This is a genomic window from Streptomyces sp. NPDC053079, from assembly GCF_044546695.1.
Taxonomy (GTDB): domain Bacteria; phylum Actinomycetota; class Actinomycetes; order Streptomycetales; family Streptomycetaceae; genus Streptomyces.
Genome location: NZ_JBITZJ010000002.1, coordinates 893,345 through 1,008,687 on the forward strand (window position 1 = coordinate 893,345; position 115,343 = coordinate 1,008,687).

The 115,343-nt window shown below is 71.9% G+C and carries 101 protein-coding genes and 1 riboswitch (2 of these 102 running past the window's edge); of the genes, 58 read left to right on the top strand and 43 right to left on the bottom strand.

Annotated elements, in window-relative coordinates; all coding sequences use genetic code 11:
* Positions 1-137, bottom strand: the 5' portion of a protein-coding gene (scy, locus tag ACIGXW_RS11345) for a polarized growth protein Scy (protein WP_399572163.1). Its footprint begins 4,969 nt before the window's first position; only the first 137 of its 5,106 coding nucleotides appear in the window; the start codon lies at positions 135-137; the stop codon falls past the left edge of the window.
* 160 nt (positions 138-297) lie between these two features.
* Complete coding sequence (gene mce / locus ACIGXW_RS11350) at positions 298-738, bottom strand: methylmalonyl-CoA epimerase (protein WP_071962657.1); 441 nt, start codon at positions 736-738, stop codon at positions 298-300.
* 138 nt (positions 739-876) lie between these two features.
* Between mce and ACIGXW_RS11355 the strand changes: the two genes are divergently transcribed.
* Positions 877-2,088: an acetyl-CoA C-acetyltransferase gene (locus tag ACIGXW_RS11355; RefSeq protein ID WP_071962656.1), complete on the top strand. Its 1,212-nt coding sequence runs from the start codon at positions 877-879 to the stop codon at positions 2,086-2,088.
* A gap of 55 nt (positions 2,089-2,143) precedes the next feature.
* A complete protein-coding gene (gene meaB / locus ACIGXW_RS11360; RefSeq protein ID WP_399572166.1) occupies positions 2,144-3,112 on the top strand; it encodes a methylmalonyl Co-A mutase-associated GTPase MeaB in 969 nt (322 codons plus the stop codon).
* 55 nt (positions 3,113-3,167) lie between these two features.
* Here the strand turns inward: meaB and ACIGXW_RS11365 are convergent, their stop codons facing one another.
* From ACIGXW_RS11365 to ACIGXW_RS11380, 4 genes are all read right to left on the bottom strand, one after another.
* On the bottom strand, positions 3,168-3,644 hold the full coding sequence (locus ACIGXW_RS11365; protein WP_360908768.1) for a MarR family transcriptional regulator: 477 nt from the start codon (positions 3,642-3,644) through the stop codon (positions 3,168-3,170).
* Between the two features lie 101 nt (positions 3,645-3,745).
* Positions 3,746-4,513: an AIM24 family protein gene (locus ACIGXW_RS11370; protein ID WP_360908766.1), complete on the bottom strand. Its 768-nt coding sequence runs from the start codon at positions 4,511-4,513 to the stop codon at positions 3,746-3,748.
* Complete coding sequence (locus tag ACIGXW_RS11375) at positions 4,510-5,160, bottom strand: AIM24 family protein (RefSeq protein WP_071962649.1); 651 nt, start codon at positions 5,158-5,160, stop codon at positions 4,510-4,512. Before ACIGXW_RS11375 ends, ACIGXW_RS11370 begins: the two co-directional genes overlap by 4 nt.
* A complete protein-coding gene (locus tag ACIGXW_RS11380) occupies positions 5,160-5,843 on the bottom strand; it encodes an AIM24 family protein (RefSeq protein ID WP_071962648.1) in 684 nt (227 codons plus the stop codon). Before ACIGXW_RS11380 ends, ACIGXW_RS11375 begins: the two co-directional genes overlap by 1 nt.
* A gap of 127 nt (positions 5,844-5,970) precedes the next feature.
* Here ACIGXW_RS11380 and ACIGXW_RS11385 point away from each other — a divergent pair, with 127 nt between their 5' ends.
* The 8 genes from ACIGXW_RS11385 (at position 5,971) to ACIGXW_RS11420 (ending at position 10,965) form a co-directional block, all read left to right on the top strand.
* Positions 5,971-6,315 carry a DUF3817 domain-containing protein gene (locus tag ACIGXW_RS11385; RefSeq protein WP_071962647.1) on the top strand — a complete coding sequence of 115 codons (345 nt, stop codon included), beginning with the start codon at positions 5,971-5,973 and terminating at the stop codon, positions 6,313-6,315.
* A complete protein-coding gene (locus ACIGXW_RS11390) occupies positions 6,312-6,632 on the top strand; it encodes an MTH1187 family thiamine-binding protein (protein WP_071962646.1) in 321 nt (106 codons plus the stop codon). The genes ACIGXW_RS11385 and ACIGXW_RS11390 overlap by 4 nt, the downstream gene beginning before the upstream one ends.
* A 65-nt stretch (positions 6,633-6,697) precedes the next feature.
* Positions 6,698-7,063, top strand: a complete 366-nt coding sequence (locus ACIGXW_RS11395; protein WP_399572169.1) for a hypothetical protein — start codon at positions 6,698-6,700, stop codon at positions 7,061-7,063.
* A 42-nt stretch (positions 7,064-7,105) separates the two neighbouring features.
* Positions 7,106-7,615, top strand: a complete 510-nt coding sequence (locus ACIGXW_RS11400) for a MarR family transcriptional regulator (RefSeq protein ID WP_071962644.1) — start codon at positions 7,106-7,108, stop codon at positions 7,613-7,615.
* A gap of 43 nt (positions 7,616-7,658) precedes the next feature.
* Complete coding sequence (locus ACIGXW_RS11405) at positions 7,659-7,991, top strand: DUF3817 domain-containing protein (protein WP_399572171.1); 333 nt, start codon at positions 7,659-7,661, stop codon at positions 7,989-7,991.
* Between the two features lie 166 nt (positions 7,992-8,157).
* Positions 8,158-9,858: a methylmalonyl-CoA mutase gene (locus ACIGXW_RS11410; protein WP_399572174.1), complete on the top strand. Its 1,701-nt coding sequence runs from the start codon at positions 8,158-8,160 to the stop codon at positions 9,856-9,858.
* A gap of 112 nt (positions 9,859-9,970) precedes the next feature.
* A complete protein-coding gene (locus ACIGXW_RS11415) occupies positions 9,971-10,780 on the top strand; it encodes a helix-turn-helix domain-containing protein (protein ID WP_399572176.1) in 810 nt (269 codons plus the stop codon).
* Entirely contained in the window at positions 10,777-10,965 is a 189-nt protein-coding gene (locus tag ACIGXW_RS11420) for a DUF397 domain-containing protein (protein WP_399572178.1), read from the top strand. The genes ACIGXW_RS11415 and ACIGXW_RS11420 overlap by 4 nt, the downstream gene beginning before the upstream one ends.
* Here ACIGXW_RS11420 and ACIGXW_RS11425 read toward each other — a convergent pair.
* A complete protein-coding gene (locus ACIGXW_RS11425) occupies positions 10,947-11,603 on the bottom strand; it encodes a TetR/AcrR family transcriptional regulator (protein WP_071964136.1) in 657 nt (218 codons plus the stop codon). The two genes, ACIGXW_RS11420 and ACIGXW_RS11425, sit on opposite strands and share 19 nt — an antisense overlap.
* A gap of 228 nt (positions 11,604-11,831) precedes the next feature.
* On the opposite strand from ACIGXW_RS11425, the gene ACIGXW_RS11430 reads away from it, so the two are divergent.
* The 4 genes from ACIGXW_RS11430 (at position 11,832) to ACIGXW_RS11445 (ending at position 15,921) form a co-directional block, all read left to right on the top strand.
* A complete protein-coding gene (locus ACIGXW_RS11430; RefSeq protein WP_399572180.1) occupies positions 11,832-12,800 on the top strand; it encodes a tetratricopeptide repeat protein in 969 nt (322 codons plus the stop codon).
* Positions 12,801-13,382: 582 nt separating this feature from the next.
* The gene (locus ACIGXW_RS11435; protein ID WP_071964134.1) at positions 13,383-14,015 is read left to right on the top strand and encodes a DUF6230 family protein; all 633 of its coding nucleotides are present in this window, start codon (positions 13,383-13,385) and stop codon (positions 14,013-14,015) included.
* Positions 14,016-14,147: 132 nt separating this feature from the next.
* Positions 14,148-14,645 (top strand): DUF6114 domain-containing protein, encoded by a 498-nt coding sequence (locus ACIGXW_RS11440; protein WP_399572182.1) that lies wholly within the window; start codon positions 14,148-14,150, stop codon positions 14,643-14,645.
* Positions 14,635-15,921, top strand: a complete 1,287-nt coding sequence (locus tag ACIGXW_RS11445; RefSeq protein WP_399572185.1) for a hypothetical protein — start codon at positions 14,635-14,637, stop codon at positions 15,919-15,921. The genes ACIGXW_RS11440 and ACIGXW_RS11445 overlap by 11 nt, the downstream gene beginning before the upstream one ends.
* Positions 15,922-16,001: 80 nt before the next feature.
* On the opposite strand, the gene ACIGXW_RS11450 is transcribed toward ACIGXW_RS11445, so the two are convergent.
* Positions 16,002-16,601: a TetR/AcrR family transcriptional regulator gene (locus ACIGXW_RS11450; RefSeq protein WP_399572186.1), complete on the bottom strand. Its 600-nt coding sequence runs from the start codon at positions 16,599-16,601 to the stop codon at positions 16,002-16,004.
* A gap of 122 nt (positions 16,602-16,723) precedes the next feature.
* On the opposite strand from ACIGXW_RS11450, the gene ACIGXW_RS11455 reads away from it, so the two are divergent.
* A complete protein-coding gene (locus tag ACIGXW_RS11455; protein ID WP_399572188.1) occupies positions 16,724-17,641 on the top strand; it encodes an alpha/beta fold hydrolase in 918 nt (305 codons plus the stop codon).
* Positions 17,642-17,737: 96 nt separating this feature from the next.
* Here ACIGXW_RS11455 and pyk read toward each other — a convergent pair whose 3' ends face one another.
* The 3 genes from pyk to pta all read right to left on the bottom strand — a co-directional run bounded on the left by pyk (position 17,738) and on the right by pta (position 22,630).
* Positions 17,738-19,165: a pyruvate kinase gene (gene pyk / locus ACIGXW_RS11460; RefSeq protein ID WP_360908724.1), complete on the bottom strand. Its 1,428-nt coding sequence runs from the start codon at positions 19,163-19,165 to the stop codon at positions 17,738-17,740.
* Positions 19,166-19,237: 72 nt separating this feature from the next.
* Positions 19,238-20,449 carry an acetate kinase gene (locus ACIGXW_RS11465; RefSeq protein ID WP_071964127.1) on the bottom strand — a complete coding sequence of 404 codons (1,212 nt, stop codon included), beginning with the start codon at positions 20,447-20,449 and terminating at the stop codon, positions 19,238-19,240.
* 84 nt (positions 20,450-20,533) lie between these two features.
* Entirely contained in the window at positions 20,534-22,630 is a 2,097-nt protein-coding gene (gene pta, locus ACIGXW_RS11470) for a phosphate acetyltransferase (protein ID WP_399572190.1), read from the bottom strand.
* A gap of 199 nt (positions 22,631-22,829) precedes the next feature.
* On the opposite strand from pta, the gene ACIGXW_RS11475 reads away from it, so the two are divergent.
* Positions 22,830-23,855, top strand: coding sequence for an ATP-dependent 6-phosphofructokinase (locus tag ACIGXW_RS11475; RefSeq protein WP_071964123.1), 1,026 nt, complete (start codon positions 22,830-22,832; stop codon positions 23,853-23,855).
* 67 nt (positions 23,856-23,922) lie between these two features.
* Here the strand turns inward: ACIGXW_RS11475 and ACIGXW_RS11480 are convergent, their stop codons facing one another.
* The 6 genes from ACIGXW_RS11480 to ACIGXW_RS11505 all read right to left on the bottom strand — a co-directional run bounded on the left by ACIGXW_RS11480 (position 23,923) and on the right by ACIGXW_RS11505 (position 30,451).
* Positions 23,923-24,798: an NAD(P)-dependent oxidoreductase gene (locus ACIGXW_RS11480; protein WP_399572192.1), complete on the bottom strand. Its 876-nt coding sequence runs from the start codon at positions 24,796-24,798 to the stop codon at positions 23,923-23,925.
* 144 nt (positions 24,799-24,942) lie between these two features.
* The gene (locus ACIGXW_RS11485) at positions 24,943-27,480 is read right to left on the bottom strand and encodes an ABC transporter permease (protein WP_399572194.1); all 2,538 of its coding nucleotides are present in this window, start codon (positions 27,478-27,480) and stop codon (positions 24,943-24,945) included.
* 42 nt (positions 27,481-27,522) lie between these two features.
* Positions 27,523-28,305: an ABC transporter ATP-binding protein gene (locus tag ACIGXW_RS11490; RefSeq protein ID WP_071964119.1), complete on the bottom strand. Its 783-nt coding sequence runs from the start codon at positions 28,303-28,305 to the stop codon at positions 27,523-27,525.
* A gap of 225 nt (positions 28,306-28,530) precedes the next feature.
* Positions 28,531-29,391 (bottom strand): carbohydrate ABC transporter permease, encoded by an 861-nt coding sequence (locus tag ACIGXW_RS11495; protein WP_360908823.1) that lies wholly within the window; start codon positions 29,389-29,391, stop codon positions 28,531-28,533.
* A gap of 168 nt (positions 29,392-29,559) precedes the next feature.
* Entirely contained in the window at positions 29,560-29,982 is a 423-nt protein-coding gene (locus ACIGXW_RS11500) for a CBS domain-containing protein (protein WP_071964117.1), read from the bottom strand.
* Positions 29,983-30,034: 52 nt separating this feature from the next.
* On the bottom strand, positions 30,035-30,451 hold the full coding sequence (locus ACIGXW_RS11505; protein WP_399572197.1) for a CBS domain-containing protein: 417 nt from the start codon (positions 30,449-30,451) through the stop codon (positions 30,035-30,037).
* A 205-nt stretch (positions 30,452-30,656) separates the two neighbouring features.
* Between ACIGXW_RS11505 and ACIGXW_RS11510 the strand changes: the two genes are divergently transcribed.
* Positions 30,657-31,463 carry a VOC family protein gene (locus tag ACIGXW_RS11510; protein WP_399572198.1) on the top strand — a complete coding sequence of 269 codons (807 nt, stop codon included), beginning with the start codon at positions 30,657-30,659 and terminating at the stop codon, positions 31,461-31,463.
* A 122-nt stretch (positions 31,464-31,585) separates the two neighbouring features.
* On the top strand, positions 31,586-32,026 hold the full coding sequence (locus tag ACIGXW_RS11515) for a hypothetical protein (RefSeq protein WP_399572200.1): 441 nt from the start codon (positions 31,586-31,588) through the stop codon (positions 32,024-32,026).
* Positions 32,027-32,464: 438 nt separating this feature from the next.
* Here ACIGXW_RS11515 and ACIGXW_RS11520 read toward each other — a convergent pair whose 3' ends face one another.
* The 4 genes from ACIGXW_RS11520 to ACIGXW_RS11535 all read right to left on the bottom strand — a co-directional run bounded on the left by ACIGXW_RS11520 (position 32,465) and on the right by ACIGXW_RS11535 (position 37,292).
* Positions 32,465-33,400 (bottom strand): carbohydrate ABC transporter permease, encoded by a 936-nt coding sequence (locus tag ACIGXW_RS11520; RefSeq protein ID WP_399572202.1) that lies wholly within the window; start codon positions 33,398-33,400, stop codon positions 32,465-32,467.
* A 28-nt stretch (positions 33,401-33,428) separates the two neighbouring features.
* A complete protein-coding gene (locus tag ACIGXW_RS11525) occupies positions 33,429-34,793 on the bottom strand; it encodes an extracellular solute-binding protein (protein ID WP_399572204.1) in 1,365 nt (454 codons plus the stop codon).
* A 106-nt stretch (positions 34,794-34,899) separates the two neighbouring features.
* Positions 34,900-35,628, bottom strand: a complete 729-nt coding sequence (locus ACIGXW_RS11530; RefSeq protein ID WP_399572206.1) for a response regulator — start codon at positions 35,626-35,628, stop codon at positions 34,900-34,902.
* Entirely contained in the window at positions 35,625-37,292 is a 1,668-nt protein-coding gene (locus ACIGXW_RS11535) for an ATP-binding protein (RefSeq protein WP_399572209.1), read from the bottom strand. Before ACIGXW_RS11535 ends, ACIGXW_RS11530 begins: the two co-directional genes overlap by 4 nt.
* Positions 37,293-37,463: 171 nt before the next feature.
* Between ACIGXW_RS11535 and ACIGXW_RS11540 the strand changes: the two genes are divergently transcribed.
* Positions 37,464-38,843 carry a cation:dicarboxylate symporter family transporter gene (locus tag ACIGXW_RS11540; protein WP_071964106.1) on the top strand — a complete coding sequence of 460 codons (1,380 nt, stop codon included), beginning with the start codon at positions 37,464-37,466 and terminating at the stop codon, positions 38,841-38,843.
* Positions 38,844-38,909: 66 nt separating this feature from the next.
* Here ACIGXW_RS11540 and glgB read toward each other — a convergent pair whose 3' ends face one another.
* From glgB to ACIGXW_RS11565, 5 genes are all read right to left on the bottom strand, one after another.
* Positions 38,910-41,198, bottom strand: coding sequence for a 1,4-alpha-glucan branching enzyme (gene glgB / locus ACIGXW_RS11545; RefSeq protein WP_399572211.1), 2,289 nt, complete (start codon positions 41,196-41,198; stop codon positions 38,910-38,912).
* Positions 41,199-41,769: 571 nt separating this feature from the next.
* Positions 41,770-43,296 carry a maltokinase gene (locus ACIGXW_RS11550; protein WP_399572213.1) on the bottom strand — a complete coding sequence of 509 codons (1,527 nt, stop codon included), beginning with the start codon at positions 43,294-43,296 and terminating at the stop codon, positions 41,770-41,772.
* A 363-nt stretch (positions 43,297-43,659) separates the two neighbouring features.
* A complete protein-coding gene (gene treS, locus ACIGXW_RS11555; RefSeq protein ID WP_399572215.1) occupies positions 43,660-45,387 on the bottom strand; it encodes a maltose alpha-D-glucosyltransferase in 1,728 nt (575 codons plus the stop codon).
* A complete protein-coding gene (locus ACIGXW_RS11560) occupies positions 45,384-47,378 on the bottom strand; it encodes an alpha-1,4-glucan--maltose-1-phosphate maltosyltransferase (protein ID WP_399572217.1) in 1,995 nt (664 codons plus the stop codon). Before ACIGXW_RS11560 ends, treS begins: the two co-directional genes overlap by 4 nt.
* Before the next feature lie 488 nt (positions 47,379-47,866).
* Complete coding sequence (locus tag ACIGXW_RS11565; protein ID WP_071962747.1) at positions 47,867-48,775, bottom strand: helix-turn-helix domain-containing protein; 909 nt, start codon at positions 48,773-48,775, stop codon at positions 47,867-47,869.
* A 137-nt stretch (positions 48,776-48,912) separates the two neighbouring features.
* Here ACIGXW_RS11565 and glgP point away from each other — a divergent pair, with 137 nt between their 5' ends.
* Positions 48,913-51,540, top strand: coding sequence for an alpha-glucan family phosphorylase (gene glgP, locus ACIGXW_RS11570; RefSeq protein ID WP_399572220.1), 2,628 nt, complete (start codon positions 48,913-48,915; stop codon positions 51,538-51,540).
* An 86-nt stretch (positions 51,541-51,626) separates the two neighbouring features.
* Here the strand turns inward: glgP and ACIGXW_RS11575 are convergent, their stop codons facing one another.
* From ACIGXW_RS11575 to glgX, 4 genes are all read right to left on the bottom strand, one after another.
* Positions 51,627-53,906, bottom strand: a complete 2,280-nt coding sequence (locus ACIGXW_RS11575) for a M4 family metallopeptidase (RefSeq protein ID WP_399572222.1) — start codon at positions 53,904-53,906, stop codon at positions 51,627-51,629.
* A gap of 274 nt (positions 53,907-54,180) precedes the next feature.
* The gene (locus ACIGXW_RS11580; RefSeq protein ID WP_399572224.1) at positions 54,181-55,989 is read right to left on the bottom strand and encodes an ABC transporter ATP-binding protein; all 1,809 of its coding nucleotides are present in this window, start codon (positions 55,987-55,989) and stop codon (positions 54,181-54,183) included.
* Positions 55,977-57,782, bottom strand: coding sequence for an ABC transporter ATP-binding protein (locus tag ACIGXW_RS11585; protein WP_399572226.1), 1,806 nt, complete (start codon positions 57,780-57,782; stop codon positions 55,977-55,979). Before ACIGXW_RS11585 ends, ACIGXW_RS11580 begins: the two co-directional genes overlap by 13 nt.
* Before the next feature lie 32 nt (positions 57,783-57,814).
* A complete protein-coding gene (gene glgX / locus ACIGXW_RS11590) occupies positions 57,815-60,184 on the bottom strand; it encodes a glycogen debranching protein GlgX (protein ID WP_399572228.1) in 2,370 nt (789 codons plus the stop codon).
* Between the two features lie 162 nt (positions 60,185-60,346).
* Between glgX and ACIGXW_RS11595 the strand changes: the two genes are divergently transcribed.
* The 6 genes from ACIGXW_RS11595 to ACIGXW_RS11620 all read left to right on the top strand — a co-directional run bounded on the left by ACIGXW_RS11595 (position 60,347) and on the right by ACIGXW_RS11620 (position 65,760).
* The gene (locus tag ACIGXW_RS11595; protein ID WP_399572230.1) at positions 60,347-61,585 is read left to right on the top strand and encodes an Ig-like domain-containing protein; all 1,239 of its coding nucleotides are present in this window, start codon (positions 60,347-60,349) and stop codon (positions 61,583-61,585) included.
* A gap of 246 nt (positions 61,586-61,831) precedes the next feature.
* Entirely contained in the window at positions 61,832-63,061 is a 1,230-nt protein-coding gene (locus tag ACIGXW_RS11600; RefSeq protein ID WP_399572522.1) for an Ig-like domain-containing protein, read from the top strand.
* Positions 63,062-63,147: 86 nt separating this feature from the next.
* Positions 63,148-63,915 (top strand): enoyl-CoA hydratase-related protein, encoded by a 768-nt coding sequence (locus tag ACIGXW_RS11605; RefSeq protein WP_071962752.1) that lies wholly within the window; start codon positions 63,148-63,150, stop codon positions 63,913-63,915.
* A gap of 278 nt (positions 63,916-64,193) precedes the next feature.
* A complete protein-coding gene (locus ACIGXW_RS11610) occupies positions 64,194-64,700 on the top strand; it encodes an ATP-binding protein (protein WP_071962753.1) in 507 nt (168 codons plus the stop codon).
* A 233-nt stretch (positions 64,701-64,933) separates the two neighbouring features.
* Positions 64,934-65,509 (top strand): N-acetylmuramoyl-L-alanine amidase, encoded by a 576-nt coding sequence (locus ACIGXW_RS11615; protein WP_399572232.1) that lies wholly within the window; start codon positions 64,934-64,936, stop codon positions 65,507-65,509.
* 38 nt (positions 65,510-65,547) lie between these two features.
* Entirely contained in the window at positions 65,548-65,760 is a 213-nt protein-coding gene (locus ACIGXW_RS11620) for an EF-hand domain-containing protein (RefSeq protein ID WP_071962755.1), read from the top strand.
* Positions 65,761-65,790: 30 nt separating this feature from the next.
* Here the strand turns inward: ACIGXW_RS11620 and ACIGXW_RS11625 are convergent, their stop codons facing one another.
* The 7 genes from ACIGXW_RS11625 to ACIGXW_RS11655 form a co-directional block, all read right to left on the bottom strand.
* Positions 65,791-66,099: a hypothetical protein gene (locus ACIGXW_RS11625; RefSeq protein ID WP_071962774.1), complete on the bottom strand. Its 309-nt coding sequence runs from the start codon at positions 66,097-66,099 to the stop codon at positions 65,791-65,793.
* Positions 66,100-66,205: 106 nt separating this feature from the next.
* Entirely contained in the window at positions 66,206-67,588 is a 1,383-nt protein-coding gene (locus tag ACIGXW_RS11630; protein WP_399572234.1) for an L-serine ammonia-lyase, read from the bottom strand.
* A gap of 140 nt (positions 67,589-67,728) precedes the next feature.
* The gene (locus ACIGXW_RS11635) at positions 67,729-68,841 is read right to left on the bottom strand and encodes a M14 family metallopeptidase (RefSeq protein ID WP_399572236.1); all 1,113 of its coding nucleotides are present in this window, start codon (positions 68,839-68,841) and stop codon (positions 67,729-67,731) included.
* Between the two features lie 19 nt (positions 68,842-68,860).
* Positions 68,861-69,649, bottom strand: coding sequence for a hypothetical protein (locus ACIGXW_RS11640; protein WP_399572238.1), 789 nt, complete (start codon positions 69,647-69,649; stop codon positions 68,861-68,863).
* A gap of 8 nt (positions 69,650-69,657) precedes the next feature.
* Positions 69,658-70,404 carry an iron-containing redox enzyme family protein gene (locus tag ACIGXW_RS11645; protein WP_071962760.1) on the bottom strand — a complete coding sequence of 249 codons (747 nt, stop codon included), beginning with the start codon at positions 70,402-70,404 and terminating at the stop codon, positions 69,658-69,660.
* A 45-nt stretch (positions 70,405-70,449) separates the two neighbouring features.
* Positions 70,450-71,556 (bottom strand): hypothetical protein, encoded by a 1,107-nt coding sequence (locus ACIGXW_RS11650; RefSeq protein WP_399572240.1) that lies wholly within the window; start codon positions 71,554-71,556, stop codon positions 70,450-70,452.
* Positions 71,557-71,790: 234 nt separating this feature from the next.
* Positions 71,791-72,861, bottom strand: coding sequence for a hypothetical protein (locus tag ACIGXW_RS11655; RefSeq protein ID WP_399572242.1), 1,071 nt, complete (start codon positions 72,859-72,861; stop codon positions 71,791-71,793).
* A gap of 198 nt (positions 72,862-73,059) precedes the next feature.
* Here ACIGXW_RS11655 and ACIGXW_RS11660 point away from each other — a divergent pair, with 198 nt between their 5' ends.
* The 9 genes from ACIGXW_RS11660 (at position 73,060) to ACIGXW_RS11700 (ending at position 83,604) form a co-directional block, all read left to right on the top strand.
* The gene (locus ACIGXW_RS11660; RefSeq protein WP_399572244.1) at positions 73,060-74,352 is read left to right on the top strand and encodes an ATP-grasp domain-containing protein; all 1,293 of its coding nucleotides are present in this window, start codon (positions 73,060-73,062) and stop codon (positions 74,350-74,352) included.
* A gap of 1 nt (position 74,353) precedes the next feature.
* Entirely contained in the window at positions 74,354-75,616 is a 1,263-nt protein-coding gene (locus tag ACIGXW_RS11665; protein WP_399572246.1) for an ATP-grasp domain-containing protein, read from the top strand.
* Positions 75,613-76,914 carry an MFS transporter gene (locus ACIGXW_RS11670; protein ID WP_071962765.1) on the top strand — a complete coding sequence of 434 codons (1,302 nt, stop codon included), beginning with the start codon at positions 75,613-75,615 and terminating at the stop codon, positions 76,912-76,914. The genes ACIGXW_RS11665 and ACIGXW_RS11670 overlap by 4 nt, the downstream gene beginning before the upstream one ends.
* A 292-nt stretch (positions 76,915-77,206) precedes the next feature.
* Positions 77,207-78,517: a hydroxyacid-oxoacid transhydrogenase gene (locus tag ACIGXW_RS11675; protein ID WP_399572248.1), complete on the top strand. Its 1,311-nt coding sequence runs from the start codon at positions 77,207-77,209 to the stop codon at positions 78,515-78,517.
* A 32-nt stretch (positions 78,518-78,549) separates the two neighbouring features.
* Complete coding sequence (locus ACIGXW_RS11680; RefSeq protein ID WP_399572250.1) at positions 78,550-80,061, top strand: aldehyde dehydrogenase family protein; 1,512 nt, start codon at positions 78,550-78,552, stop codon at positions 80,059-80,061.
* Between the two features lie 53 nt (positions 80,062-80,114).
* On the top strand, positions 80,115-80,507 hold the full coding sequence (locus ACIGXW_RS11685; protein WP_360916005.1) for a response regulator transcription factor: 393 nt from the start codon (positions 80,115-80,117) through the stop codon (positions 80,505-80,507).
* Positions 80,508-80,594: 87 nt separating this feature from the next.
* Positions 80,595-81,557, top strand: a complete 963-nt coding sequence (locus ACIGXW_RS11690; protein ID WP_399572252.1) for a GlxA family transcriptional regulator — start codon at positions 80,595-80,597, stop codon at positions 81,555-81,557.
* Positions 81,558-81,589: 32 nt separating this feature from the next.
* A complete protein-coding gene (locus ACIGXW_RS11695; protein ID WP_399572254.1) occupies positions 81,590-82,633 on the top strand; it encodes an aspartate-semialdehyde dehydrogenase in 1,044 nt (347 codons plus the stop codon).
* Positions 82,630-83,604 (top strand): hypothetical protein, encoded by a 975-nt coding sequence (locus tag ACIGXW_RS11700; RefSeq protein ID WP_399572256.1) that lies wholly within the window; start codon positions 82,630-82,632, stop codon positions 83,602-83,604. Before ACIGXW_RS11695 ends, ACIGXW_RS11700 begins: the two co-directional genes overlap by 4 nt.
* A 73-nt stretch (positions 83,605-83,677) precedes the next feature.
* Here the strand turns inward: ACIGXW_RS11700 and glyA are convergent, their stop codons facing one another.
* From glyA to gcvT, 3 genes are all read right to left on the bottom strand, one after another.
* Positions 83,678-84,937, bottom strand: coding sequence for a serine hydroxymethyltransferase (gene glyA / locus ACIGXW_RS11705; RefSeq protein ID WP_399572258.1), 1,260 nt, complete (start codon positions 84,935-84,937; stop codon positions 83,678-83,680).
* Positions 84,938-84,967: 30 nt separating this feature from the next.
* Entirely contained in the window at positions 84,968-85,342 is a 375-nt protein-coding gene (gcvH, locus tag ACIGXW_RS11710; protein WP_399572260.1) for a glycine cleavage system protein GcvH, read from the bottom strand.
* 67 nt (positions 85,343-85,409) lie between these two features.
* Positions 85,410-86,537, bottom strand: coding sequence for a glycine cleavage system aminomethyltransferase GcvT (gene gcvT, locus ACIGXW_RS11715; RefSeq protein ID WP_399572262.1), 1,128 nt, complete (start codon positions 86,535-86,537; stop codon positions 85,410-85,412).
* A gap of 150 nt (positions 86,538-86,687) precedes the next feature.
* Positions 86,688-86,784, bottom strand: a riboswitch (glycine riboswitch).
* A gap of 152 nt (positions 86,785-86,936) precedes the next feature.
* Between gcvT and ACIGXW_RS11720 the strand changes: the two genes are divergently transcribed.
* The 10 genes from ACIGXW_RS11720 (at position 86,937) to ACIGXW_RS11765 (ending at position 98,327) form a co-directional block, all read left to right on the top strand.
* Positions 86,937-87,596 carry an AAA family ATPase gene (locus ACIGXW_RS11720; protein WP_399572524.1) on the top strand — a complete coding sequence of 220 codons (660 nt, stop codon included), beginning with the start codon at positions 86,937-86,939 and terminating at the stop codon, positions 87,594-87,596.
* A 129-nt stretch (positions 87,597-87,725) separates the two neighbouring features.
* Complete coding sequence (locus ACIGXW_RS11725) at positions 87,726-88,508, top strand: enhanced serine sensitivity protein SseB (RefSeq protein WP_399572264.1); 783 nt, start codon at positions 87,726-87,728, stop codon at positions 88,506-88,508.
* Positions 88,509-88,580: 72 nt separating this feature from the next.
* Positions 88,581-89,387 carry an enhanced serine sensitivity protein SseB C-terminal domain-containing protein gene (locus ACIGXW_RS11730; RefSeq protein WP_071962771.1) on the top strand — a complete coding sequence of 269 codons (807 nt, stop codon included), beginning with the start codon at positions 88,581-88,583 and terminating at the stop codon, positions 89,385-89,387.
* 375 nt (positions 89,388-89,762) lie between these two features.
* Positions 89,763-90,770 carry an ABC transporter permease gene (locus ACIGXW_RS11735; protein WP_399572267.1) on the top strand — a complete coding sequence of 336 codons (1,008 nt, stop codon included), beginning with the start codon at positions 89,763-89,765 and terminating at the stop codon, positions 90,768-90,770.
* Between the two features lie 119 nt (positions 90,771-90,889).
* Positions 90,890-92,668 carry an ABC transporter substrate-binding protein gene (locus ACIGXW_RS11740; protein ID WP_399572526.1) on the top strand — a complete coding sequence of 593 codons (1,779 nt, stop codon included), beginning with the start codon at positions 90,890-90,892 and terminating at the stop codon, positions 92,666-92,668.
* 119 nt (positions 92,669-92,787) lie between these two features.
* Positions 92,788-93,786: an ABC transporter permease gene (locus ACIGXW_RS11745; RefSeq protein WP_360915975.1), complete on the top strand. Its 999-nt coding sequence runs from the start codon at positions 92,788-92,790 to the stop codon at positions 93,784-93,786.
* Entirely contained in the window at positions 93,783-94,856 is a 1,074-nt protein-coding gene (locus ACIGXW_RS11750) for an ABC transporter ATP-binding protein (protein ID WP_399572269.1), read from the top strand. The genes ACIGXW_RS11745 and ACIGXW_RS11750 overlap by 4 nt, the downstream gene beginning before the upstream one ends.
* Before the next feature lie 11 nt (positions 94,857-94,867).
* Positions 94,868-95,929 carry an ABC transporter ATP-binding protein gene (locus ACIGXW_RS11755; protein WP_399572271.1) on the top strand — a complete coding sequence of 354 codons (1,062 nt, stop codon included), beginning with the start codon at positions 94,868-94,870 and terminating at the stop codon, positions 95,927-95,929.
* Positions 95,930-96,076: 147 nt separating this feature from the next.
* Positions 96,077-97,594, top strand: coding sequence for a M1 family metallopeptidase (locus ACIGXW_RS11760; RefSeq protein WP_399572273.1), 1,518 nt, complete (start codon positions 96,077-96,079; stop codon positions 97,592-97,594).
* 64 nt (positions 97,595-97,658) lie between these two features.
* On the top strand, positions 97,659-98,327 hold the full coding sequence (locus ACIGXW_RS11765) for a trimeric intracellular cation channel family protein (RefSeq protein ID WP_071961867.1): 669 nt from the start codon (positions 97,659-97,661) through the stop codon (positions 98,325-98,327).
* Between the two features lie 21 nt (positions 98,328-98,348).
* On the opposite strand, the gene ACIGXW_RS11770 is transcribed toward ACIGXW_RS11765, so the two are convergent.
* Complete coding sequence (locus ACIGXW_RS11770; RefSeq protein WP_071961868.1) at positions 98,349-98,942, bottom strand: TIGR03086 family metal-binding protein; 594 nt, start codon at positions 98,940-98,942, stop codon at positions 98,349-98,351.
* Positions 98,943-99,076: 134 nt separating this feature from the next.
* Between ACIGXW_RS11770 and ACIGXW_RS11775 the strand changes: the two genes are divergently transcribed.
* The 3 genes from ACIGXW_RS11775 (at position 99,077) to mnmA (ending at position 102,477) form a co-directional block, all read left to right on the top strand.
* Positions 99,077-100,072, top strand: a complete 996-nt coding sequence (locus ACIGXW_RS11775) for a helix-turn-helix transcriptional regulator (protein WP_399572275.1) — start codon at positions 99,077-99,079, stop codon at positions 100,070-100,072.
* Positions 100,073-100,085: 13 nt separating this feature from the next.
* Positions 100,086-101,255: a cysteine desulfurase family protein gene (locus ACIGXW_RS11780; protein WP_399572277.1), complete on the top strand. Its 1,170-nt coding sequence runs from the start codon at positions 100,086-100,088 to the stop codon at positions 101,253-101,255.
* 70 nt (positions 101,256-101,325) lie between these two features.
* Entirely contained in the window at positions 101,326-102,477 is a 1,152-nt protein-coding gene (gene mnmA, locus ACIGXW_RS11785; RefSeq protein ID WP_399572279.1) for a tRNA 2-thiouridine(34) synthase MnmA, read from the top strand.
* Between the two features lie 85 nt (positions 102,478-102,562).
* Here mnmA and ACIGXW_RS11790 read toward each other — a convergent pair whose 3' ends face one another.
* Together ACIGXW_RS11790 and ACIGXW_RS11795 are read right to left on the bottom strand one after the other, a co-directional pair.
* Positions 102,563-103,165: a hypothetical protein gene (locus ACIGXW_RS11790; protein ID WP_399572281.1), complete on the bottom strand. Its 603-nt coding sequence runs from the start codon at positions 103,163-103,165 to the stop codon at positions 102,563-102,565.
* Between the two features lie 180 nt (positions 103,166-103,345).
* Positions 103,346-103,789 carry a hypothetical protein gene (locus ACIGXW_RS11795; RefSeq protein ID WP_360915947.1) on the bottom strand — a complete coding sequence of 148 codons (444 nt, stop codon included), beginning with the start codon at positions 103,787-103,789 and terminating at the stop codon, positions 103,346-103,348.
* A gap of 266 nt (positions 103,790-104,055) precedes the next feature.
* On the opposite strand from ACIGXW_RS11795, the gene ACIGXW_RS11800 reads away from it, so the two are divergent.
* The 10 genes from ACIGXW_RS11800 to ACIGXW_RS11845 form a co-directional block, all read left to right on the top strand.
* Positions 104,056-104,595: a TIGR00730 family Rossman fold protein gene (locus ACIGXW_RS11800; protein WP_399572283.1), complete on the top strand. Its 540-nt coding sequence runs from the start codon at positions 104,056-104,058 to the stop codon at positions 104,593-104,595.
* A 15-nt stretch (positions 104,596-104,610) separates the two neighbouring features.
* Positions 104,611-105,309, top strand: a complete 699-nt coding sequence (locus ACIGXW_RS11805; RefSeq protein WP_071961872.1) for an SDR family oxidoreductase — start codon at positions 104,611-104,613, stop codon at positions 105,307-105,309.
* Between the two features lie 31 nt (positions 105,310-105,340).
* Positions 105,341-106,369, top strand: coding sequence for a methionine synthase (locus ACIGXW_RS11810; RefSeq protein WP_399572285.1), 1,029 nt, complete (start codon positions 105,341-105,343; stop codon positions 106,367-106,369).
* Between the two features lie 32 nt (positions 106,370-106,401).
* On the top strand, positions 106,402-108,633 hold the full coding sequence (gene ligA / locus ACIGXW_RS11815) for an NAD-dependent DNA ligase LigA (RefSeq protein ID WP_071961897.1): 2,232 nt from the start codon (positions 106,402-106,404) through the stop codon (positions 108,631-108,633).
* A 173-nt stretch (positions 108,634-108,806) separates the two neighbouring features.
* Entirely contained in the window at positions 108,807-110,906 is a 2,100-nt protein-coding gene (locus tag ACIGXW_RS11820; RefSeq protein ID WP_071961875.1) for a bifunctional diguanylate cyclase/phosphodiesterase, read from the top strand.
* 157 nt (positions 110,907-111,063) lie between these two features.
* Complete coding sequence (gene gatC / locus ACIGXW_RS11825) at positions 111,064-111,360, top strand: Asp-tRNA(Asn)/Glu-tRNA(Gln) amidotransferase subunit GatC (protein WP_071961876.1); 297 nt, start codon at positions 111,064-111,066, stop codon at positions 111,358-111,360.
* Positions 111,361-111,366: 6 nt separating this feature from the next.
* On the top strand, positions 111,367-112,860 hold the full coding sequence (gene gatA / locus ACIGXW_RS11830; protein WP_360916637.1) for an Asp-tRNA(Asn)/Glu-tRNA(Gln) amidotransferase subunit GatA: 1,494 nt from the start codon (positions 111,367-111,369) through the stop codon (positions 112,858-112,860).
* Entirely contained in the window at positions 112,857-113,108 is a 252-nt protein-coding gene (locus ACIGXW_RS11835) for a hypothetical protein (RefSeq protein WP_071961878.1), read from the top strand. The genes gatA and ACIGXW_RS11835 overlap by 4 nt, the downstream gene beginning before the upstream one ends.
* A 25-nt stretch (positions 113,109-113,133) precedes the next feature.
* On the top strand, positions 113,134-114,642 hold the full coding sequence (gene gatB, locus ACIGXW_RS11840; RefSeq protein ID WP_399572287.1) for an Asp-tRNA(Asn)/Glu-tRNA(Gln) amidotransferase subunit GatB: 1,509 nt from the start codon (positions 113,134-113,136) through the stop codon (positions 114,640-114,642).
* 216 nt (positions 114,643-114,858) lie between these two features.
* Positions 114,859-115,343: the 5' portion of a hypothetical protein gene (locus ACIGXW_RS11845; RefSeq protein ID WP_399572289.1), read on the top strand. 106 nt of this gene lie beyond the right edge of the window; the window shows 485 of its 591 coding nt (coding positions 1-485); the start codon lies at positions 114,859-114,861; its stop codon lies beyond the right edge, outside the window.

Below are 115,343 nucleotides of genomic sequence, written 5' to 3' on the forward strand. Positions count from 1 at the left end.
CCGAGGTCGTCGGCGTGCTGGACAGCCTTTTCCCGCTCGGTCTTCAGCCGCTTCATCTCGGCCTCGAACTTCGAGAGGTGGTCGGCTTCCTCCAGCTGACTCTCCTGGCGCTCGTAGCCCCGCACAGCGCGGTCCATCCGTCCCCTGGTCGCGTCGGCGGCCGGCCCCGTACTGCGTCGGTGTGGAACCCGGAGCCCGCCCTTCCGAAGAAATGGTGTCAGATCATCGGTACAGCCCGGTCCGGGGGCCACCCGTACCCGGCCGAACCTGCACTCTACCGGCCGGGGAAGGGGAGGGTCAGTGCTCTGTCGTCCCAGAAGGCGCGGAGGTGACCAGTTCCGTCAGCACTCCGTGACAGTCCTTCGGGTGCAGGAAGGTGATGCGCGAGCCCATGGATCCGGTGCGGGGCTCGTCGTAGAGCACCCGCAGACCCTTCTCCCGGGCGGCCTGGGCGTCGGCGTCGACGTCGGGCGTACCGAACGCGATGTGGTGAACGCCCTCGCCGTTCTTGGCAAGCCACTTGCCGACCGCGGAGTCCTCGCGGGTGGGCTCGAGCAGCTGCAGGTACGAGGCCCCGCCGTCGGACGTCCCGTTGATTTTGAGCATGGCTTCACGGACGCCCTGTTCCTCGTTGACCTCGGTGTGGAACACCTCGAAGCCGTACGTGGCACGGTAGAACTCGACAGTCCTGTCGAGGTCGAAGCAGGCGATCCCGATGTGGTCGATGCGCGTCAGCATGGCTCCAGTGCACCGCCGGACGGGGTGGTTACGCAACGTGCGCGCGATCACACCTTCGGCCCGGTGACCCGGTGCGGTACTGCTCAGTACATTGACGGAAACCGTCGTTAACATCCTCCGCTCGAAGGGGCAGCGCCCATGTCTGGTACGAACGGAACATCCGGTACGACCTCCGTCATCGTCGCGGGCGCGCGCACGCCCATGGGCCGGCTGCTGGGCTCGCTGCGCACCTTCTCGGGCGCCGACCTGGGGGCGGTGGCCATCAAGGCCGCCCTCGACCGGGCCGGGATCGGCGGCGACCAGGTGCAGTACGTGATCATGGGCCAGGTCCTGCAGGCCGGCGCCGGGCAGATCCCCGCCCGCCAGGCGGCCGTCAAGGCCGGCATTCCCATGAGCGTCCCCGCGCTGACGGTCAACAAGGTCTGCCTGTCCGGCCTCGACGCCATCGCGCTGGCCGACCAGCTCATCCGCGCGGGTGAGTTCGACATCGTGGTGGCCGGCGGTCAGGAGTCGATGACCAACGCCCCGCACCTGCTGCCCAAGTCCCGCGAGGGCTTCAAGTACGGCGCGGTCGGGATGCTCGACGCCATGGCCCACGACGGGCTGACGGACGCCTTCGAGAACATCGCGATGGGCGAGTCCACCGAGAAGCACAACACCCGCCTCGGCATCCGCCGCGCCGAGCAGGACGAGGTCGCGGCCCGCTCCCACCAGCGGGCGGCCGCCGCCCAGAAGAACGGTCTGTTCGAGGCGGAGATCACCCCCGTGGAGATCCCGCAGCGCAAGGGCGAGCCGGTCGTCTTCAGCAAGGACGAGGGCATCCGCGCGGAGACCACCGTGGAGTCGCTGGCCAAGCTGCGGCCCGCCTTCGCCAAGGACGGCACGATCACCGCCGGCACGTCTTCGCAGATCTCCGACGGCGCGGCCGCCGTGGTCGTGATGAGCAAGGCCAAGGCCGAGGAGCTGGGCCTGGCGTGGATCGCCGAGATCGGCGCCCACGGCAATGTGGCCGGCCCCGACAACTCCCTGCAGTCGCAGCCGTCCAACGCCATACGGCATGCGCTGGGCAAGGAGGGGCTGGGCGTCGAGGACCTCGACCTCATCGAGATCAATGAGGCATTCGCCGCCGTTTCGGTGCAGTCAATGAAGGATCTGGGCGTATCCCCGGAAAAGGTGAACGTCAACGGTGGGGCCATCGCGCTCGGTCACCCCATCGGCATGTCGGGCGCCCGCATCGTGCTCCACCTCGCGCTGGAGCTGAAGCGGCGCGGCGGCGGCGTCGGCGCCGCGGCCCTGTGCGGCGGCGGCGGCCAGGGCGACGCCCTGATCCTCCGCGTCCCCGGCAACTGACCCTCGCGGCGGACCCGAGCGGGACCCGAACGGACCGGAACGAAACGGAGCAGTCATGGCGGACGTCCCCACGCTGGTCGAGCAGGCACGGGAGGGCCGGCCGCGGGCCGTGGCCCGGCTGATCTCACTGGTGGAGGGGGCGTCCCCGCAGCTGCGCGAGGTGATGGCCGCCCTGGCCCCACTCACGGGCCACGCCTACGTCGTGGGCATCACGGGCTCGCCCGGCGTCGGCAAGTCGACGTCGACCTCGGCGCTGGTGAGCGCGTACCGCCGCATGGGCAAGCGGGTCGGCGTCCTGGCCGTCGACCCCTCCTCGCCCTTCTCCGGGGGCGCCCTGCTGGGCGACCGGGTGCGGATGTCCGAGCACGCCTCCGACCCGGGCGTCTACATCCGCTCCATGGCCACGCGCGGCCACCTCGGCGGCCTCGCGTGGGCCGCCCCGCAGGCGATCCGGGTGCTGGACGCGGCCGGCTGCGAGGTGGTGCTCGTGGAGACGGTGGGCGTGGGTCAGTCGGAGGTGGAGATCGCTTCCCAGGCCGATACGTCCGTGGTGCTGCTCGCCCCCGGAATGGGTGACGGCATCCAGGCCGCCAAGGCCGGAATCCTGGAGATCGGCGACGTCTACGTCGTCAACAAGGCCGACCGGGACGGCGCCGACGCCACGGCCCGCGAGCTCAACCACATGCTGGGTCTGGGCGAGGCCCGCGCCCCCGGCGACTGGCGGCCCCCGATCGTGAAGACGGTGGCCGCCCGCGGCGAGGGCACGGACGAGGTCGTCGAGGCCCTGGAGAAGCACCGCGCGTGGATGGAGGAGCGGGGCGCCCTGACCGAGCGCCGCCGGCTGCGGGCGGCGCGGGAGGTCGAGACCATCGCGGTCACCGCACTGCGCGAGCGCATCGGGGACCTGCGGGGCGACCGGCGCGTGGGTGCTCTCGCGGCCCGGGTCGTGGCCGGTGAGACCGACCCTTACGCGGCGGCGGACGAACTCGTCGCCGGTCTCACGGAGAACGCGGCACGGACATGAGATGAGCCCGGCGCGTGCGCCGGGCTCATCTCATGTCCGTGGGGCCGACGGGCGGTCAGACCTTGCCGCGCGTGGAGCGCAGGTGCCGGGCCACCGGGGCCAGGGACTCGTGGAGCGCCTTGAGCTCCTGTGGCGACAGCAGGTCGACGAAGTGCTCGCGCACGGAGGCGACGTGGTGCGGGGCGACCTTGCGCATGGTCTCCCAGCCCTGTTCGGTGAGGACCGCGAACAGCCCGCGCCGGTCGGACTCGCAGTTCTCCCGGCGGACGAGCCCGGCGTTCTCCATGCGCGTGATCTGGTGCGACAGACGGCTCTTGGACTGCAGGGTGGCAGTCGCGAGATCGCTCATCCGCATCCGGTGGTCGTCCGACTCCGAGAGGTTGACCAGGATTTCGTAGTCGTTGTTGGTGAGGCCGAACGGCTGCAGGTCCCGTTCGAGCTGGTGCATCAGCAGCCGGCTCACGTCCAGGTGGGCGCGCCAGGTGGCCTGTTCCTCGTCGCTGAGCCAGCGGGTGCCGTTCTCGGTGTCCATGGATGGATTCTACCTAAGAAGTTGAAAGATTAACTAAGGGCGGTTACGGGCGAGCGTAAGGAGAGGTCATGCGTTCGACGTCACACTCTGCAGGGTACCGCTCACAGCCCGAAGCGGCGCTGGAGGTCGCCGAGCTGGCCCGGCAGACGGGGCGTCATTGTCTGATTTCCGGCACTTGCGTGCGGAACGCCAGCCTGCTGCGGCGGACCCTCGCCCGTGGCGATCTCCTCCATCAGCTGCTCGGTGGACTGCAGCAGCACCGTCCCGGACCCGACGAACTCGAACTGGTGCTCCTCGCCGGAGGCGCCGCCGATACCCGTGAGCCTGCGCACGCCGCCCATCACTCCGCGCATGTACTGGTGGTCGTAGTGGTGGCAGGGCGAGGGGCAGTCCGCCCACCCCACCAGCGCCTGCGGGTCCACGCGCACCGGCGGCTCCACGAAGACGACCGGACCGTTGGAGGCGGCCACGAACTTGCCCGTGCCGATCAGGGTCAGGAAGCCCGGGATGATGGACTGCTTCAGCGCCAGCGTCGGCTCGAAGGCCAGCAGATTGCCCGAGCGGACGGTGAGGTTGCCGTCCTCCAGGTCGTAGGAGTTGACGTCGAAGGACCGGTCGGCGAGCAGCATCTTGCCCTGCCCCTCCGCCACCACCCAGTCGGCGGCGTGCAGGGGGGAGTGGAAGCTGCCGGCGATCAGCCGGTCCAGGGGGCCGTGGCCGATGCCGTGGAAGTCGATCCGCCCGTAGTAGGCGATCATCTTCCCCTTCTGCAGGAACCATTGACCCTTGAGGTCCACGCTGAAGGCGTACGGATTGACGTTGTCGTCGGCCGGCAGGGTCGACGCGTCATGGATGACCGGGGCGTTCACAGCTTCTCCTCCGAGGCCTGTACGTACACCGTGCCGCTGCCCGAGAGCTCGAGCCGGAACGCCTCGCCGCTGCCGCGGCCGACGACCTCACGCCAACCCAGGGCCGCCGTCAGCTTGTTGCGGACGTCACCCCTGTGGGCGACGTAGGCCTGCGGGTCGACGGTGACCGGGCGCTGTGGATTGATCGGCAGCTCGATGAAGCCGCCGTGCGCCATCACGGCCACCGCGCCGTGCCCCTTGAGGGTGGTCGTGAACAGCCCCTGCCCGGTGACCTGACCGCGCACCATGCCCATCACACCGCCCTGCGACCCCATGAACATCGTCCCCTGCTGCAGCGTCCCGTCGAACGCCAGCAGCCGGTCCGCCTCGACGTAGAGGGTGTCGCCCGAGAGCTCGATGACGTGGACGTGGTGGCCGCCGTGGCCGAACATGACGGTGCCGCTGCCCTCCACGGTCATCAGCGGCGTCGCCTCGTTGGCGATGCGACGGCCGATCATCCCCATGACGCCGCCCTGGCCGCCGGTGATGCTCGGGGTGAAGGAGACGTCGCCCTTGTAGGCGAGCATGGCGCCGCGCTGGCTGAACAGCCGCTGCCCCGGAATGACCTGGGCCTCGACCATGCGCGAGTTGAGAAGCCGGAACGGCATTAGACGTCACCCCCGATCGTGTTGCGCTCGCTCGGCTGTACGTACACGAGCCCCTCGCCCTCGAAGCGGATCTGGAAGGCCTCTCCCGAGCCCTCCCCGATGAAAGTCCGGAAGTTCACGCCGGACTGGAAGTGCTGCTTGAGCCGCCCGGTGTGCGCGATGTACGCGCCGGGGTCGACCTGAAGCGGCATCTGCGGGGTCACCCGCAGCACGATCGCCGTGCCGCCCGAGAGGATCGCCGCCTGGCCGGAGCCCTCGACGGTGGTGGTGAACAGCCCGTTGCCCTGCGAGGCGCCGCGCAGCCCCGTGAACGTGGTGCCGGTCCGCAGCGCCGAGTCCGTGCAGAGCAGGTTGCTGGCCTCCACGTACAGCGTCTCGCCGCGCAGCGTGACGAGGTTGATCTCGCTCGCCCGGTCGGCGAAGTAGCAGGTGCCGTGCCCCTTCACCTCCATGACTTCCATCTGTTCGCCGGTGAGCCGGCGCGTGACCATGCCGCGCAGGCCGTCACCGCCGCCGGTCATCTTCTTGAATGCCATATCGCCCTCGTACGCGACCATCGAGCCGTTCTTGGCCTTGACCGCGTCGCCCGCCATGTCGACGGCGAGAACTTTGCTCCCGTGGAGCCGAAACTGAGCCACGCCCCCGACGCTAGCGGGCGGACATACGCCTCCAACAGGCCCCATGGCCCCTGAAGTACTCCGGAACGGACCCGGATCCGCTGATCATTTTCGGGGCTGCGACAATGGGGCAGCTTGTGAATGCCATCACAAGCTGTGACCGTCCCGCCACGTCGACCGAAGGTGTGCCCCCGTGGACCTCAAGACCGCCTCCGCCCTGCGCCGGCTCCGCCTGGTCTCCGTTCCGGAGGCCGTGTCCTTCCTGCTCCTGATCGTCTGCTCGGTACTGAAGCGGACCACCGACTTCAACGCCGTGCCCGTGATGGGCGGCGTCCACGGTGTGCTGTTCATCATCTACGTGATCTTCTGGATCGACGCCTGGGTGACGGCCAAGTGGCAGCTGAAGACCGCCGCCCTCTACTTCGTCCTCTCCGTCCTGCCCGCCGGCGGCTTCTTCGCCGACCGCATGCTGCGCCGCGAGGCCGAGGCGACCGTCATCGCCGCCCGCGCCCGTAAGGAAGGCGTGATCAACGCATGATCGTCGCCTTCTCCGTCTCCCCGATCGGGGTGGGCGAGGACGTCGGCGAGTACGTCGCCGACGCGGTCCGCGTCGTGCGCGAGTCCGGGCTGCCCAACCGCACGGACGCGATGTTCACGTCCGTCGAGGGCGAGTGGGACGAGGTCATGGACGTCGTCAAGCGCGCCGTCGCCGCCGTCGAGGCGCGCTGCGGACGGGTCTCCCTCGTACTGAAGGCGGACATCCGCCAGGGCGTCACCGGAGGGCTGACGTCCAAGGTCGAGACCGTCGAGCGCTACCTCGCCGACGGTGCATCCGGAGCCGGCGCCTCCTCCTGAACGAGGCCTCGGCACCGTGCCGTACGCTCGGCCCCCCGAAGAAGATCGACAGGGGGAGCCGAGCCATGTTCGAACTGTTCAAGGGCGGAGCCAAGCACTCCGGGCCCGACCTCGGCGTCGCCGTCCTGCGCGACTCGCACGCGGTCGCCGAGGCCGTGCGCGAGGCGCTCGCGGGTGCGAGCGCGGAGGACCGGCCGGGCCTGGAGCGCGCGGCCGCGCTGATCGCCGAGCGGGCGGCGCGGCCGGAGAGCGAGATCCGGGGCGAGTGGGTGCGCGGCATCGTCGCGGCCCAGGGCGTGGACCTGCACGCGCAGGAGATCCACGCGATCCGCGCGCTGCGCAAGGCCCAGCCGCGGCTGAGCCTCGCGGACGCCGTCCATCTGGTGCGCGAGGCGGCGGCGACGGACCCCGGACGGCCGTCCGAAGTCTGAGATGGCCCCGGCCGGGATATGCCCGAACTGTAGGCTCGTTCCGTGCCCAAGCCCCTCAGCCTCCCCTTCGACCCCATCGCCCGTGCCGACGAGCTCTGGAAGCAGCGCTGGGGATCGGTGCCGTCCATGGCCGCGATCACCTCGATCATGCGGGCGCACCAGATCCTGCTCGGGCAGGTCGACGCGGTCGTCAAGCCGTACGGGCTGACGTTCGCGCGGTACGAGGCGCTGGTGCTGCTGACCTTCTCCAAGGCCGGCGAGCTGCCGATGTCGAAGATCGGCGAGCGGCTGATGGTGCACCCCACGTCGGTGACCAACACCGTGGACCGGCTGGTCAAGGCGGGCCTGGTCGACAAGCGGCCCAACCCCAACGACGGGCGCGGCACGCTGGCCTCGATCACCGACAAGGGCCGCGAGGTCGTCGAGTCTGCCACGCGCGACCTGATGGCCATGGACTTCGGGCTCGGCGCGTACGACGCGGACGAGTGCGGGGAGATCTTCCGGATGCTGCGGTCGCTGCGGGTGGCGTCGGGCGACTTCGCCGAGGAGTGACCCGCGCGAAGATCGTGCAAATCGGACGGTTACCCTCAGGGGCATGAAGAAGAGCGTGCTGACCCGCTACCGGGTGATGGCCTATCTCACTGCCGTGATGCTGCTCGTGCTGTGCGTCAGCATGGTGTTCAAATACGGCTTCGACACAGGTGCGGGTGCGACGCTCGTGATCTCCCAGATCCACGGCGTGCTCTTCATCATCTACCTGGTCTTCGCCTTCGACCTGGGCTCCAAGGCCAAGTGGCCGCTGGGCAAGCTGCTCTGGGTGCTGGTCTCCGGCACCATCCCGACGGCCGCCTTCTTCGTCGAGCGCAACGTCGTCCGCGAGATCGAGCCGATGATCACGGACGCCGCCCCGGCGACCGCCCGCGCCTGACCGGTCCCGGCCGCGCCCGAACGCGCCGCTTCGATTCGCTCCACACCGCCCCGGACACGCCGCCCCTTGTGTCCGGGGCGTTCTTGCGCGAAAATTTAGTAGGACGTCCTACTAAATTCTTGACCTTGGGCCTTGCACGGGGCGCGGAGAGGCAGACGAGACCACCATGGACGCAGCAGCCATTGAGGCGGGGCGCAGCCGCTGGCAGGCCCGGTTCGACAAGGCCCGCAAGCGCGACGCCGACTTCACCACGCTCTCCGGCGACGAGGTCGCCCCGGTCTACGGCCCCCGCCCCGGTGACTCCTACGAGGGCTTCGAGCGCATCGGCTGGCCCGGGGAGTACCCCTTCACCCGCGGTCTGTACCCCACCGGCTACCGGGGCCGCACCTGGACCATCCGGCAGTTCGCCGGCTTCGGCAACGCCGAGCAGACCAACGAGCGCTACAAGATGATCCTCGCCAACGGCGGGGGCGGCCTCTCGGTGGCCTTCGACATGCCCACCCTCATGGGCCGTGACTCCGACGACCCCCGCTCCCTCGGCGAGGTCGGCCACTGCGGCGTCGCCATCGACTCCGCCGCCGACATGGAGATCCTCTTCGGGGACATCCCGCTGGGCGACGTCACGACGTCCATGACGATCAGCGGCCCGGCCGTCCCCGTGTTCTGCATGTACCTCGTGGCCGCCGAGCGGCAGGGCGTCGACACCGGCATCCTCAACGGCACGCTGCAGACCGACATCTTCAAGGAGTACATCGCGCAGAAGGAGTGGCTCTTCCAGCCTGAGCCCCATCTGCGTCTGATCGGCGACCTGATGGAGCACTGCGCGCGCTCCATCCCGGCGTACAAGCCGCTGTCCGTCTCCGGCTACCACATCCGCGAGGCCGGGGCGACGGCCGCGCAGGAGCTCGCCTACACGCTCGCGGACGGCTTCGGCTACGTCGAGCTGGGCCTCTCGCGCGGCCTGGACGTCGACACGTTCGCGTCCGGCCTGTCCTTCTTCTTCGACGCCCACCTCGACTTCTTCGAGGAGATCGCCAAGTTCCGCGCGGCCCGCCGCATCTGGGCCCGCTGGATGAAGGAGGTCTACGGAGCGAAGACCGACAAGGCCCAGTGGCTGCGCTTCCACACCCAGACGGCGGGCGTCTCGCTGACCGCCCAGCAGCCGTACAACAACGTCGTGCGCACCGCCGTGGAGGCCCTCGCCGCCGTCCTCGGCGGCACCAACTCCCTCCACACCAACGCCCTCGACGAGACCCTCGCCCTGCCCAGCGCGCAGGCCGCCGAGATCGCCCTGCGCACCCAGCAGGTCCTGATGGAGGAGACCGGCGTCGCCAACGTCGCCGACCCGCTGGGCGGCGCCTGGTACGTCGAGCAGCTCACCGACCGCATCGAGGCCGACGCCGAGAAGATCTTCGAGCAGATCAAGGAACGCGGGCTACGCGCCCACCCCGACGGCCGGCACCCCATCGGACCCGTCACCTCCGGCATCCTGCGCGGCATCGAGGACGGCTGGTTCACCGGCGAGATCGCCGAGAGCGCCTTCCGCTACCAGCAGGCGCTGGAGAAGGGCGCCAAGCGCGTCGTCGGCGTCAACTGCCACGAGGGCTCGGTCACCGGCGACCTGGAGATCCTCCGCGTCAGCCACGAGGTCGAGCGCGAGCAGGTGCGCGTCCTGGCCGAGCGCAAGGCGGCCCGCGACGACGTCAAGGTACGGGCCTGCCTCGACGCCATGCTGACCGCCGCCCGGGACGGCTCGAACATGATCGAGCCGATGCTGGAGGCGGTACGGGCGGAGGCGACGCTGGGCGAGATCTGCGGCGTGCTGAGGGACGAGTGGGGGACGTACACGGAGCCTGCGGGGTTCTGACGCCTGCCGGGTTCACTCACACGTGCGGAGGGTTTTCGAACCCGTCTCGTACATGGCTTGCCCGCCCTAGCCTCCGTTGGTACCGACAGAGGTACGGAGAGGGGCGGGTGCCGTGACGGGTGAGACTTCGCAGCCACCGATGGCGTGGCGGCTGTGCGGGAACCAGGTCAAGCTGTGGCGGATGGACGCGGGCGTCAGCCGGGAGGCGCTGAGCCAGGAGGCCGGGTACGGGTACGAGACCGTCAAGTCGATGGAGCAGGGTCGGCGGCGGCCCAGTCAGCGGTTGCTCGAGGTCGCGGACGAGATGTGCGGCGCCAAGGGGAAGCTGCTGGCTGCACTGAACTACTTGCAGCCGGACAGGGCGCCCTGGGTGCTGCACCTTCTCATGGATGCGGAAGCCACCGCGGTCGCCCAGTGCCACTATCAGACCGTCCTCATCCCGGGGCTCCTTCAGACCGAGGAGTATGCGCGTGCGTTCATCAGTACTCAGTGGCCGCCCGTAGATGACGAGACGATCGAGCAGCGGGTGGGGACCCGTTTGGAGCGGCAGGAACGGCTGAAGCGGCCGACGGTGATGTTCAGCTTCGTCCTCTACGAGGCAGCCCTGCGCACTCGGGTCGGTGGGCCTGACACCATGCGGAGACAGCTTCTTCATCTGCTGGAGGTCGGTGCACAACGCAACGTGTCGGTCCAGGTCCTCCGCGCGGATCAAGGCTCCTTCGGCTGGCTCAATGGGCCGATGGTGTTGCTGGAGACCGAGGGGCGTGACCTGTGCGCCTATGTGGAGGGGCAGGGCTTCAACTCCCTGTTCGTGGAGCGCGAGAAGGTGAGCGCGCTCTCCCAGAGATACGGCATGCTCCGCACGCAAGCACTCAACACTGAGGATTCAGCAGAGTTCATCAGGAAGTTGGCCGAGGAATGACACTCAGCGAGCAGACATGGTTCAAGTCAAGCTATAGCGATAGTGACGTAGGCGGCGAATGCGTCGAAGTCGCCCGTACCCCCCGCACCGTCCACCTCCGTGACTCCAAACGGAAGGACGGCCCCCACCTCTCCATACCCGCCACCGCCTGGGCGGACTTCATACGCTACGTACCCGAGGTCTGACTCATCGCCCCCAGGCCGCCCACCAGCAGCGCCGTAAGCCCCCGCGTCCACTCCTCGTCCACCGGTTCCGCGCTCACCAGCGTGCGATGGACGACCGCGCCGGCGATGACGTCGAAGATGAGGTCCGCGTTGCGGTGGGCCGCCGTGGGGTCGTCCTCTTCGGGGAGTTCGCCGCGGGACTGGGCTCGGGTGCGCCCCAGGAGGACCAGGTGCTTCTGGCGGTCGACGATCGCCGAGCGGATGCGTTCGCGCAGGGCCTCGTCGCGCGTGGATTCGGCCACGACCGCCATCAGGGCCGTCTTCGTCTCCGGGCGCTCCAGGAGCGACGCGAACTGCAGCACCACGCCCTCGATGTCGGCCCGCAGGCTGCCCCGGTCGGGCAGTTCCAGGTGCTCGTCGAAGAGGGCCGCCACCGCGTCCACGACGAGTTCGTTCTTGCCCGCCCAGCGGCGGTAGAGCGTGGTCTTCGCGACCCCGGCCCGGGCCGCCACGTCGCCCAGTGTCAGCTTGCCCCAGCCCAGCTCCACCAGCGCCTCGCGCGTCGCCCCGAGGATCGCGCGGTCCGCCTCGGCGCTGCGCGGCCGGCCCGTGCGGCCACCGGGCGGCGTGCGGCGCGCGGGGGGAGGAGCGGAGGTCATGAAGGGGACCTTACCGTCGGGTAGGCGCTCTGGTATGACTCAGATCACAGTGCCCGGTGTGGTGTCTGCAGTTACGCTACGAGCCGTAGCGAAAGAGCTGAGAGCGACAACCACGCATGCCGGGTGGGGACCCGGCGTCGGAAGCGAACCGCTACGGGTTCACGGTACGGAGATCACGCCTTCGGCGTACTTTTCCGGTTCACCGCGCCGAGGGGGGAGGATAGGCCCATGCAGCCACGGAACATGTCCATGAGTGGAGTGGTCGACCTCGCCGCGGTGAAGGCGGCCGGCGAAGCGAAGCAGAAGGCGGAGCAGGCGCGGGCGAATGCCGCGCGCCAGGGCGGCGTGCCTGCCGCCGGTGCGGGCCGCCTCGTCTTCGACGTCGTCGGTGAAGTGGGTTTCGACCAGGAAGTCCTGCAGCGCTCCGCCGAGGTGCCCGTCGTCATCGACTTCTGGGCCGACTGGTGCGAGCCGTGCAAGCAGCTCGGCCCGCTGCTGGAGCGGCTGGCCCAGGAGTACGCGGGCCGGTTCGTGCTCGCGAAGATCGACGTCGAGGCCAATCAGACGCTGTTCCAGCAGTTCGGCGTGCAGTCGATCCCCGCGGTCTTCGCGGTGGTGGCCGGGCAGGCCCTGCCGCTCTTCCAGGGCGCGGCCCCGGAGGCGCAGATCCGGCAGGTCCTGGACGAGCTCATCGGTCTGTCCGAGCAGCGCTTCGGCATCGTGGGCCCGCCGCTGGAGGGCGGCGCGGCCGAGGCCGGTGTGCCGCAGGCCCCGGCCGGCCCGCACGACGGCGTCCTGAGCGCGGCGCACGAGGCGCTGGACGCCGGTGACCTGGGCGGCGCCATCCGTGCGTACCAGAACGTCCTGTCGGACGACCCCGCCAACGTCGAGGCCAAGGCGGGTCTCGCCCAGGCCGAGCTGCTGCAGCGCGTGCAGAGCATGGACCCCCAGCAGGTCCGCAAGGCCGCCGCGGACGCGCCCGGCGACGTCCGGGCGCAGATCGCGGCAGCCGATCTGGACCTGGTCGGCGGGCATGTGCAGGACGCCTTCGGGCGTCTGATCGACGCCGTGCGCAAGACGGCCGGCGAGGACCGCGACGCGGCCCGCGTGCGGCTGCTGGAGCTGTTCGAGGTGATCGGCCCCGACGATCCGCGGGTGACGGCCGCGCGTACAGCGCTGTCGCGCGCGCTGTTCTGACGAGGCCGGCGAGGCCCCGCCTCACCCTGTGCCCCAAGCGGCACAGCCGCCGCGCTTTACCAAATCTTGGTAATCGTGGACCCTGTTACTGCCAGTAAGAAGAACCCGGGCTTACGCCCGGGTTCTTCTGCTTTCTCCGCTTCTTCCCGGACACGCTGCGGCACCTTCGCGCAGGGGCTCGATGCCGACTGGTCTCCCGTCGGTTATCGGCCCGTTACTCGTGAGTAATCAACCTCTTGTGCCCCGGCCGTGAATGCATCACGATCGGCCCAGCCCGGTCCATCCCCCGCCGCCCGGCCGTCCGGTCGCGCGGGGTGTGGGTCCCCACCGGGCCGGCCGGTGCGCAGGCGCCGGCCAGTGGGACAGGGGGGTCCCCGCCCCAACGGCGGGGCCTGTCCCGGAGGTTGCGCGAACGCGTGGCCAGTGGTTGTCGCTCGGGGGTGAACGCCGGTGTGTATCGGGCGCGATTGGCGCCGCCGAATGCGACGGCGCTCTCCTTCCCGAGGACGTAGCGCTTCTCCCATCCCGGGCAACGGGCCCCACGGCCCGCCCGGAGGTGTACGTCCGAGAAGGAGGAAAGTCGTGAAGTCCCAGACTCGTGGCGGGACCAGATGGCGCCGGTTCGCCGTCGTCATGGTCCCCAGCGTCGCGGCGACGGCCGCGATCGGCGTGGCCCTCGCCCAGGGCGCCCTCGCGGCGTCGTTCAGTGTGTCGGGCCAGCAGTTCCAGGTGACGGCGAAGAAGCTCGAGGGCAAGGGGTTCGTCCAGTACGGGGCGATGGACCAGACGAAGAAGGGCGGCAAGCCCGTCGCGGTCGTCGGCCTCGACTCCGCGAAGATCACCAAGCTCTGTCAGGCGGTGACCGTCCCGACGCCCTTCGGCAACGTGTCGCTGAAGCTGGAGGCCGGTGGCGGCGCCGACAAGGTCGAGGCGACCAAGCTCTACATCGACGCCGACGACATGAAGGCCAACGCGAAGTTCACCAACGTCGACATCGGCGTATCGGTCAGCGACACCACCAAGGGCCCCGGCCCCGCCAAGCCGGGCGAGGACAACCGCGGCGCGTACGTGCCCGGCTCCTTCGCCCAGCAGGCCGACGAGGTGGAGTTCACCGACGTCGACCAGCGCGCCTGGGCGACCTCGGCCGGCACCTTCACGCTGCCCGGCCTGCACATGGGCGTCAGCATGGGCGGCGCCGAGTGCAAGAACAACTGACGCGCTGAACGGGAGGGTACGGGGCGGCGGTTCGGCTCCCGTGCCCGTACCGTCCCGTGCGTGCGCCGCCTCGCGCTTCTCCGTGCTTCTTTGCGTACCACCGATTTCGCCAGTCCCGAGGAGCTGTACACCATGAGCGCCGACACGCGACCACGGCTGATCGACAACTTCGGCCGCACCCGCCGTTCGTTCTGGGACTGGCGGGGCCGTCGCCCGTTCTGGGGCGGGCTGCTGTGCATCCTGGCCGGCGTCCCGATCATGTACATCCCGTACCAGACCATGACCCTGGGCGACCTGCACATCCGGATGGCCACGACGGCAGGCGCCGGCTCGCTGATCATCGGCGTGCTGCTGGTCGTCCTCGGCCTGACCATGTGGTTCCAGCCGCAGTCGAGGGTCTTCGCGGGTGTCGCCGCGATCCTCCTCGCGCTGGTCTCGCTGGTCGTCTCGAACTTCGGCGCCTTCCTGATCGGCTTCCTGCTCGCCCTCGTCGGCGGGGGACTCGGCGTCTCCTGGATGCCGGGCAAGCCGCTCGCCGGGGCGCCGGCCGACAACGGCGGGGACACCGCCGGCACCCCCACCGGCCCCGGCCTGGTGAAGGGGAACGACGGGAGGCACCGTGCCGACTGACGAGGAGCGCCGCGCCGGAACGGGCCCGCGCCACGCCGCACCGCGCAAGCCCCTGCTGTCCCGGCTGCACATGCCGGCCGGCAAGGCCATCGCCCTGGCGGCGATGCCCAGCGCGGTGCTGATGGGCATGGGCCTGACGCCGACGCTGGCGCAGGCCAAGCCGGTGCAGCCGCCGAAACCTTTCGGCGACGCACAGTGCGCGACGGCGCCGGACGCGGAGGCGGACGGTGACGAGGCCAAGGGCGCCGATGGTGCCAAGGGTGCGGACGGTGTCGACGGTGCCGGGAAGCCGGCGCCGGAGGGGAGTTCGCCGTCCCCGTCGCCGGACGCGTCGCCCTCCGCGGGTGGTGCCGGCAAGAGCGGTGACAGCGGTACGAGCCGGGGTCGCGAGCCCTCCGCCTCGTCGTCCGTGAAGCCCTCACCGCGTACGCAACCGGCGCCGGCCCCGGCCCCGGTGAGCCCGTCGCCGTCCCCGTCGCCGTCGCCGTCCAAGGCGAAGAACCCGCTGGACCCGCTGGGTCTGGGCGAGAAGCTGACCGACATCCTGACGGGCGGCAAGAAGGCGACGCCGAGTCCTTCGGCGTCCCCGTCCCCGTCCGGATCACCGTCCCCGGCCGCGCCCGAGCCCGCGCCGCCGCCCGCCGAGGACGAGGGCAAGGGCAAGGCCAAGGGCACGCCCACCCCGGCTCCCGGGGCCTCCGGCGGACCCGCCGCCGGCACGCCCTCGGCCAAGCCCACGACCGGGGCCTCGCCCACCCCCTCGGCGTCACCGGACGCCGACAAGCCGCTGCCCCCGTGCCCGGCCGGGCACGTCCTCGACGAGAACGAGAAGCGCGCCTTCCCGAACCAGCCCTGGTACCTGGAGGCGAGCAAGCTCACCCTGACCGGCCTGACCTACGAGGGCGTCAAGCGCATCACCATGGTCAACGGGCAGCAGAAGTCGGTCCTGAAGTTCACCGCCGACTCGCTGGCGATCAAGGACCTGCACCAGATCGTCAACAACCAGGGGAAGCAGTACCACGTCACCGGGCCCGGGACGACGTCCACGGTCTCCGGCGGCAAGGTCACCATGTACACGGAGGAGTTGAAGGGCAAGCTGCTGGGCGTGCTGCCGTCGACGCAGTCGCCGACCAGTCTGCCGCCGCTGATACCCGGGGTGAAGCTGCCGATCCCGATCTTCTTCACGGATGTGAAGATCCGTCAGTCCGGGCAGTTCGGGGGCACGCTGCAGATCCCCAACCTGCATCAGTACTTGACGGAGGGGACGTACCCGTAGGGCGTGGTGTCCTCAATCGCCGGACGGGCTGGCTGTGCTGTGTCCTCAATCGCCGGACGGGCTGAAATTCAGCCCGTCCGCTACAGGAAGAGCCGGTCCAGGTGGTGGCCGAGCGCCGCGGCGGCGGACTCCGGGCCGCGCTGGCCGGCCAGGACGGCGGTGCCCAGCCCCGCCGCCATGGCGAGCAGGCCGATCGCGTCCGCGCGCGCGTCCACGTCGGGGCGGGTGAGCCCGGCCTCCTCCGCCTCCTGCAGCAGCCGGGCCACCGTGTCCTCGGCGGCGTCGGGGTCGTCCAGGATGGGCTGTGCGGCGAGCCGCTCGTCCGTCATGGCCAGGACGGCGTACGAGGTGTGGACGAGGTGGAAGCGGCGGCTCTCCTCGTCGGTCGGCAGCGACGCCGTCAGCAGCGCCTCGATCAGCGCGCGCGGCCCCGGGTCGTCCCCGGCGGCCCGGACCCGGGCGGCGACCCGCTCGGTGAATCCGGCGGTCAGGTGCCGTAGCCCGTGGAGCAGCAGCTTCTCCTTGGTCTCGAAGTAGTACTGCACCAGCCGTAGTGAGACTCCCGCCTCGGCGGCCACGTCCCGCATCCCCACGGCATGCAGTCCGCGCCGCCCGGCGACCCGGACGAGCGCCTCGGCGATCTCGGCGCGCCGTTCGTCGTGGTCCACGCGCTTGGGCATCGCCGTGTCTCCGTTCGTCGGTCCCTGTGCTGACGGCCCCCTCGGGGGCCTTCATGGTACGCCCGTATCACCATCATGGTACGGTCGTACCACGAAAATGGACGCTCCGGAGGTGGCCCGCCGTGCCCGAGACCGTGACCCCCGCCCGTAACCGCGCCGATGTCGGCCGCTACGTCAACGACGCCTTGCGCGACCGCTACTTCGCCGCCTGCGACGCGGTCTACGCCCTGGGGCCGACCGCCCGCGCGGAGACGGACGTGGAGACGGCCTTCGGGACCACCCACGTCTACCGCTACGGCCCCGCGGATCCCGCGGCCGCATCCCGTACCCCGGTCGTCCTGGTGCACGGGGCGGGCTCCTGCTCCGCCATGTGGTACCCGAACACCGCCGCGCTGAGCGCCGAGCGCCCGGTGTACGCGATCGACACCCCCGGCGACCCGGGCCGCAGCGTGCAGCGCGCACCCCTCTCCCGGCCCGAGCACGCCGCGCAGTGGCTGGACGAGACGCTCGCCGGCCTCGGCCTGGACCGCGTCCACCTCGTCGGCTCCTCCTACGGCGGCTGGCTCGCCCTGAACCAGGCGCACCGCCGGCCCGGCCGCCTCGCCTCGGTCACGCTGCTCGATCCCGGCGGCCTGGAGAAGGTGGGGCTGCGCTTCTTCGTCTGGATATTCGCCAGCCTCTTCGCCACGTTCGCGCCCAAGGCGCTGCGCCCGCGCCTGGCGGCCTGGCTGGAGCAGCCGGTCCTCGTCGTGCCCGAGCTGCGCGCGATGATCCGCTCCGGCGTCCGCGCCTACCGCGTCCGCCGCCCGGCGCCGCTGCCCCTCGCCGAGGACGAACTGCGCACCATCGGCACCCCGCTCTATCTGCTGCTCGGCAAGCGCAGCCTGCTCCTGCACCCGGGGCGGCAGGTGGAGCGCGTCCCGCGCCTGATACCGGGTGCCCGCGCCGAGATCATGACGAACACCGGCCATGGCCCGCAGATCGACCACGCGGAGGAGGCCAACCGCCGCATGCTGGGCTTCATGGACTCCGTCGGCTGACGGCCCCGGGAGGGCCGGCCACGGGCCGGGCATACGAAGACGCCGGGCGGGCTGGATTTCTCCAGCCCGCCCGGCGTCCTACGGAGCCCGAAGGGGTCAGACGGTCTCGCCGCCCAGGTGGTGCACCCGGACCATGTTGGTGGTGCCCGGGATGCCGGGCGGGGAACCGGCCGTGATGATCATGGTGTCGCCCTTGCTGTAGCGCTGGAGCTTCAGCAGCTCGGCGTCGACCAGGTCGACCATCGCGTCCGTGTTGTCCACGTGCGGCACGACGTAGGTCTCCACGCCCCAGCTCAGCGTCAGCTGGTTGCGGGTCGAGGCGTCCGTGGTGAAGGCCAGGATCGGCTGGGCCGTGCGGTAGCGGGACAGACGGCGGGCCGTGTCACCGGACTTGGTGAAGGCGACCAGCGACTTCGCGCCCAGGAAGTCCGCGATCTCGCAGGCCGCGCGGGCGACCGAGCCGCCCTGCGTGCGCGGCTTCTTGCCCGGCACCAGCGGCTGCAGGCCCTTGGAGAGCAGCTCCTGCTCGGCGGCCTCGACGATGCGGGACATCGTCTTGACCGTCTCGATCGGGTACGCGCCGACGCTCGACTCGGCCGACAGCATGACCGCGTCCGCGCCGTCCAGGATCGCGTTGGCGACGTCGGAGGCCTCGGCGCGGGTCGGGCGCGAGTTGGTGATCATCGACTCCATCATCTGGGTCGCGACGATCACCGGCTTGGCGTTGCGGCGGCACATCTCGATGAGGCGCTTCTGCACCATCGGGACCTTCTCCAGCGGGTACTCCACCGCCAGGTCGCCACGGGCCACCATCACGCCGTCGAAGGCCATGACGACCTCGTGCATGTTCTCGACGGCCTGCGGCTTCTCGACCTTGGCGATGACCGGCACCCGGCGGCCGACCTCGTCCATGACGCGGTGGACGTCGTTGACGTCCTTGGCGTCGCGGACGAAGGACAGGGCGACCATGTCGCAGCCCATCGCGAGCGCGAACTTCAGGTCCTCGATGTCCTTCTCGGACAGCGCCGGGACGTTCACCGCCGCGCCGGGCAGGTTGATGCCCTTGTGGTCGGAGATGACACCGCCCTCGATGACGATCGTCTTCACGCGCGGACCGTCGACCTCGGTGACCCGCAGCTCGACGTTGCCGTCGTTGATCAGGACCTGGTCGCCCTTGACGACGTCGCCGGGCAGGCCCTTGTACGTCGTGCCGCAGATGGTCTTGTCGCCGGGGACGTCCTCGGTGGTGATGACGAACTCGTCGCCGCGCACCAGCTCGACGGGGCCGTCCGCGAAGGTCTCCAGGCGGATCTTCGGGCCCTGGAGGTCGGCCAGGACGCCCACGGCGCGGCCGGTCTCCTCCACGGCCTTGCGGAGACGGTTGTACCGCTCCTCGTGCTCCGAGTGGGTCCCGTGGCTCATGTTGAAGCGGGCCACGTTCATACCGGCCTCGATCAGCGTCTTCAGCTGGTCGAAGGAGTCGACGGCAGGGCCCAGGGTGCAGACGATTTTGGAACGGCGCATGGGGCAGATCCTATCGGTTTGTTTCGGAGCGGAATATTCGAGCTGTGGGAAAGGCCAAGGCCGGGCCGGTGATCAAGCGCTGACCAGGGCGTACGCCTGGGTGGCGATCTCGAGCTCCTCGTCGGTCGGGACGACGGCCACCGCGACCCGCGCGGAGTCGGGGGAGATCAGCCGCGCCTCGTCGGAGCGGATCTCGTTGAGACCGGCGTCCACGACCAGGCCCAGCTCCTCCAGACCGGCCACGGCGGCCTCGCGCACGGGCGCGGCGTTCTCGCCCACGCCCGCCGTGAAGGCCACGGCGTCGACCTTGCCGAGCACCGCGTAGTAGGCGCCGATGTACTTCTTCAGCCGGTGCACGTAGATGTCGAAGGCGAGCGCCGCCCGCTCGTCGCCCTCGTCGATGCGCCGGCGGATCTCGCGCATGTCGTTGTCGCCGCACAGTCCGATCAGACCGCTCTTCTTGTTCAGGAGCGAGTCGATCTCGTCGACGGACATCCCGGCGTTGCGGGACAGGTGAAGGATGACCGCCGGGTCGATGTCACCGGAACGGGTGCCCATCACCAGGCCCTCCAGCGGCGTCAGGCCCATGGAGGTGTCGACGCAGCGGCCGCCCTTCACCGCGGACGCCGAGGCGCCGTTGCCCAGGTGCAGGACGATGACGTTGACCTCTTCGGGGGCCTTGCCCAGCAGCTTCGCCGTCTCGCGGGAGACGTAGGCGTGCGAGGTGCCGTGGAAGCCGTAGCGGCGGACCATGTGGGCGTCGGCGGTCTCGACGTCGATCGCGTAGCGCGCGGCCGACTCGGGCATCGTGGTGTGGAAGGCGGTGTCGAAGACCGCGACCTGCGGCAGGTCGGGGCGCAGCGCCTGGGCGGTGCGGACGCCGGTGATGTTGGCCGGGTTGTGCAGCGGCGCGACCGGGATCAGCCGCTCCATCTCCGCCATCACCTCGTCGGTGACCACGGTCGGCTCGGTGAACTTCTGGCCGCCGTGCACCACGCGGTGACCGATCGCGGCCAGTTCCGGCGAGTCCAGGCCCAGACCGTCGGCGGTCAGCTCCCGGGCGACGGCCTTCAGAGCGGCGTCGTGGTCGGGCATCGGCTCCAGGCGCTCGCGCTTGGCGCCGCCCGTCGCGAGCGGGGTGTGCGCCAGCCGCGAGGTCTCCTCGCCGATGCGCTCGACCAGTCCGACGGCCAGCCGGGCGCCGTCGGCCATGTCGAGCAGCTGGTACTTGAGGGAGGACGAGCCGGAGTTGAGGACGAGGACGCGGGTGGCGTTGGCAGTCATGGGGGCTTTCCGTGTGGGGGTTCTCGGGGCTGTGAGGGGTACGGGACCGGGGACGGGGCGCGCCGCCCCGTCCCCGGCTCCGTATTACGGCTCGGTGCGCTCGCCGCGCTGCTCGCCCTGCGCCTGGATGGCGGTGATGGCGACGGTGTTGACGATGTCCTGCACCAGCGCGCCGCGCGACAGGTCGTTGACGGGCTTGCGCAGACCCTGCAGGACCGGTCCGACCGCGACGGCGCCGGCCGACCGCTGCACGGCCTTGTAGGTGTTGTTCCCGGTATTGAGGTCGGGGAAGACCAGCACGGTGGCCTTGCCCGCGACCTCGGAGCCGGGGAGCTTGGTCTTCGCCACGGCCGAGTCCACGGCGGCGTCGTACTGGATCGGGCCCTCGACCAGCAGGTCGGGGCGGCGCTCGCGCACCAGCTCGGTGGCCTTGCGGACCTTGTCGACGTCCGCGCCGGAGCCGGAGGTGCCGGTGGAGTACGACAGCATCGCGATCCGCGGCTCGACGCCGAACTGGGTGGCGGTCGCCGCGGACTGGATGGCGATGTCCGCGAGCTGCTCGGCGTTGGGGTCGGGGTTGACCGCGCAGTCGCCGTAGACCAGGACCCGGTCGGCCAGGCACATGAAGAAGACCGAGGAGACGATCTGGGCGCCCGGGGCCGTCTTGATGATCTCGAAGGCGGGGCGGATGGTGGCGGCGGTGGAGTGCACCGCGCCGGAGACCATGCCGTCGGCCAGGCCCTCCTGGACCATCAGGGTGCCGAAGTAGGAGACGTCGGCGACGACGTCGTGGGCGAGCTCCACGGTCATGCCCTTGTGGGCGCGCACCTTCGCGTAGAGCTCGGCGAAGCGCTCGCGCAGCGGCGAGGTCTGCGGGTCGATGATCTGGGCGCCGCCCAGGTCGATGCTCAGCTCGGCGGCGCGCTTGCGGATCGCGTCCTCGTCGCCCAGCAGGATCAGGTCGCACACGTCACGGCGCAGCAGCACGTCCGCGGCGCGCAGCACGCGCTCCTCGGTGCCCTCGGGCAGGACGACGCGGCGGCGGGCCGAGCGGGAGCGCTCGATCAGCTCGTGCTCGAACATCATCGGGGTCACGCGGCTGGAACGGGCCACGGAGATGCGGTTCGTCAGCTCGGAGGTGTCCACGTGGCGCTCGAACAGGCCGAGGGCGGTCTCGGCCTTGCGCGGCGAGGACGCCTCCAGCTTGCCCTCGACCGCGAACAGCTCGGCGGCGGTGGGGAAGGAGCCGCCCGGCACCGAGACGACCGGGGTGCCGGGGGCCAGCCGGCCGGCCAGCGCCAGGATGTCCGGGCCCGGCCGCTCGTCCAGGGTCAGCAGCACACCGGCGATGGGCGGGGCGCCGGCGCTGTGCGCGGCCAGCGCGCCGACGATCAGGTCCACGCGGTCCCCGGGGGTGACCACCAGGCAGCCCTCGGTCAGGGCCGGCAGGAAGACCGGCAGCATGGCGCCGCCGAAGACGAAGTCCTTCGCGTCGCGCGAGAGGCCCGCGTCGTCGCCGAGCAGCACCTCGGCGCCCAGCTTCTGCACGATCTGCCGCACGGTCGGCGCGGAGAGCGAGCCGTCCTCCGGCAGCGCGTAGCAGGGCACCGGCAGGGTCGCGGAGAGCCGCTCGGCGATCGCCTCGCGGTCGGCGGGGGAGACGCGGTTGACGACCAGGGAGACGACGTCGCAGCCGAGGCTCTCGTAGGCGCGGTAGGCGTTGCGGGCCTCGGCGTCCACGGACTCGGCCGACTGCTCCTGGCCGCCGACGACCGTGATGACGGACGCGGCGAACTCGTTCGCCAGTCGTGCGTTGAGGGCCAGCTCGTCGGGGAGCGTGGTGCCGGCGAAGTCGGTGCCGAGGACGAGCACGTACTCGTACTCCCGGGCCACCGCGTGGAAGCGCTCGACGAGCCGGGAGACCAGCTCGTCCGTGCCGCGCTCGGCCTGCAGGGCTGCGGCCTCGCCGTAGGTCAGGCCGACGACGCTCTCCGCGGTCTGGGTCAGCCGGTAGCGCGACCGCAGCAGGTCGAAGAGGCGGTCGGGGCCGTCGCCGTGGAAGAGCGGGCGGAAGACGCCCACCCGGTCGACGTGGCGAGTGAGGAGCTCCATGACTCCCAGCTCGATGACCTGGCGCCCGTCGCCGCGGTCGGTCCCGGTCACGTACACGCTGCGCGTCACGCGTGCTCTCCTTGATGCTTCGCCGAGTGTTCTTCGGAAGAAAATAAACCCGTTAAGGTGGCCTTGCCCTCTTGACAATACCTGCGCCCGTGGATAAGGCGCGCGTCAGTGTGGTGTCGGGGGTGCGGCAGTACCGGCCGGCCCGTGAAACAATCGGCCCGGCTCACATGTACCAGTAGCGAGCAGGAGACACAGCACGATGCGCATCGGAGTCCTCACCGCGGGCGGCGACTGCCCTGGCCTGAACGCTGTCATCCGCTCGGTCGTGCACCGCGCGCTTGTCGGCCACGGTGACGAGGTCATCGGCTTCGAGGACGGCTTCAAGGGCCTCCTCGACGGCCGCCACCGCAAGCTCGACCTGGACGCCGTGAGCGGCATCCTGGCCCGCGGCGGCACCATCCTCGGCTCCTCCCGCCTCGAGCGCGCCCGGCTGCGCGAGGCCTGCGAGAGCTCCAAGGAGCTCGCCCGCGACCTCGGCATCGACGTGCTGATCCCGATCGGCGGCGAGGGGACGCTCACCGCGTCCAAGATGCTCTCCGACGCCGGCCTGCCCGTCGTCGGCGTCCCCAAGACGATCGACAACGACATCTCCTCCACCGACCGCACCTTCGGCTTCGACACGGCCGTCGGCGTCGCCACGGAGGCCATCGACCGCCTCAAGACCACCGCCGAGTCCCACCAGCGGGTGATGGTCGTCGAGGTCATGGGACGACACGCCGGCTGGATCGCCCTGGAGTCCGGCATGGCCGGCGGCGCCCACGGCATCTGCCTGCCCGAGCGCCCCTTCGACCCGGCCGACCTCGTCAAGATGGTCGAGGAGCGCTTCTCCCGCGGCAAGAAGTTCGCCGTCATCTGCGTCGCCGAGGGTGCCCACCCCGCCGAGGGGACGATGGACTACGCCAAGGGCGCCATAGACCAGTTCGGCCACGAGCGCTTCGCCGGCATCGGCACCAAGCTCGCCGTCGAGCTCGAGAAGCGCCTGGGCAAGGAGGCCCGCCCGGTCATCCTCGGCCACGTCCAGCGCGGCGGCACCCCCACCGCGTACGACCGCGTCCTCGCCACCCGCTTCGGCTGGCACGCGGTCGAGGCCGCCCACCGGGGCGACTTCGGCAAGATGACCGCGCTGAAGGGCACGAACATCGAGATGGTCCCGCTGGCGGAAGCGGTGACCGAGCTCAAGCGCGTGCCGGAGAACCGGATGAACGAGGCCGAGTCGGTCTTCTAGGCACGGACCTGCCGCACGACATGGCTGTGGGCCACCCCGAGGGGTGGCCCACAGCCATGTCCGCAGGTCATTTGCGCAGCAGCTCCGCGATGCCCGTGAGGTTCTCCGCGCCGTGCCCGTCGGCCACGCGCCGCTCCATCAGCTCCTGCAGGGCCGTGAACAGCACGGGCCGCACGCCCTGCTCCTCGGCCGTCGTGATGAGATTGCCGAAGGCGGCCGCCTGCATGCCGATGGAGGACACCACCCCCTGCGTGTAGTCGCCCGTGGAGATCTCGTGGGCGAAGTGCGGGATGCTCCCGGCCATGGCGGCGATCCACGCGCTCAGCATCGGCGCGAACCGCTCCGCCGGCACCTTCTCCGTGTCCACCAGGGCCAGGGCGTGGACGACGCCCGAGAACAGCCCGTACATCCCGCTCAGCAGCGCGATGTCGTAGAGCGCCGCCAGGCCCGCGTCGGTGCCGACGAAGTGGGCCGCGCCCAGGCGCTCGAGCGCCGGCCGGTGCGCGTCGAAGGCCTCCCGCGCACCGCTGTAGAGGACGAACGCCTGCTCCGTGCCGATGCCCGGCGGGACGGCCATGATGCCGCCGTCGAGGTAGGTGATGCCGTGGGCGGCGGCCCACGCGGCCGCCTCGCGGGCCTGGGCGGGGGTGCCGTTGGTGAGGTTGACCAGGGTGCGGCCGGCGAGGTCGGCCGCCACGGGGTCCAGGACCTCGCGGACGGAGGCGTGGTCGAGCAGGCACACGACGACGAGCTCGCCCGCCGTCACGGCGGCGGCGAGGTCACCGGCCCGGACGGCGCCCCGGGCGACCAGCGGGTCGGCCTTGGCGGCGCTGCGGTTCCACACGGTGGTGGGGTGACCGTTCGTCAGGAAGGCGGTGGCCAGGGCCGTTCCCATGGCGCCGAGACCGAGGACGGTGACGGGGGAGGCAGGGGTGGTGCTCATGTGCTTCAGGCTCCAGGTGTGCGGTGCGAAAACGGCTGTGGCGCGCCTCCATCAGATTTGCCGATGGGGCGCGCCACGCCAAGTACGCACAAATAAGTGGGCACTTACCTGGAGGTGAGTGGGGGCGGCGGGAGCCGCGGGGGGCTACTGCGCCCCGATCGACTCCAGCATGTTGAGCCTGGCGGCCCGGCGGGCCGGCCAGAGCGCGGCCAGGACGCCGACCGCGAGGGCCAGCAGCAGGAAGACCGCGATCCGCGCCCACGGCACGACCATCTCGTACTGCGGGAAGGACGAGCGCAGCAGGTGGCCGCCGGACCAGGCGAGGAAGATGCCGACCCCGACGCCCATGACCGCGCCGAACATCGCGATCGCCACGGACTCCAGCCGCACCATCCGCTTGACCTCGCGGCGGGCCAGGCCGATTGCCCGCAGCATCCCGATCTCCCGGGTCCGCTCGAAGACCGACATGGCGAGGGTGTTGACGACGCCGACGACGGCGATGACGACGGCCATGCCCAGCAGGCCGTACATCAGGTAGAGGATGTCGTCGAGGCTGCCGGCCTGGGAGCGGCGCAGGTCGTCCTGGCTCTCGACCTTGATGAGCGGGTTGCCGCCCAGGGACTCCTTGATCTTGCCGGGGAGGCCCTTCGCCTGGCCGGGGGCGGCCTTCACCAGCACCTGGTCGTCGCGCACCTTGTCCTGGTGCGGGTCCACGAGGGCGGGTGTGGTCAGGACATCGGACAGCACGTCGTTGTCCCGGTAGACCGCCGCGACGCGCGGGCTCGCCTTCTTGCCGTCGTAGAACGCCATCGGCAGCGTCGAACCGGCCTTCAGGCCGTGATCCTTGGCGAACTTCTCCGCGACCGCGACGGTGCCGGCGCCGCGCACGTCGGCGAGCGAGCCGCCGACCACGCGCACGTCGGTCACCTCGGCGACGGTCCGTACGTCGGTGGCGTAGGCCAGCGCGGGACGTCCGTCCGCCTCGAAGCCGAGCGAGCGCAGCGGAACCGCCGCCTCGACGCCGGGCTGCCCGGCGAGCGTCTTCGCGATCTCGGGCGAGAGGCCGAGGTAGCTGGAGGAGCTGACCTTGTAGTCGGCCTTCAGGTCCTGCTGGCCCATCTTGTTCATGCCCTCGTTCGCCGATACGGCGGCCACGGTCAGGCCCGTGATCAGAGTGAGGCCGATCATGAGGGCGGAGGCGGTGGCGGCGGTGCGGCGCGGGTTGCGCAGGGCGTTCTCCTTGGCGAGCTTGCCGCTGACGCCGCAGAAGCGGACGGTGAGCCGGCCGAAGAGGTTCACGAACGGGCGGGAGAGCAGCGGGGCCAGCACGATGACGCCCGCGAGGGTGAGCGCCGAGCCCGCCATGGCGGTCGTCAGACCGCCGCTGGTGCGCAGTGTGGTGACGTACAGCATGACCGCCACGCCCGCGGCGGTCAGGACCGCTCCGACGCAGTTGCGCACGACGAGGCTGCGCGTGGTCGGTGCCTGGTCGACGGCGGCCAGCGCCTCGACCGGGGCGATCCGCGCGGCCTTGCGGGACGGCAGCCACGCGGCGAGCACGGTCACCGCGACGCCGACGCCGAGGGCGTAGAGCACGGCCGTCGGCGTGATGACCATCGGGCCGTCCGGCAGGCTCGCGCCGGTGGAGTTCAGCAGCGGGTGCAGGCCGGCGGCGATGCCGAGGCCGAGGACGAAACCGGCGGCGGAGGCGACGAGGCCCAGCAGGCCCGCCTCGATCAGCACCGAGCGCACCACCTGGCGGCGGGAGGCGCCCACCGCGCGCAGCAGCGCGATCTCCCGGCTGCGCTGGGCGATGAGCATGGTGAAGGTGTTGGCGATGATGAAGATGCCGACGAAGAGGGAGATGCCGGCGAAGACCAGGAAGGTCTTGCGGATCGAGCCGGTCTCCTGGTCGATGCCCTTGGCCTGGTTCTCCGCGAGCTTCTTGCCGCTCTCGACCTCGAAGGACTTCGGCAGCGCCTCGCGGACCTTCGCGGTCAGCTTCTGCTGGTCGGTGCCGGGGGTAGCGGTGACGACGATCTCGCTGAACTCGCCGGGCTTGCCGAAGAGCTTCTGCGCGGTCGCGGTGTCGAAGAGGGCGAGGCTGCCGCCCGCGCTCACCCGCGGGTCGTCGCTCTTGACGATGCCGACGAGCTTCTTGGTGACGACCGGGCCGTCGACGGCCAGCCGGACGGTGCCGCCGACCTTGGTGCCGATCGTGCCCGCGGTCTTGGCGTCCAGGGCGATCTCGCCCTCGGCGGCGGGGCCACGGCCCTCGGTGAGCGGGTAGCGGCTGTCCTTGCCGTCCTTGCCGGGAACGTAGTTGGTGCCGCTGTTGCCCCAGACGTTGCCGGTGGCGTTGTTGTGCCGGTCGGCGATCACGGGGGTGCCGGTGACGGAGGGGCGGACGGAGGCCACACCGGGCAGGGCGCGGACGGTGTCGACGACGCGGGTGTCGAGGGCGGCCTGGCCGTCGGCACGGTCGGCGCGGGGGCCGCCGGCCGTCACCTGGACGGCGACGTCGTCGAGGCTCTTGGCCATCCTGTCGCGGTAGGCGCTGCCGACGGAGTCGCTGAAGATCAGGGTGCCGGAGACGAAGGCGGTGCCGAGGAGGACCGCGAGGGCGGTCATCATCAGCCGGGTCTTGTGCGCGAGGAGGTTGCGCAGGGCGGTACGGAACATGGTTTCGGCGTCAGTCCTGGAGGTCGTCGGATCCGGCGGTGATCAGCTCGTGCGGCCCTTGGCGTCGAAACGCTTCATGCGGTCCAGGACGGCGTCGGCGGTGGGCTCGCGCAGCTCGTCGACGATGCGGCCGTCGGCGAGGAAGACGACGCGGTCGGCGTAGGAGGCGGCGACGGGGTCGTGGGTGACCATGACGACCGTCTGCTGCAGCGCCCGCACGGACTCGTGCAGGAAGCCCAGCAGCTCGGCGCCGGAGCGGGAGTCGAGGTTGCCGGTCGGCTCGTCCGCGAAGATGATCTCCGGCTTGGCGGTGAGGGCGCGGGCCACGGCCACGCGCTGCTGCTGGCCGCCGGACAGCTGGCTCGGCCGGTGCGCGAGCCGCCCGGACAGGCCCAGCGTCGTCACGATCTGCCGCAGCCACTCCGGGTCCGGCTTGCGGCCCGCGATGTCCATGGGGAGCGTGATGTTCTCCAGGGCGGTCAGGGTGGGCAGCAGGTTGAACGCCTGGAAGATGAAGCCCACCTTGTCCCGGCGCAGCCGGGTCAGCTGCCGGTCGCCGAGCGAGCCGAGCTCGGTGTCGCCGATCCGGGTGGAGCCGGAGGAGATGGTGTCCAGGCCCGCCATGCAGTGCATCAGCGTCGACTTGCCGGAGCCGGACGGCCCCATGATCGCCGTGAACTCGGCCCGGCGGAACTCCACGGAGACCGAGTCCAGGGCGGCCACCCGGGTCTCGCCCTGCCCGTAGACCTTGCTCAGCCCGGTGGCGCGAGCGGCGATGACGCCGGCGGGCGTGTGGGGGGTGGCGTAGGCAGCCGTGTGGGACACGAGGTCTCCTCCGGGAGGTACGTGGGGGGTGGGGACGTTGGAATCAACAGTTCCAATTCTCGGAGCGGCAGCCTCGGCGAGCGTCAGCCGTACGGCCGGAAAACGGCGTCGTGCTCTGGGCCTGTGGTGCCGGTGGGGCGTAGTACCGCAGACGGACGCCGTCATCCTGAAGGCGCACCGGGCCGCCTGCGGGCGGAGGCGGGCCGGCGGCGGGTCGCCGGCGGGTCAGCCCTTTACCGCGCCCCCGAGCGCGAAACCTCCACCGAGGCGGCGGGCGATGAGCGCGTACAGCACGACCACGGGCGTCGAGTAGAGGAGGGAGAAGGCCGCCAGCTGTCCGTAGGCCACCTGCCCGTAGTTCCCGAAGAAGGTGAAGATGCTGACGGACGCGGGCAGTTGGTCGGGGGAGAGCAGCAGCATGAACGGAACGAAGAAATTGCCCCAGAGCATGATGAAGCAGTAGATGGTCACGACCGAGAGGCCCGGGCCCATCAGCGGCAGGATCACCCGCACCAGCGCCTGCAGCCGGCCTGCGCCGTCCGTCCAGGCGGCCTCCTCCAGGATGACCGGCACGCCGTCCATGAAGTTCTTCATCAGCCAGATGGCGAACGGCAGTTGGGCGGTGGCGAGGAAGAGCGCGGTGCCGTAGACGGTGTCGATGAGGTTGATCCGCACGAACAGCCCGTAGACGGGCACCATGATCGCCGTCAGGGGCAGACAGGTCGTGAAGAGCACCCCCAGCAGATACGGCCGGGTGACGCGGGAGCGGTAGCGCGAGAGCGGGTACGCGGCGAGCGCGGCGCACACGATCGTGAGCAGGGTGGCGCCGCCGCACAGCAGCAGGCTGTTGAGCATGGGCCGGAAGGTGATGTCCTCGGTCAGCACCGCCGAGAAGTTGTCGAACGTGGGGTCCTCGGGGGCGCGCACCCGCAGCCCCGCCCCGGAGTCGACGGAGGCCAGCAGCAGCCACACCAGCGGCACGGCGAACGCGCCCGCCACGACGAGCAGCGCGGCGTCGGCGGCGAGCCGGTGGGACGGGCCGGGACGGTAGCGGCGGCGGGGGCGGCGGGCGAGGAGCGGGCGCATGGCACCTCCGGGCGCGACGTGCGCGGACAGCCGCTCGGAGGGTAGCGCGGGGCGGGGGTGCGGGGGCAGGGGGCCGGGCCGCGCTTCACCCCGCCCCCTTGCCCACGGTGGGGGCCCACGGGGCGGGCCGGGGCGCGCCGGGGCGTGCCCGTCGGCCGCCGCGCCCGCCTACTTCGCCGGTGAGTAGATGTGGCCGGCGAACTCGGCGACCTGGGCGTCGGGCAGGTGGCGGGCCAGGTCCGCCTCGCTGATCATGCCCACCAGGCGCTTGTTCTCGATCACCGGGAGACGACGGATCCGGTGGCTCTCCATCTCGTGCAGGACGTCCTGGACGTCGGCGTTCGCGTCGATCCAGCGGGGCGTCCCCTCGCAGAGGTCGGCGGCCGTGCACTTGGACGGGTCGTGCCCCAGGGCGAGGCACTTCACGACGATGTCGCGGTCGGTGATGATCCCGCACAGCCGCCCGTTGTCGTCACTGACCGGCAGGGCGCCCACGTTGAGCATCTTCATCACCTGGGCCGCGCGGGGCAGGGTCTCCTCGCGGGTGATCCACTGGGCGCCCGGATGCATGATGTCCTTGGCCTTGGTCATGGTCTGTCCGCCTCCTCGGAGGGTGTCGTAGCCGCCGGCTGCCGGGTGGCGGTCAGCGGGCGTAGACCAGCTCCGTGAACTCGGCGATCTGTTCGTCCGTGAGGTGGTGGGCCAGGTCGGCCTCGCTGATCATCCCGACGAGACGCTTGTTCTCGATCACCGGTATCCGCTTGATGCGGTGGCCCCCCATTTCGTGCAGGACGTCCTCGACGTCGGCGTTCGCGTCGATCCAGCGGGGCGTGCCCTCGCAGAGGTCGGCGGCGCGGCACTGGGAGGGGTCGATGCCCTCGGCGATGCACTTCACGACGATGTCGCGGTCCGTGATGATGCCGCACAGCCGCTCGTTCGCGTCGGCGACCGGCAGGGCTCCCACGTTCAGGTCCCGCATCAGCTGGGCCGCGACGTCCAGGGTCTCCGTCTGGGGTATCCACTGGGCGCCCTCGTGCATGATGTCCTTGGCTGTCGTCATGATCGTCCTCCTCCGAGTGCGAATGCCTCTCGAGTCGTCTGCGTCGTTGACAGCACTCTCATCGTCTCCCGCACCCTGGCCCCCGGCTATCGGAGGCTTACTCCGTTCAGGGGGAATGTCCGTACCGGGCGAGTGTCAGTGGCCGGTGCCAGACTGAAATCCGGCCGGGGGAACCCGGCGGAATCCGTCGAAGGGGCACACCACCATGCTCACTACTGACTTTGTCACCGGCGCACCGTGTTGGCTCGACCTCGGCAGTCCGAACACGGAGGGTGCCGCCGACTTCTACCGCGACGTCTTCGGCTGGGAGTTCCGGTCGGCGGGGGAGGAGGCGGGCGGCTACGGCTTCTTCCAGGTGGACGGCAAGAACGTCGCGGCCCTCGGCCCGCTGACGGAGGAGGGCGCGAGCTCGGCCTGGACCGTCTATTTCCGGACGCCGGACGCGGACGCCACGGCCAAGTCCGCCGAGCAGGGTGGCGGCACGGTGCGGGTGGCGCCGTTCGACGCGATGGAGGCGGGCCGGATGGGGTGCCTCACCGACCCGGCCGGCGCCGAGTTCGCCGTCTGGCAGCCGGCGGCCGTCCAGGGCCTGGAGAAGGTCACCGACCAGGGCTCCCTGTGCTGGGCCGAGCTCCACACCGGCGACCCCACGGCCGCCAAGGCCTTCTACCGCGGCCTGTTCGGCTGGCGCTCCGAGGACGTCAAGGTCCCCGGCATGACGTACACGGTCCTGTCCACCGCGGCCGGCGAGGACCAGCAGAAGGCATCCTTCGGCGGCGTCGTCCCCCTCCACGAGCCCGCCGAGAAGCCGCACTGGCTGCCGTACTTCGAGGTCCCGGACGTCGACCAGGTCGTCGCCCGCACCGAGGGCAACGGCGGCTCGGTCCTGATGCCGGCCGCCGACGCGCCCGACATCGGGCGCATGGCGTGGCTGGCGGACCCCTACGGCGCCCCCTTCGCGGTGATCAAGAGCGTGACGCCGCCGGTGGAGCCGGCGCCTTCGGCGGGCTGACGGGTCCGGCGGGCGCCGGCGGCCATGACCTCGGAGGTCATTGAGCCCCCGGCCCCCGCGATGTCACGGTCTCCCCAGACCGGGCCGGGTCAGGCCCCTGCCCACGGACAAAGGAGACCCGCATGAGCACCCAGGCCATGACCGCCCGGCGTTCGGCGGCCGGCAAGAGCGCGGACCTGCTGCGCACCACCCTGCGCATCGACGGCTGGGCCTGCGCCGGGCTGGGCGTCGTCCTGCTCGCCGGCTGCAAGCTGCTCAGTGACCCGCTCGGCCTGCCCACCACGTGGTCGGTCCCTTTCGGCATCGCCATGCTGGCCATGGCCGCCTTCATCGCCCTCATCGTCCGCAAGGACCCGCTCCCCTCCGGCCTCGCATGGGCCGTCGTCGTGATCAACACCCTGTCCTGCGCGGGGCTCCTGGTGCTCGCATGCACGGACGTCGTGGCGCTCACGGGCCTGGGAACCGCGTTCATGATCCTCGCGGCCGTGGTGGTCGGCCTCTTCGCCGACGTCGAGTTCTTCGGCCTGCGCCGCGCCCGGACCGCGGCGGCCGTTCGGGTATGACCCGCGCGGGGAATGCGACGGGGCCCTCCGCCGGCAGCGCGGCCGGCACCGGACCGTCACCGCCGGCGGCCCCGGTGAGCCGGTCGAGGAACGCGGTGACCTCCGCGTCGGACACGACGGCCGGGAGCCGGGTGTCCACCGCGTCCGGCACGCGGTGCTCGACCACGACCGGCAGCCCGGCGCCGGAGGCCAGGGCGGTGTAACGTCGCCACAACTCGTCGAGCAGCGCGAACACGGACCGGCCGTCGGCTATCCCGTGGTGGATCGCCAGGACGACCCGGCTGCGCTCGCCGTCCCGCATCAGGCAGCCGAGGAAGAACCCGTCCGCCCAGTCCCTCCACCCTCGTCGACCGGCGAGCACGAAGAAATGAGGTCAGCACCCGGCCCCGGGGGTGGTGCCAGGCCCCGGGAGCGGTGCGGTTCAGCGAACGGTGACGCTCAGGTCTCCTCCCGCAGCAGCCGGACGTACACCGCTGCGAACACCGCCCCCACCAGCAACAGCAGCAGCGCCACCGCCGTTCCGTAGCCGATCAGCGCCTTGAGGAACGCCTGGTCGTACATGAACACCGGCAGCGTCTGGCTGCGGTTGCCGGGGCCGCCGCGGGTCATGGCCCAGATGAGGCCGAAGACGGACAGTGTCTGGAGGGTGTTGAGCATCAGGTTCGTGCCGATGGAGCGGCGGATCATCGGCAGGGTGATGTGCAGGAAGCGGCGCAGTCCGCTCGCGCCGTCGACCTCCGCTGCTTCGGTGACGTCGCGGGGGATCTCCGCGAGGGCCGCGGAGTAGACCAGCATGGAGAAGGCCGTGCCGCGCCAGACGTTGGCGAAGGAGACGGCGAGGATGGGGAGGGTGAACAGCCAGTTCTGCTGGGGGAGATGCAGCCACTCCAGGACGGCGTTGAGGGTGCCGCGCCGGTTGAAGAAGGTGTAGAGCAGGAAGCCCGCCACGATCTCGGGCAGCACCCATGCCGCGATCACGACGGTTCCCGTCAGCGTGCGGACGCCCTTGGACGCGCGGCGCATCAGGGCCGCCAGCGCGAAGCCCAGCGAATTCTGGCCCACGATCGACGACAGGACCGTGAAGAGGAGCGTCAGCAGCACCGCGTTGCGGAAGTCCGGGTCCGCGAAGGCCCGGCGGAAGTTGGCGAAGCCGACGAAGGAGGCCGACGCCTGACCGGTCAGCTGGGTGTCGGTGAAGGCCAGGTAGACGCAGTAGGCGATGGGCCCGGCGAGCAGGAGCAGCAGCAGGGCCGTCGCCGGGGCGAGGGGCAGCCAGCGCGCGGCGCTACGGGCGCGGCGGGCCACCGGGCCCGGTCCAGGGATCGGTCCAGGCCCCGGGCCTGTGCCTGCGCCCCGCGGTGCGGTCGCGGTCACGGTGTCCCCTTTCCGTCCGTCCGCCCCCTCATCGCGTCGTCACGCCCGACGCGCCCGCGACCGACGTCAGCCGCTCGTCGTAGCGGCGCGCCGCCTGCGCCACGTCGGCGTCCCCGGTCGTCACCGACTCCATCGCCTCCTGGATCGCGTGGGAGACCTGGGGATACACCGGAAGCGCCGGGCGGTAGTGGGTGTGCTCGACCAGGCTCGTAAAAAACTCGATGCCCGGCATCGACTCCCGGTACCGGCGGGCCGACGCCACGTCGTCCCGTACGGCGATCTGCGCGTCGCGCACCGTCCACTCGGTGGCGTTGGCGGTGTTCTGCAGGGTCTCGATCACCTGCCAGGCCAGGTCGGGCTTGGCGGACTTGGCGCTGATCGACCAGGTCCAGCCCCCGGAGAGACTGACGCGGCCCGGCGCCTTGCCGTCCTTCGTGGGGAAGGCGGCCCGGCCCATCACGTGGGACCACTCCGGCCAGGGGCTGGACCCGTTCGCCAGCCAGTTCTTGCCGAGCCAGGAGCCGTCGAGGGCGATGGCCAGCTTGCCGGTGGGCAGCCATTCGGTGGCGACGACGGTGGAGACGTTGGGGTCGAGCGCGTCGGAGGGGTCGGGGCCCAGTTTCTCGGAGTAGACGGTGCGGACGAAGTCGAGGGCGTCCTTGAAGCCCTGGCCGCCCACCACCCACTTCTTCTCCGCCGGCCGGTAGAGGGGGTCGGCCCCCGTCCCGTACAGCAGCATCTCGAAGCCCTGCATGGTGGCGGCCTCGCCCGGGCCCTTGCCCGTGTAGACGTTGAGCGGGATGACGCCGGGGGCCTTGCGTTTGATGGTGCGGGCGGCCTCGAGGACGTCGTTCCAGGTGTGCGGCGCCCAGTCCTCGGGCAGCCCGGCCCTGGCGAAGACGCTCTTGTTGAACCACAGGCCGCGGGTGTCCGTGCCGTCCGGCACCCCGTACGTCCTGCCGTCCTCCGCCTTCGCCGACGCCTTCGCGGTCTGCTCGAAGTGGTCCCAGGGCTTCCAGTGCGCCAGCTTGTCGTCCAGCGGTCTCAAGTAGCCGCTCTTGATGTCGGAGTTGATGAGAAACGTATCCTCACGGACGACGTCCGGGGCCGTCTTCGGCGACCGCATCATCTGCTGGATCTTGGCGTAGTAGTCGTCCTGCGAGGCCTGGATCGGGACGAGTTCGAGCTTCTTGCCCTGGTGGTCCCGCTCGAACTGCTTCTTGATCCCGGCCAGGTAGTCGTCCATGATCCGGACCTTGTTGTCCGTGCTGCGCGGGTAGGCGATCTTCACGGTGTCCGGATCGCCGCCGGATCCGCCGCAGGCCGTCAGCGACGCGGTGGTGAGAGCGGTGGCGAGGGTGGCGACGAGGAGTACGGGGGTGGTGGGGCGCACGGCACGACCTCCTGCACCTTGGGATGTCGAGTCGTACGTTCCCCCGGCGGCCCCGCCGCACGCGTACGGCCGCCCGCCGCCGCCCGCCGCCGCCCGCCCCCCGGCGTCAGCGCCGGCTGAGCCAGGTGTACCGCAGCTCGGGCCGGCCCACCTGGCCGTACTGCGGGGCCCGGGCGGCGCGGCCGGTGTCCACGAGGTACTCCAGATAACGGCGGGCGGTGATCCGTGAGATGCCCACGGCGCTCGCGGCCGCGCCCGAGGACACGCCGGCGGGACCCGCGGCCCGCAGGGTGTCGGTGATCGACTGCAGGGTGTCCGCGGCCAGCCCCTTGGGCAGCGCGGCCGGCTGCGGGGCGCGCAGGGCCGCCAGTGCCCGGTCGACCTCCTCCTGGCCGCCGGCCTCCCCGGCGGCGGAGTGGAACTCCGCGTACCGCACGAGGCGGTCGCGCAGGGTGGCGAAGGTGAAGGGCTTGAGCACGTACTGCACCACGCCGAGCGAGACGCCCTCGCGGACCACGGCCAGGTCGCGGGCCGAGGTCACGGCGATGACGTCGGCGGTGTGCCCGGCCGTGCGCAGCGAGCGCAGGAGCTGCAGGCCGTGGCCGTCGGGGAGGTAGAGGTCCAGCAGGAGCAGGTCGACCGGCGTCCGCTTGAGGAACTGCGAGGCGTCGCCGCGCGTGTGCGCGACCCCGGCGACCGTGAACCCGGGCACCCGGCCCACGTACAGCGCGTGCGCGGCGGCGGCCACGGGATCGTCCTCGACGACCAGGACGCGGATCGGCGACGCGGCCGCCGGCCCGGCGCCCGGCGGTTCGGGGCAGGGACCGGTGCTCATGCGGGGACTCCTTCGGGGGTGGGGACGCGCAGGGGCAGCCGGACGGTGAACTCGGCCCCGCCGGCGGGGGAGCGGCCGAGCGTGACCGTACCGCCGTTGCGGCGGGCGGCCTGCTGCACGAGCGCCAGGCCGAGGCCGCGGCCGTGCGGTGCGATGCCGGGCGACTTGGTGGACCAGCCCCGGCGGAACACCTCCGCCACGGCCTCGGCGGCGACGCCGGGGCCCGAGTCGCCCACGCGCAGCAGCAGCTCGCCGCCGTCGCCGCTGTCGTCGTCGGTGCTCTCGGCGCCGTCGGTGCGGACGGTCACGGTGACGCGGGGGGCGGTGCGCGAGCCGGTCGCCGCCTCGACGGCGTTGTCGATCAGATTGCCGAGGACGGTGACGAGGTCGCGGGCGGGCAGGCCGGGCGGCAGGAGGCCGTCGTCGACGCGGGTGTCGTCGGTCAGGACGAGCTCCACGCCGTGCTCGTTGGCCTGGGCGGCCTTGCCCAGCAGCAGCGCCGCGAGGACGGGCTCGGCGACGGCGGCGACGACGCGGTCGGTCAGGGCCTGGGCGAGCTCGAGTTCGGCGGTGGCGAACTCCACCGCCTCCTCCGCCCGGCCGAGCTCGATGAGGGAGACGACGGCGTGCAGGCGGTTGGCCGCCTCGTGGGCCTGCGAGCGCAGTGCCTCGGCGAAGCCGCGTACGGAGTCCAGCTCCCCGGACAGCGCCTGGAGTTCGGTGTGGTCGCGCAGGGTGACGACCGTGCCGCGCCGCTCGCCGCTGGAGACGGGCGAGGTGTTGACGACCACGACGCGCTCGGCGGTCAGGTGCACCTCGTCCACGCGCGGCCCGGAGGCCAGCAGCGCGTCGGTCAGCGGCGCGGGGAGGCCGAGGTCGCGGACGTGCCGGCCGACGACGTCGCCGCGCAGGCCGAGGAGCTCCCGCCCGCCATCGTTGACCAGGGCGACGCACCGCTGCCCGTCGAGCATCAGCAGCCCCTCGCGCACCGCGTGCAGGGCGGCCTCGTGGTAGTCGTGCATGCGGCCGAGCTCGGCCGCGTTCATGCCGTGCGTGTGGCGGCGCAGCCGGGTGTTGAGGAGGTACGTGCCCGCGCCGCCGAGGGCGAGGGCGGCCACGGCCATGGCGAGCAGGGCGGCGACCTGGCGGCGCACCTCGGCACTGATCGCGTCGACCGTGATGCCCGCGCTGACCAGGGCGGTGACCTCGCCGCCCGGCTCCTGGCGCACCGGGGCGACGGCCCGTACGGACGGGCCCAGCGTGCCGGTGTACGTCTCGGAGAACGTACGGCCGCCCAGGGCGGGTCCGGTGTGGCCGAGGAAGCGTTCGCCCACGCGGGACGGATCGGGGTGGGTCCAGCGGACGCCGCCCGGGCTCATGATCGTCACGAAGTCGACGCCCGTGTCGTGGCGGACCTGCTCGGCGTACGGCCCCAGCGCGGCGGCCGGGTCCGGGCCGCGCACGGCCGCCCGTACGGCCGGCGAGGCGGCGACGGCGGTGGCGGCCGCGGTCACCTGGCGGCGGGCCGTCTCCTGCGCCTGCCGGCGGTCGGAGACGTACGTGAAGACCGCGCATCCGGCCACCACGACGGCGACCAGCACGATCTGCATCGCGAAGAGCTGGCCGGCCAGGCTGCGGGGGCGGCGTATGCGAGGTATGCGCATGGCCGACAGTGTGCCCTCTGGCCGGTTCGTGAACGTAATGCACGCAAGGGTGACCGCCGTCACAACGCCATGCATAGTCACCGCGACCCCCTTTCGTCGGGAGAACGGGGTCCGGGGACCTCGCGACGGAGCGGGAGCCCCGCATCGAGCCGGGACGACGAGGAGACCACCGTGGCAGTGCAGCCACCGCCGCAGGAGCCGCAGCAGGCGCGCGGAAGAGCCGACCGTACGCACTACCTCTACCTCGCGGTGATCGCGGCGGTGCTCGCCGGCATCGCGGTCGGCTTCGCCGCGCCCGGGGTCGCGGTGGAGCTGAAGCCGCTGGGCACGGGCTTTGTGAACCTGATCAAGATGATGATCTCGCCGGTCATCTTCTGCACGATCGTGCTCGGCATCGGGTCCGTGCGGAAGGCCGCGAAGGTCGGCGCCGTGGGCGGCCTCGCCCTCGGCTACTTCATGATCATGTCGACCGTGGCCCTCGCCATCGGCCTGGTCGTCGGCAACCTCCTCGAGCCCGGCAGCGGCCTGCACCTGACCGACTCCCTCCGGCACGCCGGCGAGGCCCAGGCCAAGGGCGCGAGCCACGAGTCGACGGCCGACTTCGTGCTCGGCATCATCCCCACCACCATGGTGTCCGCCTTCACCGGCGGCGAGGTGCTGCAGACCCTGCTGGTGGCGCTGCTGGCGGGCTTCGCGCTGCAGGCGATGGGCCCGGCCGGCGAGCCGGTCCTGCGGGGCATCGGACATCTCCAGAAGCTGGTCTTCCGCATCCTGGCCATGGTCATGTGGGCGGCACCGGTCGGCGCCTTCGGCGCCATCGCCGCGGTGGTCGGGGCCACGGGCCTGGACGCGCTGAAGTCCCTCGCCGTCATCATGATCGGCTTCTATGTGACCTGTGTGCTCTTCGTGGTGGTCGTGCTCGGTGCGCTGCTGCGGCTGGTGGCCAAGGTCAACATCTTCGCGCTGCTGAAGTACCTGGGGCGGGAGTTCCTGCTGATCCTGTCCACCTCGTCCTCGGAGTCCGCGCTGCCGCGGCTGATCGCGAAGATGGAGCACCTGGGCGTCAGCAAGCCGGTCGTCGGCATCACCGTGCCGACCGGCTACTCCTTCAATCTCGACGGCACGGCCATCTACCTGACGATGTCGTCGCTGTTCGTCGCCGAGGCGATGGGACAGCCGCTGTCGCTGGGGCAGCAGGTGTCGCTCCTGCTGTTCATGATCGTGGCGTCGAAGGGCGCGGCGGGCGTGACCGGCGCGGGGCTCGCCACGCTCGCGGGCGGCCTGCAGTCGCACCGGCCGGAACTGGTCGACGGCGTCGGACTGATCGTCGGCATCGACCGCTTCATGAGCGAGGCGCGGGCGCTGACGAACTTCGCCGGCAACGCGGTGGCGACGGTCCTCGTGGGGACGTGGACCAAGGAGATCGACCACGGGCGGGTACGGGAGGTTCTCGCGGGGCGGGTGCCGTTCGACGAGGTCACGTTGACGGACGACGGGCATGGGGCGGTGCCGGTACCCCGGGGCGGGGAGAAGGAGACGGCGGGGGTCTGAGCGATTCTTGTCCTCAATCGCCGGACGGGCCCGAATTTCAGCCCGTCCGGCGCTCGAGGACCCCGCTCACACCGGCCGTAGCCACACCGTCGCCAGGGGCGGCAGCGTCAGGGTCACGCTGGCCGGGTGGCCCTGGTGGCGGACCGGGGAGGACTTCACCGGGTCCTCGTTCGTGACGCCGCTGCCGCCGTACCGCAGGGCGTCGGTGTTGAGGCACTCCTCCCACACCGTGTCCGCCGCCGGTACCCCCAGCCGGTAGCCGTGGCGCACCACCGGCGAGAAATTGCTGACGGACAGCAGGGGGGAGCCGTCGGCCGCGAAGCGCAGGAAGGCGAAGACGTTGTCCTCGTGCGCATGGCCCTCCACCCACCGGAAGCCCTCCGGCACCGTGTCGCACTCCCACAGCGCGGGGGCGGCGCGGTAGCGCGCGTTGAGGTCGCGCACCAGGTCCCGTACGCCCCGGTGGTCGGCCTCCGCGGAGTACGAGGGGTCCAGCAGCCACCAGTCGGGGCCGTGGCCCTCGGCCCACTCGGCGCCCTGGGCGAACTCCTGGCCCATGAACAGCAGCTGCTTGCCGGGATGGGCCCACATGAAGCCCAGGAACGCGCGGTGGTCGGCGCGCTGCTGCCACCAGTCGCCCGGCATCTTGGAGACCAGGGACCGCTTGCCGTGCACGACCTCGTCGTGCGAGATCGGCAGCACGTAGTTCTCGCTGTAGGCGTAGACCATCGCGAAGGTCATCTCGCCGTGGTGGTACTTGCGGTGGACCGGCTCCTTGGAGACGTACTCCAGCGAGTCGTGCATCCACCCCATGTTCCACTTCAGCCCGAAGCCGAGGCCCCCGAAGCCGCCCGGGCCCACGTGGTGGGTGGCGCGGGTGACGCCGTCCCAGGCGGTGGACTCCTCGGCGATCGTCACGATGCCCGGGCAGCGGCGGTAGACGGTGGCGTTCATCTCCTGCAGGAAGGCGACCGCGTCGAGGTTCTCCCGGCCCCCGTGCTCGTTGGGCGTCCACTGGCCCGGCTCGCGGGAGTAGTCCAGGTAGAGCATCGAGGCCACGGCGTCCACCCGCAGGCCGTCGATGTGGAACTCCTGGCACCAGTAGACGGCGTTCGCCACCAGGAAGTTACGGACCTCCTTGCGCCCGTAGTCGAACTCCAGCGTGCCCCAGTCCGGGTGCGCGGCCCGCAGCGGGTCCTGGTGCTCGTACAGCGGGCGGCCGTCGAACTCGGCCAGCGCCCAGTCGTCGCGCGGGAAGTGCGCCGGCACCCAGTCCATGAGGACCCCGATGCCCGCCCGGTGCAGGGCGTCGACCAGGTACTTGAAGTCGTCGGGCGTGCCCAGGCGCGCGGTCGGCGCGTAGAAGCCGGTGACCTGATAACCCCACGAGCCGCCGAAGGGGTGCTCGGCGACCGGCATCAGCTCCACGTGCGTGAAGCCGAGGTCCTTGACGTACGCGGGGAGCTGCTCGGCGAGCTGCCGGTAGGTCAGCCCGGGGCGCCATGAGGGCAGGTGCAGCTCGTAGACGGAGAAGGGCGCCTGGTGTACCGGGCGCGCGCCGCGGCCCTCCATCCATGCCGAGTCCCGCCACAGGTGGTGCGAGGCGTGCACGATCGAGGCGTTGGCCGGCGGCACCTCGGTGCGCCGGGCCATCGGGTCGGCCCGCATCGTGTGCGAGCCGTCCGGGCGGGTGAGCTGGAACTTGTACAGCGCCCCCTCGCCGACGCCCGGCAGGAACAGCTCCCACACGCCCGTGCCGCCCAGCGAGCGCATCGGGTACCCGGTGCCGTCCCAGTAGTTGAAGTCGCCGACCACCCGCACGCCCCGGGCGTTGGGCGCCCAGACCGTGAACCGGGTGCCGGCGACGCCCTCGTGGGTCATCGGCCGGGCGCCCAGCGCCCGCCACAGCTCCTCGTGCCGGCCCTCGCCGATGAGGTGCAGGTCCAGCTCGCCGAGGGCGGGCAGGAAGCGGTACGGGTCGTCGACCTCCAGCTCGGCGTCCTCGTAGGCGACGGCCAGCCGATAGCCGGCCGGGACCTCGCTCAGCGGCAGCACGGCGGCGAACAGCCCGTCGCCCTCGTCGTACAGCTCCGCGCGCAGCCCCCGGGCGGTGACCGCCACCGAGCGCGCGTACGGGCGCAGGGCGCGGAAGGCGATCCCGCCCGGTACGGGATGCGCCCCCAGCACGCCGTGCGGGTCGTGGTGCGCGCCGTGCAGAAGTCGGCCGCGCGTGGCGTCGTCCAGCGGGTCGGCGGGCCGTACGGCGTCGGGTGCGTCGGGTGCGTCGGGTGCGTCGGGTGCGCCGGGTGCGGCGGACGCGCCGGGTGCGGCGGGCACCGCACGGGACGCGGGCACCGGGGGTGCGGAAGCGGGAGCCGGTGCGGGATCCGGCGTGGCTGCGGAAGCGGAAGCCGGTGTCGGTGCCGGCTCGGGTGCGCGCGAGGGCCGGGGGAGGGCCTCCGCCGCGCCGCGCGGCGGCGGGCCGGTGGCCGGGCTCGCGGTCGGGCTGGCAGACGGGCCGGTGGGTGGGGCAGCAGCCGGGCTCGCGGTCGGGTCGGCGGATGGGTCAGCGGGCGGGCTCGTGGCCGGGCTCGCAGGCGGGCCGGTGGGTGAGTCAGCGGTCGGGCCAGCGTAGGGGCCGGTGGGCGGGCTCGCGGACGGGCTCGCGGGCGGGCCGCCGGGCGGGTCGGCGGATGGGCCGGCGGACGGGCTCGCGGTCGGACTCGCGGTCGGGTCGGCGGATGGGCCCGCGGTCGGGTCGGCGGATGGGCCCGCGGACGGGCCGGCGGGCGGCGACTGTGCGGGCCGGCCGGGCAGGAACGTCGCGGGGACGCCTCCGCCTCCGCGGGGCGCCGGCGGTGGACTGGTCGGCGGTCGTGCTGTCACTGGGTGGTCCTCCGGGTTCGGGATCCGGTCGGCGTCGACGTCATACGGCCGCCCCGCCCGTGGCCCGGTGGCCCTCCGCGAGCCGGCGGATCGCGGACATCGGGACGGAGAGCCAGTCCGGCCGGTGGCGGGCCTCGTAGAGCACTTCGTAGACGGCCTTGTCCGTCTCGTGCGCCCGCAGCAGCCGGGGGTCCTCGCGCGGGTCGTGGTGGACGGCGGCGTAGCCCTCGCAGAAGGCGTCGCGGGTCCGCTGCGCCCAGTCGGTGCCGGCCGCCCGGCCCACCGCCGCCGCGTAGTCGAAGGAGCGCAGCATGCCGGCGATGTCCCGGGCGACGGGCTGCGGGCGGCGCCGCTCGGCCAGCGGGCGCGCCGGCTCGCCCTCGAAGTCGATGAGGGACCAGCGCCCGTCGGCGGCCGTGCGCAGGGCCTGTCCCAGGTGCAGGTCGCCGTGGATGCGCTGGGCCCGCCAGGTGCGGCCGCCCCGGCCGAGCGCGGCGAGCTCCTCGTAGGCGGCGCACAGCGCGTCCCGGTACGGGAGCAGGGCGGGCACCGCGGCGACCGCGGCGTCGAGGCGGCGGGTCATGCCGGCGGCGAGGTGTTCGAGCTGCGGGCGGCGCAGGACGACGGTGGGCAGCGCCTCGGCCAGCGCCAGGTGGACCTCGGCGGTGGCGTGGCCGAGGGCGCGCGCGGAGGAGGTGAAGTCGGCCTGCACGGCGAGGGCGCCCAGCGCCAGCTGCCAGCCGTCGGCGGAGCCGGGCAGGAAGGGCTGGAGCACGCCCAGCGTCATGGGGTCGCCGGGGCCGCCGTTGCCGGTGGCCCCCGACAGGCCGGACAGGTCGGCCTCGAACCAGGCGGCCGGGGCCGGCACCCGCGAGCAGCCGGTGTTCGCGAGTGCGCGCGGCAATTCCAGGTCGGGGTTGGTGCCGGGGCCGACCCGGCGGAAGAGCTTGAGGATATACGTTTCGCCGTACACGGCCGAGGAGTTGGACTGCTCGGCGCCCAGCAGCCGGGGCGTGAGACCCGGCGAAATGGCCGCGTCCGGTTCACGGGTGAAACGCAACGGGCCGAGCCGCCCCGGTACCCGCAGCCGCTCCAGGAGCAGGGCGGCCAGGCGGGGGTCGGCGAGCCCTTCGTAGACGGTGCGGCCGCGCAGCGGGCCGTCGGCGGGCCGGCCGATGAGCGCGGGCGCCAGGTGCGGGGGCAGGACGTCCTGCACGCCGAGCAGCAGCTGGTAGCAGTCCTCGGCCGGGGCCGGGTGTCCGGCGGCGGCCGGCTGCTGGGCGCGCAGGAGCAGATGGAGCAGGCCGGGGGTCGTGCCGCCGTAGGGGCGGGGCAGCAGTTCGGTGGCCGCGACGAGCGTGAAGCCGGTGATGGGGCGGCCCTTGCCGGCGAACCAGCGCTGACGGGGCAGCCACTCGACGAGGAGGGGGGCGAGCGAGTCGAGCAGGTGCGCGCCGGAGCTCTCCGCGGCCCCGGGGCCCGCGGGGGCGGTCGAGGGCGTCGAGGGGCCCGGGGCCGGTTCCCGGTGCGCGGTGGTCTCCCGGCGGGGCGGTGCAGCGTCCGACATGCGTCGCGTCCTTTCCCCGGGGCACACGACAGATTGGGCAAAGTGTCCCGGATTGCGGCTATGGCCAGTGCGCGGTGCGGGACGTGTCGGGCGAGGATCGTCCGTACGGTCAGCGCCTGCGGCCCCTGTGTGCGGTCTCGTGCGGCTGCCGCGGTCGCTCACCGCGGCCCGTGCGTACGTGCAACCGTGCAATCCGTGCTGTCATGCGGGGTCCGTGCGGGTCCCGGCGGACCCGAGCGGATCCGTACCGCGCGGGCGGCCGCTGCGGGCCGACCGTGCGCAGTAGTACCGGTGCCCAGGGTCCGGCGGAGGAAACCGCCCGGGCGCGGCCGGCCTGAACGGCCGTCCGCGCGCGGAGCGCGATCAGGGGGTCGGGGACGGGGCGTTGCGGCGCAGCCGGAACCAGTAGAAGCCGTGGCCCGCCAGGGTCAGCAGGTAGGGCAGCTCGCCGATGGCCGGGAAGCGGACCCCGCCGATCAGCTCGACCGGATGGCGGCCGTTGAACGACCTCAGGTCCAGCTCGGTCGGCTGTGCGAAGCGCGAGAAGTTGTTCACGCACAGGACCAGATCGTCATCTCCTTCCCCTGTGGGGGCTTCCCGGAGAAAGGCGAGCACGGCCGGGTTGCTCGACTGCAGTTCGGTGTACGAGCCGAGCCCGAACGCGTGGTTCTGCTTGCGGATCTCGATCATCCGGCGGGTCCAGTGCAGCAGTGAGGAGGGGCTGCTCATGGCCGCCTCGACATTGGTGACCTGGTAGCCGTAGACCGGGTCCATGATGGTCGGCAGATACAGCCGGCCCGGGTCGCAGGAGGAGAAGCCGGCGTTGCGGTCGGGCGTCCACTGCATGGGCGTGCGCACCGCGTCGCGGTCGCCGAGCCAGATGTTGTCGCCCATGCCGATCTCGTCGCCGTAGTACAGGATCGGCGAGCCGGGCAGCGACAGCAGCAGGGCCGTGAAGAGCTCGATCTGATTGCGGTCGTTGTCGAGTAGGGGAGCGAGTCGCCGCCGGATGCCGATGTTGGCGCGCATCCGGGGATCCTTGGCGTACTCCGCCCACATGTAGTCGCGCTCTTCGTCGGTGACCATCTCGAGCGTGAGCTCGTCGTGGTTGCGCAGGAAGATGCCCCACTGGCAGCGCGAGGGGATGGCCGGGGTCTTGGCCAGGATCTCGGAGACCGGATAGCGCGACTCCCGCCGCACCGCCATGAAGATGCGCGGCATGACGGGGAAGTGGAACGCCATATGGCATTCGTCGCCGCCGCCCTCGAAGTCGCCGAAGTAGTCGACGACGTCCTCGGGCCACTGGTTGGCCTCGGCCAGCAGCACGGTGTCCGGGTAGTGGGCGTCGATCTCGGCGCGCACGCGCTTGAGGAACTCGTGGCTGCGGGGGAGGTTCTCGCAGTTGGTGCCCTCCTCGGCGAAGAGGTACGGCACCGCGTCCAGCCGGAAGCCGTCGATGCCCAGGTCCAGCCAGAACCGCAGGGCGGCCAGGATCTCCTCCTGCACGGCCGGGTTCTCGTAGTTGAGGTCCGGCTGGTGGGAGAAGAAGCGGTGCCAGTAGTACTGCTTGCGCACCGGGTCGAACGTCCAGTTCGAGGTCTCGGTGTCCACGAAGATGATGCGCGCGTCCTGGTACTGCTTGTCGTCGTCGGCCCATACGTAGTAGTCGCCGTACGGGCCGTCGGGGTCGGTGCGGGACTGCTGGAACCAGTCGTGCTGATCGCTCGTATGGTTCATGACAAAGTCGATGATGACGCGCATGCCGCGCGTGTGCGCGGCGTCCACGAACTCCACGAAGTCCGCGAGGTCACCGAACTCCGGCAGCACCGAGGTGTAGTCGGAGACGTCGTAGCCGCCGTCCCGCAAGGGGGACTGGAAGAACGGCGGCAGCCACAGGCAGTCGACGCCCAGCCACTGCAGATAGTCCAGCTTGGCCGTCAGTCCCTTGAGGTCGCCGATGCCGTCGCCGTCGCTGTCCTGGAAGGACCGTACGAGGACTTCGTAGAAGACGGCGCGCTTGAACCAGTCGGGATCCCGGTCCTTCGCGGGTGTGTCCTCGAAGGTGTCCTGGACGGGCTCATTGACGATCATGGTGTGGGTGACCCTCCGATCGGTGAGGACGGTCGCAGCGAGAACACGTGCGCGGGCGCCATGGAACGGCCCGGCTCGAGGCGCACATAGTTGTCCCTGCCCCAGTGATAGGTCTCTCCGGTGAGCTCGTCGCGCACCGGGACGGACTCGTGCCAGTCGAGGCCGAGCTCCGGCATGTCCAACGAGACCGTCGCCTCCTGGGTGTGGTGGGGGTCGAGGTTGACGACCACCAGGACGCAGGAGGAGCCGGAGCGCTTGGAATAGGCGATGACGGCGTCGTTGTCCGCGTCATGAAAGCGCAAATTCCGCAACCGGCGCAGGGCGGGCTGACGGCGCCTCAGCCGGTTGAGCGCCGTGATCAACGGGGCGATGCTGCGGCCCTCGCGCTCCGCCGACTCCCAGTCGCGCGGCCGCAGTTCGTACTTCTCCGAGTCCAGGTACTCCTCGCTGCCCTCGCGCACCGGGGTGTTCTCGCACAGCTCGTAGCCGGCGTAGACGCCCCAGGTGGGCGAGAGCGTCGCGGCGAGCACGGCACGGATCTCGAAGGCGGCCCGGCCGCCCTGCTGGAGATAGGCGTGCAGGATGTCGGGCGTGTTCACGAACAGGTTCGGGCGCATGCAGGCCGCCGACTCCCGTGACAGCTCCGTCAGATAGTCGGTGATCTCCTGCTTCGTGTTGCGCCAGGTGAAGTAGGTGTACGACTGCTGGAACCCGATCGCGCCCAGGGTGCGCATCATGGCGGGCCGGGTGAAGGCCTCGGCGAGGAAGACGACGTCCGGATCCGTGCGCCCCACCTCGGCGATGACCTTCTCCCAGAAGAGCACCGGCTTGGTGTGCGGATTGTCGACACGGAAGATCCGCACCCCGTGCGCCATCCACAGCCGCAGCACGCGCAGCGTCTCCGCGACCAGCCCGTCGAAGTCCTCGTCGAAGGCGAGAGGATAGATGTCCTGGTACTTCTTCGGCGGGTTCTCGGCATAAGCGATCGAGCCGTCGGCGCGGTGGTGGAACCACTCGGGGTGCTTGCCGACCCACGGGTGGTCGGGGGAGCACTGCAGCGCGAAGTCGAGCGCCACCTCCATGCGCAGCTCCCGCGCCCGCGCCACGAAGCGGTCGAAGTCCTCGAACGTGCCCAGGTCGGGGTGGACGGCGTCGTGCCCGCCGTCGGCGGAGCCGATCGCCCAGGGGCTGCCCACGTCGTAAACCCCCGCGCTCAGCGCGTTGTTGGGGCCCTTGCGGTAGGAGGTCCCGATGGGGTGGACGGGTGGGAGGTAGACGACGTCGAAGCCCATGGCCGCCACCGCCGGCAGGCGCTGGGCGGCCGTGCGGAACGAACCGCTGCGCGGCGGGCGGCCCTCGCGCAGCAGCGCGCCCTCCGACCGCGGGAACAGCTCGTACCAGGAGCCGAACAGGGCCCGTTCGCGCTCCACGAGCACTGGCACCGGCCGTGAGGCGGTGACCAGCTCGCGCAGGGGATGGCCGGTCAGGGCCGCCGAGACCGCCGGGGCGAGGGCGGCGGCGAGCCGGTCCGCGGCCGGCCGCGTCCCGTCGCGCAGCGCGTCGACGGCGGCCAGCACCGCCTCCCGGCCCCCGCTCTTCGGCACTCCGGCCGCGGCGCGTTCGTACAGCCGCGCGCCCTCCTCCAGCACCAGGGCGCTGTCGATCCCCGCCGGAATCTTGATCTGCGCGTGCTCCCGCCACGTGGTGACCGGATCCCCCCACGCCTCCACCGCGTACGTCCAGCGCCCCTCCCGGTCGCAGGTGACCTCCGCACCCCAGCGGTCGGTGCCCGGCGCCAATTCGCGCATCGGCGTCCAGGGCCCGCACCGGCCGGCGGGGCCGCGCAGCACGACGTTCGCGCCGACCGCGTCGTGGCCCTCGCGGAAGACCGTGGCGGTGACCTCGAAGGTCTCACCCGCCACCGCCTTGACGGGCCTTCGGCCGCAGTCGACGAGCGGTCCGAGGTCCAGGACGGGGATACGGCCGATCATGGGATCACCTGGAGAATCGACGGGACCCTGGGCAGGTCTGGGGAGTTCTGTACTTTCTATCTGTTCCGTCGGCAGTCGGCGGGGTGCGGGCATGACTGCTCCTGTCCGCATTCACTCGGGTGGGCTGACGAGAGAAATCCAAACTCAAGGTCGCGCGGGAGGGGAGAAAACCGGGCAGGGGGAACGGGGACCGTGAGCAGCGCGGCGGATGGGCGGCTGTGCATACCGGGTGAGCTTTCCCACCGGTCCCGCCCGGGCATGCCCGGACCGTATGAACTACTCGTGCGTAGCTCCCGTGGCACCGCGTGCGAAGGCCGGCCGTTCCTCCGTCACCCGTACGGAGTCTGCTCGACGGGCCGATCGCGTGCAATGTGACGAAAGGGGGTAATCGGCGGCCGGACGGGGGAAGAGGCGCCCGGCACCGCCTTCGAAGGTCGTAGCGGCATTTGGCCTTGGACAGTGCTGCTGTACGCGCGGCGTAATTCTGCCTAGTACTTTCTGCTGCGCGCCTCTTCCGGCGATGACACCAGCCGCTCTCTTCGCCCGGCCAACCCGCCCGCCGCGCCCAGCAGTCGCAGCGCCGCCTCCGACGCCGAACCCGGCTCCGCGCTGAACGCGATCACGCCCTGGCCCCCGGTGTCCGGCAGCCGCATCATCTCGAACGACAGCTCGAGCGCCCCGACCACCGGGTGGTGGAAGGCCTTCGTCCCCGACGTGCAGTCGCGCACCGGATGGCGCGACCACAGGGCCGCGAACTCCTCGCTCTTCATGGTCAGCTCGCCGATCAGCTCCGCCAGCCCCCGGTCCTCGGGGTGCTCGCCCGCCGCCAGCCGCAGCGCGGACACCGCGCGCCGCGCCTCCGCCTCCCACCGCGGATACAGCTCCCGCGCGTGCGCGTCGAGGAAGAGCAGCCGCTGGGTGTTGGGACGGTCGGCCGGCCGGTCGGGGCTGTCCGCGTCGAGGTGGCCCGCGAGCAGCGCGTGCCCCAGCGGGTTCCAGCCCAGCACGTCGAAACGGTGGTCGACGATCACCGCCGGCACCGCGGACATCGCCGCCACCAGCTGTCGCACCCCCGCCCCGGCCGTCGCCGGACGGGGCGCGCGGCGGCGCGCCGCCCGCCCCGGACGGGCCAGGTTCCGCAGGTGCCGGTGCTCGTCCGCGCTCAGCCGCAGCGCCCGGGCGATCGCGTCCAGCACCTCGTCCGAGGCGCCCGCCGCCTGCCCCTGCTCCAGCCGCGTGTAGTAGGCCACGCTCACACCCGCCAGCTGCGCCAGCTCCTCCCGCCGCAGCCCCGGCACGCGCCGCGTACGGCCGTACGGGACCAGCCCGACGTCCTCGGGCCGCAGCGCGGCACGGCGGGTGCGCAGGAAGTCGCCCAACTCGGCAGGAGTGTCCATGCGTCACAGTCAACATCAGCCGATCACCCTCTGCCTGACCCTGTCAGGGACAGGAACGGTGGTGACGGGTCAGGCAGAAGGAGGCACTTGTCCGCTTGGGGGCGAATGGCGGGCGCCGCGCCGCTAACGTCGGGGGAGTGAAGGCCATTCGTCGATTCAGCGTGCGTCCCGTCCTTCCGGAGCCCCTACGACCGCTTCAAGAGCTGGCGCGTAATCTGCGCTGGTCCTGGCACCCCGAGACCCGCGAACTGTTCCAGTCCGTCGACCCCGAGGGGTGGCAGGCCGCCGGAGGCGACCCGCTGCGGCTGCTGGGTTCCGTGTCCGCCACCCGGCTGGCCGCCCTCGCCGAGGACCGCCGCTTCCGCCGGCGGCTCGCGGCGGCCGCCGACGATCTGCACGACTATGTGACCGGCCGCCGGTGGTATCAGGACCAGCCCCCCGGGCTGCCCGCCGCCGTCGCCTATTTCTCCCCCGAGTTCGGTATCACCGCGGCCCTGCCGCAGTACAGCGGCGGCCTCGGCATCCTCGCCGGGGACCATCTGAAGTCCGCCAGCGACCTCGGCGTCCCCCTCGTCGGCGTCGGACTGCTCTACCGCCACGGCTATTTCCGGCAGTCCCTCTCCCGCGAGGGCTGGCAGCAGGAGCACTACCCCCTGCTCGACCCCAACGAGCTCCCGCTGTCCATGCTCCGCGAGCCCGACGGCACGCCCAGCCGGGTCACCCTCGCCCTCCCCGGCGGCCGGTCCCTGCGCGCCTCCATCTGGAAGGCCCAGGTCGGCCGGGTGCCGCTGCTGCTCCTGGACTCCGATGTGGAGGACAACGGCCCCGGTGAGCGCGACGTCACCGACCGGCTCTACGGCGGGGGCAGCGAGCACCGGCTGCTGCAGGAGATGCTGCTGGGCATCGGCGGGGTGCGGGCCGTACGGACGTACTGCCGGCTGACCGGGCACCCCGAGCCGGAGGTCTTCCACACCAACGAGGGCCACGCCGGCTTCCTTGGCCTCGAACGCATCCGCGAACTGGTCGAGCTGGGCGCCGACTTCGACGCCGCGCTGGAGTGCGTGCGCGCCGGCGCCGTCTTCACCACCCACACCCCCGTCCCCGCCGGCATCGACCGCTTCGAGGGCTCCCTGGTCGCCCGGCACTTCGGCGAGGACGGCGAGCTGCCCGGCATCGACGTCGGGCGCGTGCTGGAGCTGGGCCGGGAGGACTACCCCGGCGGCGAGCCCAACCTCTTCAACATGGCCGTCATGGGCCTGCGCCTGGCCCAGCGCGCCAACGGCGTCTCCACCCTCCACGGGCAGGTCAGCCGGGAGATGTTCGCCGGGCTGTGGCCGGGCTTCGACGCCGAGGAGGTGCCGATCACCTCCGTCACCAACGGCGTCCACGCCCCCACCTGGGTGGCCCCCGAGGTCTTCCGGCTCGGCGCCCGGCAGATCGGCATGGCCCGCGCCGAGGACGCGCTGTCCGTCGGCGGCTCCGAGCGCTGGGACTCCGTCGCCGACATCTCCGACGCCGACATCTGGGAACTGCGCCGCACCCTGCGCGAACAGCTGGTGGAGGAGGTGCGGGAGCGGCTGCGCGCCTCCTGGCGGGCGCGCGGCGCCGGCACCGCCGAGCTCGGCTGGATCGACGGCGTCCTCGACCCGGACGTCCTCACCATCGGCTTCGCCCGGCGCGTGCCCTCCTACAAGCGCCTGACGCTGATGCTGCGCGACCGCGAGCGGCTCACGGAGCTGCTGCTCCACCCCGAGCGGCCGATCCAGATCGTCGTCGCGGGCAAGGCCCACCCGGCCGACGACAGCGGCAAGCGGCTCGTCCAGGAGCTCGTCCGCTTCGCCGACGACCCGCGCGTACGCCACCGCATCGTCTTCCTGCCGGACTACGGCATGGCGATGGCCCAGAAGCTCTACCCCGGCTGCGACGTCTGGCTCAACAACCCGCTGCGCCCGCTCGAGGCGTGCGGCACCTCGGGCATGAAGGCCGCGCTCAACGGCTGTCTGAACCTCTCCGTCCTGGACGGCTGGTGGGACGAGTGGTACGAGCCGGACTTCGGCTGGGCCATTCCCACCGCCGACGGCACGGGCATGGACGAGGACCGCCGCGACGACCTGGAGGCGACGGCGCTGTACGACCTGCTGGCGCAGCGGGTGGCGCCGCGCTTCTACGACCGGGGCACGGGCGGGCTGCCGGGCCGCTGGATCGAGATGGTCCGCCGGACGCTGGCCACGCTGGGGCCCAAGGTGCTCGCCGGGCGCATGGTCCGCGAGTACGTGGAACGGCTGTACGGGCCGGCCGCCGAGGCGCAGCGGGCCCTGGACCCCACGGCGGCGCGGGAGCTGGCCGCCTGGAAGGCGCGGGTGCGCTCGGCGTGGCCGGCGGTGGCCGTCGACCATGTGGAGGCGGTGTCGGACGCGCCTCTGAACGGGACGGCCGAGCTGGGCTCCACGGTCTCGCTGCGGGTGAGCGTGACGCTGGGCGAGCTGGACCCCTCGGACGTGGAGGTGCAGGCCGTCGCCGGGCGGGTGGACCAGGCCGACCGGCTGACCCGCGCGGTCGCCTTCCCGCTCAAGGCGACCGGCGCCCCGGGGCTGGACGGCCGGCGGCTCTACGAGGGCCCGCTCACCCTGGACCGCACCGGCCCCTTCGGCTACACCGTGCGCATCCTGCCCGCCCACCGGCTGCTGGCCGACGGGGCTGAGCTGGGGCTGGTGGCGGTGCCCCCGGAGGCCGCGGGAGAGGCGGCCGGGGTGCTGATGCGCTGAGCCGGACACGATGAGACGCCGTCCGGGGGAGAGGAGCTCACCCCGGACGGCGCCCGGTTCAGGTGGTGGCGCGGGACGTCACCCGGTCAGAAGCTGAGCTTCCAGCCGTTGACGGTGCCGTCGTCGTTGGCGTAGACGTCCTGGACCTGGAGCTTCCAGGTGCCGGTCGCGGAGACGCCCGAGGCGTCCACGGTGTAGGTCTCCTTGACGTCCGCGTCGGAGTCCCAGGCGTCGGAGTCCTTCAGGTTCCAGGTCTTCCCGTCCGGGGCGACCAGGTCGATCTTGAGGTCACCGCGGTAGGTGTGCGTGATGTCCACGTCCACCTTGAGCGCCGCGGAACCGTTTCCGCTGCGGCTGACCACGATCGGCGAGGTGATGGCGGAGCCGGCGTCCGGGATCGCGACCGGGGTGCGGTTCTCGAAGACGCTGCCGCCGCCGGAGGTGTTCACGGTCCACTTGAAGGAGGCGGTGGCGGTCTTGCCCGCGGCGTCCTTGACCGTGACCGTCACATTGCTGGTGCCGGTGGTGGTCGGGGTGCCGGTGATCAGGCCGGTCGAGGAGTTGATCGACAGCCCGGCGGGCAGGCCGGTGGCCGAGTAGGTCAGGGCGCCCGTGGTGGTGCTGGTCGCCTTGATCTGCAGGGACACGGCGGTGTTCACGATCGAGGTCTGGTCACCGGGGCTGCTGACCGAGACGCCGCTGGCGACGCGGCTGCCGACGTTGATGGCCGCCCAGGCGTTGGCCGTGTTGTTGTACGTCGCGCTGCCGACGCCGAAGAGCTCACCGGCGGCCCACAGCGTCGCGTCGCGCGCACCGGCGTAGTTGGTGTTGGACTGCATGCGCTGGGACAGCGCCTTGAACCAGATCTTCGCGGCGTTGTCGCGGCCTATGCCCGTCACCGGCAGGCCGTCGGAGGTCGGGGAGTCGTACTTGACCCGGTTGATCTCCTTGGGGCCGCTGCCCTCGGAGGCCAGGTAGAACCAGTGGTTGGCCGGGCCCGAGGAGTAGTGGACGTCGATGGAGCCGATGCCGGAGTACCAGGCGTCCTTCGACCGGCTGTCCTTGCTGGGCTTGTCCATGTAGCGCAGCGGGCTGCCGTTGCCGTTGATGTCGATCTTCTCGCCGACCAGGTAGTCGCCGACGTCGTTGGGGTTGTTCGCCCAGAACTCCACGGCCGCGGCGAAGATGTCGGAGGTGGCCTCGTTCAGGCCGCCGGACTCGCCGCTGTAGGTCAGGTTGGCGGTGGCCGAGGTGACGCCGTGCGTCATCTCGTGCGCGGCCACGTCGATCGAGGTGAGCGGCTTGGCGTTGCCGGAGCCGTCGCCGTAGGTCATGCAGAAGCACTGGTCGGACCAGAAGGCGTTGACGTAGTTGTTGCCGTAGTGGACCCGGCTGTACGCGCCCTTGCCGTCGCCCTTGATGCCGCTGCGGCCGTGCACGTTCTTGTAGTAGTCCCAGGTCAGCTGGGCGCCGTAGTGCGCGTCGACGCCGGCCGTGGCCGGGTCCTTGGTGGTGCCGTCGCCCCAGATGTCGTCGGAGTCGGTGAAGAGGGTGCCGGTGCCGGAGGAGCCGCGGTTGAGGTTGTAGGTCTTGTGGCCGCCGCGCGTCCCGTCGGCCATCGTGTACGACGGGGTCGTACCGATGGTGACCTGGCCGCTGTACTGGCTGTTGCCGGTGCCCTGCTTGACGCCCTGGAACTCGAAGAGCTTCTTGCCGGTCTTCGCGTCCGTGATGACGTGCAGCTCGTTCGGCGTGCCGTCGTGCTGGAGGCCGCCGACGACGGTCTCGTAGGCGAGGACGGGGGTGCCGCTCGCGGCCCAGACGACCTTGCGCGGCGCGCGCTCGGCCTTGGTGGCCTTCGAGCCCTGCGCCTGCGCGGCCTTGACGGCGTCCTTCTCGGCGGTGGCGGCGGCGAAGGACGGGGCCGTGCTCGCCACCGCCATGCGCGCCTTGGTCGCCTTGGCCACGGACTTGACCTGGCCGCCCTTGGTCGCGTCGACCACGAGGTCGCCGCCGAGCACGGGCAGGCCCTCGTAGGTGCGCTCGTAGCGGGTGTGCAGCGTGCCGTTGACGTCCTTGCTGACGTCGCGGACGACCAGCTGCTCCTTGGCGCCCAGGCCGAGCGCCTTGGCGGTCTCCGCCTTGGTCGCGTTGGCCTCGCGGATCAGCTCCGCGCGCTGGGAGGGGGAGAGCTTCGCGGGGAGGGCGCCGGGGTCGGCCTTGGCCAGGACCGGCCGGCCCTGGCCGGACCGGGTCTCGTCCGGGCCCGCGCTGGCGGAGCCGGCCTGTACGCCTACGGTGAGCATCGCCGTGACGGCGACGAGCGCGCCGGTGGCGACGGCGCGGCGATGGGGGGTGGGTCTCACACTGACTCCTTCTGCGGTGGCCACCTCGAGGTGGGTGTGGCCGGTGGGCTACCGGGCGGCGAGATGGCCGTCCGGGCAGAGCACGGCAGAACAAATGGAGAAAGGGGGGAAATGTGTTATCGATCCGGGCGCGGGTGAGGTGGGAAGAGTGGGGGGCCTTCCGTGCCGGTCGTGGTGAAGAGTCCCACCGCCGTGAGGTGGGTGTCAGGAGCGCGTCAACAAGTTGGCCGGAAAATGTCCGTTGGCCAAAGATCGATGTCCGTATAACGGGCGCTCAGACCAGGCTGTCCCGCCAGGCCCGGTGCAGGTCAGCGAAGCGTCCGGCAGCCGCGACGAGTTCGGCCGGAGTGCCGTCCTCCACCACACGGCCGTCGGCCATCACCAGCACCCGGTCGGCGATCTCCACGGTCGACAGCCGGTGCGCGATGACCATCGCCGTCCGCCCCCGCAGCACCGTGTGCATCGCGCGCTGCACGGCCCGCTCGCCGGGGATGTCGAGCGAGGACGTCGCCTCGTCGAGGATCAGCACGCCCGGGTCGGCGAGCAGGGCCCGGGCGAAGCCGACCAGCTGGCGCTGGCCCGCGGAGATGCGGCCGCCGCGCTTGCGGACGTCCGTGTCGTAGCCCTCGGGCAGGGCGCAGATGAAGTCGTGCGCGCCGATGGCCTTGGCGGCCCGCTCGATCTCCGCGCGGGTCGCGTCGGGACGGCCGACGGCTATGTTGTCGGCGACGGTGCCGGAGAAGAGGAACGCCTCCTGCGTCACCATCACCACCCCGCGCCGCAGCTCGGGCCCGGCGAGCTCGTGCAGCGGCACGCCGTCGAGCAGGACACGGCCCTCGGTCGGGTCGTAGAAGCGCGCCAGGAGCTTGGCGAGCGTGGACTTCCCGGCGCCCGTCGCGCCGACGACCGCCACCGTCCGCCCGGCCCGCAGGGTCAGGTCGAAGCGGGGCAGCACCTCGCCGCCCGTGCGGTAGGCGAACCGCACCCCCTCGAAGACCACCTCGCGGCCGGGGCTGCCGGCCGGGCGCGCCGGCAGCCGGCGGGGCGCGGCGGGCTCGGGCACGGACGGCTCCATGGCGAGCAGTCCCGCGATCTTCTCCAGCGACGCGGCCGCCGACTGGTAGGAGTTGAGGAACATCCCGAGCCGGTCGATCGGGTCGTACAGCCGGCGCAGGTACAGCACCGAGGCGGCGAGCACGCCCAGGCCGAGTCCGCCGGAGGCCACCCGGTGGGCGCCCCACACCGTGATCGCCGCGACCGAGGTGTTGGCCACGAGCCGGGAGGCGAGGACGTAGTGGGCCATGGCCAGAGTGGTGGCGGTGTTGGCCCGCCGGTGCGTGCGGTTGAGCTCCTCGAAGTGGGCCTCGTTGGCCGCCTCGCGGCGGAACGCCTGGACGGGCCGGATGCCGTTCATCGTCTCCGTGAACTTCACGATGACGGCCGCGATCGCTGTGGAGCGCCTGCGGTGGACGATCAGTGAGCGGCGCCGGTAGGAGCGCACGAGCAGGGACAGCGGGCCGAAGGAGAGCAGGGCCGCGGCCCCGATGCCCCAGTCCAGGTACAGCAGCGTCGCGCTGACGTAGAGCACGGACAGGGCGACGGCGACGAGCTCCTGCAGGCCGTCGTTGAGCAGCTCGCGGATCGACTCGACGTCGGTGGTCGTACGGGAGATCAGCCGGCCGGAGGTGTAGCGCTCGTGGAAGTCCACGCTGAGGGCCTGGCCGTGGCGGAAGATCCGGGCGCGCAGGTCCAGCAGGGCGTCCTGGCCGACGCGGGCCGAGAGCCGCACGAACGCCAGCTGCAGCAGCCCGGAGGCGAGGGCGCACAGCGCATAGCCGACGGCGACGGCGACCAGGGGCCCGTGGTCGCCCCGGCGGACGGCCGGCCCGCCGCGGTCGATGGCGTACGCGACGAGCAGCGGGCCCGCCTGCACGGCGGCCTGCTGGAGCAGCAGCAGAACGGCCGCCAGCCGCACCTTGCCGCGCGCGGGGGCCAGCAGGGAGCGCAGCAGCGCGCGGGAGGCGCCCTTGGGGGTGGGCAGCACGTCCCGGTCGAAGGAGTCGGGGTCGCTCACGAGGCACACTCCCGGCCGGACATGAGGGTGGCGTACTCGCGGTTGCGGCGCAGCAGTTCCTGGTGGGTGCCGACGGCGGCGATGCGGCCCCGCGAGAGGAGTGCGACCCGGTCGGCGAGCAGGACCGTGGAGGGGCGGTGCGCGACGACGAGGGCGGTGGTGGTCGCCAGCACCTCCCGCAGGGCCGCCTCGACCAGGGCCTCGGTGTGCACGTCGAGGGCGGAGAGCGGGTCGTCGAGGACGAGGAAGCGGGGCCTGCCCACGACCGCGCGGGCCAGGGCGAGCCGCTGGCGCTGGCCGCCGGACAGGCTCAGGCCCTGCTCGCCGACCTGGGTGCGGTGACCGTCGGGGAGGTCGTGCACGAAGCCGGCCTGCGCGACGGCCAGGGCGCGCAGCAGGTCCTCCTCCCCGGCGTCCGCGGCGCCCATCAGGACGTTCTCCCCGGCGCTGGCGGAGAAGAGGGTGGGTTCCTCGAAGGCGACGGAGACCAGCTCCCGTAACCGCCCGCGGGGCAGCGAGGCGATGTCCCGGCCGTCGAGGGTGATCCGGCCGGCGGTCACCTCGTGGAGGCGGGGGACGAGGGCGGTGAGGGTGGTCTTGCCGCTGCCCGTGGCACCGACGAGGGCCATGGTCTCGCCGGGCCGGATGTGCAGATCGACGCCGCGCAGCACGGGCGGCTCGCCCGGGGGCGCGTCGGGATACCGGAACCCGACCCCTTCGAGCCGGAGCCCGCCCTCACCTTTGGGGCCCGCCTGCCGGACGACCGCGGCCGCCGTACCCGCCGTGCCTGCGGCCCCGGCCGGCTCCGCGTCCATGACCTCGAAGAAGCGGTCGGTCGCCGTCGCCGACTCGTTCGTGATGGCCAGCAGGAAGCCGATCGACTCGACCGGCCAGCGCAGGGCCAGGGCCGTCGACAGGAACGCCACCAGCGTGCCCGCCGTCAGCTCTCCGCCGGCCACCTGGGCCACGCCCAGCACCAGCGCCGCCCCCACCGCCAGCTCGGGCAGGATCACCACCACCGCCCAGAGCGTGCCCAGCAGGCGCGCCTTGTGCAGCTCGGTCTCCCGCACCCGGTCCGAGAGCGTGGCGAAGGTCCGCTCCTGGCTGCGGTGCCGGCCGAAGCCCTTGATGACGCGGATGCCGAGGACGCCCTCCTCGACGACCGTCGTCAGATCGCCGATGCGGTCCTGGGCCGAGCGGGCCGCCCGGGAGTAGCGCTCCTCGAAGACGGAGCACAGCACGATCAGCGGCACCACCGGCGCCAGCAGTACCAGGCCCAGCGTCCACCGCTGCTGCAGCAGGACGACGAAGCCCACCACGATCGTCACGCCGTTGACCAGCAGGAACGTCAGTGGGAACGCCAGGAAGATGCGCAGCAGCATCAGATCGGTCGTGGCGCGCGAGAGCAACTGCCCCGAGGGCCAGCGGTCGTGGAAGGAGACCGGCAGCCGCTGCAGATGGCGGTAGAGCGCCGCCCGCATGTCCGCCTCGACCTGCGCCAGCGGCCGTGCCACGATCAGCCGTCGCAGCCCGAACAGCCCGGCCTCCGCCGCGCCGAGCAGCAGCACCGCCAGCCCGCCCAGCCACACCCCCGACGGGTCACGGCCGGCCACCGGCCCGTCCACCATCCACTTCAGGGTCAGCGGGACGAGCAGGCCCAGGCACGAGGCCAGCACCGCCGAGAGCGCGGCGACCGCGAGCCGGCCGCGCACCGGGCGCACGTACGGCCACAGGCGCAGCAGCGAACGCACCGCCGAGCGGCGCTCGGGTCGACGAGGCACTTCACGGGTCGCGGTCGTCACGGGGGGAGACTACGGTCCGCCACTGACACCGTTCACCCGGATTTCGGCCCCGGTTCCGGGGGGCCGGGAGCCGAGTCCGACCGCTCCCGCACCACTCGCCACAGCAGCACCGAACGGGCCCGTACGGAGATCCGGCTGCCCGCGTCCCGGCGCAGGCCAGGGGCGGTTCGCTGGTCCTCCAGGGCGGTGTTGACGAGGAGTTCGTACGCCTGGGCCCACGGGGGGCCGGGCAAGGTGAAGCGGAGGGGGCGCGGACCGGCGTGCAGGACGGCGAGGAAGCTGTCGTCGGTCACCGGTGCGCCCTGCCGGCCGCGCTGCGGGATGTCCCGCCCGGAGAGGTACATGCCGAGGGCGGAGGCGGGCGCGTACCAGTCGGCCTCGGTCATCTCCGTGCCGTCCGGCGTGAACCAGGCCAGGTCCCGCAGCCCGTCGGAGCTCTGCGGGCGCCCGGAGAAGAAGGAGCGGCTGCGCAGCACGGGGTGGGCGCGGCGCAGGGCCAGCAGCCTCGAGGCCAGGTCGGCGAGCGCGCGCCAGCCGGGGTCCCCCAGCAGGGACCAGTCGATCCAGCCGGTCTCGTTGTCCTGGCAGTAGGCGTTGTTGTTGCCGCCCTGCGTGCGCCCCATCTCGTCGCCGGCCACCAGCATCGGCACCCCGGTGGACAGCAGCAGCGTCGTCAGCAGGTTGCGCAGCTGCCGCCTGCGCAGGGCCAGGACGCGGGCGTCGCCGGTCTCGCCCTCGACGCCGCAGTTCCAGGAGCGGTTGTCGCCGGTGCCGTCGCGGTTGCCCTCGCCGTTGGCCTCGTTGTGCTTGCGTTCGTAGCTGACCAGGTCGCGCAGGGTGAAGCCGTCGTGCGCGGTGATGAAGTTGACGGAGGCGTACGGGCGCCGGCCGCCCCAGGCGTAGAGGTCGCTGGAGCCGGAGAGGCGGTAGCCCAGGTCCCGTACGTCCGGCAGGGCGCCCCGCCAGAAGTCGCGCACGGCGTCTCGGTAGCGGTCGTTCCACTCGGTCCACAGGGGTGGGAAGGCGCCCACCTGATAGCCGCCGGAGCCCACGTCCCAGGGCTCGGCGATGAGCTTGACGCGTCGTAGGACGGGGTCCTGGGCGATGACGGCGAGGAACGGCGAGAGCATGTCCGGCCCATCGACGGCGCGCATCGTCCGCACCAGCGCCGCCGCCAGGTCGAAGCGGAAGCCGTCGACGCCCATCTCCGTCACCCAGTAGCGCAGCGAGTCGGTTATCAGGCGCAGGACGTTCGGCTGCACGACGTGCAGGGTGTTGCCGCAGCCGGTGTAGTCGGCGTAGCGGCGCGGGTCGGACTGCAGCCGGTAGTAGCGGCGGTTGTCGATGCCGCGCAGCGAGAGCGTGGGGCCGAGCTCGCCGCTCTCGGCGGTGTGGTTGTAGACCACGTCGAGGATGACCTCGATGCCGGCGGCGTGCAGGGCCCGCACCATCCGCTTGAACTCGCCCACCTGTTCGCCGCGCGTGCCCGAGGCGGCGTAGGCGGCGTGCGGGGCGAAGTAGCCGATGGAGTTGTAGCCCCAGTAGTTGCGCAGCCCGCGCCGCAGCAGGTGGTCCTCGTGGGCGAACTGATGCACCGGCAGCAGTTCCACCGCCGTCACCCCCAGCCGCACCAGGTGTTCGACGGCCGCCGGGTGGGCGAGCCCCGCGTAGGTGCCGCGCAGCCGCTCCGGGATGCCGGGGTGGCGCATGGTGAAGCCGCGCACGTGCAGCTCGTAGATGACGGAGTCGGGCCACGGCGTCTTGGGGCGGCGGTCGTCGGCCCAGTCGTCGTCATCGGCGACGACCACGCCCTTGGGGACGTAGGGGGCGGAGTCCCGCTCGTCGCGGACGGTGTCGGCGACGTGCTGCTGCGGCCAGTCCCGCACGTGTGCGTACACCTCCGCCGGCAGCGGTCCGCGGCCGTGCGGGCCGCAGAATTCGCCGTCCACCGCGCGCGCGTACGGGTCCAGCAGGAGCTTGGCGGGGTTCCAGCGGGCGCCGGTCCAGGGGTCCCAGCGGCCGTGGACGCGGAAGCCGTAGCGGCGGCCGGGCAGGACGCCCGGCACGAAGCCGTGCCACACCTCGTGCGTCAACTCGGTCAGGAGGTGACGGGTTTCGCCCCCCTCCGGCGTGTCGTCGAAGAGGCAGACCTCGACCGCCTCCGCGCCGCCGGCCCACAGTGCGAAGTTCGTCCCCGCCACGCCGGCCGGGCCGCCGGTGGTGTCCTTGAACCGCGCCCCGAGCGGCTCCGGGCTGCCGGGCCACACGGCCGGCGCCGGCGCGAGGACCGCGGCGGGCCGCGGGCGGCCGTTGACGACGGCCGGTCCGGGGGAGCCCTGGGGCGGCCGCCCCTGCCCGAACTCGCCGTCCTGTCGTGCCTCTTGCTCGGGTGCGCTCGACACGTGTTCGCCTCCGGCGGCTCTCGGGTAGCGCGCCGGGCACCCGGCGTCCCGGGGCCGGGTGTCTGGCGATTGTGTCCTTCTCCCCCTTCTTCCCAGATCCACGCGTGCGCTCACACGTGTGATCGGGCGCAGCAAGCGAGTGCAGCGACGTTTCCCGCGGGGATGCCCGTCGTTGGGCCCGGTGTGACACTTGCCCTCACGCGCGCGGCACGGGGAATCGCCCTGCCGGCGCTCCTGGCCGCGCTCGCCGGGTGCGCCACCGTCGCTCCGAAGACCGCCCTCACGGACGACGCGCGCCCGCCCGCCACGGGGGTGCGGATCGAGGTCGCCCCACGGGACCGTGCCCGGGGCGTGCCGGCCACGCAGCGGCTTGAGGTGCGGGCGCCGGGCGGCCGGCTGGAGCGGGTGCGGGTGGCCGAGTTCCGCGCCGGCGCGCCGTCGGCCGTGCCCGTCGCGGGGCGGATCTCCGGCGACGGGCACACCTGGCGGCCCGACGCCGCCCGCCCCCTGGCGCTCGCCGCCCGCTACACGGTGGAGGCGGTGGCCCGGGACGCCGCCGGTCGCCGTACGACCCGTCACACCGGCTTCTCCACCTACGTGCCGCCGCACCGGGTCATCGGCTACTTCACGCCCGAGGCGGGGAGCACCGTCGGCACCGGCATGATCGTTTCTTTTGGCTTCGACCGTCCCGTCGCCGACCGGGCCGCCGTCGAGCGCGCCATCCGTGTGACGGCCCGTCCGCCGACCGAGATCGCCGCCCACTGGTTCGGGCCCGCCCGCGTGGACTTCCGGCCGCGCACGTACTGGCGGCCGGGCACCCGGGTCACGTTGGACCTGCGGCTGCGCGACGTGCGGGCCGCGGAGGGCGTGTACGGCGCCCAGCGCAAGACCGTCGGCTTCACGGTGGGCCGCAGCCAGTTCAGCCGGGTGGACGCGGCCGCGCACACCATGGACGTCGTCCGGGACGGCAGGCCGCTGGCCAGCCTGCCCATCACGGCGGGCGCCGGGGGCAGTGAGACGTACAAGGGCAAGATGGTGATCACCGAGAAGTTCCCCATGACCCGGATGAACGGGGACACGGTGGGCTTCGGGGGCGAGTACGACATCTCGGACGTCCCCCACGCGATGCGGCTGACCGGCTCGGGGACGTTCCTGCACGGCAACTACTGGGCCGGCCCGCGCGCCTTCGGCACCCTGAACACCAGTCACGGCTGCATCGGCCTGCCGGACGTGCAGGGCGGCAGCCCCACCAGCCCGGCCGGCTGGTTCTACGACCAGTCGCTGATCGGCGACGTGGTGGAGGTCGTCGGCACCCGGGAACGGGTGGTCGCGCCGGACAACGGGCTGGGTGGCTGGAACCTGACGTGGGAGCAGTGGAGGGCCGGCTCCGCCCTCCGCTGAGGCACCCTCCGGACCGGCCGTCAGGTAACGGTTTGACCTGGCCGGAATCTGCCGCTTCACTTCGGTCACCGCCTTCACCACAGGCGCACGGGTCGTATCACCGCTCCCATTTGGGACTGAACGGTGACATTCACGAGGTCAGCGTTGTCGGTGGCGTGTGGTTATCTATCGACAATGCGCGCCTGCCGCGCTCTGGGGGCGCCGCGTGGCCGCGGGCCGTGCGAGGGGAGACGATCCGTTGTGAGAGTGCAGCCGATATCGAGGAGCCGTGGACGCCGTACGGCGCTGTCCGCTCTGCTGCTCGGATCCGTGCTGACGCTGGTCAGCGCCTGTGACGGCGGGGGCGGCGACGCCAAGGGCGACAAGCCGGCCGACGGCCCCTCGCAGGCCGTGGTGAACATCGCCCCCACGGACGGCGCCAAGGACGTCGCCACCAGCGGCGCGCTCAAGGTGACGGCGGACAAGGGCAGCCTGACGTCCGTGAAGGTCGCCGACGCCAAGGGCAAGGCGATCGACGGCAAGATAACCAACGGTGGCGCGGCCTGGGAGCCGTCCAGCCACCTCGCGGCCTCCACGAAGTACACCGTGGACGCGATCGCCAAGGACAAGAAGGGGCGGACCTCCGCAAAGCACGCGGCGTTCACCACCCTCACCCCGCAGAACACCTTCGTTGGCTACTTCACGCCCGAGGACGGCAGCACGGTCGGCGTGGGCATGCCCGTCTCGATCAATTTCAGCCGCGGCATCACCGACCCCAAGGCCGTCGAGCGCGCCATCAAGGTGAAGGCCGAGCCGGCCGTGGAGGTCAAGGGCCACTGGTTCGGCAACGACCGCCTCGACTTCCGGCCCGAGAAGTACTGGGCGGCCGGGACCAAGGTGACGGTCGATCTGAACCTCGACGGCGTCCAGGGCCGTGAGGGCGTGTACGGCTCGCAGAACAAGACCCTGAAGTTCACGGTCGGCCGCAGCCAGGTCAGCACCGTCGACGCCAAGAGCCACCAGATGACCGTCGAGCGGGACGGCAAGGTCCTCAAGACCGTCCCGATCTCCGCCGGCGCCCCCGCCAACCCCACGTACAACGGTCAGATGGTCATCAGCGAGAAGCACGAGGTGACGCGCATGAACGGCGCCACCGTCGGCTTCACGGGAAGTGACGGCAAGGGCGAGTACGACATCCCGGACGTGCCGCACGCGATGCGCCTGTCCACCTCCGGCACCTTCCTGCACGGCAACTACTGGTCCGGCTCCTCCACCTTCGGCTCGGAGAACGCCAGCCACGGTTGCGTGGGCCTGGAGGACCAGCGCGGCGGCGGCGACCCGAACTCCCCGGCGGCCTGGTTCTACAGCAACTCCCTCATCGGTGACGTCGTGATCGTCAAGAACTCCGACGACAAAACGATCAAGCCGGACAACGGCCTCAACGGCTGGAACATGCCGTGGTCGGAGTGGGGCAAGAGCAGCCCCCAGGAGAGCTGACGGCTCATCGTCCGCGGACGGCGGCCCGGTGCACTGTGACCAAGTGCACCGGGCCGCCTGTCGTTAACCGGCGCTAACCTTGCGTCATGACTGTGCACCTTGAGGTAGCCGAGGGCGTCGGTACCGTCCGACTGGACCGTCCGCCGATGAACGCGCTGGACATCGCCACCCAGGACCGGCTCCGGGAGCTCGCCGACGAGGTGACCCGCCGTGAGGACGTACGGGCCGTGGTCATCTGGGGCGGGGAGAAGGTGTTCGCGGCCGGCGCGGACATCAAGGAGATGCAGCACATGGACCACGCCGCCATGGTGGCGCGCTCCCGCGGGCTCCAGGACTCCTTCACCGCCGTGGCCCGCATCCCCAAGCCGGTGGTCGCCGCCGTGACCGGCTACGCCCTGGGCGGCGGCTGCGAGCTCGCGCTCTGCGCGGACTTCCGCATCGCCGCCGACAACGCCAAGCTCGGCCAGCCCGAGATCCTGCTGGGCCTCATCCCCGGCGCGGGCGGCACCCAGCGGCTGTCCCGGCTCATCGGCCCGTCCAAGGCCAAGGACCTCATCTTCACCGGCCGTCAGGTCAAGGCCGACGAGGCGCTCGCCCTGGGCCTCGTCGACCGCCTTGTCCCGGCCGGCGAGGTCTACGAGCAGGCGCACGCGTGGGCGGCCCGGCTCGCGGCCGGCCCCGCCATCGCACTGCGCGCGGCCAAGGAGGCGGTGGACACCGGTCTGGAGACCGACATCGACACCGGGCTGGCCATCGAGCGCAACTGGTTCGCGGGGCTGTTCGCCACCGAGGACCGGGAGATCGGTATGCGCAGCTTTGTGGAGGACGGTCCGGGCAAGGCCAAGTTCGTCTGAGCTGCAGGGGATTGGGGGAGAGCGCCCGGAAGGGCGCCCTCCGGAGGGTGCCTCTTGTGGGGGAATTCCGTCGCCGGTGCGCGACGGTGCGTCCGGCCCCCTCCGAGCCGTCCGGCGATCTCCCGGGCACCTGAGGGCGCCGCAGGTCAGTCGGGGTTTCCCGGCGCGCCTACGGCCTCTGGCATATGTCGGCCGGCGGCTGCGGAGGCATGGGCTCCGCTGAATCGAATCCCAACGTTCCACTCCGTGGCGCCTTGCGGGCGGCCATGATGGGGGGCATGGCGGGCCTGGAGGGAACGGAGCAGCCACGGCAACGGGTCGGCACGGCCACCCCGGTGCGGTGGACCCCGACGGTTGAGGATGAGCTGGCGCTCAAGGCGTTCGAACTGTTCGGCGACCCGACCCTCGGTGAGATCCGGCTGCCCTCCCGGCCGGAATCCGCCGTCGCGGCCCGCCGGCTGACCCAGTCCGTGGTGCTGCGCCACTGGGGCCTCTCCGCCCAGGTCACCGAGCACGCGGTGCTGCTGGTCTCCGAGCTCGTGGGCAACGCCGTGCGGCACACCGGGGCCCGCTTCTTCGGGCTGCGGATGCTGCGCCGGCGCGGCTGGCTGCGGATAGAGGTGCGCGATCCGTCCCGGGGGCTGCCGTGCCTGCTGCCGGTGCGGGAGATGGACACCAGCGGGCGGGGGCTGTTCCTGGTCGACAAGCTCTCGGACCGGTGGGGCGTGGACCTGCTGGCGCGGGGCAAGACGACATGGTTCGAGATGCGCGTGGTGGACCGCTGAGGCCCCGGCCCCACCCGGCCATACGAAGAGGCCCCCATCCGTCGTCGTCGCGACGTGGCCGGGGGCCTCTTCGTATGGCCGCGGGAAAATGGGGTGTGCCCCACGGCGTTTGACGACCTGGCCCGGGTCAATGGGGGTCGTTGCCCTCGACTATGTCACGCCAGGTAGCGATGAGCCAAAGCGAGACTTCTGTAATCCAAGGTGAGCTGTGCCACTGGCCTTGCAATCCATGCATGAGGCCGGGCAATTGCTTATTTTTATGCAGAGTGGCCGGAGGTCTTGCGGGGGCGGCGGTCGCCGGGTGTCATGTCCTCGTGACGAGTGCCGCGTACCCTCCCACCCACTGGATCCCGGCCAGCAGCGCCAACTTCACGGCGTCGGCCCGGCCCGGTGCGTACCCCGTCGACCACGTCGTGGTCCATGTGACCCAGGAGACCTTCCCCGACGCGATGAGGATCTTCCGCGACCCGCGCTCGAAGGTCTCGGCGCACTACATGGTCGCCTCCGCCGACGGCTACATCGGCCAGTTCGTCCGCGAGCGGGACATCGCCTGGCACGCCGGCAACTGGGACTACAACACCCGCAGCATCGGCATCGAGCACGAGGGCTGGATAGACCGCCCCGAGTACTTCACGGATGCCCTCTACCGCGCGTCGGCGAAGCTCACCGCCGCCGTCTGCGCCCGCCATGGCATTCCCCCCACCCGCGAGCACATCATCGGCCACAGCGAAGTGCCCGGAGCCACCCACACGGACCCCGGCCGGCACTGGGACTGGGACCGTTATCTGGAGCTGGTGACCGGCGGCTAATCTGTGCCGGTCAAACAAGCACACAAGGGGAGGCCCACATGGCTGACATCGACGCCGCACGTACGGCTTTTGACCGTTTCGACGTGGACGGCGACGGGTTCATCACGGCGGCCGAGTACAAGAGCGTCATGGCTCAGCTCGGTGACCACAACGTCACCGAGACCGTGGCCCAGGCGATCATCAACAAGAAGGACGGCAACGGCGACGGCGTGCTGTCCTTCGACGAGTTCTGGGCCTCCCTGAACCGCTGATCCGCCGTGTTACGGACCGGGCCGCCCGGGTCAGCGCCAGCCTCTGCGCTGTGCGCTGGCCCGACGCCGCCGGTCGTTGCACAGCAGGCACCGCCCCCACCCCGGCGGCAGCGGGTCGTCCGTGTCCCCGTACAGCGGGTCCACCGCCCCGCGCGGATGCTCCGAGCACCCCGTCGCGCCTATCCCGGCCCCCAGCGCGCTCGCGGCCGCCAGCGCCCGCCGCAGGGCGTCCAGCAGCTGATCGGCCTCATGGGGCGCGGGCTTGGCGTCGAGGGCGAAGGCGATGTCCGAGGCGGTGTTGAGCGCGCTCTGGAGTTCGCGCAGGTCTGCGTAACTCATGCTCGCGAGCGTACGCGTCCCCACTGACAACGCCGCCGGCCCGCCGGGCCCCGGGTGGTCCGGGGCCGGGCGGGCCGGCGGGCGGTCGGTCCGGCGGATGAGCCGGTCAGCACTCGATGACGTTCACGGCGAGGCCGCCGCGCGCCGTCTCCTTGTACTTGACCTTCATGTCGGCGCCGGTCTCCTTCATGGTCTTGATGACCTTGTCGAGGGAGACATGGTGGCGGCCGTCGCCGCGCAGGGCCATGCGGGCGGCGGTGACGGCCTTGGCCGCGGCCATGCCGTTGCGCTCGATGCAGGGGATCTGCACCAGGCCGCCGACCGGGTCGCAGGTCAGGCCGAGGTTGTGCTCCATGCCGATCTCGGCGGCGTTCTCGACCTGCTCCGGGGAGCCGCCGAGGACCTCGGCGAGACCACCGGAGGCCATCGAGCAGGCGGAGCCGACCTCGCCCTGGCAGCCGACCTCGGCGCCGGAGATCGAGGCGTTCTCCTTGAAGAGCATGCCGATCGCGCCCGCCGCCAGCAGGAAGCGGACCACGCCCTCCTCGTCGGCGCCCGGCACGAAGTTCATGTAGTAGTGCAGCACGGCCGGGATGATGCCCGCGGCGCCGTTGGTGGGAGCGGTGACGACGCGGCCGCCCGCGGCGTTCTCCTCGTTCACGGCCATGGCGTAGATCGTGATCCACTCCATCGCGCGGGCCTGTGCGTCGCCCTCGGCACGCAGCTGGCGCGCGGTGTTGGCGGCGCGGCGGCGGACCTTCAGGCCGCCGGGCAGGATGCCCTCGCGGGACAGGCCCCGCGTGACGCAGGCCTGCATGACGCGCCAGATCTCCAGCAGACCCTCACGGATCTCGGTCTCGGTGCGCCAGGCCTTCTCGTTCTCCATCATCATCGCGGAGATCGACAGACCCGACTCGCGGGACATCCGCAGCAGCTCGTCACCGGTGCGGAAGGGGTACTTCAGCACGGTGTCGTCCGGGACGATCCGGTCCGCGCCCACCGCGTCCTCGTCGACGACGAAGCCGCCGCCGACCGAGTAGTAGGTCTTCTCCAGCAGGGGGGAGCCGGCCTCGTCGTAGGCGAAGAGCGTCATGCCGTTCGCGTGGTACGGCAGGGAGCGGCGGCGGTGCAGGATCAGCTGGGTCGACTCGTCGAAGTCGATCTCGTGGTCGGAGCCGATCTCGGCGCCGAGCAGCCGCAGCCGCTTGGTGACGCGGATGCGCTCGACCTCGTCGTCGGCGGTCTCGACGTCGACGGTACGGGGGGAGTGGCCCTCCAGGCCCAGCAGCACGGCCTTGGGCGTGCCGTGGCCGTGGCCCGTGGCGCCGAGGGAGCCGAAGAGCTCGGCCCGGACGGCGGTCGTCTGTGCCAGCAGCCCGTCCTTCTTCAGGCGGCCCACGAACATGCGGGCGGCGCGCATCGGGCCGACCGTGTGCGAGCTGGAGGGACCTATGCCTATGGAGAAGAGGTCGAAAACGGAGATGGCCACGTCGGCGGACTCCTGGCGTGAGATGGGGCTGGGCGGGGCGGATTGCTCCTCCACGAGCGTAACGCGTCGCCCACCCGTCTCCATGGCCGAGATGGAGCCGTTACGCACCCGTCTTACCATGCGAAACCCCGCCGGGGTGATCACCTGGCCTTTGTATCGCAGCTCGCAAGGCCTCTGAGGGCCTGATCGAAAACTTCTCTCGCGCGCTGGAGCACCGTCTTTCGCCACGTTCCGTCCACCGGCGCGAAGGCCTCCATGAGCAGCCGTTTCTCCTGGGCGCGCACCGCCCGGTCCGCCGGGCGGCGCAGGTGCAGGGCGTTGTCGGCGCACAGCGCCAGCAGGACCTCCGGGCCCGGCAGGGTGCCGAACTCCAGGGTGATCGCGGTGAGCTCCTCGTCACCCCGCAGCCCGTCGGCGACCGCGCTCGCGGTGTTCCCGACGATGGGGGTGGAGGACGAGGTGCCCTCCTCCGAGGCCGTCAGCGCCGGGCCGTACCAGGCCCGGGCCCGCTCGCGGGCGCCCCGGTCCCGGCCGCCGCGGAAGATCGGCTCGCCGGCGGCCCGCTCGCCGAGCCCGGTGTGCAGGTCGACGTAGGCGATGTGCGGGGTGCCGGCCACGCGATCGGCCACGATCCGCCGCAGCACCCCGTGCGACCAGGAGGGCCGGTCGCCGCCGTAGAACAGGCCGTCGGGACGGCGGTACTGGCCCCGGGTGACCGCCTCCTGGAAGACGCGCGTGCCGAGCCGGTCACGCAGGGTCAGCAGCTCTTCGGTCAGCCTCCGCGCCGAGAAGGGGGCGCCGTCCGCGGGGACGAGGGCGGCGTGCACCGCGTCGTAGGCGTCGTTGTGCGGCGGGGCGCCGTGATCGACGAAGTTCCGGTTCACATCGACGTTGTCCTGGTCGACGCGCCGCAGGTAGGCGAAGCCGTACGGGTTGAGTGCGTGGACCAGCAGGACGCCCGTGCCGGGCCCCGCCGACCGGGCCAGGCCCTCCTCCAGCAGCACCCGCGTCTGGCACGCGGAGCCGCAAAATCCCTCGATGCCGTGCGTCCCCGACACCGTGACAAGCAGCTTCACCGGCCGCTCCGGGCCGAGGTAGGCCGTGTCGACGGTCAGCGCCGAGCCGTCGGGCCCGGCGTGGCCCGGCAGCCGGAAGCCGCCCGGCACCGCCCCCGCGGCCTCGGCCGCGCGCAGGAAGGCCGCGCGGGCGCTGCCGTAGTCGGGGGCGAACCCGTCGGCGCGGGGGTCGGTCATGGCGCTCCGCCTTCCCGGTTCACTCGGGCCGGGCCAGTCCCAGCGCCGTGAGGATGCCGTGCTGCCCGGCCGCCGTCGGGGCGTGGAGCACGCAGAGCATGCGGTCGCCGGGCTCCAGGTGCTTGCCGAAGTGGGCGTTGACCGCGTCCACCGAGCTCAGCGGCCGCTCCCGGTAGAGGTCCACCGGGCGCCCCACCCCCGGGAAGACGCCGCGTTCCGCGTCGTAGGGGCAGCCCGGGGCGATGGCCGCGGCCACCTCGCCGAGCAGGGCCCGCGGCGGCCGAAGCGATGCGCCCGCCCCGGTGAGGTCCGGGTGGAGCCGGCAGCCGGGGTGGCTCGCGAAGGCGTTCATCGCGCAGTGCACCACGGGGTTGTAGGTCTTGAGGGCGATCACCTCGGGGAAGGGGCGGCCCTCGGCCAGCAGCCGGGCGAAGTGCGCGGCCCAGCTCCGGCCGAAGACCGAGCCGTGCCGGTAGGCGTCCCCGACGAACTGCGTCATCACATGCAGACAGGGCCTCCCCGAGGGGAGCGGGGCCCACCGCGAGGTGAGCAGGGCCACCACCGCGTCCCGCCGCGGGTCCACGGCGACCACGAGGTACTCGGCCTCGGTGAGCATGTCGCGGCGCAGCGCGAACAGCTCGCGCGCCCGCAGCCCGGGCATGGCCGTCACCAGGCCGTCCACGATCCACCGCTCGGTCTGCGGCCGCAGCTCCCGGCCGGGCGGCAGCGCCAGCACCTGCACGCCGTGCCGGCCGGGCGGCCCGGCCGTGCCGGGGAGCGGTTCCGCCCGGCCGGTCCGGCTCGCCACCGGGGGCCTCAGCCGTCCGTGGCGGCCGGAGCCGGGGCGGGCGGCGCGATCTCCTCGCCGGACCGGCCCAGGACCGTGCGCTGGTGCAGCTCGGTGAAGTACAGCTTCCACAGCCAGTAGATGTCGTGCAGGTGCCGCACGACCCTGCGCTCGTCCTCCTCGGAGGAGACCAGGCTGGTCAGCACCCGCCAGACGAAGTCGTCGTGGTCGTCGTCCAGGTCGGTGTTGACGTGGGCGCGCTGGCCCTTGACCTCGTCGCGGCCCAGCACCTTCTCGAGGTTGTCCAGCCACTCCGGCTGGGTGCGGGTGGTGGTGTACTCCACGAAGTACACGCTCGTGATCAGGGCGAGCGGGCTGTCCTCGAACTCCATGCCGTACTGGAGGTAGCCGGTGAGCAGCTTGGTGGACAGCAGTGGTTCCGTGGCGTAGATCTCGTCCTTCGCCACGCCCACCTTGGCCAGGTCGGCGGCGAAGAGCCGGTCGTGCAGCATCTCGTCGTCCGTGTAGTGCGCCCACGCCTTGGCCTGCACGGGGTCGGTCTTGGTGAAGTACTTGATGGCCAGGGCGTCGATGGTGCGCTTGCGGCGCAGGCGCAGGATCGTCTCGATGTTGTGCCGCTTGTAGTAGTCGAGGTCGATCTCGCGGGCGCTGCGCTGGTGCTGGGCGTAGGGGACGGTCTCGTAGAAGTCCTTGATGAAGGAGTCGAGGAGAGCGTCGACGCGCTCCCTCAGTCCTGGCCTGGCCGGTGCCGACATGGTTTCCTCCCGCGGGGCAGGTCCGTTCGCTTGCTTCCGGTCGTTTCAGTGGCAGCCGCAGCTCGCGCTGGAGGTCCGCTGCAGCCGGCCGCGCCGCACCGCCTTGCGCGCCCCGAGCAGGGGCGTGCCGTCCGCCGTCAGCAGCGAACTGCGCGGGCACAGGAAGGCGAGGGCGAAGCGGGTGGTGGGGGTGACGCCGATCCCCAGGTTCAGCACGCCGTGGCGGGCGCCGTGCACCTCGTTGGGGCCGCAGTTGGCGGGCATGACCTCCGTGCCGGTGTTGATGCCGAAGCCCAGCTCCCAGACGGTGCGGTAGAGCGGCTGTGCCGCCAGCAGTGCCTCGAGCGCCTCGGCGGCCGGCCGCGCCCCCGCCTCCGCCGGGGTGACGCGGTCGATGGTGCCGCCGTTCACCTCCAGGTGGACGGCGTGGGAGACCAGCGGGGCGAGCGCCTCGAACAGCCGCCGCTGCTCCGGCTCGTCGGCCGGGTCGGCGTGCCGGTGCACGATGGGCCAGCCGCGCAGCGTCAGGGTGCCCCGCAGCCCGGCGAGGCGGGCTTCGGGGGAGAAGACGGTGATCTCCGCCGCGGTCACGCTGAGCTTGCCGGCGGGAAAGATCTGCTGTTCCCCGGGGCCGAGCACGCCCGCCTGCTGGTTCCAGACGCAATCGCCGGCTCCGTGGTCGAACTCGGCCTCGCTGCCGGCCGTGTCGTCGGTGATCAGCAGCCGTTCGCTCGCCCCGGCGCGCTCGAAGAACTCCTCGGCCGCCGCCTCCTGGCCGGCCACGTCCGTACGGGCCGCGGACTCAAGGAAGTAGCGCACGTGCCCGCCCGTCAGCGGGGTCGAGCCGGCCGGCAGGACCGAGAGGCGGCGCGTCCCGAGCTCCCCGGGTGCGGGCGAGCCGATGAAGCGGCCGGGGCAGGCCACCAGGACGTCGGCGTCGGCGGGCACCCGTTCGGCGAGGAGCTCGCCCAGGCTCTGCCCGGGCGGCAGCGCCAGGTGCAGGACCCGCTCGTAGCCCTTGCCCGGCAGGCAGCGGACCGACGTCAGCCCCGCCTCGTCGGTGATCAGGCAGAAGGTGCCGCGCGGATCGCCGAACTGGCCGAAGTCGCTCGCGGTGACGTCCACCCGCGGGGGCGATGACAGAGGTGACACGGACCGGCTCCCTTGACGCTCCAGCGATCGGCCCGGCGGACCCGATCCCGCCGGTCCCGGACGGAAAACCCCGTGGCGGGGTCCTTGCGGTCCCCGCCACGGGTCGGTACTCAGCCGAGCAGCGTGCCCAGGTAGTTGCGGTTCTTCTGCACCTTGATCTTCTTCACGGCCTTCATCTCTTTCACCTCCTGTCGGCGCTGTGGAGTGGTGGTGCGCACCCCGGACCGTGCGGCGTCAGCCGCCGGAGACGACCCGCTCCACGGTGGGGTGGTCCGGGTGCCCGATGAGCGCGGCGCCGCTGCTGCTCAGCACGCGGGTGTCGGGCGCGATGATGTCGAGGTGGTACTGGGTGTACGGGGTCAGGCCCAGCCCGTAGTGCAGGCAGCCCTCGGTGCCGCCGTACACCTCGTTCATGGCGTGGTTGCCGGGCAGGATGTCCAGCGCCGTGTTGAGGGCGTGGCCGATCTCCCACACGATGCGGTAGCGGGAGTCCACCGCGAACATCTGCTCCAGCATCTCCAGCGCCGGGGCCGCGCCCGCGTCGAGCGCCGTCAGACGGGTGATCCGGCCGTCCTCGACGGTCGCCTTGATGGCGTGCTCGCGCAGCGCCCACAGCCGCTCGTGCACCCGGGCCTGGTCGGCACGGGAGAACGAGGGGGTGCCGCTGTGCAGGATCGGATAGCCGCGCAGCGTGATCTCGCCCTCCAGGGGGAGCTTGAGATCCTCCTGGAACTCCCTGATCTCGATGGGCAGCACGCTGATCTCACCGGCCGGCACGATCTGCTGGTCGCCCCAGTCCAGCGGCCCCGCCTGCTGGTTCCACACCAGGTCCTCGCGGAGGTGGTCCAGGACGGCGCGGGTGCCGTGCCGGAGGTCGACGTACTCCAGGTGGTCGGCCTCCTCGGCGATCTCGAAGAACGTGTCGGAGAAAGCGGCCTGTTCGTCCGCCGAGGTCCGCTCCATCGCCTTGAGGAAATGCCGGATCTCGGTCAGCGTGGTCGGCGTCGAATTGCACGCCATTCCCATGATCTTGCGCCGTCCCACCAGATCGGGATCGGGCGATTCGACGAAGCGGTGCGGCGATACGACGAGAATGTGCGCCGGTTCGGGAATGCTTTTCTCCAGCAGATCCTCGAAACGGTCGCCCGCCGTGAAGGGAACGGTCAGATAGCGCTCGTACGACGCGGACTCGACGACCTCGATGGCATCGATCAGCTCGGGATTGGTGACGAGGCAGAAGGTACTTCCGGTGGCCGCCCCGAATTGGCTGAGTTTCCCCGGATCGATGGACACGCGTGGGCTCATGACAACTCCCGTCCTCCGGCCTCCGTCGGCGGCCGCCGCTGTGTTCCTCACTGTGTCCGAGGCGGCGTACGGGCGGCCATAGGCCGATGGTCCCGCCCGGCCCCGGCGGCGAAGCGCCCGGGCCGGTGGCAGGAATTCGTGGTCGCCGGGCGGTCCTGCCACTGTCCGGCGGCGCCGACCGGACCGCACAGTAGCCGGATGAGCAGCGGGAAGCGTTACGTGGTCGTCGTCGACGGCTACCACCTCAGGGACGGCGACAACCGGGGCTTCGCCAGCGCGTTCAGGGCGCGCGGCGTGCTGCCCGTCACCGTCATGAGCACTCCGAAGCCCCTGGCCAAATTCGTCAGGAAGTCGACCTGGTACCCCGACGACTACGAGGCCGTCCACTTCTACGACGGCGATTTCGGGGCCCTGGTGAAACTGGTGGGCTCCTACGACCCGGTGGGCATCGTCGCCGGCAACGAGCGCGGCGTCGAACTCACCGCGCAACTCGTGGAAACACTGATGCCGCACATCGCGAACGCGCCGGGCAGCGCCGCCGCCCAGCGCCACAAGGGCGACATGGCCCGGGCCCTGGAGAAAGCGGGCGTACCCGGACCGGAGACCATCTCCACGGCCGACCCGGAAGAGGTCGCGGAATGGATCGTCCGCAAGGGGCTCGACGGGAAGCCGCTCATCGTCAAACCCCCGCACAGCGCCGGCACCGACAACGTCCACCGCATTCCGCCCGGCGGGGACTGGCGGCGCTATTTCACGCACATCCTGGGCCAGGTCAACGGCTTCGAACTGCGCAACGACACGGTCATCGTGCAGGAATACCTCGAGGGCCTCGAATACATCGTCGACCTGTACTCGGTCGACGGACGGCACGGGCTCGTCGACACCTGTGTCTACGCCAAGCACGACCGCGGGCCGCGCATCGGCATCTACGACATCGCCGACTTCCTGCCGCCCGGCCACCCGGACGTGGCCGTGCTGGCCGACTACACGATGCGGGCCGCCGACGCCGTCGGCATCCGCAACGGCTCCACCCACGCCGAGGTCGTCATGACCGCCGACGGGCCGCGCCTGGTCGAGCTCGCCGCCCGCTACTCCGGCAGCTGCATGATGCTCTCCGGCTCGCTGGCCACCGGCGACAACCAGATCGAGCGGACCGTGCGCCACCTGCTCGACGGCACGTTCACCCCGGGCTTCGAGCTGGTCAAGGAGGTCCGCACGCTGTGGCTGTGCGCCGACTTCGCGGGCCCGGTGCGACGCATGGACATCCTCCAGGAGATCGCCGCACTGCCGACCGTCCACAGGATGGCGGTGCCGCCCGAGGGCAAGGAGGTCCCGATGACCAACGACGTCACCACCAGCCTCGGCTGGGTCATCCAGGGCGCGGACGACTGGGCCGCCATAGAGAAGGACACCCGGCGCATACGCGAGCTGGAACGCATATGGAACGCCGCCCAGGAGACCGGGAACGCCACCGCCCCCGGGCCGGCCTGACATGGCGGCCGTACCGCACCTGCTGCTGGTCTGCCCGCGCCCCGACGTGCTGGGCAAGCTGCTCGGACTGCCCGTCGCGCTCACCGTCGTGCACCGCCCCGGAGGGGACCGCGCCCTGGAGGAGTCCCTGGCCGCCCGCGTCGTCGACGCCGACTTCCAGAGCCCCGACGCCCTGCTGGCCGTCGCCCGGGACGTCCACGCCCGGCGGCCCCTCGACGCGGTCCTGGGCCTGACCGAACTGTCGCTGTACCCGGTCGCCGTCGTCGCCGACGCGCTGGGCGTCCGCGGCAACGCGGCCGCGACCGTCGCCCGCGCCCAGGACAAGGCGGCCATGCGGCGCGTGCTGCGCGAGCGGGGCCTGGCCACCGCCGCCCACCGGGTGTGCGCCACCGAGGAGGAGGCCGCGCACTTCGCCCGCACCTGCCCCGGCGGCATCGTCCTCAAGCCCGTCGAGGGCAACGGCGGCACGGGCGTCCACGTGGTCCGCCACCCCGGCGAGCTCGCCGCCGCGTGGGCCTGGACCACGGGCGCGAAGGCCGCCTGGGCCTGGAGCAAGGAGGACGCCGCCGGCGCCGCGCCCGTGCGGGTGCTCGCCGAGGAGCTCCTGACCGGGCGGGAGTTCAGCGTCGAGACGCTCACCGTCGACGGCCGGCACCAGGTACTCGCGGTCACCCGTAAGCACACCACGGGGCCCCCGCACTTCGTCGAGACCGGCCACGACCTGCCCGCCGCCCTGCCGGAGCCGCAGCAGGCGGCCCTCGTCGCGGCGGCCCTGGGCGCCCTGGACGCCATCGGCTACGCCTGGGGGCCCTGCCACACCGAGGTGATGCTCGCCGAGGACGGCGAGCGGGCGACCGTCATCGAGATCAACGTCCGCCAGGGCGGCGACCAGATCTGGGAGCTCGTCCAGCACGTCACCGGCATCGACATGATCTACGGTGCCGTGGCCGCCCTCGCCCACGCCGCGCCCCCGCCCCCGGCGATGCCGCTGGCGGGCGGCGCCGCCATCCGCTACCTCACCCCCGCCCCGGGCCGGGTGACCGCCGTCGAGGGGCTCGAGCAGGCCCTCGCCGTCGAGGGCGTGATCCGGCTCGGCGAACTGCCCTCGCCCGGCGACGAGGTGGCCCCGCTCGGCGACTCCTGGAACCGCGCCGGCCACGTCATCGCCACCGGACCCGACCCCAAGTCGGCCGCGACGGCGGCCGAGACGGCCGCCGCGCACCTCGTCATCCGCACCGAACGGCAGCCGGAGGCACGGCGGTGACGGTGGAGGACGAGACGGGCGAGCAGGACGGGAAGAGCGCGAAGAACGCCAAGAACGCGAAGGGCACGGTCTTCACGGAGGGCAGGGGGCCCGCGTACGTCGTGATCCTCGGACGGTTCACGACCAACATCGGCTTCTTCATGGTCATCCCGTTCCTCGCCGTCCACCTGACCCGGCACGCGGGCATGAGCAGCCTCCAGACCGGATTGCTCTTCGCCCTCCTGGAGTTCACCCGCCGGGGCCTGGGCATCCCGGCGGGCTGGGCCAGCGACCGCTTCGGGGCCTCCCGCGTCCTGGTGCTCGGCCTGCTGGTCGAGGTGGTCGCCTATCTCGTCTTCGCCGTCGCCGGACACGGCTTCTGGCTGTGGGCGGGCGCCGTCGCCCTGATCGGCCTCGGCGGCTCCCTCAACAACAACGGCTCCCGCAGCGTGCTGGCCTCCGCCAAGTCCGGCGGCGTGGCCGCCAACCTCAGCCGCTACTACGTGTCGATCAACGGCGCCGCGCTCATCGGCCCTCTGATCGGCACGGCGCTGATGGCGAGCGGCGCCATCCGGGCCGGGTTCGTGGTGGCGGCCGCGCTGCACCTGGCGTTCGCCGTCGTCTCGGCCGTGCTGCTGCGCGGCATGCACGGGACGAACGCGACGCCGATCAGGCCCGCCGCGATGGCCGAGGCGCTGCGCGACCGGCAGCTGATGGTCTTCTGCGGCCTCGCGGTGGGCGGCTGGTTCCTCATCACCCAGTACCGCATCGCCCTGCCGCTGACCGTCGTCGACCAGAAGCTCTCCGCCGACCTGGTCGGCCTGCTGACCGCGGGCAACGCCGTCGTGGTGATGATCGCCGTCACGCTCGTCGGCTCCCGCATCGAACGGCGCGGAACCGCGGGCCGGCTCGACGTGTTCGCGCTGTCCGGGGTGGTGCTCGGCGGGGGCTGGCTGCTGTGCGCCGTCGACGGCGTCAGCCCGATCGTGGCCTCGGTCATCGTGACCTCCGTCGGCGAGTCCCTGTTCTGCGGGGTCGTCGACGCGATCGTCGCCGGCCTCGCCCCGCCCGGCCGCATCGGCCTCTACCTCGGCTACTCCACCATGGCGTGGGGCGCCGGCGGCGTGCTCGGCGGGTTCATCGCCGGCGGCTTCGACCTGGCGGCGGACCACGGCGCGCTGCTGCTGTTCTGGCTCGTCCTCGCCCTGATCGGCGCCGGCTCCGCCGTGGGCACCCGCGCCGCCCGTACCTCCCTGGCCGGCGCCGTCGACCGGCGGCAGGCCGCGGCCCTGGCCGAAGCGGACGCCGCCCGGCCCTGACCCGCGCCGTTCGCCGCGCGCAAAGGTCCGGCCGCCGGTCTCCATCGCTGTACAGGGCACGAATTCCGGATTTCCCCGGCGGGAAATCCGGAATTACCTGGCGAAGACGGGATTCGGGCCCGTGAAAACGATCGACACCATGCCGGGAATCGTCGTCACCGGTAATGGCCGAAATTCGGTATGGGACCGAAGTCCCGGTCCGGATCCTGGGTCTCCAGCCCCATGCGGAGGATCGAAAGCTGTGGTTAGTATCAAATCCTGCTGTTCCGCAAGGAGCTGAGGAGGGCCGAACGTGGACCTGATTACGGGGGCGAACGACGGCACAGCGGAAGGAGAGACCCTCATTTCCTGGCAGGCGCCGCCGCTGAAGTTCGGAATCGGCGCCACCCGGGAGATCGGGTACGAACTCGCACGGGCCGGCCTGCGCTCCGTACTCCTGGTGACCGACCCCAACCTGGCCCGTCTGGGACTGCCGGCCCAGGTGGCGCGGCGGATCGAGAAGGACGGCATCGCGGTGACCGTCTTCGACCGGGCGCTCGTCGAACCCACGGACGCGAGCTGCGCCGAGGCCGCACGCGAGCTCGCCGGCCTCGACGTCGACGGCTACGTGGCCCTGGGCGGCGGCAGTTCGATCGACACCGCCAAGATGGTCAACCTCCTGCACAGCCACCCCGGCCGCGCCGTCCGCGACTACCTCAACAAGCCCATCGGCGCCGCCGCCGCGATCCCCGGACCGCTGAGGCCCCTGATCGCCGTGCCCACCACGGCCGGCAGCGGCAGCGAGTGCACCGCCATGGTCGCCCTCGGCGTCACCGGCCTGAACGTCAAGACCGGCATCAGCGACCCGTTCCTGCGCCCCTCCCTCGCCCTGGTCGACCCGCTCAACACCCTCACCCTGCCCCCGGCCGTCACCGCCGCCTCCGGCTACGACGTCCTCACCCACGCCTGCGAGTCGTACACGGCCCGCCCCTACGACCGGCGCCCCGCCTACCGCACCCCCGCCGACCGGCCCCTGTACATCGGCGCCAACCCGGTCAGCGACATCTGGGCCGAGGAGGCCCTGCGGCTCGTCGGCCGCTACCTGCGCAGAGCCGTCCTCAACCCGCACGACCTGGAGGCCAGGACGGCCATGAGCCGGGCCGCCACCTTCGCCGGGCTCGGCTTCGGCAACGCCGGCACCCACATCCCGCACGCCTGTGCCTACCCCGTCGCCGGCCTGGTCCGCGAGTACAAGCCCCCCGGCTACGACGTCGGCCACGCGATGGTGCCGCACGGCAGCGCCGTCGTCGCCACGGCCGCCGCCGCGTTCGCGTTCACCTACCCCACCGACCCCGCACGCCATCTGCGGGCCGCCGAACTGCTGGGCGCCAACCTCGCCGGGATCACCGCCGCCAACGGCGCCGACGTCCTGCCCGCCACCCTGCTGAGCCTCGTCGAGGACACCCAGGGCCCCACCGGACTCGGCGACTTCGGCTACACCGCGCGCGATCTGCCCGCGCTGGTCGAGGGCGCGCTCAAGCAGCAACGGCTCCTGGTGTGCTGTCCGCGCGACGTCGCCGCCCGCGACCTGCAGAGGATTCTGGCCGGTTCACTGCACGGCTGACCGTCCTGCCGTGCCCCCACCGAGGAAGCCTGGTGTCCTTCGTGAACGTCCCCGTGAACCCGCAGGCCTCACCCCGCCACGCGGCCGTCATCGCCGGACGGCGCGTCCCCACGACCGACTGGATCGACGTCGTGGACCCCGCCCTCGGCCGCCCCTTCGCCCGCGCCGCACGCTGCGGCGCCACGGAGACCGACCAGGCCGTGGCCGCCGCCCGCGACGCCTACGAGCACACCTGGCGGGACACCCCGCCCGCCGAGCGCGGCCGGATCTGCCGCCGCATCGCCGACGCGCTGCGCGCCGCACGCGAGCCGCTCGCCGAGACCGAGACCCGCGACACCGGCAAGCCGCTGGGACAGTCCCGCACCGACGTCGACGTCGCCGCCCGCTACTTCGAGTTCTACGGCGGCGCCGTCGAGGCCCTCGCCGGCGAGACCCTGATCAGCCGGCCCGACCTGCTCGCCTTCACCCTGCGCGAGCCGTACGGCGTGTGCGGCCACATCATCCCCTGGAACTACCCCCTCCAGGTCGCGGCCCGCACCGTGGCCCCCGCCCTGGCGGCCGGCAACTGCTGCGTCCTCAAACCCGCGGAGGACGCCCCGCTCACCCCGCTCCTCCTCGCCGGCATCGCCCTCGACGCCGGCCTGCCGCCCGGCGTCCTCAACGTCGTACCGGGCTACGGACCGGAGGCGGGCGCCGCCCTCGCCGCGCACCCCGGCGTCGACCACCTCGCCTTCACCGGCTCCCGCGAGGCCGGCGCGTCGGTGATGGCGGCCGCCGCCCGCACCATCGTGCCCGTCACCCTCGAACTGGGCGGCAAGTCGCCCCACATCGTGCTCCCCGACTACGATCCCCGGCGCGCGGTGCCGCTGATCGTCGAGTCCATCACCGAGCACGCCGGCCAGAACTGCTCCGCGGGCAGCCGGCTGCTCGTCCACGCCCGCGTCCACGACGAGCTCGTCGCCGCCCTGGCGGCCGCCTTCCGCGCCCTGCGCATCGGCCCCGGGCTCACCGACCCCGACCTCGGCCCCCTGATCTCCGCGGCCCAGCGCGACCGTGTCCTGGGCTACCTCCGGCAGGGCGGGCGCGACTGCGTCACCGTCACCGGCGGCGGGGTGCCGAAAGGACCGCCCTACGAGGACGGCTTCTACATCGAGCCGACCGTCCTGGACCGGGTGGACCCCGCCCACCCGGTGTTCACCGAGGAGATCTTCGGGCCGGTCCTGGCCGTCACGCCCTTCGCCTCGCTCGAGGAGGCGGTCCACCTCGCCGAGGCCACCAGTTACGGCCTCGCCGCCGGCGTCTGGACGCGCGACGTGGGCGCCGCCCACTGGCTCGCCCGGCAGCTGCGCACCGGCCAGGTGTTCGTGAACAACTACAGCGCGGCCGGCGGGGTGGAACTGCCCTTCGGCGGCTGCAAGCGGTCGGGCATCGGCGTGGAAAAGGGCTTCGAGGCGCTGCGCGAGTACACGCGCTGCAAGACGGTCGCGATCCACACGCGGCCGGGGGAATCGACAGTTTCCTATGAAGAGGGGTGCGAAGGGTGAAGCACGTCCGAGGGGAGCGAAGTGCGAAGACACATGATCGGCAGATCTGTGGCGTGTGCGGCGGCGTCCGGTCGACCTCGGCCGCGGCGCTCGTCGACGCCCTCGACGAAATGCACGTCGCGCTCGCGGCGGCACAGAAACTGCTCGCGGAGTTCTTCGCCGAACACGGCGAGGACGGGAATCCACCGGGCGCGGGCGCAACGGGCTCCCGCGACGTGTCGGTCAAGCAGGCCCTTTCCCTGCTGACCCCGCGGGAGCGCGAGGTCCTCGGGCTGGTGGCCCAGGGAAAGTCCAACCGTCAGGTGGCCAACTCGCTGGAGATATCCGAGAAGACCGTCAAGAACCATCTGTCCGCGGTGTTCTCCAAAGTGGGCGCCGCGGATCGCACCCAGGCCGTGGTGTTCGGTATCCGGGGCGGCCTCGTCCGTATCGGCGGAGCCGCCTGACGCACGCTGCCATTGTGCGGCACGGAACGGCCGGCGGACAGGGGACGGACTGTCGGCCCACCACGAATCCCTGCCACATTGGGGGTCATGTTGAAGAATGTGGCCGCAGTGCTGCTCGACAACGTGCATCCCTTTGAACTCGGTGTCGTCTGCGAGGTGTTCGGCATCGACCGGCAGTCGGAGGGGCTGCCCGCATACGACTTCGCGCTCGTCGCGGCGGAGTCCTTCTCGGTGCGGGCCGTCCCCGGCTTCACCATCACCACCCCGTACGGCCTCGACCGCCTGGAGGACGCGGATCTGATAGCCGTGCCCGTCGGGGACGACTTCCACACCCGCGCCTTCCCCCCGGAGCTGCTTCAGGCCCTGCACCGGGCCGTCTCCCGCGGCGCCCGGGTGCTCAGCGTCTGCGTGGGCGCGTTCGTGCTCGCCGCCGCCGGACTGCTGGACGGCCGCCGCTGCACCACGCACTGGCGCTACGCCGCCGCGCTCGCCGAGCGCTACCCCGAGGCCCTCGTCGAGCCCGGCGTGCTCTACGTCGACGCCGACCCCGTGATCACCTCCGCGGGCACCTCGGCGGGCATCGACGCCTGTCTGCACCTGGTCCGCAAGCTCCAGGGCAGCGAGGTCGCCAACGCCATAGCGCGCCGGATGGTGGTGCCCCCGCACCGCGAGGGAGGCCAGGCCCAGTACATCGAACGCCCCGTCCCCGACTGCCGCGAGGACGGCGTGCGCCACGTGCTGGCCTGGATGGAGCTCCACCTCGACAAGGAGCTGACCGTGGAGCAGCTCGCCGCCCAGGCGTGCATGTCCCCGCGGACCTTCGCCCGCCGCTTCCGCCAGGAGACCGGCACCACCCCCTACCGCTGGCTGCTCGGCCAGCGGGTGCTCTTCGCCCAGCGGCTGCTGGAGCGCACGGACGACACGGTGGAGTCCGTGGCCGCCCGCACCGGATTCGCCAACGCGGCGGCCCTGCGCCATCAGTTCGTCCGCTCGCTGGGCACCACCCCGCACACCTACCGACGCATGTTCCGGGGGCCCGCACGGCTGTGACGGCCCGGGCGCCCCGGCCGATGGGAGGAACCATGCTGCACATCGCGGTGATCGGCGCGACCGGAGCGGTCGGCCGGGAGTGTCTGGGCCTGCTCGACGGCGGCATCGTGCCCCTGGCACGCGTGACGCCCGTGGCCTCCCCGCGCAGCGCCGGCCACGACCTGGGCGCCGAACTGGGCCTGAAGATCCCCCTGGTGCCGGTCGTCGCCCTCGACGACCTCGACCCGGAGGGCGTGGACGTGGCCGTCCTGAGCGCGGGCGCCGACCTCAGCAGAGCGCGGGCGCGGCGGCTGGCCTCGGCCGGCGCGCTCGTCGTCGACAACAGCTCCGCGTTCCGCATGGACCCCGCCGTCCCCCTGGTCGTACCGCAGGTCAACCCCGACGCGCTGGCCTCGCGCCCGGCGAGCGGCATCGTCGCCAACCCCAACTGCTCCACCATCCAGCTCGTGCGGGCCCTGCACCCGCTGCACGCCCTCGCCGGGCTGGAGAGCGTCGTCGTGGCCACCTACCAGGCGGCCTCCGGGGGCGGCTTACGGGGCCTGGAGGAACTGGCCCGGGACGCGGGCGAGGTGCTCGAGGCGCCCGGGGCGGCGGGACCCGGCCTGCCGGGCGGCCGCTTCGGGCAGCCCCTCGCCTTCAACCTGGTGCCCGAGATCGGCATGGCGGACGGGACCGGCTTCACCCACGAGGAGCGCAAGCTGGTGCGCGAGCCCCGCAAGATCCTCGGCCTGCCGGAGCTGCGGCTGACCGCGACCGCGGTGCGGGTGCCGGTCTTCCACTGCCACTCCGAGGCCGTGTACGTCCGGCTGCGCGAGCCCGTCACGGCCGCCGCGGTCCACGACGCGCTGGCGGCGACGCCGGGGCTGCGCGTCCACCGCGACGGCTACCCGATGCCGCGCACCGTCTTCGCGACCGAAGAGGGCCGGGCCGCCGTGCACGTGGGACGGATCCGCGTGGAGCCCGACGACCCGCGCGGGGTGTGGCTGTGGATCGTCGCCGACAACCTGTGGGTCGGCGCGGCGCTCAACGCCCTGCAGATCGTGGAGGCCGCGGTGCGGCGGGGGTGGCTGCGGTGAGCACCCCGCTGGTCCTGAAGTTCGGCGGCGCCGCGTTCGCCGAGCTCGACGGGTTCACCCGCGTCGCCCGCCACGTGGCCGGGCGGGCCGCCGCCGGGCAGCCGGTGGTCGTCGTGGTCAGCGCCATGTCCGGCACCACCGGCCGGCTCCAGGAGACCCTGGACCACCTCGCCCCCGACCCGCCCGCCCCGGCCGCCGCCATGCTGCTGACCAGCGGCGAGACCGTCAGCGTCGCCCTGCTCACCGCGGCCCTCGACGCGGCCGGGGTGCCGGCGGGCGCGGTCCCCGCCGCGGGCACCGGCCTGCTCGGCGAGGGCCGGCCGCACCACGCCGAGCTGCTGCGGGCCGACCCCGCCCCGCTGTGCGCCGCCCTCGCCGCGCACCCCGTCGCGGTGGTGCCCGGCGGCCAGGGCGTGGACGCGGACGGGCGCACCGTCATGCTGGGCCGCAACAGCTCCGACCTGTCGGCGGTCGCCCTCGCCGGCGCCCTGGGCGCGCCCGTCTGCGAGCTCTTCTCCGACGTCCCGGGCGTCTGCACCGCCGACCCCCGCCTGGTCCCCGCCGCGCGCACCCTCGCGGACGTCGACTACGCGACGGTCGCCCGCATGTCCCACCACGGCGCCAAGGTCGTCCACACCCGGGCCGTCGACTGGGCCCGGCGCGCCGGCGTCCTGCTGCACTGCCGCCCGCTGCCGCCGCTGGAGGGGGAGGGCACGCGGGTGGGCCGGGGCCCCGCCTCCGCCGCCGTCGTCGTGGCCGCCCACGACGAGCGGCTCACCCGCGTCACCGCCCTGCACGCGGACGGGCGCGCCGAGCACGCCCTCGTCCCGCACCCCGAGGCCCAGGACCGGGCCCGGCGCGCCCACGAGGCGTTGTTTCCCGGCGGTCCCGGCGTTCCCGGCGCGCAGCGGGACGCCCCGGGCCTGCCGCCCAAGGCCCGTTCCCCGTACAGCGATGTGCTGATCACCTGAGACACGAGGAGGGGCCGGTACGGACGAGTCCGTACCGGCCCCTCACAGGCTGTGCCCGGGGTGTCCCCGCGCCTTACAGCGACGGGTACAGCGGGTGCTTGCCCGCCAGCGCCGTGACGCGGCCGCGCAGCGACTCGGCGTCGTAGGCCGGCTTCAGCGCCTCGGCGATGATGTCGGCGACCTCGCGGAAGTCCTCCGCCTGGAAGCCGCGGGTGGCCAGCGCCGGGGTGCCGATCCGCAGACCCGAGGTGACCATCGGGGGGCGCGGGTCGTTCGGGATGGCGTTGCGGTTGACCGTGATGCCGACCTCGTGGAGGCGGTCCTCGGCCTGCTGGCCGTCCAGCTCGGAGTTGCGCAGGTCCACCAGGACCAGGTGCACGTCCGTGCCGCCGGACAGGACCGAGACGCCCACCTCGGCGACGTCGGCCTGCATCAGGCGCTCGGCGAGGATCTTGGCGCCCTCGAGCGTGCGGACCTGGCGGTCCTTGAACTCCTCGCTGGCCGCGACCTTGAAGGAGACGGCCTTCGCCGCGATCACGTGCTCCAGCGGACCGCCCTGCTGGCCGGGGAAGACCGCGGAGTTGATCTTCTTGGCGAGCTCGGCCGTGGACAGGATCACACCGCCGCGCGGACCGCCCAGGGTCTTGTGCGTGGTGGTGGTCACGACGTGCGCGTGCGGCACCGGGGAGGGGTGCAGCCCGGCGGCGACCAGGCCCGCGAAGTGGGCCATGTCGACCATCAGGTACGCGCCGACCTCGTCCGCGATCCGGCGGAAGGCCGCGAAGTCCAGCTGGCGCGGGTAGGCGGACCAGCCGGCGACGATCAGCTTCGGGCGGTGCTCCTTGGCGAGGCGCTCGACCTCGTCCATGTCGACCAGGTTGGTCGCCTCGTCGACGTGGTACGCGACCACGTTGTAGAGCTTGCCGGAGAAGTTGATCTTCATGCCGTGGGTCAGGTGCCCGCCGTGGGCGAGGTTCAGACCCAGGATGGTGTCGCCGGGGTTGAGCAGGGCGAACATCGCGGCGGCGTTGGCCTGCGCGCCGGAGTGCGGCTGCACGTTGGCGTGCTCGGCGCCGAAGAGCGCCTTGATGCGGTCGATCGCGATCTGCTCGACGACGTCGACGTGCTCACAGCCGCCGTAGTAGCGGCGGCCCGGGTAGCCCTCGGCGTACTTGTTAGTGAGGACCGAGCCCTGGGCCTCCATGACCGCGACCGGAGCGAAGTTCTCCGAGGCGATCATCTCGAGGGTGGACTGCTGGCGGTGGAGTTCGGCGTCGACAGCGGCGGCGACGTCGGGGTCGAGCTCATGGAGGGAGCTGTTCAGAAGCGACATGAGTTCTTCCTGGGCGGGGGAGAGGCGGGGTCAGCCGGCGAAGGCGGTGTACTCGTCGGCGGACATCAGGTCCGCCGGCTCGTCCGTGATCTTCACCTTGAACAGCCAGCCGCCCTCGAACGGGGCGGTGTTCACCAGCGAGGGGTCGTCCACGACGTCCTGGTTGGCCTCGACGACCTCGCCCGTGACGGGGGCGTAGAGGTCACTGACCGACTTGGTCGACTCCAGCTCGCCGCAGGTCTCGCCCGCGGTGACCGTGTCACCGACGGCCGGCAGCTGGGCGTAGACGACATCGCCGAGCGCGTTGGCCGCGAACTCCGTGATGCCGACCGTCGCCACGCCGTTCTCGACGGCCGAGAGCCACTCGTGCTCCTTGCTGTAGCGGAGCTGCTGGGGGTTGCTCATGACTAGATTCTCCTGTACGCGCGTGAGTGGTCGTGCAAAGGGTCTTGCCAGGTGGGATGAGGGGGGCTCAGCGTTCCCGCTTGTAGAACGGCAGGGCGACGACCTCGTACGGCTCATGCGTGCCGCGAATGTCCACCGATACCCCATCCGTGCCGGGAGCGGCGTGCGCCGCGTCGACGTAGGCGATCGCGATCGGCTTGCCGAGGGTCGGCGAGGGGGCGCCCGAGGTGACCTCGCCCACGACCTCGCCGCCGGCCACGACGGAGAAGCCGGCGCGCGGCACCCGGCGACCGGTGGCGACGAGGCCGACCAGCTTGCGCGGCGGCGCGCTCTCGGCGCGCTCGGCGGCGGCCAGCAGCGCCTCGCGGCCCACGAAGTCACCCGCCTTGTCGAACTTCACGACCCGGCCCAGCCCCGCGTCGAACGGCGTCGTGGCGGTGGTCAGCTCGTGCCCGTACAGCGGCATGCCCGCCTCCAGGCGCAGCGTGTCGCGGCAGGACAGGCCGCAGGGCACCAGACCCGCGTCCGCGCCCGCCTCGGTCAGGGCCTGCCACAGCTTCTCGGCGTCGGCCGGGGCGACGAACAGCTCGAAGCCGTCCTCGCCGGTGTAACCGGTACGGGCGATCAGCGCGGGCACGCCCGCGACGGTGCCCGGCAGGCCCGCGTAGTACTTCAGGCCGTCCAGGTCCGCGTCGGTGACGGACTTCAGGATGCCGGGGGAGGCCGGGCCCTGGACGGCGATCAGCGCGTAGGCGTCGCGGTCGTCGCGGACCTCGGTCTCGAAGCCGGCCGCCCGCTCGGTCAGCGCGTCCAGCACGACCTGGGCGTTGGAGGCGTTGGCGACGACCAGATATTTCGGGTGGCCTCCCTCCTCCGCCAGGCGGTAGACGATCAGGTCGTCCAGAATGCCGCCCTGCGCGTCGCAGATCATGGTGTAGCGGGCGCGGCCGACGGCCAGCGCGGAGAGGTTGCCCACCAGGGCGTGATCGAGGGCCTGCCCGGCCTGGGGGCCCGTAAGGGTGATCTCGCCCATGTGGGAGAGGTCGAAGAGACCGGCGCGGGTGCGCACGGCGAGGTGCTCGTCGCGCTCGCTCCCGTAACGCAGGGGCATGTCCCAGCCCGCGAAGTCGGTCATGGTGGCGCCGAGGCTGCGGTGCAGCGCGTCGAGGGCGGTATGGCGGGGGGCATCGGTCATGGTCAGGCTCCCGGACACGAGTCGGAGGTCGGCCTCCCCATCTGTCATCGGAACCTGAGAGGTTCACCGAGAGCCCCGAAAGGACGGCTCGGCTTGCACCTTGGGTGGGGCCGCCGCCGCGAGGAACGGGGGCCCGCTTTTCAGATCTGCCTCACCCGCGCGGTACGGGGCCTGAGAGATTCAAGGGAGGAACTTGCTCCTTCGGCGCCCGGTGCCAGGGGCACCAGGACTCTCCCGCGCGGATTCGAGCGGCCGGTATGCAGTTGATAGACATGCCGTTGGCGCGCACATCATTGCACGTACGAGCGTGCGAGGGACTGCCCACGGCCCCATGAATTGGATTACCTTTTCTTTACATTCCGTGGGTAGGGGGCAGCCAACGGACGGGGAGGGAAGGCGATCACGGTGCGTACGGACGTCCAGGGGGAGGTGCCGGACGCCGCGGCGGAGCCGCCGCCGTCGGCGGAGCCGCCCACGGGAGTGCGCGATCTGCGCGGCCGCGGCCGCACCGAGCTGCGCTATCCGCTCGGCGATCTGCTCGTCGTCTCCGGGCTGCCCGGCAGCGGAAAGTCCACGCTGATACGGCGCACGGTGGCCGCCGTGGACGGCCGGGGCACGCCCGTCCACCGCGTGGACTCCCAGGACGCCCGCGACCGCTTCGAGCGCCGCACGCCGGACCGGCTGCCGTACGCGGCCTACCGCCCCCTGGTGCGCCTGGCCCACTACGCCGCGCTGCGCCGCGCCCTGCGCTCGGGCGCGAGCGTGGTGGTGCACGACTGCGGGGAGCGCGGCTGGGTGCGCCGCTGGCTCGCCCGCGACGCGCGCCGGCGCGGCGGCGCGGTCCATGTGCTGCTGCTCGCCGTGGAGCCGCACACCGCGCTCGCCGGCCAGGCGGCCCGCGGCCGCCGCGTCTCCCGCCGGGCCTTCGGCCGCCACCGCCGCGCGATGACGGGCCTGCTGACCACCGCCGCCGCGGGCCGCGTCCCGCCCGGCACGGCCTCCACCACCCTCCTCGACCGCCCCGCCGCCGACGCCCTCGAGACGATCGCCTTCGGCTAGCCGCCGGGGGTCGGGTTTCGGCCGGATGCCCGCCCCGCCGCGGCCGCGATACGGGACACCCCCCGGCCGCCGCGCGAGCGCAGCCGTTAAGGTGCGGGTGCGGTGGTGACGAGACGGTGGTTGGGACAGGTGAACGTGTCCGAGCAGTACGGGTGGGGCCCGGAGCACAGTGGCGGGGCCGGGTCATGGCCTGCCAACGAACTCGAAGAGGTGCTCGCCGCCTCCCTGGGCGTGCCGGACGCCGGCGCCCGCATCGTGGAGGTCCTCGGCCGCAGCAGCGTGTGGATCCCGCTGCCCAACGGCGGCGGGACCGACAGCCGGGACCTCGACCTGCCCGCCCTGGAGCTGGACGGCGCCGCGTACGTACCGGTCTTCAGCTCCGAGGAGCAGTTCCGGAAGGTCGCGGGCGAGCTGATGGCGTTCGCCGTGGCCCCGGCCGTGGAATTCGCCCGGGGCCTGCCCCCGCAGGTCGGCATCGTGGTCAACCCGGACGGCGCGGTCGGCGCGCCCCTGCCGCCGCCCGCCGTCGCCGCGCTGTGCCGGGCCGGCCGCACGGCCCTGGACGGCGAGGCCACCGGCGGCCGGGTGTGCCTGTTCGAGCCGGACTGGCAGGACGAGCCGACCGCCTTCCTGGCCGCCGCGGGCCTGCAGTTCGCGGCCGCCGAGGTCGTGCGGACCGCGCGCCGCACCCTGGCCAGCGTGGAGGGCGCCGACCCGGCGCTGTTCGTCGGCGTGGAGCTGGACCTGCCCGACCCCGCGAGCCGGTCCGCCGCCATGGAGGCCCTCGGCCGGGCCCTGGGCGAGGTGGCTGTTCCCTGGCCCGTGCAGCTGGTCTTCCTGGACGTGGCGCACGACCCCGTGGGTGACTGGATGCGTGCGCGGGTGCGTCCGTTCTACGACCGTGACCTGTGACAGCTCCCCTGCCCGCGGCCGCGGGCTCGTAAGCTGGTGGGAACAGACGGCCAAGAGAAGAGGCGGACCCAGGTGAGCGCGGGCGCGGAGAGCGGCGTGGAGCAGGTGCTGCGCCAGGTGGCGCCCGGCCGGTACGACACGTACGAGGCGCTGTTGGGCGCTCTCGCCGAGGGCCGGGTCTGGATGCTGCTGTGGCACGGCCAGGCGGGCTCGCCCGACGCCCAGTACGGCAACATGGAGGTCGACGGCCTCGGCTACGCCCCCTGTGTGACCTCCGCCCAGGAGCTCGCCGCCAGTGGCTGGAACCGCGCCCACGAGGTCGTCTCCGGCCGGGACATCGCCGCCTCCCTCTACCCCGACCGCTGGGGCCTGTGGCTCAACCCCCACGCCCCCGGCGGCGGCGTCGGCATCCCCTGGCTCGACCTGCGCCGGATCACCGCCGGCCTGGACCGGCTGCCCGCCGGCCCCCTGCGGCTGAGCGAACCGGCCGTGGACATCCCGCAGTTCTACGCCCTGCTCGGGCAGAACGCCCACCGCACGCCCGTGGTCCGCGCGCTGCGCCGCGCCTGGGTGCAGCCCGCGCTCGGCACGCCGTACCTGGCCGTCGGGCTCGACCTGTACGACACCTCCCCGGCGGCGGTGGAGTCGGTGCGGCTGATGATGCAGCAGTCGGTCGGCGTGGTCCCGGAGGGGCTGCCGGTCTCGACGGTGTCGATGGCGGACGAGTACGACCCGGTGGCGATGTGGATGCGGGCCAACACCCGGCCCTTCTTCGACCGCGACGCCTACGGCGGAGCGCCCGCCCCCGCCCCCGCCACGGGCCCCGCCGCCGGCTACGGCTATCCCCCTCAGCAGGGCTGGCAGGCCGGTACGTACTGACCCCCGCGCCGGGTCACGGCCCCGCTGCGGGGCCCCGTGTGTCCGTATAACGGAAGCTCCCTACGCACATCACGGTTGCGCATACATTGCGGATGAGGTCTGGCGGGTGATCGCGGGCCCGTTGAAGACTCCCGCCAACAAGGGCCACGGCCCGTCGTCGGCCCGACGCACCGGTACGACCTGCTGCGCGTGAACGTCCCGCACCTCCGCAATCCTTGCGCCTTCGCACTCTCGTTCACCCTCATATATCCCGCATCTTCAGTACCTCACGCACCTCCGCACCATTCGCACCCGATGTGAACAAGCCGCGCCGTACGCGGCGGGTGTCGGCCGGCCATTGCCGGGCGGCGCCGGTCGAGAGGGGTCCACCAGACGATGACGGCACCACTGCACGACACGGGCGCGGCCGAGGCCGCTGCCGACGGCGTGGGAACGGTCCCCGCCGGCGTCCCGGCGAAGGCCATCGAGGGCCGCTCCCCCTGGCGTATCGCCTGGCTACGACTCAAGCGCGACAAGGTGGCCCTGTCCGGCGGCATCGTGGTGGTGCTGCTCGTCCTCGTGGCGCTCTTCGCGCCGCTCATCGTGGGGCTGCTCGGCCATCCGCCCAACGAATTTCATGAAGAAACGATTGATCCGCTCTTCAGTACGCCCAAGGGGGCCTGGGGAGGCATCAGTTCGGACTTCCTCTTCGGCGTCGAGCCGGGCAACGGCCGCGACGTGTTCAGCCGTGTCGTCTACGGCGCGCGGGTCTCGCTGCTCGTGGCCTTCCTCGCGGCGGTCGTCGCCGTGCTGATCGGCACGGTGCTGGGGATCGTCGCCGGCTACTTCGGCGGCTGGGTCGACGCGGTCGTCAGCCGCGTCATGGACCTGCTGCTGGCCTTCCCCCAGCTGCTGTTCATCATCGCCCTGGTCTCGGTCGTGCCCAACTCCCTGTGGGGGCTGACGGGTTCGGGCGTGCGCATGGCCGTGCTCATCGCGGTCATCGGATTCTTCGGCTGGCCGTACGTCGGGCGCATCGTCCGCGGGCAGACGCTCTCGCTCAGGGAGCGCGAGTACGTGGAGGCGGCCCGCAGCCTGGGCGCCGGGCGGCTGTACATCCTCTTCCGCGAGCTGCTGCCGAACCTCGTGGCGCCGATCACCGTCTACGCCACCTTGATGATCCCCACCAATGTGCTCACCGAGGCCGCGCTGAGCTTCCTCGGCGCCGGGGTGAAGCCTCCGACCGCCTCCTGGGGGCAGATGCTCTCCAAGGCCGTCACCACCTACGAGGCCGACCCGATGTTCATGATCATCCCTGGTCTGGCCATCTTCGTCACCGTGCTGGCGTTCAACCTCTTCGGCGACGGAGTGCGGGACGCCCTGGACCCGAAGGGCTCGCGCTGACGCGCGGGCGCTGCCCTGACCCACCTGTGTGCACGACCGCCCCTGTCGTTCCGTCAGGAGGCCGTTCCCGAAATCCGCCGGCCCGTACCGCGGGCGGCGTCAATCACGGAGGTCGCGACATCTTGACTCACCGGAGTACTTCGAGGCGCAGAACGGCCGCGGGGGCGGCCCTCGTGGTCGCGGCCCTGCTCGGCACGACCGCCTGCGGCGGCGGTGGCGGCGGCAAGGAAGGCAAGGGCGACGGCAAGGCCCCGGGCTTCAACGCCGGCTTCGGCAAGCTGGCCAGCCCGTCCGACAAGAAGGGCGGCGAGCTGAAGTTCATCGGCACGCAGGACGCCGACAGCTGGGACCCGCAGCGCGGCTACTACGGCTTCATGTGGGACTTCGCCCGCTACTACACCCGCACCCTGGTCACGCCCAAGGCGGCACCGGGCCCCGAGAGCTCGACGGTCGTGGCGGACCTGGCCACCGACACCGGTCAGATCTCGGCCGACAAGAAGACCTACACCTTCACGCTGCGTGATGGCCTGACCTGGGAGGACGGCCAGCCCATCACCACGCGGCACATCAAGTACGGCATCGAGCGCACCTGGGCCCAGGACAAGATCTCCGGCGGCCCGACCTGGCTGATGCAGGTCCTGGACCCCGACAAGCAGTACAAGGGCCCCTACAAGGACGAGAGCAAGGACAAGCTCGGCCTGAAGGCGATCGAGACGCCGGACGAGAAGACCATCGTCTTCAAACTGCCCAAGCCCAACGGCGACTTCCTGCAGATGCTGGCCATCCCCGCGGCCGCCCCCGTGCGCCCGGACAAGGACACCGTGGAGCGCTACGGGCAGAAGCCCTTCTCCAGCGGCCCCTACAAATGGGTCTCCTACGAGCCCAACAAGGGCCTGGAGCTGGTCCGCAACGACAAGTGGAACCGTGACTCCGATCCGGTCCGCAAGGCCCTGCCGGACAAGATCACGGTCAAGCTCACCACCAACGCCGACGACATGGACAACCGTCTGATCTCCGGCGACTACGACCTCGACATCAACGCCACCGGCATGGGCTCGGCCGGCCGCCAGAAGGCGATGCAGTCCGCCAAGGCCAACGTCGACAACCCCCAGACCGGCTTCATCCGCTACGCGGCCTTCCCCAGGTCCGTCGCGCCGTTCGACAACGAGCACTGCCGCAAGGCGGTCATCTACGCCGCCGACCACACCTCGCTGCAGACCGCCCGCGGCGGACCCGAGGCGGGCGGCGACATCGGCACCAGCATGCTGCCGCCGGCCGTCAAGGGCCACGACCCCGGCTACGACCCGTTCAAGCTCAAGCAGGGCAAGCCCGACGAGGCCAAGGCCAAGGAGGAGCTGAAGGCCTGCGGCAAGCCGGAGGGCTTCAAGACCACCATCGCGGTCCGCAACAACAAGCCGCCGGAGATCGCCACCGCCGAGTCGCTGCAGGCCGCCCTGAAGAAGGTCGGCATCGAGGCCCAGATCGACCAGTACGACGGCGCCCAGGCCGCCGGCATCGTCGGCGCTCCGAAGAACGTCAAGGCCAAGGGCTACGGGATCATCATCTTCGGCTGGGGCGCCGACTTCCCCAGCGGCCAGGGCTTCCTGCAGCCGATGGCCGACGGCCGCTTCATCCTGGAGAGCGGCAACAACAACTACACCGAGCTCAACGACCCCGAGATCAACAAGCTCTTCGACCAGGCCATCGCGGAGACCGACCCGGACAAGGCCGGGAAGATCTTCCAGGAGGCCAACAAGAAGGTCACCGAAGGCGCCTGGTACCTGCCCTTCACCTACGAGAAGAACATCATCTGGCGCAGTTCCCGGCTGACCAACGTCTACACCGCCGACTCCTACAACGGCCGCTACGACTACGCCTCCCTCGGTGTGGCCAAGTGACAGACCGTCCGCTCCGCCGGCGCACCCGCCGCTAGGCCCGAAGGGCAGGTGAGGGCCGTGCGCGGTGTCCCGGGGCCGCCCCCGTGGGGGCGACCCGGGACACCGCCGGGCCGACCGCAGTGTTCGCTTACATCGTCAGGCGGCTGATCGCCGTCATCGTGATGCTGCTCGTGGTCACCCTGGTGACCTTCGGCATCTTCTTCGCGATCCCCAAGCTCACCGGAGCCGACCCCGCCGCCCTCTACGTCGGCAAGCAGGCGGACCCGGCGACCATCGAGGGCATCCGGGAGAAACTCGGGCTCGGCGACCCGATCCTGGTGCAGTTCTGGCACTTCGTCTCCGGCATCGTGGCCGGCCGCGACTACGCCGGCGGCGGAAGCTCGGTGCACTGCGACGCACCCTGCTTCGGCTACTCCTTCCGCACCGAGCAGGCCATCTGGCCGGTGCTGCAGGACCGGCTGCCCGTGACGCTCTCGCTCGCCGCGGGGGCGTGCGTGCTGTGGCTGCTGGGCGGCGTCACCACCGGAGTGGTCTCGGCCCTCAAGCGCGGCAGCCTGTGGGACCGCGCGGCCATGGGCATCGCCCTCGGCGGCGTCTCGCTGCCGATCTACTTCACCGGCCTGCTCTCGCTGGCGGTGTTCTCCTACGGACTGGGCTGGCTGAACGGCGAGTACGTGGACTTCGCCGACGACCCGGCCGCGTGGTTCGGCGGCCTGATCCTGCCGTGGGTCACCCTCGCCTTCCTCTACGCGGCCATGTACGCCCGGCTCACCCGGGCCACCATGCTGGAGATCCTCGGCGAGGACTACATCCGCACCGCCCGCGCCAAGGGCCTGCGGGAACCGGTCGTCATCGGCAAGCACGCCATGCGCTCCACCATGACACCGGTCCTGACCATCCTCGGCATGGACCTCGGCGCCCTCGTCGGCGGCGCGGTCCTCACCGAGACCACCTTCAACCTGCCCGGCCTCGGCCAGGCGGCCGTCAAGGCGATCGGCGACCGCGACCTGCCGCTGATCCTCGGCGTGACGCTGTTCGCCGCGACCGCGGTCGTCCTCGCCAACCTCGTCGTGGACCTCCTGTACGCCGTGATCGATCCCCGAGTGAGGCTCTCGTGACGACCGCACCCGCCCCGGAGCACACCCCCACCGCCTTCCTCGAGGTGCGCGACCTGCGCATCCACTTCCCCACCGACGACGGCCTGGTGAAGTCCGTCGACGGGCTCTCCTTCCGGCTGGACAAGGGCCGCACCCTCGGCATCGTCGGCGAGTCCGGCTCCGGCAAGTCGGTGACCTCGCTGGGCATCATGGGCCTGCACACCGTCGGCCAGTACGGCCGCCGCAAGGCCCGCATCAGCGGCGAGATCTGGCTGGACGGCAAGGAGCTGATGAGCGCCGACCCCGACGAGGTCCGCCGGCTGCGCGGCCGCGAGATGGCGATGATCTTCCAGGATCCGCTGTCGGCCATGCACCCCTACTTCACCATCGGCTCCCAGATCGTCGAGGCGTACCGCGTCCACCACGACGTCGACAAGAAGACCGCCCGCAAGCGCGCCGTCGAACTGCTGGAGCGGGTCGGCATCCCCCAGCCCGACCGGCGGGCCGACGACTACCCCCACCAGTTCTCCGGCGGCATGCGCCAGCGCGCGATGATCGCCATGGCGCTGGTCAACAACCCCGAGCTGCTCATCGCCGACGAACCGACGACCGCCCTCGACGTGACCGTGCAGGCGCAGATCCTCGACCTGATCCGCGACCTGCAGAAGGAGTTCGGCTCGGCCGTCATCATCATCACCCACGACCTGGGGGTCGTCGCCGAACTGGCCGACGACATCCTGGTGATGTACGGCGGCCGCTGCGTCGAACGCGGCCCGGCCGAGCAGGTCTTCCACACCCCGCAGCACCCCTACACCTGGGGCCTGCTGGGCTCGATGCCGCGCATCGACCGGGAGCAGACCGAGCGCCTGATCCCGGTCAAGGGCTCCCCGCCCAGCCTGATCAACGTGCCCGCCGGCTGCGCCTTCAACCCGCGCTGCCCCTACGCCGACCTGCCCGGGGGCGGCATCACCCGCACCGAGCGGCCCGAGCTGCGCCCGGTGCCGGGTGCGGACCGGCACCACTCCGCCTGCCACATGACGCACGAGGAGCGGACGCGGATCTGGACCGAAGAGATCGCGCCGAAGCTGTGAAGGACCACGAGATGACGATTCCCGGGCAGCCGTCCCCCTCGCCGGCGCAGGCCGGGCCCCTGCTGAAGGTCGAGGGCCTGGTCAAGCACTTCCCGATCACCAAGGGCCTGCTGCGCCGCCAGACCGGCGCCGTGCAGGCCGTCGACGGCCTCGACTTCGCCGTGCACCCGGGGGAGACCCTGGGAGTGGTGGGGGAGTCCGGCTGCGGCAAGTCGACCATGGGGCGGCTGATCACCCGGCTGCTCGAACCCACCGCGGGCCGCGTCGAGTTCGAGGGCAGGGACATCAGCCACCTGGGCGTGGCCGGGATGCGGCCGCTGCGCCGCGACGTCCAGATGATCTTCCAGGACCCGTACTCCTCGCTGAACCCCCGGCACACCGTGGGCACCATCGTCGGCGCGCCGTTCCGGCTCCAGGGCATCGCCCCCGACGGCGGGGTGAAGAAGGAGGTCCAGCGGCTGCTGGAGCTGGTGGGTCTCAACCCCGAGCACTACAACCGCTATCCGCACGAGTTCTCCGGCGGCCAGCGCCAGCGCATCGGCATCGCCCGGGCCCTCGCGCTCAAGCCCCGGCTGGTGGTCGCGGACGAGCCGGTCTCCGCCCTGGACGTCTCCATCCAGGCCCAGGTGGTCAACCTGCTGGACGACCTGCAGGACGAGCTCGGCCTGACCTACGTGATCATCGCGCACGACCTGTCCGTCATCCGGCACGTCTCGGACCGGATCGCGGTGATGTACCTCGGCAAGATCGTCGAGCTCACCGACCGCACCTCGCTCTACCGCTCGCCCCGCCACCCGTACACCAAGGCGCTGCTCTCCGCGGTGCCCGTGCCCGACCCCAGACGGCGGGCCAAGCGGGGGAGGATCCTGCTGACCGGCGACGTGCCCTCGCCGATCTCCCCGCCCGCCGGGTGCCGCTTCCACACCCGGTGCTGGAAGGCGACCGAGGTCTGCACGCTGCAGGAGCCCCCGCTGACGGCCCTGCGCACGGGGCATCAGGTGGCGTGCCATCACCCCGAGCCCGAGGCCGGGCCCGAGGCCACGGCCCCCGCCGAAGTGCCACCGACGCAGTAACGGGAGGTGCGCCCGTATGGCGGTCGTGCCAAGCTGACTGGTGTTGACCGTGACAACTAGGCAAAGACCCGAGCATGGCGAGAGGGGAGGGTGCAGAGTCGGCGACCGCGTCCGCTGCATAGGCTCGCGCGGTCGAAGGGACGGCTCATGGCACTCTCCCGCTCGATCCGGTACTCCTCCATACGCCGGCGCACGACGGCACGGCGCCGGTCCTCGAGGCACTCGACACCCGGCGGCTCCCGCCCGCGCCGGCCGGCTCGGCTCCTGGCCCTGGCCACGGCGGCCGCGTCCGCCTGGGTGACGTCCGCCGCTCCCACGGCCTCAGCGGCCCCCACCGCCCCCTCCGTCGAATACCCCGCGCCCGGCGCGCCCGGCGCCGGCGACCCCTACTTCCCGGCCCTGGGCAACGGCGGCTTCGACGTCCGCCACTACGACCTCGACGTCCGCTACACCCCGGACACCGGCCGGCTGGACGGCCGGGCGACCGTCACCGCGCGGGCCACCAGCAGCCTGTCCACCTTCAACCTGGACCTGCAGAAGCTCAAGGTCACCTCGGTCGAGGTGAACGGCCTGCCCGCGGCCTTCACCCGGGACGGCAACGAGCTACGGATCCACCCCGTCCTCTCCCTGCCCAAGGGCCGCTCCTTCACCACCACCATCGTCTACGGCGGCGCACCCCAGCCACTGCACGGGCCCATCGTCTTCGGCTCCAAGTACGGCTGGATGAAGACCAGGGACGGCGTGTTCGTGGCCTGCGAGCCCAACGGCGCCTCCACCTGGTTCCCGGCCAGCGACCACCCCGCCGACAAGGCGACCTTCGACATCCGCATCAGGGCCCCCAAGGGGCTCACCGCCGTCTCCAACGGCCGGCTGCTCGCCACCCACGAGCGGGGCGCGACCACCGTCACCCACTGGCGGGAGTCCAAGCCGATGGCGCCCTACCTCGCCACCGCCACCATCGGGAAGTTCACCGTCAAGAAGGGCACGACCCCCGGCGGCATCCCCATCTACGTCGCCACCGACCCGGCCCTGGCCAACGGCAACCTCGACTTCTACGGCGTCACCGCCGAGGCCACCGACCACTGGGCGAAGGTCTTCGGCCCGTACCCCTTCGAGGAGACCGGGGCGATCGTCGACGACATGCCGGACGCCGAGTTCTCGCTGGAGACCCAGACCAAGCCGGTCTACTCGGCCGTACGGGACGAGTCGACCGTCGTCCACGAGCTGGCCCACCAGTGGTTCGGCGACTCCGTCTCGGTCGGGCAGTGGAAGGACATCTGGCTCAACGAGGGCTTCGCCACCTACGCCGAATGGCTGTGGGCGGAGCACAAGGGCCGCAAGAGCGCCCACCAGTCCTTCCTGGAGTCCTACAACGAGCACCCGCCCGAGGACCCCTTCTGGAAGATCAACATCGCGGACCCGCAGCGCGACACCATGTTCTCCCGCGCCATCTACTACCGCGGCGCCATGGCCCTGCAGATGCTGCGCGAGCGCATCGGCGACAAGGCCTTCTTCCGGCTGCTGCCGCTGTGGGCCAAGCTGCACCGGTACGGCAACGTCCGCACCGCGCAGTTCATCGGCCTGGCCGAGCACGTCGCCCACCGTGACCTCGGCGACCTCTTCGGCACCTGGCTGTCCGCTCCGGGGCAGCCCAAGCTGCACTAGCCGGACGAACCGGGCATGACGGCGGCCGGTCGGCGTCACCGTGCGCGACGAGTAAGAATGTCGCGTGCTCACCGACCTGTTCAGTCCCTCCGTCCAGCACTCGCTCGACCTCGCCGGGATCTTCGTCTTCGCCATCTCCGGCGCGCTGCTCGCCGTCCGCAAGAACTTCGACGTCTTCGGCATGGCGGTGCTGGCGGAGGTCACGGCGCTGGGCGGCGGGCTGATCCGGGACCTGATCATCGGAGCCGTGCCGCCCGCGGCCTTCACCGACCTGGGCTACTTCCTCACCCCGCTGGTCGCCACCCTGATCGTCTTCTTCCTCCACCCCGAGGTCGAGCGGATCACCAAGGCCGTGAACGTCTTCGACGCCGCCGGGCTCGGGCTCTTCTGCGTGGCGGGCACGGTCAAGGCCCACGCGTACGGCCTCGGCCTCACCTTCGCGGCGACCCTCGGGCTGGCCACGGCCGTCGGCGGCGGCGTGCTGCGCGACGTCCTCGCCCACGAGGTGCCCTCGCTGCTGCGCTGGGACCGCGACCTGTACGCCGTGCCGGCCATGGTCGGCGCCACCATGGCCGCGCTGCTGATCCACTGGGACGCGCTCGACATCTCCACCAGCATGCTGTCCGCCGCGACCGCCTTCGTCCTGCGCCTGCTGGCGATGCGCTACAACTGGCGGGCCCCCCGCGCCTGGCACCGGCGCAGCGCGGCCACCGAGGACCCCGCCGGCGGCTAGGAGCCGGGCGTACCGTTTCCGCTAGCGCACCGGCCGGCCCAGCCAGGCCGCCAGGGCGGTGTACGCGTCCGCCCCCTCGGGCGCCGGCCGCACCGGCCCGAACGGCACGCCCTCGCCCCGCCGCTCGGCCGGCAGGAACCGCCGCGCCCACTCCAGGACGGGCTCCGCGAGCTCCTGGTCCAGCGGCAGCGGGTGCCCGAGCGCCTCGGACAGGTCCCACGTGTGCGTGACCGTCTCCAGCACCATCCCCGACGTGAGGTAGGCCCGGCCCGGGAGCTTCCCCCACGGCAGGTCCACCACCCGCTCCAGCGTCGCGTCGTCCGCCCACCCGGCCGCCAGGCGCGCCCGCGCCTCCTCGTACGCGCGCCCCCAGCCGTCGTCCGCGATGTCCGTCGGCGGCCGCCCCCACACCACGTCGCCGGTCTCGCCGATCGCCGCCCCGTCGTGCGCGCCCAGCACCAGGTGCGCGAGCAGGGCACGGACGTCGAACTCCGTACACGGCGTGGGGTCGCCGAGCCGGTCCGCCGGCACGGCGTGGATCAGCGCCGACAGCTGGGCGGTGGCCCGGTCGAGGAGGGGGCGGGGGTCGAAGGCGGTGGTGTCGGTGGCGTTCATGCTGCTCCCTGTCCGAGGCGGTCGAATCCGGCCGGGGCGACCCGGCCAGGACAGAGCCTGCGCGCATAAGCTGACACCTGCCGTCATGTTTTCCCGCGATCTTGAACGGCGTGCCGGACGGCATGCTGGACGGCGTGAAATCCGATCGCCTGCTGTCGATACTCCTGCTGCTCCAGACCCGCACCCGGGTGCCCGCCGCGGAGCTGGCCAAGCGCCTGGAAGTCTCCGTACGCACCATCTACCGCGACGTCGAGTCGCTGTCCGCCTCCGGCGTGCCCGTCTACGCCGAGCGCGGCCGGCACGGCGGCATCGCGCTGCTCCCGGGCTTCCGTACCGACGTCACCGGCCTCACCGCCGACGAGGCGCGCGCCCTGTTCGTCCTCGCCGCCGAGGGCACCCACTCCGCCCTCGGCCTGGAGGGCGCCCTCGGCTCCGCGCTGCGCAAGGTCATGGCCGCCCTGCCCGCCCCGCACCGCCCCGCCGCCGAGGCCACCAGCCGCCGCGTCCTCGTCGACCCCGTCCGCTGGATGAGCACGCCGGCCCCCGCCCCGGCCGTCGACGTGGAGGACCTGCACACCGCCGTCCTCACCGACCGCCGGCTGCGCCTGCGCTACCGGCACGGCGGCCAGAGCGAGCAGCGCACCTACACCGTCGACCCCTACGGCCTCGTCGCCAAGGCCGGCGTCTGGTACCTCGTGGCGGACCGGCGCGGCCGCCCGCGGCTGTTCCGCGCGGACCGCGTCGCCGCCCTGACCCTCACCGACGCCCCCGTCCGCCGGCGCGCGGGCGTGGAGCTGGCGGACGCCTGGGACGTGCTCCGCCGCGAGGTCGAGCAGCGGCCGGCGGAGCTGCTGGTCACCGCCCACGTCCGGCGCTCCCGCCTCGACATGTTCCTGCGCCTGGTGGGCCCCCAGCTCACCGGCCCGCCCTCCGACGGCGACCCGGCCACCGTGGAGCTCGCCCTCCCCGAGGTCCGCTCCGCGCGGCCGCTGCTGGCCTTCGGGCCGGACGTGGAGGTCCTCGCCCCGCAGGCCGTGCGCGAGGACCTGGCCGGGCTGGCCGCGGCGGTCGTGGCGCACTACGCGGGGGAGGGGGGAAGGCCCGCTACCGGCCCGGGCCCCAGCTCGTAGAATCGTGCCCACCATGGCCTACCTCGACCACGCCGCCACCACCCCGATGCTTCCGGAGGCGGTGCAGGCGATGACCGCCCAGCTCGCCCTCGCCGGAAACGCCTCCTCGCTGCACGCCGCCGGGCGGCGCGCGCGCCGCACCGTCGAGGAGGCGCGCGAGTCGCTCGCGGCCTCCCTCGGCGCGCGCCCCAGCGAAGTGGTGTTCACCGCCGGCGGCACCGAAGCCGACAACCTCGCCGTCAAGGGCCTGTTCTGGTCCCGCCGGGCCGCCGATCCGGCCCGTACGCGCGTCCTGGCCAGCCCGGTGGAGCACCACGCCGTGCTCGACGCGGTCGACTGGCTCGCCACGCACGAGGGCGCGACGGTGGAGTACCTGCCGGTGGACTCCTACGGGCGGGTGCACCCCGACGCGCTGCGCGAGGCGATAGCGCGCGAGCCCGGTGACGTCGCGCTGGCCACGGTGATGTGGGCCAACAACGAGATCGGCACGGTCATGCCGGTCGCCGAACTGGCGGCGGTCGCGGCCGAGTTCGACGTACCGCTGCACTCCGACGCCGTGCAGGCCTTCGGCCAGCTGGACGTCGACTTCGCCGCCTCCGGGCTGGCCGCGATGACCGTCTCCGGGCACAAGATCGGCGGCCCGTACGGCGTCGGCGCGCTGCTGCTGGGCCGCCAGTACGCGCCCGTACCGCTGCTGCACGGCGGCGGCCAGGAGCGGCACGTGCGCTCCGGGACGCTCGACGTGCCGGCCATCGCCGCGTTCGCCGTCGCGGGCGCGCTGGCCGCCGAGCGGCGCGCGGACTTCGCCCGCGAGGTCGGTGCGCTGCGGGACACGCTGATCGAGGGCGTCCGCGCGGCCGTGCCGGACGCGGTCCTCGGCGGCGACCCGGCCCCGGCGGGCCGGCTGCCCGCCAACGCCCACTTCTCCTTCCCCGGCTGCGAGGGCGACTCGCTCCTGCTGCTGCTGGACGCCCAGGGCATCGAGTGCTCCACCGGCTCCGCGTGCACGGCGGGCGTGGCCCAGCCGAGCCACGTGGTGCTGGCGACGGGGACGGATCCCGAGCTGGCGCGGGGGACGCTGCGGTTCTCTTTGGGGCACACGTCGACGGCGGCGGACGTGCGGGCCGTGGTCGAGGCGATCGGCCCGGTGGTGGAACGGGCGAGGACGGCGGGCCTGAGCTGAATACCAGCCCGTCCGGCGATTGAGGACACGCGGCGAAGCCGCGTCCAGGGCGCCGTACCCTGGTAGGGCTATGACTGATTTCCCTGGTGCCCCCGACCCCCGCGCCCCCCGCAAGGGGCTCCGCGTGCTCGCCGCCATGTCCGGCGGCGTCGACTCCGCCGTCGCCGCGGCCCGCGCCGTGGAGGCCGGTCACGACGTGACCGGCGTGCACCTGGCGCTGTCCGCGAACCCGCAATCGTTCCGCACGGGCGCGCGCGGCTGCTGCACCATCGAGGACTCGCGCGACGCCCGCCGCGCCGCCGACGTCATCGGCATCCCCTTCTACTGCTGGGACCTCGCCGAGCGCTTCCGCGAGGACGTCGTCGAGGACTTCGTCGCCGAGTACGAGGCCGGGCGTACCCCGAACCCCTGCCTGCGCTGCAACGAGAAGATCAAGTTCGCGGCGCTGCTGGACAAGGCCCTCGCGCTGGGCTTCGACGCGGTGTGCACCGGCCACTACGCCACGGTCGTGGTGGGCGAGGACGGCACGCGCGAGCTGCACCGGGCCAGCGACATGGCCAAGGACCAGTCCTACGTGCTGGGCGTGCTGGACGAGAAGCAGCTGGCGCACGCGATGTTCCCGCTGGGCGACACGCTCACCACGAAGGACGAGATCCGCGCGGAGGCGGAGCGGCGCGGCCTGGCCGTGGCGAAGAAGCCCGACAGCCACGACATCTGCTTCATCGCCGACGGCGACACCCAGGGCTTCCTGGCTAAGCGCCTCGGCAAGGCGGAGGGCGACATCGTCGACGAGTCCGGCACGAAGGTCGGCACCCACGAGGGCGCGTACGGCTTCACCATCGGCCAGCGCAAGGGCCTGCGCATCGGCCACCCCGCCCCGGACGGCAAGCCGCGCTACGTCCTGGACATCTCACCGGTGAACAACACGGTGACGGTCGGACCGGTCGAGGCGCTCGACGTCACGGGCCTGACCGCGATCAAGCCGCGCTGGTGCGGCGTCGCGCCGCAGGGCTCCGGTACGTACACGGCGCAGCTGCGCGCGCATGGCGGCGAGACCGAGGTGACGGCGGAGCTGGCGGGCGACGAGCTGCGGGTGAGCTTCACGGAGCCGGTGCGGGGCGTGGCCCCGGGCCAGGCGATCGTGCTCTACGACGGCACGCGGGTGGTCGGCTCGGCCACCATCGCGGCGACGGAGCGGGTGCGTACCGGAGCGGCCCGCTAGGGCTCCTGGATCCCGGCCGGCGCCGGGGCGACGACGTGCGGGCGACCCGGCCGTGGCCGGGTCGCCCGCTGTCGTTGTCCGGAGATCAGTTGCGGATCGTCCGCGTCACGTTCGGGACCTCGCAGCGGATGGTGCCCGACGTGCCCGGCTTCGGGGTGTACGGCGTGGAGACGTCGAGCGTGTCCGTCTTGCCGGGCGTCACGAACGGGATGGAGGGGTTCCGGGTGGCCAGGAGGGCGCGGTCCGGTCCGTAGAACTTCACCGTGAAGCGGTAGTCGTACTTCAGCGTGCTGCTGCTGTTGGTGGCCTGGATCTTCGCGGTGATGCCGAGGCGCTCGGTGTACTCACAGCTGAGGATCTTGATGTCACGCATGGCGCTGTTGCTGCCGCCGGTGCCGCCGGAGGTGTAGGAGCCGCCCGAGGTGGTGGAGTCGCCGGAGGTGCCGGAGGTGGTGGTGCCGCCGGTCGTCGTGCTTCCGGTGGTGCCCCCGCTCGTCGTGCCGCCGCCGAACGTGCCGCCGGAGGAGTCGCCACCGGTGCTGCCGCCCGAGGTGGAACCACCCGAGGAGGAGCTGCTGTGGTGGCTGGACCCGCCGCCGCAGCTGCCTCCGTGGCTGCCCCGGGCGCCGGTCAGGGCGACGGCGGCGATTCCGAATACCGCGATCGCGCGGACGTGACGAAGCTTCACGATGAGGACTCCCCGTTGAATTGGCTGAATTGTGCGTGGGCTTTGACGAGCGCACGTCAGGCTAACAACGCCTTTACACGCCGCCAAATCCCCAGCTGGTCCTGGCCTTTTCTGTGACACGGCCGCGACAGAACGGGTCCTGAAATGGGACGGGTGTCCTATGAAATCCGGTCATTCGGTTCAGCCGGTGCCCCGCACCACCTGGGTGACCTCGCACTTGACGCCGGCCGTCGCGGCGCCTGCCTTGGGGGTGTAGGGGGCCACGACGTCATGGGTGTCCATGCGGCCGGGGCGAACGAAGGGGAGGGAGGGGTTCTGGGTGGCGACGACGGTGCCGTCGGGGGCCGAGAACTTCACGGTGACGTTGTACGTGTAGGTCATCGTCGCGCTGGCGTTGGTGGCACTCAGCTTCGCCGTTATGCCCTGCTTGTCGGTGTATGCACAGTCGGAGATCGCGACGTCCTTCGCGGCGTCGCGGCTGTCCTCCGTGACGTCGGTGGCGGCCGTGTCCGCGTCGGACGATGCGCTCCGCTTGTCCGAGCCGCTGCCACAACCACTCGCCCCGCCGAGGGCGATGATGACGATTCCGGCTGCGGCGGCGGTACGGAGGTGGCGAAGCTTCACAGTGTCTACTTTCGACGAAATGGCTTGAAAAGGCGCTCTCATCAGCGCCGTTGATGAGCCCGCGCCACGTTAGACAACGCTTCCACCTCCTGTCATACCGGCGGTAACACCGTGACGGAGTTGCGACCCAATAGATCCCGGATAGATCCCGGACCCCTATCGGAGGTGGTGGAAAACCGCTCATAGCGTCCGGTCGCTCCGGGGGCGGCGCACAAAGGCGCCCTGCGGACGCCCGGGTGATGTTCCGGACGCGTACCGTGGTTTTCATGAACATCACCGTCTTCTGTTCCGCGGCCGACCTCGACGAGCGCTATACCGCCCCGGCCCGGGAGTTCGCCGCGCTCATCGGCAAGGGCGGGCACACGCTGGTGTGGGGAGGCTCGGAGTCCGGGCTGATGAAGGTCATGGCGGACGGGGTGCAGGAGCACGGCGGACGGCTCGTGGGCGTCTCCGTGGAGTTCCTCGCCTCGAAGGCCCGCAAGAACGCCGACGAGATGGTGGTGACCGAGGACCTGGCCGCCCGCAAGGCGCAGCTGCTCGCGCTCGGCGACGCCGTCGTCGTCATGGTGGGCGGCACGGGCACCCTGGACGAGGCGACGGAGATCCTGGAGCTGAAGAAGCACGGGCTGCACGGCAAGCCGGTGGTGCTGCTGAACGCGGCCGGCTTCTACGACGGGCTCAAGCAGCAGTTCCAGCGGATGGAGGCGGAGGGCTTCCTGCCGCTTCCCCTCGCCGACCTGGTCTTCTTCGCGGAGGACGGGGTGGGGGCCATGGCCTACCTCGAGGAGTCCGCCGGGGTGCGTTAGGGCAAGCTTGGAGGCATGGCAACACATCTGATCACCGGTGCCGGCTCGGGAATCGGCGAGGCGGTCGCCCAGCGGCTGCACGAGCGCGGCGACGAACTGTGGCTCGTCGCCCGCGACGCGGGCCGGGCCAAGGACCTGGCCGCCCGGTTCCCCGGTGCCCACACGCTCGTCGCCGACCTCGCGGTCCCCGACCGCCTCTCCTGGGCGCTCGGTCACCAGGCCCTGCCCGACCGCCTCGACTCCCTGCTGCACATCGCGGGCGTCTCCGACCTCGGCACGGTCGGCGAGCTGAGCACCAAGACGTGGAACCGCACGCTCGCGGTCAACCTGGTCACGCCGGCGGAGCTGACCCGCCTGCTGTTGCCGCAGCTGCGGATCTCCCGCGGGCACGTCGTCTTCGTCAACTCCGGCGCCGGCCTGAACGCTCGCGCCGAGTGGAGCGCGTACGCCGCGAGCAAGCACGGGCTGAAGGCGCTGGCCGACTCCCTGCGCGACGAGGAGCACACCAACGGCGTCCGGGTCACCAGCGTCTACCCCGGCCGCGTGGCCACCGCCATGCAGGCGCACGTGCAGCGGCAGGAGGGCAAGGAGTACACCCCCGAGAAGTGGATCGACCCGCAGTCGATCGCGACCACGGTGCTGCTGGCCCTGGACCTGCCGCGCGACGCGGAGGTCCACGACCTCTCGGTCCGCCCGGGGTACTCGGGACGCTGAGGCGGCGGGCGCGGTCTCGTACCCTTCCTGGGTGAGCGAGAACAACAGCAAGCGCAGCAGCTGGGGTGCCGGGACCGCGACCGGCGTCGGTTCGATGCCCGGCGGGGACGCGCGGGAGGCCGCGAAGACCGTCACCGGGTCGCTGGAGGCCCTGCCCTTCCTGCCCGAACTGCCCGCGCGGGGACCCGGCGCGGACATGATCGGGCGGACCGCGGGGATGCTGGTCGAGGTCTTCGCACACGTGGAGCCCAGCGGCTGGCGCATCAGCGACCGGCCCGGCCGCGACACCCGCCGCGCCCGCTCCTGGCTGGGCGAGGACCTGGACGCGCTCGAGGAGTTCACCCAGGGCTACGAGGGCCCGCTGAAGGTCTCGGCCGTCGGCCCCTGGACCCTGGCCGCCGCCCTCGAACTGCGCGGCGGCGAGGCGGCGCTGGGCGACGCCGGCGCCTGCCGCGACCTCGCCGCCTCCCTCGCCGAGGGCCTGCGCGCCCACCTCGCGGAGGTGCGGCGCCGGGTGCCCGGCGCCCGGGTCGTCCTCCAGCTGGACGAGCCGTCCCTGCCCGCCGTGCTGCGCGGACAGGTCCGCACCGCCAGCGGCTACCGCACCTACCGGGCCGTCGACCGGGCCGTGGTGGAGGGCGCGCTGCGGGAGTTCGCGGAGGTGGCGCGCCGGACGCCGGGCGGAGAGCTCGTCGTGCACTCGTGCGCTCCCGGAGTGCCCTTCGCGCTGCTGCGCCGGGCCGGGGTCTCTGGCGTTTCGTTCGATTTCTCGCTCCTCACCGAGCGTGAGGACGATGCGATCGGTGAGACGGTCGAGGCGGGCACCACGCTCTTCGCGGGCGTGGTGCCGGGCGTGGACGGCCCATTGTCAGACCCTGCCGGTAGCGTCATGGGTGTCAGGACGCTGTGGCGCAGGCTGGGGCTGTCTCCGGGGACTCTCGCCGAGTCCGTGGTGGTCACCCCGTCGTGTGGACTCGCGGGCGCTTCGCCCGCATATGCCCGCACGGCCCTCGCGCACTGCGTCCGGGCGGCGAAATCACTCGCAGACAACCCTGAGTGACGGCGCTCATGGAGCAACGGGAGGACGAAACGGTGGCTGTCGAACAGCAAGGCGAAGAGCTCGAAGCGCTCGCGGCGCAGTCCGCGGTGCCCGCGAAGGCGCGGGAGAAGCACGCACTGCTGGCCGAGCAGGTCGAGGAGCACCGCTTCCGCTATTACGTGAAGGACGCTCCCGTCGTCAGCGACGCCGAGTTCGACACGCTGCTGCGCGAGCTGGAGCGGCTGGAGGAGCAGTACCCGCCGCTGCGCACCCCGGACTCGCCCACCCAGAAGGTCGCCGGGGCGTACGAGACGGAGTTCACCGAGGTCGAGCACCGCGAGCGCATGCTCTCCCTCGACAACGCCTTCGACGACGAGGAGCTGACCGCCTGGGCCGACCGCCTCGCCAAGGAGATCGGCTCGGGCACGCCGTACCGCTTCCTGTGCGAGCTGAAGGTCGACGGCCTCGCGGTCAACCTCACCTACGAGCACGGCCGCCTCACCCGCGCCGCCACCCGCGGCGACGGCCGCACGGGCGAGGACATCACGCCCAACGTCCGCACCATCTCCGAGATCCCCGACCGCCTCAAGGGCGACCGCGTCCCGGCCCTGGTCGAGGTGCGCGGCGAGGTCTACTTCCCGATGGAGAAGTTCGAGGAGCTCAACGCCCGCCTGGTGGAGGCCGGCAAGCCGCCGTTCGCCAACCCGCGCAACGCGGCGGCCGGTTCGCTGCGCCAGAAGGACCCCAAGGTCACGGCCGGCCGGCCGCTGCACATGGTCGTCCACGGCGTCGGCGCCCGCCAGGGCTTCGACATCGACTGCCAGTCCCACGCCTACGAACTGCTGCGCGAATGGGGCCTGCCCACCGCCGCGCACGCCAAGGTCGTCGACACCCTCCAGGACGTCCGCGCCTTCATCGCCCACTACGGCAACCCCGACGTGCGCCACTCGATGGAGCACGAGATCGACGGCGTGGTCGTCAAGCTCGACGAGATCCCCCTGCAGGGACGGCTCGGCTCCACCTCGCGCGCCCCCCGCTGGGCCATCGCCTGGAAGTACCCCCCGGAGGAGGTCAACAGCAAGCTCGTCGACATCCGCGTCGGCGTCGGCCGCACGGGCCGCGTGACCCCCTACGCCGTCGTCGAGCCCGTCACGGTCGCCGGCTCCGAGGTCGAGTTCGCCACCCTGCACAACCAGGAGGTCGTCAAGGCCAAGGGCGTCCTCATCGGCGACACGGTCGTGCTGCGCAAGGCGGGCGACGTCATCCCCGAGATCCTGGGCCCGGTGGTCGACCTGCGCGACGGCACCGAGCGGGAGTTCGTCATGCCGGCCGAGTGCCCGGAGTGCGGGGAGGGGCTGCGCCCGATGAAGGAGGGCGACATCGACCTCCGCTGCCCCAACGCCCGTTCCTGCCCCGCGCAGATCCGCGAGCGGCTCTTCTACCTCGCCGGCCGCAAGAGCCTGGACATCGAGAACTTCGGCTACGTCGCCGCCACCGCGCTCACCCAGCCGCTGGAACCGGCCGAGCCGCCGCTGCGCAACGAGGCCGACCTCTTCGACCTGACCGTCGAAGCGCTGCTGCCCATCAAGTCCTACGTGCTGGACCCCGATTCGGGTCTGCCCAAGCGCGACGCCGCCACGGGCGAGCCGAAGATCGTCACCTTCTTCGCCAACCAGAAGGGTGAACCGAAGAAGAACACCCTCGCCATGCTGGCGAACATCGAGGCGGCCAAGCAGCGCCCGCTCTCCCGCATCCTGACGGGCCTGTCGATCCGCCACGTCGGCCCGGTCGCTGCGGTCGCGCTCGCCCGCGAGTTCCGCTCCATCGACCGGATCGCGGAGGCGACCGAGGAGGAGCTCGCCGCCGTCGAGGGCGTCGGCGGCACCATCGCCACCTCGGTCAAGGAGTGGTTCGCCGAGGACTGGCACCGCGAGATCGTGGAGAAGTGGAAGGCCGCCGGCGTCCGGATGGAGGAGGAGGCCGGCAAGGACGAGGGGCCGCGCCCCCTGGCCGGGCTCACCGTCGTCGTCACCGGCACCCTGACGGGCTATACGCGCGACGGCGCGAAGGAGGCGCTGCAGAACCAGGGCGCGAAGGTGACCGGGTCGGTATCGAAGAAGACGGACTTCGTGGTCGTCGGTGACAATCCCGGTTCGAAGTTCGACAAGGCGATGCAGCTGAAGGTCCCCGTCCTGGAGGAAGCCGGCTTCGTCGTACTCCTGAACGAAGGCCCCGAGGCGGCGCGCGAGGCCGCCGTGCCCCAGGAGGTCACCCCGGCGGAGTAATGGCCGCATAGTCAGTGGGCATTACCCCTACAGCGCATACCAGATGGCTGCAGAAGGCCGGATCCCATTCGGGCAACCGCTGCCGATCGCTGCCCGCCGTAGCCTTCTGCGCCCTACTGTTGAGATGTGCGCCTGCCGTGGCGCGGGCACCGCCGGCTGTGAGAGGGACGGGCATGAAACCCACCGACAGCGCCGAACCGGCATCGCCGCCGCGCCGGCTTTCCCCGCCCGCGCTGCCCACGGTCTGTGTGACCTTGGCCGCGCTGGCGTTCACCGTCGGAACGTTCAGCGCGCTGAGCACGGGCCGGGCCCTCTTCCCGGGCGGGACCGCCGGCTGGTCGCTGGCGACCCTCACCGCGCTCATCGTCGCCCATCTCGTCGCCCTCGGGAAGGACCGCTGGTGGGGCGGCACCGGATCCGGTGCCGCCCTCACCCTGGCCGTCCTGCTGCTCTACGGCTGGATCCCCTCCGCGCTGATCAGCATCGCGGTCGTCACCCTGGTGGCCACCGCCCGCCGGCACCGATGGCGGCAGGCATTACTGCACGGCGCGGTCGACATCCTCGGCATCGCGGCCGCCGGACTCGCCCTCGCCGCCTGCGGCGTCACCGCTGCCGTCGAGGCGCCCTGGCTGCCCGACACCTGGCGGCTCTCCGCCGCCCCCCGGATCGCCCTCGCCGCCTTCCTCTACCTCGCCGTCACCCGCGCCCTCCTGTGGTACTCCATGGCCCCGCGTGCCGCGCTGACCTCCATCGCCCGCACCGCCCTCATACGGCAGGCCCTCGTCGGCGGAGCGCTCCTGGGCATCGCCCCGCTCATCGCCGTGGTCGCCGACCACGCGCCCCTGCTGCTACCGCTGTTCGCGGTCCCCCTCATCGCGCTGGACTCCACGCTCTGGATCGCCCGCGCCCGCGCCGAGGAACAGCTGCGCGACCCCCTCACCGGGCTGCCCAACCGCCAGTGGCTGCTCGAGCGCACCTGGACCGCGCTGGACGAGGCCGAGCGGGCCGGCGAGCGCGCCGCGCTCGTCCTCATCGACCTCGACCGCTTCCGGTCCGTCAACGACACTCTCGGCCACCTCGCCGGCGACCGGCTGCTCCTGCAGATAGCGGAACGGCTGCGGCTGGCCCTGCCGCGCGACGCGGAGGCCGCCCGCCTGGGCGGCGACGAGTTCGCGGTGCTGCTGCCCACCGCCGACTCCCTCACCAGCGCCCAGCGCGTGGCCCGCGCCCTGGTCGCCGACCTCGGCTCGCCCCTCGACCTCGACGGGCTCACGCTCGTCCTGGAGGCCAGCGCCGGCGTGGCGGTCTACCCCGACCACGCCCTGGACGCCGAGGGCCTCCTGCGCCGGGCCGACGTCGCCATGTACCAGGCCAAGCGCGACCGCAGCGGAGTCGAGGTCTACGAGGCCCGCCGCGACGGCAACACCCCCGACCGCCTCGGCCTGCTGGGCGACCTGCGCCGCGCCCTGGACGCCGGCGAGGTCGAGCTGCACTACCAGCCCAAGGTCGGCTTCGACGGCCACGTCGAGGGCCTGGAGGCCCTGGTGCGCTGGGTCCACCCCGAGCGCGGCCGCGTCTCCCCGGACGAGTTCATCGCCATAGCCGAGTCCTCCGGGCTCATGCCCCGCCTCACCGAGTACGTCCTGGAGACCGCCCTCGGCCAGGTCGCCAAGTGGCGCGCCATGGGCCTGGAGGTGCCGGTCGCCGTCAACGTCTCGCCGCGCGACGTCCACACCCCCGGGTTCGCCGGCTCGGTCGCCGCCCGCCTCGCCCGGCACGGCGTCCCCGCCGGGGCGCTGCAACTGGAGATAACCGAACACGTCCTGCTGGAGGACCCCCAGCGCGCGGCCGACACCCTCGCCGGCCTCACCGGGCACGGCGTGAAGATGTCCCTCGACGACTTCGGCACCGGCTACTCCTCCCTGGTCCACCTGCGCCGGCTCCCGGTCAGCGAGCTCAAGATCGACCGTTCCTTCGTCGCCCGCCTCGCGATCGACAACGAGGACGCGGAGATCGTCCGCTGCACGCTCGACCTCGCCCACTCCCTCGGCCTGCTCGTCGTCGCCGAGGGAGTCGAGGACGACGAGACCTGGGAGCGCCTGCGCGACCTGGGCTGCGACGCGGTCCAGGGCTGGCTGGTCGCCGCCGCGATGCCGCCGGACGAGACCACGGCCTGGCTCCGCCTGCGCAGCGAGTCCGGCTGGCGCCGCGAGCACGAACCGCTCGCCGCGGCGGCCCCGGCCGAGGAGGACGCCGACCAGCCGGTGACCTGACGCCGGGCTCCTCGAACGCCGGACGGGCTGCGAATGCAGCCCGTCCGGCGCTTGAGGACACCGGCGCGGTGAAACCGTTTCGCAGGCACGGCGGCCGGAGCCATAGGATTGGGGCGAAAGCCGTCCACCCACTACACCCACCCTTGAGGATCGCTGCATGCCTGGCATCACGCGCGAGGAGGTCGCCCACCTCGCCCGGCTGGCGCGTCTGGAGCTGAAGGACGAAGAGCTCGACCACTTCGCCGGACAGCTGGACGACATCATTGGCGCGGTCGCCCGCGTCTCCGAGGTCGCCGACCAAGACGTACCGCCGACCTCCCACCCGCTGCCCCTGACCAATGTCATGCGGCCGGACGAGGTCCGTCCGTCGCTGACCCCCGAGCAGGCGCTCTCCGGCGCCCCGGCCCAGGAGCAGCAGCGTTTCAAGGTGCCGCAGATCCTGGGGGAGGACTGACCCGCAATGACGGACATCATCAAGCTGACGGCCGCCGAGATCGCGGGGAAGATCGCCTCCGGCGAGCTCACCGCCGTCCAGGTCACCGAGGCCCATCTGGCCCGGATCGAGGCCATCGACGAGAAGGTCCACGCCTTCCTGCACGTCGACCGTGAGGGCGCGCTGGCCCAGGCCCGCGCCGTGGACGCCAAGCGGGAGCGCGGCGAGAAGCTCGGCCCGCTGGCCGGCGTCCCGCTCGCGCTGAAGGACATCTTCACCACCGAGGGCGTCCCCACCACCGTCGGCTCCAAGATCCTCGAAGGCTGGATCCCGCCGTACGACGCGACGCTCACCAAGCGTCTGAAGGACGCGGACGTCGTCATCCTCGGCAAGACCAACATGGACGAGTTCGCCATGGGGTCCTCCACCGAGAACAGCGCCTACGGCCCCACCGGCAACCCCTGGGACCTCACCAAGATCCCCGGCGGCTCCGGCGGCGGCTCCTCCGCCGCCCTGGCCGCGTACGAGGCCCCCCTGGCGATCGGCACGGACACCGGCGGTTCCATCCGCCAGCCCGCCGCCGTCACCGGCACGGTCGGCGTCAAGCCCACCTACGGCGCGGTCTCCCGCTACGGCATGGTGGCCTTCTCCTCCTCCCTCGACCAGGGCGGCCCCTGCGCCCGTACGGTCCTGGACGCGGCCCTGCTGCACGAGGTCATCGCCGGCCACGACCCGCTCGACTCGACCTCCATCGACGCCCCGGTCCCGCCGGTCGTCGAGGCGGCCCGCAACGGCTCGGTCGCCGGCATGCGCGTCGGCGTCGTCAAGCAGTTCCGCGGCGAGGGCTACCAGGCCGGTGTGCTCCAGCGCTTCGACGAGTCCGTCGAGCTCCTCAAGGAGCTGGGCGCGCAGATCGTCGAGCTGGACTGCCCCTCCTTCGACCTGGCGCTGGCCGCGTACTACCTGATCGCACCGTCCGAGTGCTCCTCGAACCTGGCCCGCTTCGACGCCATGCGCTACGGCCTGCGGGTCGGCGACGACGGCACGAAGTCGGCCGAGGAGGTCACCGCGCTCACCCGTGAGGCTGGCTTCGGCCCCGAGGTCAAGCGCCGCGTCATGCTCGGCACGTACGCGCTCAGCTCCGGCTACTACGACGCGTACTACGGCTCCGCGCAGAAGGTCCGCACGCTCATCACGCGCGACTTCGAGGCGGCCTTCGAGCAGGTCGACGTGATCGTCTCGCCGACCACGCCGACCACCGCCTTCGCGATCGGCGAGCGCGCCGACGACCCGATGGCGATGTACCTCGCGGACCTTTGCACGATCCCGACCAACCTGGCGGGCAACGCGGCCATGTCGCTGCCGTGCGGCCTCGCGCCCGAGGACGGGCTCCCCGTCGGTCTGCAGATCATCGCTCCCGCCATGAAGGACGACCGGCTCTACAAGGTCGGTGCCGCGGTCGAGGCCGCGTTCACCGAGCGCTGGGGCCACCCGATTCTCGAGGAGGCACCGTCGCTGTGACCGACAAGAAGAGCGCGCTGACCAAGGCCAAGGGCTTCAAGAAGTCCAAGGCCGGCACGTACCTGTCCATCGGCACCACGCTGTTCGGCGCGGTGAGCGTCATCAAGCAGGCGAAGAAGGCCCGCGGCGAGCAGGACACCCTCCAGCTCGTCGACGCGGTCGTCTCCGCCGCCGCCATCGCCACCGGCGTCGCCCTGCTCGTCCGTGAGCTGCGCCGCATGAACAGCGACGACGTCCTCGCGGGCTGAGCCGGGACTGAGAGGTTAGTTTTCCGTGACCGTCACTGAACTGGTGTCGTACGAGGAGGCGCTTGCCACCTACGAGCCCGTCATGGGCCTCGAGGTGCACGTCGAGCTCGGCACCAAGACGAAGATGTTCTGTGGGTGCTCCACCGAGCTGGGCGCCGAGCCCAACTCGCAGACCTGCCCCACCTGCCTCGGCATGCCCGGCTCCCTGCCGGTCGTCAACGGCACGGCTGTCGAATCGGCCGTGAAGATCGGCCTCGCGCTGCACTGCGAGATCGCCGAATGGTGCCGCTTCGCCCGGAAGAATTACTTCTATCCGGACATGCCGAAGAACTTCCAGACCTCCCAGTACGACGAGCCCATCGCCTTCAACGGCTACCTGGACGTCCAGCTGGAGGACGGCGAGATCTTCCGCGTGGAGATCGAGCGCGCCCACATGGAGGAGGACACCGGCAAGTCGACCCACGTCGGCGGTGCCACCGGCCGTATCCACGGCGCGTCCCACTCCCTGCTCGACTACAACCGGGCCGGCATCCCGCTCATCGAGATCGTCACCAAGCCGATCACCGGTGCGGGCGAGCGCGCCCCGGAGGTCGCCAAGGCCTACGTCGCCGAGCTGCGCGAGCTCATCAAGGCGCTCGGCGTCTCCGAGGCCCGCATGGAGATGGGCCAGATGCGCTGCGACGTCAACCTGTCGCTGATGCCGAAGGGCGCCGAGAAGTTCGGCACCCGCAGCGAGACGAAGAACGTCAACTCGCTGCGCTCGGTCGAGCGCGCCGCGCGCTTCGAGATCCAGCGGCACGCCGCGGTGCTGGGCGCCGGCGGCACGATCGTGCAGGAGACCCGGCACTTCCACGAGGAGGACGGCTCCACGACGTCGGGCCGCATCAAGGAAGAGGCCGAGGACTACCGCTACTTCCCCGAGCCGGACCTGGTGCCGGTGGCCCCCTCGCGCGAGTGGGTCGAGGAGCTGCGGGGCACCCTGCCCGAGCTGCCGCGCGTGCGCCGCAACCGGCTGCGCGAGGAGTGGGGCGTCTCGGCCCACGACATGCAGTCGATCCTCAACGCGGGTGCCGTCGACCTGATCGTGGCCACGATCGAGGCCGGCGCCGACGCCGCGTCCGCCCGCAAGTGGTGGATGGGCGAGGTGTCCCGCCGGGCCAACGAGGCCGGCGTCGACCTCGCCTCGATGGAGATCACCCCCGAGCAGGTCGCCCGGGTGTGCGCGCTGGTCGCCGAGGGCTCCCTCAACGACAAGCTGGCCCGCCAGGTCATCGAGGGCGTGCTCGCGGGCGAGGGCGCCCCGGACGAGGTCGTCGAGAAGCGCGGCCTGAAGGTCGTCTCCGACGAGGGCGCGCTGGGCACGGCCGTGGACGAGGCCATCGCGGCCAACGCGGGCATCGCCGACAAGATCCGCTCCGGCAAGGTCGCGGCGGCGGGTGCGCTCGTCGGCGCGGTCATGAAGGCCACCCGGGGCCAGGCGGACGCCGCGCGCGTGCGTGAACTGATCCTGGAGAAGCTGGGCGTCGAGGGCTAGCCCCTGCGTCGTCAACGCGAGACCGATGGCCGTCCCTCCTTGGAGGGGCGGCCATCGGTCTGTGGCCGGACGGGCGGTACGGCTGGAATCAGCCTCTATGGCCCGTGGTTGGCCTGAATCAATCCATACGCCCCCCACGGGCCGAAACGGTCCGGCATGATCGCGGCAGCGGGCCGGTCCGTGTGCCCGCATTTCGGATTTCTGGGGGTAGGGAACATGCGACGGTTCAGGACAGGACTGGCGGCGCTCGTGCTGGCGGGCGCCGGGCTCGCGGCCACGCTGCCGGCGGGGACGGCCGTGGCGGCGGGGGCACCGACGGCGGCCGCGGCGGCCTGCGCGGCCGACTGGGGGAGCCAGTCCAAGGTCAGCACCGACACCGACTACAAGCCGCTGCGGGACATCAGGACCGGCCGGCACGAGTGCTACGACCGCATGGTCTTCGACATCCTCGGTCCGGACGCCAAGGGTCCCATCGGCTACCGCGTGGGCTACGTCGACCAGATGCACCAGGACGGCTCGGGCGATGTGATCCCGGTGAGCGGCGGCGCCATCCTCGAGGTGCGGGTGGCCGCGCCCAGCTACGACCCGGCCACCGGTGCCCCGGTCTACGACGGCAAGGCCAAGCAGCCGCTGCCGGGCGTGAACCTCACCGGTTACCGGACCTTCCAGGACGCCCGCTTCGGCGGCAGCTTCGAGGGCGA

What these genes read in the sequence shown, in the direction of transcription:
- mce (WP_071962657.1), bottom strand. Translation starts at nt 738, where the DNA reads ATGCTGACGCGCATCGACCACATCGGGATCGCCTGCTTCGACCTCGAC.
- ACIGXW_RS11355 (WP_071962656.1), top strand. Translation starts at nt 877, where the DNA reads ATGTCTGGTACGAACGGAACATCCGGTACGACCTCCGTCATCGTCGCG.
- meaB (WP_399572166.1), top strand. Translation starts at nt 2,144, where the DNA reads ATGGCGGACGTCCCCACGCTGGTCGAGCAGGCACGGGAGGGCCGGCCG.
- ACIGXW_RS11365 (WP_360908768.1), bottom strand. Translation starts at nt 3,644, where the DNA reads ATGGACACCGAGAACGGCACCCGCTGGCTCAGCGACGAGGAACAGGCC.
- ACIGXW_RS11375 (WP_071962649.1), bottom strand. Translation starts at nt 5,160, where the DNA reads ATGCCGTTCCGGCTTCTCAACTCGCGCATGGTCGAGGCCCAGGTCATT.
- ACIGXW_RS11380 (WP_071962648.1), bottom strand. Translation starts at nt 5,843, where the DNA reads ATGGGGCCTGTTGGAGGCGTATGTCCGCCCGCTAGCGTCGGGGGCGTG.
- ACIGXW_RS11390 (WP_071962646.1), top strand. Translation starts at nt 6,312, where the DNA reads ATGATCGTCGCCTTCTCCGTCTCCCCGATCGGGGTGGGCGAGGACGTC.
- ACIGXW_RS11395 (WP_399572169.1), top strand. Translation starts at nt 6,698, where the DNA reads ATGTTCGAACTGTTCAAGGGCGGAGCCAAGCACTCCGGGCCCGACCTC.
- ACIGXW_RS11405 (WP_399572171.1), top strand. Translation starts at nt 7,659, where the DNA reads ATGAAGAAGAGCGTGCTGACCCGCTACCGGGTGATGGCCTATCTCACT.
- ACIGXW_RS11410 (WP_399572174.1), top strand. Translation starts at nt 8,158, where the DNA reads ATGGACGCAGCAGCCATTGAGGCGGGGCGCAGCCGCTGGCAGGCCCGG.
- ACIGXW_RS11420 (WP_399572178.1), top strand. Translation starts at nt 10,777, where the DNA reads ATGACACTCAGCGAGCAGACATGGTTCAAGTCAAGCTATAGCGATAGT.
- ACIGXW_RS11425 (WP_071964136.1), bottom strand. Translation starts at nt 11,603, where the DNA reads ATGACCTCCGCTCCTCCCCCCGCGCGCCGCACGCCGCCCGGTGGCCGC.
- ACIGXW_RS11430 (WP_399572180.1), top strand. Translation starts at nt 11,832, where the DNA reads ATGCAGCCACGGAACATGTCCATGAGTGGAGTGGTCGACCTCGCCGCG.
- ACIGXW_RS11440 (WP_399572182.1), top strand. Translation starts at nt 14,148, where the DNA reads ATGAGCGCCGACACGCGACCACGGCTGATCGACAACTTCGGCCGCACC.
- ACIGXW_RS11450 (WP_399572186.1), bottom strand. Translation starts at nt 16,601, where the DNA reads ATGCCCAAGCGCGTGGACCACGACGAACGGCGCGCCGAGATCGCCGAG.
- pyk (WP_360908724.1), bottom strand. Translation starts at nt 19,165, where the DNA reads ATGCGCCGTTCCAAAATCGTCTGCACCCTGGGCCCTGCCGTCGACTCC.
- ACIGXW_RS11465 (WP_071964127.1), bottom strand. Translation starts at nt 20,449, where the DNA reads ATGACTGCCAACGCCACCCGCGTCCTCGTCCTCAACTCCGGCTCGTCC.
- ACIGXW_RS11475 (WP_071964123.1), top strand. Translation starts at nt 22,830, where the DNA reads ATGCGCATCGGAGTCCTCACCGCGGGCGGCGACTGCCCTGGCCTGAAC.
- ACIGXW_RS11480 (WP_399572192.1), bottom strand. Translation starts at nt 24,798, where the DNA reads ATGAGCACCACCCCTGCCTCCCCCGTCACCGTCCTCGGTCTCGGCGCC.
- ACIGXW_RS11485 (WP_399572194.1), bottom strand. Translation starts at nt 27,480, where the DNA reads ATGTTCCGTACCGCCCTGCGCAACCTCCTCGCGCACAAGACCCGGCTG.
- ACIGXW_RS11495 (WP_360908823.1), bottom strand. Translation starts at nt 29,391, where the DNA reads ATGCGCCCGCTCCTCGCCCGCCGCCCCCGCCGCCGCTACCGTCCCGGC.
- ACIGXW_RS11500 (WP_071964117.1), bottom strand. Translation starts at nt 29,982, where the DNA reads ATGACCAAGGCCAAGGACATCATGCATCCGGGCGCCCAGTGGATCACC.
- ACIGXW_RS11505 (WP_399572197.1), bottom strand. Translation starts at nt 30,451, where the DNA reads ATGACGACAGCCAAGGACATCATGCACGAGGGCGCCCAGTGGATACCC.
- ACIGXW_RS11510 (WP_399572198.1), top strand. Translation starts at nt 30,657, where the DNA reads ATGCTCACTACTGACTTTGTCACCGGCGCACCGTGTTGGCTCGACCTC.
- ACIGXW_RS11515 (WP_399572200.1), top strand. Translation starts at nt 31,586, where the DNA reads ATGAGCACCCAGGCCATGACCGCCCGGCGTTCGGCGGCCGGCAAGAGC.
- ACIGXW_RS11530 (WP_399572206.1), bottom strand. Translation starts at nt 35,628, where the DNA reads ATGAGCACCGGTCCCTGCCCCGAACCGCCGGGCGCCGGGCCGGCGGCC.
- ACIGXW_RS11535 (WP_399572209.1), bottom strand. Translation starts at nt 37,292, where the DNA reads ATGCGCATACCTCGCATACGCCGCCCCCGCAGCCTGGCCGGCCAGCTC.
- ACIGXW_RS11550 (WP_399572213.1), bottom strand. Translation starts at nt 43,296, where the DNA reads ATGTCGGACGCTGCACCGCCCCGCCGGGAGACCACCGCGCACCGGGAA.
- treS (WP_399572215.1), bottom strand. Translation starts at nt 45,387, where the DNA reads ATGATCGTCAATGAGCCCGTCCAGGACACCTTCGAGGACACACCCGCG.
- ACIGXW_RS11560 (WP_399572217.1), bottom strand. Translation starts at nt 47,378, where the DNA reads ATGATCGGCCGTATCCCCGTCCTGGACCTCGGACCGCTCGTCGACTGC.
- ACIGXW_RS11565 (WP_071962747.1), bottom strand. Translation starts at nt 48,775, where the DNA reads ATGGACACTCCTGCCGAGTTGGGCGACTTCCTGCGCACCCGCCGTGCC.
- ACIGXW_RS11595 (WP_399572230.1), top strand. Translation starts at nt 60,347, where the DNA reads ATGCCCGTCGTTGGGCCCGGTGTGACACTTGCCCTCACGCGCGCGGCA.
- ACIGXW_RS11605 (WP_071962752.1), top strand. Translation starts at nt 63,148, where the DNA reads ATGACTGTGCACCTTGAGGTAGCCGAGGGCGTCGGTACCGTCCGACTG.
- ACIGXW_RS11610 (WP_071962753.1), top strand. Translation starts at nt 64,194, where the DNA reads ATGGCGGGCCTGGAGGGAACGGAGCAGCCACGGCAACGGGTCGGCACG.
- ACIGXW_RS11615 (WP_399572232.1), top strand. Translation starts at nt 64,934, where the DNA reads ATGAGGCCGGGCAATTGCTTATTTTTATGCAGAGTGGCCGGAGGTCTT.
- ACIGXW_RS11620 (WP_071962755.1), top strand. Translation starts at nt 65,548, where the DNA reads ATGGCTGACATCGACGCCGCACGTACGGCTTTTGACCGTTTCGACGTG.
- ACIGXW_RS11625 (WP_071962774.1), bottom strand. Translation starts at nt 66,099, where the DNA reads ATGAGTTACGCAGACCTGCGCGAACTCCAGAGCGCGCTCAACACCGCC.
- ACIGXW_RS11635 (WP_399572236.1), bottom strand. Translation starts at nt 68,841, where the DNA reads ATGACCGACCCCCGCGCCGACGGGTTCGCCCCCGACTACGGCAGCGCC.
- ACIGXW_RS11645 (WP_071962760.1), bottom strand. Translation starts at nt 70,404, where the DNA reads ATGTCGGCACCGGCCAGGCCAGGACTGAGGGAGCGCGTCGACGCTCTC.
- ACIGXW_RS11655 (WP_399572242.1), bottom strand. Translation starts at nt 72,861, where the DNA reads ATGAGCCCACGCGTGTCCATCGATCCGGGGAAACTCAGCCAATTCGGG.
- ACIGXW_RS11660 (WP_399572244.1), top strand. Translation starts at nt 73,060, where the DNA reads ATGAGCAGCGGGAAGCGTTACGTGGTCGTCGTCGACGGCTACCACCTC.
- ACIGXW_RS11665 (WP_399572246.1), top strand. Translation starts at nt 74,354, where the DNA reads ATGGCGGCCGTACCGCACCTGCTGCTGGTCTGCCCGCGCCCCGACGTG.
- ACIGXW_RS11690 (WP_399572252.1), top strand. Translation starts at nt 80,595, where the DNA reads ATGTTGAAGAATGTGGCCGCAGTGCTGCTCGACAACGTGCATCCCTTT.
- ACIGXW_RS11695 (WP_399572254.1), top strand. Translation starts at nt 81,590, where the DNA reads ATGCTGCACATCGCGGTGATCGGCGCGACCGGAGCGGTCGGCCGGGAG.
- glyA (WP_399572258.1), bottom strand. Translation starts at nt 84,937, where the DNA reads ATGTCGCTTCTGAACAGCTCCCTCCATGAGCTCGACCCCGACGTCGCC.
- gcvH (WP_399572260.1), bottom strand. Translation starts at nt 85,342, where the DNA reads ATGAGCAACCCCCAGCAGCTCCGCTACAGCAAGGAGCACGAGTGGCTC.
- gcvT (WP_399572262.1), bottom strand. Translation starts at nt 86,537, where the DNA reads ATGACCGATGCCCCCCGCCATACCGCCCTCGACGCGCTGCACCGCAGC.
- ACIGXW_RS11735 (WP_399572267.1), top strand. Translation starts at nt 89,763, where the DNA reads ATGACGGCACCACTGCACGACACGGGCGCGGCCGAGGCCGCTGCCGAC.
- ACIGXW_RS11755 (WP_399572271.1), top strand. Translation starts at nt 94,868, where the DNA reads ATGACGATTCCCGGGCAGCCGTCCCCCTCGCCGGCGCAGGCCGGGCCC.
- ACIGXW_RS11760 (WP_399572273.1), top strand. Translation starts at nt 96,077, where the DNA reads ATGGCACTCTCCCGCTCGATCCGGTACTCCTCCATACGCCGGCGCACG.
- ACIGXW_RS11770 (WP_071961868.1), bottom strand. Translation starts at nt 98,942, where the DNA reads ATGAACGCCACCGACACCACCGCCTTCGACCCCCGCCCCCTCCTCGAC.
- ACIGXW_RS11780 (WP_399572277.1), top strand. Translation starts at nt 100,086, where the DNA reads ATGGCCTACCTCGACCACGCCGCCACCACCCCGATGCTTCCGGAGGCG.
- mnmA (WP_399572279.1), top strand. Translation starts at nt 101,326, where the DNA reads ATGACTGATTTCCCTGGTGCCCCCGACCCCCGCGCCCCCCGCAAGGGG.
- ACIGXW_RS11800 (WP_399572283.1), top strand. Translation starts at nt 104,056, where the DNA reads ATGAACATCACCGTCTTCTGTTCCGCGGCCGACCTCGACGAGCGCTAT.
- ACIGXW_RS11805 (WP_071961872.1), top strand. Translation starts at nt 104,611, where the DNA reads ATGGCAACACATCTGATCACCGGTGCCGGCTCGGGAATCGGCGAGGCG.
- ACIGXW_RS11820 (WP_071961875.1), top strand. Translation starts at nt 108,807, where the DNA reads ATGAAACCCACCGACAGCGCCGAACCGGCATCGCCGCCGCGCCGGCTT.
- gatC (WP_071961876.1), top strand. Translation starts at nt 111,064, where the DNA reads ATGCCTGGCATCACGCGCGAGGAGGTCGCCCACCTCGCCCGGCTGGCG.
- gatA (WP_360916637.1), top strand. Translation starts at nt 111,367, where the DNA reads ATGACGGACATCATCAAGCTGACGGCCGCCGAGATCGCGGGGAAGATC.